The sequence below is a fragment of the Rhodanobacter panaciterrae genome (genome assembly GCF_014651895.1).
Taxonomy (GTDB): domain Bacteria; phylum Pseudomonadota; class Gammaproteobacteria; order Xanthomonadales; family Rhodanobacteraceae; genus Rhodanobacter; species Rhodanobacter panaciterrae.
Genome location: NZ_BMXT01000001.1, coordinates 460439 through 575781 on the forward strand (window position 1 = coordinate 460439; position 115343 = coordinate 575781).

88 protein-coding genes, 2 tRNA genes and 1 riboswitch (1 of these 91 cut by a window edge) are annotated in these 115343 nt (G+C 62.8%); of the genes, 55 read left to right on the plus strand and 35 right to left on the minus strand.

The genetic code is table 11. The features are described from left to right. The 4 genes from IE071_RS02070 to IE071_RS02085 all read left to right on the plus strand — a co-directional run. Positions 1–1588, plus strand: partial view of a TonB-dependent receptor gene (locus tag IE071_RS02070; protein WP_189439518.1) — the 3' portion only. 875 nt of this gene lie to the left of the window's left edge; the window shows 1588 of its 2463 coding nt (coding positions 876–2463); its start codon lies off the left edge, out of view; it ends in the stop codon at positions 1586–1588. A 316-nt stretch (positions 1589–1904) separates the two neighbouring features. Continuing rightward, on the plus strand, positions 1905–5273 hold the full coding sequence (locus IE071_RS02075) for a TonB-dependent receptor (RefSeq protein WP_189439519.1): 3369 nt from the start codon (positions 1905–1907) through the stop codon (positions 5271–5273). 150 nt (positions 5274–5423) lie between these two features. Beyond that, entirely contained in the window at positions 5424–6824 is a 1401-nt protein-coding gene (gene ppnN, locus IE071_RS02080) for a nucleotide 5'-monophosphate nucleosidase PpnN (protein ID WP_189439520.1), read from the plus strand. Positions 6825–6892: 68 nt separating this feature from the next. Further along, a tRNA-Asn gene (locus tag IE071_RS02085) sits at positions 6893–6969 on the plus strand. Between the two features lie 61 nt (positions 6970–7030). Here IE071_RS02085 and IE071_RS02090 read toward each other — a convergent pair. Continuing rightward, entirely contained in the window at positions 7031–7624 is a 594-nt protein-coding gene (locus IE071_RS02090; protein WP_189439521.1) for a GspH/FimT family pseudopilin, read from the minus strand. A gap of 120 nt (positions 7625–7744) precedes the next feature. Between IE071_RS02090 and uvrB the strand changes: the two genes are divergently transcribed. From uvrB to IE071_RS02230, 28 genes are all read left to right on the plus strand, one after another. Beyond that, a complete protein-coding gene (uvrB, locus tag IE071_RS02095) occupies positions 7745–9763 on the plus strand; it encodes an excinuclease ABC subunit UvrB (RefSeq protein ID WP_189439522.1) in 2019 nt (672 codons plus the stop codon). A gap of 84 nt (positions 9764–9847) precedes the next feature. After that, positions 9848–9922 (plus strand) — tRNA-Val (locus IE071_RS02100). Positions 9923–10986: 1064 nt separating this feature from the next. Beyond that, the gene (tssB, locus tag IE071_RS02105) at positions 10987–11508 is read left to right on the plus strand and encodes a type VI secretion system contractile sheath small subunit (RefSeq protein WP_189439523.1); all 522 of its coding nucleotides are present in this window, start codon (positions 10987–10989) and stop codon (positions 11506–11508) included. A gap of 6 nt (positions 11509–11514) precedes the next feature. Further along, positions 11515–13011, plus strand: a complete 1497-nt coding sequence (gene tssC, locus IE071_RS02110) for a type VI secretion system contractile sheath large subunit (protein WP_189439524.1) — start codon at positions 11515–11517, stop codon at positions 13009–13011. 126 nt (positions 13012–13137) lie between these two features. Next, on the plus strand, positions 13138–13632 hold the full coding sequence (locus tag IE071_RS02115; protein ID WP_189439525.1) for an Hcp family type VI secretion system effector: 495 nt from the start codon (positions 13138–13140) through the stop codon (positions 13630–13632). A gap of 203 nt (positions 13633–13835) precedes the next feature. Beyond that, positions 13836–14627, plus strand: coding sequence for a type VI secretion system accessory protein TagJ (locus IE071_RS02120; protein WP_189439526.1), 792 nt, complete (start codon positions 13836–13838; stop codon positions 14625–14627). A gap of 18 nt (positions 14628–14645) precedes the next feature. Beyond that, positions 14646–15149: a type VI secretion system baseplate subunit TssE gene (gene tssE, locus IE071_RS02125; RefSeq protein WP_189439527.1), complete on the plus strand. Its 504-nt coding sequence runs from the start codon at positions 14646–14648 to the stop codon at positions 15147–15149. Further along, complete coding sequence (gene tssF / locus IE071_RS02130; protein WP_189439528.1) at positions 15149–17032, plus strand: type VI secretion system baseplate subunit TssF; 1884 nt, start codon at positions 15149–15151, stop codon at positions 17030–17032. The genes tssE and tssF overlap by 1 nt, the downstream gene beginning before the upstream one ends. Next, complete coding sequence (gene tssG, locus IE071_RS02135) at positions 16996–18018, plus strand: type VI secretion system baseplate subunit TssG (protein ID WP_189439529.1); 1023 nt, start codon at positions 16996–16998, stop codon at positions 18016–18018. The genes tssF and tssG overlap by 37 nt, the downstream gene beginning before the upstream one ends. A gap of 122 nt (positions 18019–18140) precedes the next feature. Beyond that, on the plus strand, positions 18141–20888 hold the full coding sequence (gene tssH, locus IE071_RS02140) for a type VI secretion system ATPase TssH (protein WP_189439530.1): 2748 nt from the start codon (positions 18141–18143) through the stop codon (positions 20886–20888). Positions 20889–20986: 98 nt separating this feature from the next. Continuing rightward, the gene (locus tag IE071_RS02145) at positions 20987–22069 is read left to right on the plus strand and encodes a phosphatidylinositol-specific phospholipase C domain-containing protein (protein ID WP_189439531.1); all 1083 of its coding nucleotides are present in this window, start codon (positions 20987–20989) and stop codon (positions 22067–22069) included. Between the two features lie 153 nt (positions 22070–22222). After that, positions 22223–23518, plus strand: coding sequence for a hypothetical protein (locus tag IE071_RS02150; RefSeq protein ID WP_189439532.1), 1296 nt, complete (start codon positions 22223–22225; stop codon positions 23516–23518). Between the two features lie 135 nt (positions 23519–23653). Next, positions 23654–24667: a hypothetical protein gene (locus IE071_RS02155; protein ID WP_189439533.1), complete on the plus strand. Its 1014-nt coding sequence runs from the start codon at positions 23654–23656 to the stop codon at positions 24665–24667. 95 nt (positions 24668–24762) lie between these two features. Next, positions 24763–25050: a PAAR domain-containing protein gene (locus tag IE071_RS02160; RefSeq protein ID WP_189439534.1), complete on the plus strand. Its 288-nt coding sequence runs from the start codon at positions 24763–24765 to the stop codon at positions 25048–25050. Between the two features lie 196 nt (positions 25051–25246). Continuing rightward, on the plus strand, positions 25247–26554 hold the full coding sequence (locus IE071_RS02165) for a tetratricopeptide repeat protein (protein WP_189440852.1): 1308 nt from the start codon (positions 25247–25249) through the stop codon (positions 26552–26554). Positions 26555–26848: 294 nt separating this feature from the next. Further along, complete coding sequence (locus IE071_RS02170) at positions 26849–28861, plus strand: type VI secretion system Vgr family protein (protein WP_189439535.1); 2013 nt, start codon at positions 26849–26851, stop codon at positions 28859–28861. 16 nt (positions 28862–28877) lie between these two features. Beyond that, a complete protein-coding gene (locus IE071_RS02175; protein ID WP_189439536.1) occupies positions 28878–29426 on the plus strand; it encodes a DUF6931 family protein in 549 nt (182 codons plus the stop codon). Between the two features lie 172 nt (positions 29427–29598). After that, complete coding sequence (tagH, locus tag IE071_RS02180; protein WP_189439537.1) at positions 29599–30966, plus strand: type VI secretion system-associated FHA domain protein TagH; 1368 nt, start codon at positions 29599–29601, stop codon at positions 30964–30966. 127 nt (positions 30967–31093) lie between these two features. After that, positions 31094–32431: a type VI secretion system baseplate subunit TssK gene (gene tssK / locus IE071_RS02185; protein WP_189439538.1), complete on the plus strand. Its 1338-nt coding sequence runs from the start codon at positions 31094–31096 to the stop codon at positions 32429–32431. A gap of 4 nt (positions 32432–32435) precedes the next feature. Then, complete coding sequence (gene icmH / locus IE071_RS02190) at positions 32436–33800, plus strand: type IVB secretion system protein IcmH/DotU (protein WP_189439539.1); 1365 nt, start codon at positions 32436–32438, stop codon at positions 33798–33800. A 5-nt stretch (positions 33801–33805) separates the two neighbouring features. Further along, complete coding sequence (tssM, locus tag IE071_RS02195; RefSeq protein ID WP_189439540.1) at positions 33806–37342, plus strand: type VI secretion system membrane subunit TssM; 3537 nt, start codon at positions 33806–33808, stop codon at positions 37340–37342. Positions 37343–37346: 4 nt separating this feature from the next. Further along, positions 37347–38969, plus strand: a complete 1623-nt coding sequence (gene tagF / locus IE071_RS02200; protein WP_189439541.1) for a type VI secretion system-associated protein TagF — start codon at positions 37347–37349, stop codon at positions 38967–38969. Further along, positions 38966–39679 carry a PP2C family protein-serine/threonine phosphatase gene (locus tag IE071_RS02205; protein WP_189439542.1) on the plus strand — a complete coding sequence of 238 codons (714 nt, stop codon included), beginning with the start codon at positions 38966–38968 and terminating at the stop codon, positions 39677–39679. Before tagF ends, IE071_RS02205 begins: the two co-directional genes overlap by 4 nt. Before the next feature lie 16 nt (positions 39680–39695). Further along, a complete protein-coding gene (locus IE071_RS02210) occupies positions 39696–44168 on the plus strand; it encodes a bifunctional serine/threonine-protein kinase/formylglycine-generating enzyme family protein (protein ID WP_189439543.1) in 4473 nt (1490 codons plus the stop codon). Then, positions 44165–44527, plus strand: coding sequence for a hypothetical protein (locus tag IE071_RS02215; protein ID WP_189439544.1), 363 nt, complete (start codon positions 44165–44167; stop codon positions 44525–44527). Before IE071_RS02210 ends, IE071_RS02215 begins: the two co-directional genes overlap by 4 nt. A 414-nt stretch (positions 44528–44941) precedes the next feature. After that, complete coding sequence (locus IE071_RS02220) at positions 44942–46684, plus strand: ShlB/FhaC/HecB family hemolysin secretion/activation protein (protein ID WP_425503438.1); 1743 nt, start codon at positions 44942–44944, stop codon at positions 46682–46684. A gap of 12 nt (positions 46685–46696) precedes the next feature. Then, positions 46697–57862, plus strand: a complete 11166-nt coding sequence (locus IE071_RS02225) for a filamentous hemagglutinin N-terminal domain-containing protein (RefSeq protein WP_189439546.1) — start codon at positions 46697–46699, stop codon at positions 57860–57862. Next, positions 57859–58968: a hypothetical protein gene (locus IE071_RS02230; RefSeq protein WP_189439547.1), complete on the plus strand. Its 1110-nt coding sequence runs from the start codon at positions 57859–57861 to the stop codon at positions 58966–58968. The genes IE071_RS02225 and IE071_RS02230 overlap by 4 nt, the downstream gene beginning before the upstream one ends. Positions 58969–59008: 40 nt before the next feature. On the opposite strand, the gene tssA is transcribed toward IE071_RS02230, so the two are convergent. The 3 genes from tssA to IE071_RS02245 all read right to left on the minus strand — a co-directional run bounded on the left by tssA (position 59009) and on the right by IE071_RS02245 (position 61373). Further along, on the minus strand, positions 59009–60049 hold the full coding sequence (gene tssA, locus IE071_RS02235; protein ID WP_189440853.1) for a type VI secretion system protein TssA: 1041 nt from the start codon (positions 60047–60049) through the stop codon (positions 59009–59011). Between the two features lie 265 nt (positions 60050–60314). Beyond that, on the minus strand, positions 60315–60749 hold the full coding sequence (locus IE071_RS02240) for a hypothetical protein (protein ID WP_425503417.1): 435 nt from the start codon (positions 60747–60749) through the stop codon (positions 60315–60317). 69 nt (positions 60750–60818) lie between these two features. Beyond that, on the minus strand, positions 60819–61373 hold the full coding sequence (locus IE071_RS02245; RefSeq protein WP_189439548.1) for an NADPH-dependent FMN reductase: 555 nt from the start codon (positions 61371–61373) through the stop codon (positions 60819–60821). A gap of 254 nt (positions 61374–61627) precedes the next feature. On the opposite strand from IE071_RS02245, the gene dapD reads away from it, so the two are divergent. The 4 genes from dapD (at position 61628) to dapE (ending at position 65526) form a co-directional block, all read left to right on the plus strand. Then, positions 61628–62455: a 2,3,4,5-tetrahydropyridine-2,6-dicarboxylate N-succinyltransferase gene (gene dapD, locus IE071_RS02250; RefSeq protein ID WP_189439549.1), complete on the plus strand. Its 828-nt coding sequence runs from the start codon at positions 61628–61630 to the stop codon at positions 62453–62455. Next, positions 62452–62808, plus strand: a complete 357-nt coding sequence (locus IE071_RS02255) for a Spx/MgsR family RNA polymerase-binding regulatory protein (RefSeq protein WP_189439550.1) — start codon at positions 62452–62454, stop codon at positions 62806–62808. Before dapD ends, IE071_RS02255 begins: the two co-directional genes overlap by 4 nt. Before the next feature lie 264 nt (positions 62809–63072). After that, positions 63073–64320 (plus strand): hypothetical protein, encoded by a 1248-nt coding sequence (locus IE071_RS02260; RefSeq protein ID WP_189439551.1) that lies wholly within the window; start codon positions 63073–63075, stop codon positions 64318–64320. A 72-nt stretch (positions 64321–64392) separates the two neighbouring features. After that, complete coding sequence (gene dapE / locus IE071_RS02265) at positions 64393–65526, plus strand: succinyl-diaminopimelate desuccinylase (RefSeq protein ID WP_189439552.1); 1134 nt, start codon at positions 64393–64395, stop codon at positions 65524–65526. Positions 65527–65608: 82 nt separating this feature from the next. Here dapE and IE071_RS02270 read toward each other — a convergent pair whose 3' ends face one another. The 8 genes from IE071_RS02270 to IE071_RS02305 are packed head-to-tail and all read right to left on the minus strand — an operon-like array spanning position 65609 to position 72984. Then, complete coding sequence (locus IE071_RS02270; protein WP_189439553.1) at positions 65609–66157, minus strand: lipocalin family protein; 549 nt, start codon at positions 66155–66157, stop codon at positions 65609–65611. 40 nt (positions 66158–66197) lie between these two features. Then, positions 66198–67280: an SAM-dependent methyltransferase gene (locus tag IE071_RS02275; protein WP_189439554.1), complete on the minus strand. Its 1083-nt coding sequence runs from the start codon at positions 67278–67280 to the stop codon at positions 66198–66200. Beyond that, positions 67277–68059, minus strand: a complete 783-nt coding sequence (locus IE071_RS02280; protein ID WP_189439555.1) for a DUF1295 domain-containing protein — start codon at positions 68057–68059, stop codon at positions 67277–67279. Before IE071_RS02280 ends, IE071_RS02275 begins: the two co-directional genes overlap by 4 nt. Further along, complete coding sequence (locus IE071_RS02285; protein WP_189439556.1) at positions 68056–68610, minus strand: DUF2878 domain-containing protein; 555 nt, start codon at positions 68608–68610, stop codon at positions 68056–68058. Before IE071_RS02285 ends, IE071_RS02280 begins: the two co-directional genes overlap by 4 nt. Beyond that, the gene (locus tag IE071_RS02290; RefSeq protein ID WP_189439557.1) at positions 68607–69893 is read right to left on the minus strand and encodes an SAM-dependent methyltransferase; all 1287 of its coding nucleotides are present in this window, start codon (positions 69891–69893) and stop codon (positions 68607–68609) included. The genes IE071_RS02285 and IE071_RS02290 overlap by 4 nt, the downstream gene beginning before the upstream one ends. Further along, complete coding sequence (locus IE071_RS02295; protein WP_229792703.1) at positions 69890–70678, minus strand: DUF1365 domain-containing protein; 789 nt, start codon at positions 70676–70678, stop codon at positions 69890–69892. The genes IE071_RS02290 and IE071_RS02295 overlap by 4 nt, the downstream gene beginning before the upstream one ends. Then, positions 70675–71973, minus strand: a complete 1299-nt coding sequence (locus IE071_RS02300) for an NAD(P)/FAD-dependent oxidoreductase (RefSeq protein ID WP_189439558.1) — start codon at positions 71971–71973, stop codon at positions 70675–70677. The genes IE071_RS02295 and IE071_RS02300 overlap by 4 nt, the downstream gene beginning before the upstream one ends. 3 nt (positions 71974–71976) lie before the next feature. Continuing rightward, positions 71977–72984, minus strand: coding sequence for an acyl-CoA desaturase (locus tag IE071_RS02305; RefSeq protein WP_189439559.1), 1008 nt, complete (start codon positions 72982–72984; stop codon positions 71977–71979). Positions 72985–73395: 411 nt separating this feature from the next. On the opposite strand from IE071_RS02305, the gene IE071_RS02310 reads away from it, so the two are divergent. After that, complete coding sequence (locus IE071_RS02310; protein ID WP_189439560.1) at positions 73396–75624, plus strand: AAA family ATPase; 2229 nt, start codon at positions 73396–73398, stop codon at positions 75622–75624. A 150-nt stretch (positions 75625–75774) separates the two neighbouring features. On the opposite strand, the gene IE071_RS16000 is transcribed toward IE071_RS02310, so the two are convergent. The 4 genes from IE071_RS16000 to IE071_RS02330 form a co-directional block, all read right to left on the minus strand. Beyond that, on the minus strand, positions 75775–76128 hold the full coding sequence (locus IE071_RS16000; protein ID WP_189439561.1) for an HNH endonuclease: 354 nt from the start codon (positions 76126–76128) through the stop codon (positions 75775–75777). A 233-nt stretch (positions 76129–76361) separates the two neighbouring features. After that, a complete protein-coding gene (locus IE071_RS02320) occupies positions 76362–77777 on the minus strand; it encodes a cryptochrome/photolyase family protein (protein WP_189439562.1) in 1416 nt (471 codons plus the stop codon). Positions 77778–77799: 22 nt separating this feature from the next. Next, entirely contained in the window at positions 77800–78582 is a 783-nt protein-coding gene (locus IE071_RS02325; protein WP_189439563.1) for an anti-sigma factor, read from the minus strand. Next, complete coding sequence (locus IE071_RS02330; protein ID WP_189439564.1) at positions 78579–79139, minus strand: sigma-70 family RNA polymerase sigma factor; 561 nt, start codon at positions 79137–79139, stop codon at positions 78579–78581. Before IE071_RS02330 ends, IE071_RS02325 begins: the two co-directional genes overlap by 4 nt. Positions 79140–79356: 217 nt before the next feature. Here IE071_RS02330 and IE071_RS02335 point away from each other — a divergent pair, with 217 nt between their 5' ends. From IE071_RS02335 to IE071_RS02355, 5 genes are all read left to right on the plus strand, one after another. Continuing rightward, positions 79357–79752, plus strand: a complete 396-nt coding sequence (locus tag IE071_RS02335; RefSeq protein WP_189439565.1) for a COG4315 family predicted lipoprotein — start codon at positions 79357–79359, stop codon at positions 79750–79752. Between the two features lie 57 nt (positions 79753–79809). Continuing rightward, positions 79810–80730, plus strand: coding sequence for a DUF3034 family protein (locus IE071_RS02340; protein WP_189439566.1), 921 nt, complete (start codon positions 79810–79812; stop codon positions 80728–80730). A gap of 57 nt (positions 80731–80787) precedes the next feature. Next, complete coding sequence (locus IE071_RS02345) at positions 80788–81279, plus strand: group I truncated hemoglobin (RefSeq protein ID WP_189439567.1); 492 nt, start codon at positions 80788–80790, stop codon at positions 81277–81279. 369 nt (positions 81280–81648) lie between these two features. Beyond that, positions 81649–82305, plus strand: a complete 657-nt coding sequence (locus tag IE071_RS02350; protein ID WP_189439568.1) for a cupredoxin domain-containing protein — start codon at positions 81649–81651, stop codon at positions 82303–82305. After that, positions 82302–83372 (plus strand): hypothetical protein, encoded by a 1071-nt coding sequence (locus IE071_RS02355; RefSeq protein ID WP_189439569.1) that lies wholly within the window; start codon positions 82302–82304, stop codon positions 83370–83372. Before IE071_RS02350 ends, IE071_RS02355 begins: the two co-directional genes overlap by 4 nt. 24 nt (positions 83373–83396) lie before the next feature. Here IE071_RS02355 and IE071_RS02360 read toward each other — a convergent pair whose 3' ends face one another. Together IE071_RS02360 and IE071_RS02365 are read right to left on the minus strand one after the other, a co-directional pair. Next, positions 83397–85808: a penicillin acylase family protein gene (locus IE071_RS02360; protein ID WP_189439570.1), complete on the minus strand. Its 2412-nt coding sequence runs from the start codon at positions 85806–85808 to the stop codon at positions 83397–83399. Continuing rightward, the gene (locus IE071_RS02365; protein ID WP_189439571.1) at positions 85805–86635 is read right to left on the minus strand and encodes a phosphodiester glycosidase family protein; all 831 of its coding nucleotides are present in this window, start codon (positions 86633–86635) and stop codon (positions 85805–85807) included. The genes IE071_RS02360 and IE071_RS02365 overlap by 4 nt, the downstream gene beginning before the upstream one ends. Before the next feature lie 117 nt (positions 86636–86752). Here IE071_RS02365 and IE071_RS02370 point away from each other — a divergent pair, with 117 nt between their 5' ends. After that, positions 86753–87241, plus strand: coding sequence for an NUDIX hydrolase (locus IE071_RS02370; RefSeq protein WP_189439572.1), 489 nt, complete (start codon positions 86753–86755; stop codon positions 87239–87241). 50 nt (positions 87242–87291) lie between these two features. On the opposite strand, the gene IE071_RS02375 is transcribed toward IE071_RS02370, so the two are convergent. The 11 genes from IE071_RS02375 to crcB form a co-directional block, all read right to left on the minus strand. After that, positions 87292–88068, minus strand: a complete 777-nt coding sequence (locus tag IE071_RS02375; protein WP_189439573.1) for a lipoate--protein ligase family protein — start codon at positions 88066–88068, stop codon at positions 87292–87294. Then, positions 88065–88337, minus strand: a complete 273-nt coding sequence (lplB, locus tag IE071_RS02380) for a lipoate-protein ligase small subunit (protein ID WP_229792704.1) — start codon at positions 88335–88337, stop codon at positions 88065–88067. The genes IE071_RS02375 and lplB overlap by 4 nt, the downstream gene beginning before the upstream one ends. A gap of 48 nt (positions 88338–88385) precedes the next feature. Next, positions 88386–88829 carry a hypothetical protein gene (locus IE071_RS02385; RefSeq protein ID WP_189439575.1) on the minus strand — a complete coding sequence of 148 codons (444 nt, stop codon included), beginning with the start codon at positions 88827–88829 and terminating at the stop codon, positions 88386–88388. Between the two features lie 101 nt (positions 88830–88930). After that, a complete protein-coding gene (gene parC, locus IE071_RS02390; RefSeq protein WP_189439576.1) occupies positions 88931–91171 on the minus strand; it encodes a DNA topoisomerase IV subunit A in 2241 nt (746 codons plus the stop codon). A gap of 68 nt (positions 91172–91239) precedes the next feature. Then, complete coding sequence (locus tag IE071_RS02395; RefSeq protein ID WP_189439577.1) at positions 91240–92106, minus strand: TraB/GumN family protein; 867 nt, start codon at positions 92104–92106, stop codon at positions 91240–91242. A 72-nt stretch (positions 92107–92178) separates the two neighbouring features. After that, on the minus strand, positions 92179–92424 hold the full coding sequence (locus IE071_RS02400; RefSeq protein WP_189439578.1) for a hypothetical protein: 246 nt from the start codon (positions 92422–92424) through the stop codon (positions 92179–92181). 83 nt (positions 92425–92507) lie between these two features. Further along, positions 92508–93239: a hypothetical protein gene (locus IE071_RS02405; RefSeq protein ID WP_189439579.1), complete on the minus strand. Its 732-nt coding sequence runs from the start codon at positions 93237–93239 to the stop codon at positions 92508–92510. Between the two features lie 124 nt (positions 93240–93363). Continuing rightward, positions 93364–94392: a proline iminopeptidase-family hydrolase gene (locus tag IE071_RS02410; protein ID WP_229792705.1), complete on the minus strand. Its 1029-nt coding sequence runs from the start codon at positions 94390–94392 to the stop codon at positions 93364–93366. Positions 94393–94480: 88 nt separating this feature from the next. Then, positions 94481–95599, minus strand: coding sequence for a cyclopropane fatty acyl phospholipid synthase (gene cfa, locus IE071_RS02415; protein WP_189439581.1), 1119 nt, complete (start codon positions 95597–95599; stop codon positions 94481–94483). A 33-nt stretch (positions 95600–95632) separates the two neighbouring features. Then, the gene (locus IE071_RS02420) at positions 95633–95971 is read right to left on the minus strand and encodes a DUF190 domain-containing protein (protein WP_189439582.1); all 339 of its coding nucleotides are present in this window, start codon (positions 95969–95971) and stop codon (positions 95633–95635) included. A 13-nt stretch (positions 95972–95984) separates the two neighbouring features. Continuing rightward, positions 95985–96371 carry a fluoride efflux transporter CrcB gene (crcB, locus tag IE071_RS02425; RefSeq protein WP_189439583.1) on the minus strand — a complete coding sequence of 129 codons (387 nt, stop codon included), beginning with the start codon at positions 96369–96371 and terminating at the stop codon, positions 95985–95987. 69 nt (positions 96372–96440) lie between these two features. Beyond that, positions 96441–96544: riboswitch (Fluoride riboswitch) on the minus strand. A 103-nt stretch (positions 96545–96647) separates the two neighbouring features. On the opposite strand from crcB, the gene IE071_RS02430 reads away from it, so the two are divergent. The 5 genes from IE071_RS02430 to IE071_RS02450 all read left to right on the plus strand — a co-directional run bounded on the left by IE071_RS02430 (position 96648) and on the right by IE071_RS02450 (position 103155). Next, entirely contained in the window at positions 96648–97205 is a 558-nt protein-coding gene (locus IE071_RS02430) for a DUF3228 family protein (protein ID WP_189439584.1), read from the plus strand. 141 nt (positions 97206–97346) lie between these two features. Continuing rightward, complete coding sequence (gene acnD, locus IE071_RS02435; RefSeq protein ID WP_189439585.1) at positions 97347–99956, plus strand: Fe/S-dependent 2-methylisocitrate dehydratase AcnD; 2610 nt, start codon at positions 97347–97349, stop codon at positions 99954–99956. Between the two features lie 145 nt (positions 99957–100101). Further along, positions 100102–100491 carry an endonuclease domain-containing protein gene (locus IE071_RS02440; protein WP_189439586.1) on the plus strand — a complete coding sequence of 130 codons (390 nt, stop codon included), beginning with the start codon at positions 100102–100104 and terminating at the stop codon, positions 100489–100491. A 92-nt stretch (positions 100492–100583) separates the two neighbouring features. Beyond that, positions 100584–101771 carry a 2-methylaconitate cis-trans isomerase PrpF gene (gene prpF / locus IE071_RS02445; RefSeq protein WP_189439587.1) on the plus strand — a complete coding sequence of 396 codons (1188 nt, stop codon included), beginning with the start codon at positions 100584–100586 and terminating at the stop codon, positions 101769–101771. 112 nt (positions 101772–101883) lie between these two features. Continuing rightward, positions 101884–103155 carry a multidrug effflux MFS transporter gene (locus IE071_RS02450; protein WP_189439588.1) on the plus strand — a complete coding sequence of 424 codons (1272 nt, stop codon included), beginning with the start codon at positions 101884–101886 and terminating at the stop codon, positions 103153–103155. Between the two features lie 7 nt (positions 103156–103162). Here IE071_RS02450 and IE071_RS02455 read toward each other — a convergent pair whose 3' ends face one another. Continuing rightward, positions 103163–104314: a DUF2235 domain-containing protein gene (locus IE071_RS02455; protein WP_189439589.1), complete on the minus strand. Its 1152-nt coding sequence runs from the start codon at positions 104312–104314 to the stop codon at positions 103163–103165. Between the two features lie 150 nt (positions 104315–104464). Here IE071_RS02455 and IE071_RS02460 point away from each other — a divergent pair, with 150 nt between their 5' ends. Beyond that, entirely contained in the window at positions 104465–104539 is a 75-nt protein-coding gene (locus IE071_RS02460; RefSeq protein WP_189440856.1) for a ChaB family protein, read from the plus strand. Positions 104540–104555: 16 nt separating this feature from the next. On the opposite strand, the gene IE071_RS02465 is transcribed toward IE071_RS02460, so the two are convergent. The 5 genes from IE071_RS02465 to IE071_RS02485 all read right to left on the minus strand — a co-directional run bounded on the left by IE071_RS02465 (position 104556) and on the right by IE071_RS02485 (position 107670). Then, positions 104556–104999: a hypothetical protein gene (locus IE071_RS02465; RefSeq protein WP_425503439.1), complete on the minus strand. Its 444-nt coding sequence runs from the start codon at positions 104997–104999 to the stop codon at positions 104556–104558. A gap of 149 nt (positions 105000–105148) precedes the next feature. Beyond that, positions 105149–105421 (minus strand): cell division topological specificity factor MinE, encoded by a 273-nt coding sequence (gene minE / locus IE071_RS02470; protein ID WP_077518830.1) that lies wholly within the window; start codon positions 105419–105421, stop codon positions 105149–105151. 5 nt (positions 105422–105426) lie between these two features. Next, positions 105427–106242, minus strand: a complete 816-nt coding sequence (minD, locus tag IE071_RS02475; protein WP_072761835.1) for a septum site-determining protein MinD — start codon at positions 106240–106242, stop codon at positions 105427–105429. A 37-nt stretch (positions 106243–106279) separates the two neighbouring features. Then, positions 106280–107053 carry a septum site-determining protein MinC gene (gene minC, locus IE071_RS02480; RefSeq protein ID WP_189439591.1) on the minus strand — a complete coding sequence of 258 codons (774 nt, stop codon included), beginning with the start codon at positions 107051–107053 and terminating at the stop codon, positions 106280–106282. Next, the gene (locus tag IE071_RS02485; protein WP_189439592.1) at positions 107050–107670 is read right to left on the minus strand and encodes a GNAT family N-acetyltransferase; all 621 of its coding nucleotides are present in this window, start codon (positions 107668–107670) and stop codon (positions 107050–107052) included. The genes minC and IE071_RS02485 overlap by 4 nt, the downstream gene beginning before the upstream one ends. A 197-nt stretch (positions 107671–107867) precedes the next feature. Between IE071_RS02485 and IE071_RS02490 the strand changes: the two genes are divergently transcribed. The 6 genes from IE071_RS02490 (at position 107868) to IE071_RS02515 (ending at position 115242) form a co-directional block, all read left to right on the plus strand. Next, positions 107868–109091, plus strand: coding sequence for a sensor histidine kinase (locus tag IE071_RS02490; RefSeq protein WP_189440857.1), 1224 nt, complete (start codon positions 107868–107870; stop codon positions 109089–109091). A 106-nt stretch (positions 109092–109197) separates the two neighbouring features. Then, complete coding sequence (locus IE071_RS02495) at positions 109198–109839, plus strand: response regulator (protein WP_189439593.1); 642 nt, start codon at positions 109198–109200, stop codon at positions 109837–109839. 233 nt (positions 109840–110072) lie between these two features. Continuing rightward, complete coding sequence (locus IE071_RS02500; protein WP_189439594.1) at positions 110073–111446, plus strand: SRPBCC family protein; 1374 nt, start codon at positions 110073–110075, stop codon at positions 111444–111446. 190 nt (positions 111447–111636) lie between these two features. Beyond that, positions 111637–112590, plus strand: coding sequence for an ABC transporter ATP-binding protein (locus IE071_RS02505; protein ID WP_189439595.1), 954 nt, complete (start codon positions 111637–111639; stop codon positions 112588–112590). After that, positions 112587–113321, plus strand: a complete 735-nt coding sequence (locus IE071_RS02510; RefSeq protein WP_189439596.1) for an ABC transporter permease subunit — start codon at positions 112587–112589, stop codon at positions 113319–113321. The genes IE071_RS02505 and IE071_RS02510 overlap by 4 nt, the downstream gene beginning before the upstream one ends. Before the next feature lie 4 nt (positions 113322–113325). After that, complete coding sequence (locus IE071_RS02515; protein WP_189439597.1) at positions 113326–115242, plus strand: GldG family protein; 1917 nt, start codon at positions 113326–113328, stop codon at positions 115240–115242. Positions 115243–115343: the final 101 nt, after the last annotated feature.

Genomic DNA, 115343 nt, shown 5'->3' on the forward strand with positions numbered 1-115343 from the left:
GGCGCAGGTACAGAAGAACTACGACCAGAGCTATGACGCGACCCTGCTGACGCCCACCGATACCAATTTCTACTTGCTGCACACCAATCCGTTCCGCAGCTGGCTGGTCAGCATGGATGGCGAGTTCAAGCTGAGCGACAACCTGCATCTGTCGGTGGTGCCATACATCCAGTACGGCAACGGCGGCGGCGGTGGCGGCTCGGTCTTCACCGAATCGACGTCCACGAGCAACTACAACTGGTACCAGTACACCAACCAGGATCTCAACGGCAACGGCGTGGTTGGTGGCAAGACCAACAAGGCGCTGGCGTATTCGATCAGCAATACCTACACCATGCGCCCCGGTGTCGTCGCCAAGCTGAACCAGGACTTCGGCGAGAACAACAGCCTCGAGTACGGTCTATGGTATGAGCGTCCACGTCAGGAGCAGAGTCAGTCGTTCACCCCGGTTAATCCGACGACAGGCGTTCCCTCCGACAACTGGGGAAATACCGACCTGATCCGCTATCAGAGTGGTGCGGCACAGAAGGCCTACAACGAGTACACGGCTACCGAAACCCGCAAGGCATTCGCCACGGATACCTGGACGCCGAATGACCAGTGGACCATTACGGCGGGCGCTTCCTATCTGTGGGTTCAGCGTAGCGGTTTTGATTATCAGTACCCAGGTTCGGTGCGTCCCGGCTACAAACAGTACGGCGTAGCCGACTTCAGCCAGACGTTTCACGACTGGAGTCCGACGGCCGGCGTCAAGTATCAGCTGAACGAGCAGAACCAGTTCTATTTCGGCATGGGCAAGACATTCCGTGCGCCGATCAACGGTGCTGTCCTGCAAAACGCGGCGGCGGCCTATTTCCCCACCCAGACCGTGCCGTTGAGCTCCTTTATCAACAAGCCGGAAACGGCAACCACGGCTGACCTGGGCTGGCGTTTCTACAACGACACGTTCTCGGCCAACGTCGATGCCTACGCGTCCAACCTCAACAACAAGCAGATTTCCGGGTTCGACGAAACGACCTTCGCCACGGTCTACCTGTCACTGCCCAAGGTGCACATGCGCGGCCTTAATACCGAGGCCAGCTACAAGATCACGTCGAACTGGACGGTATACGGCTCCTACGCGTACACCAAGTCCACGCTCGAGGCGAATCTCAACAGCCTGGGCGACGGCATCTACAGCACCACCGGCAAGACCCTGCTGAATACGCCGAAAAACATCGGCTACGTACGTGTGGGTTACGACCAGGGGCCGTTCTGGGCGAGCCTGGACGCGAAGTACCGCAGCGCGATCTGGGGTGACTGGTCCAACACGCAGAGGGCGGGTGGCTACACCACGCTCAACCTCAGTGCAGGCTGGAAGTTCGAGGACTTCTCGGCGTGGTTCCGCAAGCCATACATCAAGCTCAACATGTTCAACCTTGCGGATCGCCAGGCGCTCACCAATGCCAACAACATCAGTGCGTTCCTCGCAGCCAACCCGACCAAGATCAAGGACCAGAACGGCGTGACCCTGTTTGCTTCCCAGCCGTACTATTCGCTGCTGCAGGGCCGTACGTTCATGCTGACCTTCGGCGCCTCGTTCTTCTAAAAGCGAAGATACACACCACGGCAGCGACTGCGTGGTTCATCCAGCCGGCACCTTCGGGTGCCGGCTTTTTTGCGGCCGTCACAACCCCTTGACCAGATAGCAAAAACTTTCGAATATGGTTAGAAGTTACGAAACTGTAATATGCTGCGCGTAACTTTAGCCGGGTCCGATGTGCCAGATAGCTTGGCTGCGGTCAGTCTCGTCAGGGAAAAACAATTTAAAAATCATTGCCCTACGGAATGGTCCGGTGGGCGAGGTGTCTTTTTTGTTGCCCTGGCTCGTCATTTATTGCGAACCACCATGGGGTTGATGTTCGATGAAAAGCACTATTCGCACGAAACTGTTGCCGCTGGCGATCGCCACGCTGCTTGCTGCTTCGCCTGCCATGGCGCAGGACACCTCGTCCGCGATCTCCGGCCGCGTGCTGGATGCCAGTGGTCAGCCGGTTGCCGGCGCCACCGTGCAGATCGTGCATGAGCCGTCGGGTACCACCAAGATCACCACCACGGGTGCAGACGGCCGCTATTCGGCGCAGGGTCTGCGCGTCGGCGGCCCATTCGACGTCACCGTCTCCAAGGCGGGACAAGCTCAGGCCGTGCAGAACAATGTCTACCTGCAGCTGGCTCAGGAGACGCCGGTCAATCTGACCATGGGCGCGGAGCAGGCGAAGAATGTTCAGAATCTTTCCGGCGTGACGGTGTCGGCCAATGCCTTGGCGCAGACCTTCTCGTCGGACAACAAGGGCATCTCGACCAACGTCTCGCAGCGGGAAATCGAGGCAACCCCGACCCCGGGTCGCTCCATCCAGAACATCGTGCGTCTCGACCCGCGCATCGTGATCTCCGATCGCGACCGTGGCGAGATTTCCGCGATCGGCCAGAACAGCCGCTACAACAACATCACGGTGGACTCGGTCAGCGCCAACGACCCGTTTGGCCTGAATGCGAATGGCTTGCCCACGCTGGGCACGCCGATTTCGCAGGACACGATCCAGGAATACAACATCTCCACCGCCAACTACGACGTGGCCACGCGTCGCGGCGTCGGTGCGATCGTCAATGCGGTAACCAAGAGCGGCACCAACGATTTCCACGGTTCGGCGTACTACGCGTTCCAGAATCGTAGCGACATGATCGCCGACTACAACGACAAGCCGTACGGCGGCTTCCGTCGCACCTGGACTGCCGGCGCTACCGTTGGTGGCCCGATCATCAAGGACAAGCTGTTCTTCTTTGCTTCGTACGAGAAGAGCAAGCAGATTGGCCCGTCCTCTCAGTATGGCGTGCAAGGCTCCGGCGCGGCCACCGAAGTGCGTGGCCTGACCCAGCAGAATGTCGACGACATCACCGCCGCGGCCAAGGCCAAGGGTTTCGATGTCGGCGGCCTCAGCGGTGGCAACTCCGATCTGCAGGACAAGCGTTATCTGGGCAAGATCGACTGGAACATCACCAACAATCACCGCGCCAGCTTCACCTACAGCCAGACCAAGGAAACCAAGCCGATCATCACCGGCAACAACAACATCTTGGTGTTGTCCAGCGGCTGGTACAAGACCAACGTCGACAACAAGAGCTACGCACTGCACTTCTACGATGACTGGTCGGATATCTTCTCCACCGACACCACCGTTTCCTACGCCGACTTCCAGCAGAACCGTGGCCCGTACAACGGCGTCGCCCAGCCGGATGTCTCGGTGTGCGTGAACGGCACCAGCGGCTGCACCAGCACCAGCAGCTCGCCGGGTGTGGAGTTCGGTACCGAGTACTCCAGCCAGGCCAACATTCTGCACGTGAAGACGTTGAATGCGGCATGGGCTGGCACGCTCTATCTGGGCGAGCACACGGTCAAGGGTGGCTTCGATTTCCAGCGCGGCCAGTACTACAACCTCTTCCTGCAGAACGCATTTGGCAGCTACCAGTTCAATACGCTCGCCGATTTCAAAGCTGGCAACTATTACCAGTATCGCTATAACGCGCCGGCTGCAGGGCTGGGTCTGAATGACGTCGCTGCCAACTTCGAGCTGAAGGAATACGGCATATTCCTGCAGGACACTTGGCAGGTGAACTCCAATCTGTCTGTGCAGTACGGTTTCCGCGTCGATATTCCGTTGACCGGCGACCGGCCGCTGTACAACCCCTGCTATGCCGCTGCGCCAGGGCAGGCGGTTGTCGCTGCCAATTGCGTATCGCCCAAGGGCGGTTTTGGCCACACCAACACCAGCACCATCAACGGCAATCGCCAGGTGCAGCCGCGCGCGTCGTTCAACTACACCTTCGACACTGAGCGCATGACGCAGCTGCGCGGTGGCGCGGGTCTGTTCATTTCCAATCCGCCGAGCGTGTGGTTGGGCAACATCTACCAGAACTCAGGTGTGACCCAGGTGCAGTACAACTGCGGTCCGTCGCAGAGTGTCTGCAACAACAAGGGTGGCAACGTCCTGCCGCCGTTCAGCGCCGATCCAAATGGGCAGAATGGCGGTTCGGCAGCGATTCCAGGAGCCAGCGGCGCGCAGATGGCGGTCAGTACGGTCAGCGACAATTTCGCGATCCCGAGCGTGTGGAAGATGTCGCTCGGCTTTGACCGCGAGCTGCCGTGGTGGGGCGTGGTGTTCAGTGCCGACTACGAGCACATCAAGAACCGTAATGCGATCTGGTACCAGAACCTCAATATCGGTGCATCCACCGGCGTGCTGCCGGACGGTCGCCTCACCTATTACAAGGACAAGAACAGCGGTTCGGTGCTGATTGATCCGACTACGGGCGCGCCGATTTTGGTGGGTGGCAAGACGCAGTCCAACACTGCCCGCTACTATGCCAACCCGTCATTTGGTGATGCGGTGATCAACCTGGCCAACAGCGACAAGGGCAGCGCCGACAGCCTCAGCCTCGCGCTGAAGAAGCCGTTCGCGGACGAGTGGTCCGCTATGGCCGGCTTCACCTGGAGTCGCGCAACGGAAGTGAACCCCGGTACTTCAAGCGTGGCCCGTTCCAGCTACAGCAACAACGTCTGGGTGAACCCGAACGAGAACAAGGCGAGCACCTCCAGCTACTCGATTCCGAAGCGCGTGATCGCCTCGCTGACCTGGCAGCATCGCTTCTTTGGTGACTACGCCACGAGCGCCACCGTGTTCTATGACGGCCATTCGGGTACCCCGTACAGCTGGCGCTTCGGTAACGACGCCAACGGTGACGGTTTTGTCTCCGACCTGGCCTACATCCCAAACAAGGGTGATATCAGCTTCGCACCGGGCACCACGCAGGCGCAGCAGGACTCGTTCTGGCAGTACATCGACAGCGACAAGTATCTGAAGGATCACAAGGGCCAAATCGCCAGCCGCAATGGCGCCCGCGCTGCCTGGATCAATCAGGTCGACCTGAGCTTCACTCAGGAAATTCCGGGCCTGTTCAAGGGCAACAAGGGCATGCTCCGCCTGGATGTCTACAATCTCGGCAACATGCTCAACAAGAAGTGGGGTGTCGATCACCGCGCCAGCTTCCCGCTGGTACGTAACCTCGCCGATTTCGCCGGTGTCGATGCCAATGGCAAGTACATCTACGACATCAGCAAGGCGGCCTACAAGGATGCCAATGGCAACTACAGCCCGCTGCCGCTGCCGCGTGCTGACGAGTTGAATGGCCCGACCCAGCGTTGGTCGATCCTGGCAACCGTGCGCTATACCTTCTAAGCAAGCAGTTATTTGAAAACACGGCCGGCACCTGCAAGGGTGCCGGCTTTTTATTGGGTTGACCGGCCGTGTCAGACGCAGGAAGCTAAGCGGTCTGCTGCAGCTGTGCGCGGACGTATTGCCGCGGGATTGCGGCCAGGAGATGGATGCATGAATGACACACACGCCGGCCAAGCCGGCAAGTCGGCCACCGTAAGCGCACGCATTTCGCCGGTCGGTGGGCTGGATATTCTTTCCCGCAACGAGGTGGCGCGCTTGCGTGGCGCCAGCGATTCGGGCCTGCATGCCTTGCTGCGCCGTTGCGCGCTGGCGGTGCTGACCTCGGGCAGCATCAGTGACGATCCGCGGGCGATTCTCGAGCAGTATCCGGATTTCGATATCCAGGTATTGCAGCAGGATCGTGGCATCAAGATCGAGCTCAGCCATGCACCGGCACAGGCCTTCGTGGATGGCCAGATCATTCGCGGTATCAACGAGCTGCTGGTGGCCGTGGTCCGCGACATCGTCTACGTGTCGACCCAGCTGGAACAGATCGGTGTCGACCTGGGTGGCTCGGCCGGGCTGACCCAGGGCGTGTTCGAGATCCTGCGCAATGCGCGCATTCTGAAACCGCACATCGATCCCAACCTGGTGGTCTGCTGGGGTGGCCATTCGATCTCGCGCGAGGAGTACGAATACACCAAGCTGGTCGGCTATCAACTGGGTCTGCGTGGGCTGGATATCTGCACCGGTTGCGGGCCGGGTGCGATGAAGGGGCCGATGAAGGGCGCGACTATCGCGCATGCCAAGCAACGGCGTCGGCACAATCGCTACATCGGCATCACCGAGCCGGGCATCATTGCCGCCGAGTCGCCGAACCCGATCGTCAATCATCTGGTGATCATGCCGGACATCGAGAAGCGGCTCGAGGCGTTTGTACGCATGGGGCACGGCATCCTGGTATTCCCCGGCGGTGTCGGCACGGCCGAGGAAATTCTTTACCTGCTTGGCATCCTGCTGCACCCGGACAATGCCGGCACGCCGTTTCCGCTGATCTTCACCGGGCCGCGCGAATCGGCCGCCTACTTCGAGCAGATCGACCGCTTCCTGCGCCTGAGCCTAGGTGACGAGGTGGCGCAGCACTACCAGATCATCGTGGATGATCCGGCGGCGGTGGCGCGAGCGATGATCAAGGGCATCGACAAGGTGCGGCGTAACCGGCTGGACACCAAGGATGCGTTCTTCTTCAACTGGGCGCTGCAGATTCCGCTGGAGTTCCAGTTGCCGTTCCGCCCCACTCATGAGGCGATGCGTGCATTGCAGATCCATCGCGATCGCCCGCGACATGAGCTGGCGGCGGATCTGCGCCGGGCCTTCTCCGGCATCGTTGCCGGCAACGTGAAAGAGGAGGGAGTACAGGCGATCGAGCAGCATGGCCCGTTCGATATCGACGGCGACACGGACATCATGCGTGCGCTGGACAAGCTGTTGCAGGCATTCGTCCAGCAGCACCGGATGAAGCTGCCCGGCGGCGCGGCGTATGTGCCGTGCTACCGGGTATTGACTACCTGATTGTGGGCAAAAATCTGCCTGTGATGGCTTGACAGCTCGCTGCGCTCTCGACAAACTACGCAGCTCACGCCCGAATAGCTCAGCTGGTTAGAGCACTTGACTGTTAATCAGGGGGTCGTTGGTTCGAGTCCAACTTCGGGCGCCACGTTTGATGAAAAGCCGGCATAACTGCCGGCTTTTTGCTTTTTGTGGGAGGTGATATCCGATCAGTTCATTTGCGAGCAGTCTGCGATCTGACTTGCGCTGGCCGGGGCGCCGCGGACGCGGCCAGAATTGGAGACCACCACGCTGAGCGCGTATTGCGGATTGGCGCGCTGACAGAACAGCAGGGTGATATTGCTGCCGCTGGCACTGCCGTCGGGACCGAAGCGCACGAAGTGCCGCCCGGTGCTGCTCTGGATGATCAGTTTGTCGTTATAGCCGTGACCGATATATAGCGGCCCGTGGTCCGGTTGATTGTTGCGATCGATGTCGTGAGCAAGCAGCCAGCCACTGTCCCAGCGTATGTCATTACTGCAGCTGTTACCGTCGCGGGTCGGACAGAACAGCGTGCGCTTGCCACTGGTGATTGCGGTTGCGCGGGTGTGCTGGAGTGCCGCGATGAAGTCTGTCTGAGCAACCTGTAGCTGGTTGCGGCTCAGCAGCTTCCGCATGGGCGGTATGGCCATGCCAGTGAGTGCTGCGATGATGGCGAGTACCATGATCTGTTCGATCAGGGTCACGCCATGCTGCTGGAGAGCAAGCTTGAAGTTCCGGGAGGCTGCCACGACGTCGCGTCCTGCGTTGTCCGGGAGGCTCATGCTAAGACGCTGCTACCAACCATCCAGTAGCCAGACGGTGGTGCGAGTGTCGGTCTCTGCTGACGCGTTCTGTCAGCAGTCCCAATTTAAAATGCGCTGCCGCGCCCACATCTGTAGCCGATGACTGACCGCTTCCAGCTCGTTGCTCCTTATCAGCCCGCCGGCGACCAGCCGCAGGCGATCCAGCGCCTGTCCGAGGGTTTCGAGGCTGGTCTGGCCGCGCAGACGCTGCTCGGCGTGACTGGCTCGGGCAAGACCTACACCATCGCCAACGTGATCGAGCGGATACAGCGGCCGACCATCGTGATGGCGCCGAACAAGACGCTGGCGGCGCAGCTGTACGGCGAGTTCAAGGAGTTCTTTCCGCACAACGCGGTGGAGTACTTCGTCAGCTACTACGACTACTACCAGCCGGAAGCCTATGTGGTGGCGTCGGACACCTTCATCGAGAAGGACGCCTCGATCAACGAACACATCGAGCAGATGCGGCTGTCGGCGACCAAGGCGCTGCTGTCGCGCCGCGATTCGATCATCGTGGCCACCGTGTCGGCGATCTATGGCCTCGGTAATCCAGAGGACTACCTGTCGCTGCGGCTGATCCTGGCCAAGGGCGAGCGCATCGATCAGCGCAAGCTGATCCACCAGCTGACCGAGCTGCAGTACACCCGGAATGAAATGGAGCTGCGTCGCGGCATGTACCGCGTGCGCGGCGAGATCATCGACGTGTTCCCGGCCGAATCGGAAATCGAGGCGCTGCGCATCGAACTGTTCGATGGCGAGGTGGAGAATCTTTCGCTGTTCGATCCGCTCACCGGCGAGACGATCCGCAAGGTGCAGCGCTATACGGTCTATCCACGCACACATTACGCCAGCACCCGCGAGAGCGTGCTGAACGCGATCGAGACGGTCAAAGTCGAGCTGAAGGAGCGACTGGAGCAGTTGTACAAGGACAACAAGCTGGTCGAGGCGCAGCGGCTGGATCAGCGCACGCGCTTCGACATCGAGATGATGGCGGAGGTCGGTTACTGCCAAGGCATCGAGAACTATTCGCGCCATCTGACCCGGCGCGAGCCGGGCGAGCCGCCACCGACGCTATTCGATTACCTGCCGTCCGACGGCCTGCTTGTGGTGGACGAATCGCACGTCACCGTGCCGCAGCTCGGCGCGATGTACAAAGGCGACCGCTCGCGCAAGGAAACCCTGGTGGAATTCGGCTTCCGGCTGCCGTCAGCGATGGACAACCGGCCGCTGCGTTTCGAGGAATGGGAACAGCGCGTGCCGCGCGCGATCTATGTCTCCGCCACGCCGCGCGCGTACGAGCTGGACAAGTCTGGTGACGCGGTGACCGAATTGGTGGTGCGCCCGACCGGCTTGGTCGATCCGGAAGTGGAAGTGCGCCCGGTGCGTACCCAGGTCGATGACCTGCTCAGCGAAGTGCACAAGCGCGTGGCGATCGGCGATCGCGTGCTGGTCACCACGCTGACCAAGCGCATGGCCGAAAACCTCACCGAATACCTGGCCGAGCACGATGTGAAGGTGCGCTACCTGCACTCGGACATCGAGACGGTGGAACGCAGCGAGATCATCCGCGACCTGCGCCTGGGCGAGTTCGACGTGCTGGTCGGCATCAACCTGCTGCGCGAGGGCCTGGACATGCCCGAGGTGTCGCTGGTGGCGATCCTCGATGCCGACAAGGAGGGTTTCCTGCGCTCCACCGGTTCGCTGATCCAGACCATCGGCCGTGCCGCCCGCAACGTGCGCGGCAAGGCGATCCTGTACGGCGACCAGATCACCCGCTCGATGCAGGCGGCCATGGACGAGACCGCGCGCCGCCGCGAGAAGCAGCTGGCCTGGAACGAGCAGCAGGGCATCGTGCCGACCACCATCGTGCGGCGCATCGCCGACATCATGGAGGGCGCGCGCAGCGAGGCGGGCAACCGGCGCGGCAGCAAGTCCTCGCGCAGTCGCGCCGTGGCTGAACAGGCCGCCGATTACGCAGGATTCAACCCGCAACAGGCTGCGGGTGCGATCAAGAAGCTGGAAGCGCAGATGTACAAGCATGCGCAGAATCTGGAGTTCGAGGACGCCGCCCGGCTGCGCGACCAGATCCACCAGCTGCGTGAACAGGCGTTGCGTTAGGCTGGCAGCCGCCTGGCCGGGATATTGTCGAGCGTCCGTTACTCCCGTATAATTCGCAGCTCGCTCGGCAAGCCGGTGCGAATTGGGCAGTTAGCTCAGCGGTAGAGCACTTCCTTGACATGGAAGGGGTCACAAGTTCGATCCTTGTACCGCCCACCAAATTATTGCAGTGGTCTCAGGCATCGCTTCGCCTGATGCGTGATGCAACTGTACTCAGAGAGTTCAAAAAAGCCGCCCGTAAAGGGCGGCTTTTTTGTTGTTGTGCATCGTGCGGACAGTCATCCCGGCAGAACCGCACGGTCGTCGTATCAGGCCGTGGCTCGGCGCCCCAGCCTGTGGGCAACGTGGCAAGCAGTCACCGGCAGCCTCGTCGCATGGATTTTTATCAAAAAGTGATGTACATCACATTTTTGCCAAGCCATCATGCGTATTCCTTCTGGCGGGCGCATAAAGACTTGTGGTAGCAAATTCAGCTTGCAGACTGCCGTTGACAGATGTACGTTAAGAAGTGAACCGATCCTGTTCAGGATGTGGACACACGCCGGACTACCGGCGTGTCGTTGGAAAAGAGGGTAGGGGGGCTTCCGTCTTTCATGGTGCTGCGTTCACGAGCAGTACGTCCTTGACGACGCCTCGCATTGAAGAGGCTGCAAGACACTTTATCGCCATGAAGAGTGGGTACCGTGTTCATCGGTAGCCAGGATGAACATGACGGTGAAGTGGTAGAGGTCCGGATGGGGCAGATACGGATGCCCTTTTGCCTTGTCCAGCACATGGAATGAAGGGGGACGATCACGCTTGCCAACACATCTGACGACGACGGGTTTGACCTGTTGCGCATACGGTCGCTCGAAATGCGCCGAGCGCCGAGTCAGCTGCCGCATGGCAAAGCATCCAAGGGTATGAACATCAACCCCTGATTTCAGGGGTATCCATCCCCTCACGGCACGCTCTAGTGTTACGCAGACCCCAGATGCTGGATTTGGCCGACGATGACGTCGGCCAGCTTTGGGCCCGCGCAAACCGTATTGAACAGCGGACCAGTAACGGTAGAGCTCGGGGTATTACAGCTGATTGGCGGAACTTGGTGAGTCGCATGTTTGCGCCGCCCCGATGTCGTCGCTCTGATGTCCTGCTTACTCGCGACAAATGCTGGATTCCACACCGCGCAGAAACTGACCGCTCCATCCAAAACCGGAAGTGCATTTACTGGGAGACATCGCATGGCCAAGCAAAGTAGTCAGAAATTCATCGCGCGCAATCGTGCGCCGCGCGTGCAGATCGAATATGACATCGAAGTTTATGGCGCGCAGAAGAAGGTGCAGGTGCCTTTCGTGATGGGTGTGATGTCGGATCTCTCCGGCGCCAATGCGGGCGAGCTGCCGCCGATCGAGGATCGCAAGGCGCTGGAAATCGATGTCGACAATTTCGATAGTCGTCTGCAGTCGATGAAGCCGCGCGTGACATTTGCAGTGCCAAATACATTGACCGGTGAGGGGAATCTGGCCGTCGATATCACTTTCGAAAGCATGGATGACTTCTCACCTGCCGCCGTGGCGAAGAAGGTCGGTGCAGTGGCCAAGTTGCTGGAAGCGCGTACTCAGCTAGCCAATCTCGATACGTACATGGATGGCAAGGCCGGTGCCGAAAGCCTTATCGCAAAAGCACTCAAGGACCCGGCACTCCTGCAATCACTGGTATCGGCGCCCAAGCCTGCCGGTGACACCAACAAAGACGGGGAGTAAGTACGCATGGCAACCGAAAATCTAGCTGAACAACAAGGCGGCGCCGTACAGACTCTGGATGCCGGCGATTTTGCTGCACTGCTGAGCAAGGAATTCAAGCCCAAGAGCGACCGCGCAAAAGAGGAAGTGGAGTCCGCGGTTCGCACGTTGGCCGAGCAGGTCTTGAGCAAGTCCGAGATCGTTTCCGATGATGTCGCCCAGACCATCAGCGCCTACATCGCAGAAATTGATCGCAAGCTCAGCGAGCAGATCAACCTGATCATGCATCACGCTGACTTCCAGAAGCTGGAAAGCGCCTGGCGCGGCCTGCATCACCTGGTCAACAACACCGAGACGGATCAGCAGTTGAAGATCCGCGTGATGAACATCTCCAAGAAGGAACTGGCCAAGACCCTCAAGCGCTACAAGGGTACAGCGTGGGATCAAAGCCCGATCTTCAAGAAGATGTATGAAGAGGAATACGGTCAGCTTGGTGGTGAGCCGTACGGTTGTCTGGTCGGCGACTACTACTTTGACCATAGCCCGCCGGATGTGGAGCTGCTTGCCGGTATTGCGCAGGTGGCTGCTGCCGCGCACGCACCGTTTATCGCGGCGGCGAACTCGACTCTGATGGGCATGGACAGCTGGAGCGAGCTGGCCAATCCGCGTGATCTGGCCAAGATCTTTTCCACGCCGGATTACGCTGCATGGCGCTCGCTGCGCGAGTCGGACGATGCCAAATATATCGGCCTGACAATGCCGCGTACGCTGGCCCGTCTGCCCTACGGCGCGGCGACGGATCCGGTCGAGGAGTTCAATTTCGAGGAAGACACCAGCGGTGCGGATTCCGCCAAGTACACCTGGCAGAACGCGGCCTACTCGATGGCGGTGAACATCAACCGTTCGTTCAAGGAATACGGCTGGTGCTCGCGGATTCGCGGCATTGAGTCCGGTGGCGCAGTGGAGGGCCTGCCATCGCATACCTTCCCGACCGATGACGGCGGCGTGGACATGAAGTGCCCCACCGAAATTGCCATCACCGACCGGCGTTCGGCCGAACTGGACAAGATGGGCATGATGCCGCTGGTACATCGCAAGAACTCGGACATGGCCGCTTTCATCAGTGCGCAATCGCTGGCCAAACCGGATGAGTACGACGATCCGGATGCGACCGCCAATGCGGCGCTCGGTGCGCGTCTGCCATACATGTTCGCTTGTTGCCGCTTCGCGCATTACCTGAAGTGCATCGTGCGCGACAAGATCGGCTCGTTCCAGGATCGGAATGCCATGGAGCGCTGGCTGGGGTCATGGATCAACCAGTATGTGGATGGTGATCCGGCGAACTCCAGTGAAGCGACCAAGGCGCGCAAGCCCTTGTCAGCAGCAGAAGTGGTAGTCGAAGAAGTGGAAGGGGCGCCGGGGTATTACACCTCGAAGTTTTTCCTCAAGCCACATTACCAGCTGGAAGGTTTGACTGTTTCCTTGAGGCTTGTGTCTCGCTTGCCGTCAGCTGCAAAGAGTTGATCTCTGGCAGTCGTCCGTTTTGATGGTTTCACGAAGTAGGTTGCAGTACCCGTTATTGCCGGATGTGTCTGTGGCATTCGCCCGGGCCATCCGGTTCCACTGGTCCCAACACTAAGGAGAAGTCTCATGGCATTAGACATGCATTTGAAATTGGAAGGTGGTGACGTCACCTTTACCGGCGAATCAAAGCATACGAAGCACAAGGATCAGGTCCAGCTTCTGGCTTGGTCTTGGGGCCTGTCGCAGAGCGGATCGTTTGGTCATGGCAGCGGCGGCGGCGCCGGCAAGGCGAACGTGCAGGACATCAGCTTTACCAAGTATCTCGACAAGAGCTCGACTTCGTTCATCAAGGCGCTCGTAACCGGAGCGCACATCACCACGGTGACCCTCTTTGTCTCCAAGGCTGGCGGCAAGCAGGAAGACTATTTCACCGTCAAGCTCACCAGTGCCATGGTCACTTCTTACAGCACCGGTGGCTCGGGTGGCGAAGATATGCTCACGGAGAACGTCTCCATCAGCTTCGCGAAATTCGACATCGAGTACTTCAAGCAGGACGACAAGGGTGTCGTGGCGTCGGCCGGTACCGTGGGATACAGCGTCGAGGAAGTCGCAGCCTCCTGAGCCCGAGTCTCGCCGTTTTTGTCGGGCTCTGGGCTTCAAGGGATCTCTGTACCTGTCAGTCACGCATGGGATGTCGCGTACAACTTTGATGTTGCGCGACGCCATGCAAGCGGCGGCTTGTCCGGAGGTCGCCTTGGTCCAGGCGTTTTCCTCGTTTGGTCATGTCATGGACATGACCGATTGGTTGGCTTCCGAGAGATGAAATGACACCCGAGATCAAGCTCAAAGAAGGTCGCCCCGACGAAGCACTGCAACTACTGACAGTGGAAGTACGCAACAACCCGGCGGATGCCAAACGTCGGGTTTTTTTATTCCAGTTGCTGGCTCTGCTTGGACAGTGGGAGCGGGCACAGAACCAGTTGAATGTGAGCGGTGAGCTGGAGCCGCTCAACGCGATGATGGTGGGTGCCTACACCGAAGCGTTGAAGGGCGAACTGGTACGCGCGGATGTCTTTGCCGGAAAGCGCCTGCCGGTAGTTATCGGCGAGCCTGAGCAATGGCTCGCACTGCTGCTGCAAGCGCTCAAGCTGACCGCGGATGGCCGCCATGAGCAGGCTGCGGCATTGCGTGAGCAGGCATTCGAGCAGGCGGCGGCCGTGAGCGGCAACATCGATGGCACGCCGTTCGAGTGGATGGCGGATGCCGATCCCCGCATGGGTCCCTGTCTGGAGATCGTCGTCAATGGCGGTTATTCCTGGGTACCGTTCTCACGGGTGCAGGAACTGAAATTCGAAGCGCCGACGGATCTGCGCGACAAGATCTGGGTGCCTGTGCAGGTGACCTGGAGCAATGGCGGCCGTGCCATTGGATTTATTCCCGGTCGTTATCCAGGCTCCGAGCGGACTGATAACAACGATCTGGTGCTGGGACGCAAGACGGAGTGGGTCGATGTCGGGGCGGATTTCCAGATCGGCCTCGGTCAGCGAATGCTGGCGACCGATGCGGGCGACTATCCGTTGCTCGATGCAAGGCTGATCTCGTTCGATACCAACTGATCGGGGCGCAAGCGTGTCATGGCTGAATTGACCACCCAGGAAAGACTTCAGCCTTCGCTGCTCGATCGGCTTACCGACGACGAGCCGGGCAAGCAGGAGGAGAGCCGCGAGAAACGCGTGATTTCCGCCACGCGACTGCGAGATTGCGTCACACGCGACATGTCGTGGCTTTTGAACTGCGTGAGTCTGGATGCCAGCGCGGATCTGAGTGATTACCCGGAAGTATCCCGTTCGGTGCTCAATTTCGGGATCCCCGATCTCACCGGCGTGGCCCTGTCGGGCATCAATGCGGATGTTCTGCAGCGCCAGATCAGGGATGCCATTCTTGCCTTCGAACCGCGCCTTACGGCGAACACGCTGCGGGTCACGGTGAATTCAAACAGCTCACGGATGGATCGTCAGGCACTGATGTTCAACATCGAATCGGAGATGTGGGCGCAGCCGATCCCCCTGAATCTTTATTTGAAAACCGAGGTTGACCTGGAGACGGGCAATTTCAAGGTATCGGAGGGTTTCGGCTGATGGATCCGCGCCTGCTGCGTTATTACAACCGGGAATTGCAACACGTCCGCGAGATGGGCGGTGAGTTCGCGCGCGAGTACCCGAAGATCGCCGGGCGTTTGGGGTTGGAAGGCTTTGAATGTGCCGACCCTTATGTAGAACGCCTGCTGGAAGGTTTTGCCTTTCTGGCGGCGCGCGTGCAACTCAAGCTCGATGCGCAATATCCGGTGTTCACCCAGCACCTGCTGGAAATGATCTACCCGCATTATCTGGCGCCCGTGCCTTCGATGGCGGTGGTGCAGATGCAGCCGGACCTGAAGGAAAGCGGCCTGCTGACCGGTCACACCGTGGCGCGTCATACCGCCTTGCGCAGCCAGACCGGAAAGGATGATCACACGGCGTGCGAATACCGCACCGCCCATGACGTCACCCTGTGGCCGCTGGAACTCACCGAGGCCAAGTATTTCGAAACCCCCGCGGCGATCGCTGCAGCAGGTGTGGCGTTGCCGGTGGGCAAGCCGGTGCGGGCTGGCCTGCGGTTGAAGTTCCGGGTTTCTGCGGGCGCCCAGGCAAACATGCTCGCGCTGGATAACCTGCCGGTGTTCATCGCCGGTGCGGATGAACTGCCCAAGCGCTTGTACGAACAGTTGCTTGGCAACGCAGTGAGTTTCATCGTGCGGGCGCAAGGTGCCAACGGCGAAATCAGCCAGAGCTTCGATGCCACGCAGATTCATCGCAAGGGTTTCGATGAGGATGAGGCGCTGATTCCCTACACCGGCCGTTCGTTCAGCGGGTACCGGTTGCTGCAGGAATATTTCGCCTGTCCCGAGCGTTTCCTGTTCGCCGAATTCACCGGCCTGAAATCCGTGCTGGCCCGTTCCAGGGGGAGCGAGTTCGAGATCGTGGTGCTGTTCGATCGCACTGTGGCCAGCCTGCACAACGCGATCGACGTGAACAACTTCCGGCTGTTCTGCACGCCAGCCATCAATCTGTTTCCGCGCCGTGCCGATCGCATCCATCTGCAACAGGGCAAGACCGAGTACCACATCCTCGCCGACCGCACCCGGCCGATGGATTTCGAGATCCACAGCATCAGCAATGTCGAAGGCTTCGGCGACAAGCAGGAGCCGGAGCAGCGCTTCCTGCCGTTCTATGGTTGCGACGAGCGCACCTGGCACAGCCAGCATTCCGCGTACTACACGATCCGCCGCGAACCACGACTGATCTCGTCGCGGCAGAAGCGGCAGGGCGCGCGCTCCAGCTACATCGGCAATGAGATGTTCATTGCCCTGGTGGATTCCAGCGAGGCGCCTTACTCCACCCAGTTGCGCCAGATCGGCATGCAGCTGATGTGCACCAATCGCGATCTGCCGTTGCAGATGCCGGTGGGCAAGTCCAAGACCGATTTCACGCTGGAAACCGGCGCGCCAGTCGAGGCGATCCGTTGCGTCGCCGGTCCCACCAAACCGCGGGCGCCGGTGGCTACCGGTGAAACCGCATGGCGATTGCTGAGCCACCTGCAACTGAACTACGTGTCGCTGCTTGAAAACAACAGTGGCGAGGGTGCGTCGGCCCTGCGCGAAATGCTGACCTTGTATTGCGACGAATTCGATTCCAGTGCCTTGCGCCAGGTCGAGGGCGTCAAGGCGGTCAGCTCGCAACCGATTGTGCGGCGGGTTCCCGTGCCGGGGCCGATCACGTTCGGGCGTGGATTGGAAATCACGCTCACCTGCGATGACGGCGCCTTCGAGGGCACCGGCGCCTTCCTGCTGGGTGCGGTGATGCAGCAGTTCTTCACGCGCTACGTATCCATCAATTCATTCACTGAAACCGTTCTGCGCACGCTGGAACGCAACGAGGTTGCACGATGGCCCGCCCGGCTGGGAACACGGCAGACGCTGTAGCGCTGGAAAACGCGCTGCGCGACCATCCGGAGGCCTTCGAATTCTTCGAAGCTGCCCGCAGGCTGGAGTGCGCGTTTCCCGAGCGGCCGCGGCTGGGTCATTCGACCAAGGCCACGGATGATTTCGTGCGGCTGTGCCAGACGCCATCGCTGTCGTTCGCGCCAAAAATGGTCGATCGCTACCAGCCCGGTGGTGCCGGAAAACCGGCGCGTCTGCATGGCCTGTTCTTCGGCCTGTTCGGTCCCAACGCGCCGCTGCCGCTGCACCTCACCGAATACGCCATGGATCGCGAGATCAATGCGAAGGATTCCACCTTCGCCGCATTCGCGAACATCTTCCATCACCGCATGATGAGCCTGTTCTATCGGACTTGGGCCGACTCGCAGCCGACCGTGCAACTGGATCGCCCGAAAGAAGATCGCTTCCAGCTGTATATGGGCGCGATGGTGGGGCTGGCTACGCCGGACCTTAACGATCGCGACGCGCTACCTGATCAGTTCAAGCGCTTTTTTGCCGGTCGTCTGTTGCAGCAGACCCGCAACGCCGAAGGTCTCAAGGGACTGCTCGAGCGCTTCTTTCGCATCCCGGTCGGCATTGTCGAATTCGTGGCCGAGTGGATGCGCTTGCCGCCGATTTCCCACCTGCGGCTGGGAGCATCGAGCGACGTGGCTGCCTTGGGGCTCACCGCCGTCACCGGGGAATACGTCTGGGGCAGTCAGCAGCGTTTTCGTCTGCGGCTGGGACCGCTGAGTCGTGCGGAATTCAATAATTTTCTGCCGGGTGGCGTGGCGCTCAGCCAACTGGTGGCGGCGGTCAAGACCTACGTGGGCGAGGAAAAGGCCTGGGACGTGCAGCTGGTTTTGAAGAAAGCCGATGTGCCTGCAACCCGATTGGGCCAGAACGGACGAATGGGGCTGACCACCTGGATGGGGCAGCCGCAGCAGGATGGCGACGCCGACGATGTCGTATTGAAACCGGTGGGATAGGCGCTCGCACGGGTCGCAATACGACATTTCCGGCATCGGCCTGGAATAGACGAGTCATGACGCTGGATTGATTTCGCACCAAGACATCCGGATCGACAACTACCGCAAAAGGATCAATGACCATGGCCGAAATCAGTCGCGGCGCCTTGTTTGGAAAACTCAACAAGCTCGCCTTCCGCGGTATCGAAAGCGCCACCGTGTTCTGCAAACTGCGCGGCAATCCCTACGTGGAGCTGGTGCACTGGATCCACCAGATCCTGCAGCTGCAGGATTCGGACCTGCATCGGATCATCAAGCAGTTCAACCTGAATCCGTCGAACCTGGCGCGTGACATCACCGACGCGCTGGATCGCCTGCCGCGCGGCTCTTCGTCGATTTCCGATCTTTCCACCAATGTCGAGGAAGCGGTCGAGCGCGGCTGGGTATTCGCCACCCTGATGTTCGGCGAAGCGCAGGTGCGTACCGGTTATCTGGTTGTCGGTTGCATGCGCACGCGCAACCTGCGCAATGCGTTGGTGAACATCTCGGCCGAGTTCGACAAGATCAAGCCGGAAGCGCTGGTCGAGAAATTCGCCGAAGTGGTGGCCGGTTCGCCAGAAGACGGGCAGAGCGCGAATGACGGTTTTCGGATGGGTGGTGGCTCGGCGCCCGGCGAAGCCAGTGGCGCGATGTCGCCCGCGCAAATGGGCAAGCAGGAGGCGCTGGCGCAGTTCACCATCGACCTCACCGAGCAGGCTCGCAGCGGCAAGATGGATCCTATCGTCGGGCGCGACGACGAGATCCGCCAGCTGGTCGACATCCTGATGCGTCGTCGTCAGAACAATCCGATGCTGGTCGGCGAGGCGGGTGTCGGCAAGACCGCGGTGATCGAAGGCTTCGCCATGCGTATCGCGATCGGCGATGTGCCGCCACCGCTGAAAGACGTACAGCTGCGCGTGCTCGATGTGGGCTTGCTGCAGGCCGGCGCCAGCATGAAGGGTGAGTTCGAAAACCGTCTGAAGCAGGTGATCGAGGAAGTGCAGTCCTCGACCAAGCCGATCATCCTGTTCATCGATGAGGCGCATACCCTGGTCGGCGCCGGCGGTGCAGCCGGCACTGGCGACGCGGCCAACCTGCTCAAGCCTGCGCTGGCGCGCGGCAACTTGCGCACGATCGGCGCCACCACCTGGGCTGAATACAAGAAGCACATCGAGAAGGATCCGGCGCTGACCCGCCGCTTCCAGACCGTGCAGATCGACGAGCCGAGCGAAGAAAAGGCGATCCTGATGATGCGCGGCGTCGCCAGTGTGATGGAGAAGCATCACAAGGTGCAGATCCTCGACGAAGCGCTGGAGGCAGCGGTCAAGTTGTCGCACCGCTATATCCCAGCGCGCCAGCTGCCGGACAAATCGGTCAGCCTGCTCGACACCGCTTGCGCACGCGTGGCGATCAGCCAGCACGCGGTGCCGGCGGAAGTGGACGACACCCGCAAGCGCATCCAGGCGCTGGAGACCGAGCTGGGCATCATCAGCCGCGAGAAGAATGTCGGTGTCGAGGTCACCGCGCGCGAGGATGCTGCCAACGAAAAACTGGCAACCCAGAAGGCGCGCCTGGAAACGCTCGAAGCGAACTGGATCATCGAGAAGGAACTGGTCGAGAAGATTCTCGACATCCGTTCAAAGCTGCGCGGCTCGACCGCGCCGGTCGAAGGCACCGGCAGCACGCTGGAGGAATCTGCCAACAAGGAAGCTGACGCGGCGAGCGCACCGCCGAAGGGCGAGGTGGCACTTGATGGCGCCGAGCGCGCCGCGGCGCTGGAGGAACTGAAAGGTCTGCAAACCCAGCTGTCCGAACTGCAAGGCGAGCACCCGCTGATTCTGGCCTCGGTCGATCAGCAAGCCGTCGGCTCGGTGGTTTCGGACTGGACCGGCATCCCGGTCGGTCGCATGGTCAAGAGCGAAGTCGAGACCGTGATGAATCTGGCCAAGCTGATGGGCGCAAGAGTCATCGGTCAGGACCACGCGATGGAGATGATCGCCAAGCGCATCCAGACCTCGCGTGCCGGTCTGGTCGATCCGAACAAGCCGATCGGCGTGTTCATGCTTGCCGGCACCTCAGGTGTGGGCAAGACCGAAACCGCACTGGCGCTGGCCGAGGCGTTGTACGGCGGCGAGCAGAACATCATCACCATCAACATGAGCGAGTTCCAGGAAGCGCACACGGTCTCCACCCTGAAAGGCGCGCCTCCCGGCTACGTCGGTTATGGCGAAGGCGGCGTGCTCACCGAAGCGGTGCGCCGCAAGCCGTACTCCGTGGTGTTGCTGGACGAGGTGGAGAAAGCTCATCCGGACGTCCATGAGATCTTCTTCCAGGTGTTCGACAAGGGCGTCATGGAAGACGGCGAAGGCCGCTCGATCGACTTCAAGAACACCCTGATCCTGCTGACCACCAACGCCGGTACCGACATGATCGCGGGCCTTTGCAAGGACCCGGAGCTCATGCCCGATCACGAGGGTATGGCCAAGGCGTTGCGCGAGCCGTTGCTGAAAATCTTCCCGCCGGCACTGCTCGGTCGTCTGGTGACGATCCCGTACTACCCGCTCAGCCCGGAGATGTTGGGCAAGATCGTCAAGCTGCAGATCAACCGCATCAAGAAACGTGTCGAGGCCCGCTACAAGATCCCGTTCGAGTACAGCGAGGACGTGGTGAAGTTGGTGGTCGAGCGCTGCACCGAAACCGAATCAGGCGGACGCATGATCGACGCGATTCTGACCAATTCGATGCTGCCCGATATCTCGCGCGCGTTCCTGACCAAGATGATGGAAGGGGAACAGATCGCGAAGGTGCAGGTGGGGGTGACGAATGGGGAGTTTTCGTATGGGTTCGGATGATGTGCATGGGGGCGTAAAAAAGGTCCATTTTGCCCGCGATTGAAAAGTGCACTCTGACCCCTGTTTTAAAAAGTTAAAGTTAATCGAGGAAAATGGTCATGCCAGTTGATTATGCGCCATATCACCACCGTCCAATCAATGAACTGGTCTTTGCTGGAAGCCACGATGCCGGGATCAATAGTGGTGGCGGGGGAGAAAAAACGCAGAAGCTGGATATTGCGGGACAGGCAAATGCCGGGGTACGTCTCTTTGATATTCGGGTGGCTGTCCGCTCGTCTGGACTTCCGGGATCCGGTGTACTGAAGGCATATCACGGCAAAGGGATGCACAAAGTCGTCGGTGGCAATCAGTTGATGGCCGGGACTTGGGGTTTGGGGCTCGACGGCATGCTGGCGCAGGCCAGAGCGTTCGTCCAGGGCCATCCGGATGAGTTTCTATTTCTCAAGTTCGATCATTGTTTGAATTGGATTGATATTGCTGCCGCATGTATAGCGAGACTTGGCCCGGTTCGATATCTAAATGGGACGGATCTCAACCTCACGACGGCCGGTACGTTGGCTGGCCACGTGATTCCACTTTTTTCTGCTGCAGGTCTGGCGGCCATTGGTGGCGTGCGACCTCAGGATGGGATCTATGGAATCAAGAGCTTGTATGTGGCCGGTGGCGCGCCACAAGACTATGACGACAATTACGTGGGCCTCCAGTATCACGGCAAAGGTGGCACCAGCGCGATGAATGGCAAGTCGGATGAAGAAAAGATCAACGAGAACGTCACCAAGCAAACGACGATCATGTCTACTGGTAAGGCGAGGGGTGGTGGTGATCCGCGCGTGATGGGGATGATGTATTGGACTTCAACGGGCTTTCTTCGCAGCATCAAAAAGCGCGACAAATCCAATTGGGTTACTGGTGGGTTCGGCGTTGAAATGCAGAAGCTCTGGCTCGAGGGTATGGCAGAGCATATTGATGCCAACCTGCCAAGCTATATGAATGCGGCACTGTTTCCTGCAGGTCCCGTGATGAAGCGGTTCATGCCGAATTTCGTCATGATTGACTTTGCCAAAGCAGACCGTTGCCAGACAATCTTCGACATGAATACATTGAATGGCAATATGCTGGTTCAGCTGGGCATTAATCTAGGCATGGTGAACGCTCAGCGAATGCAGAGGAGTATCCAGTAAAGGGGTCAGGTTCACTTATTGGTCTATCGCACCTGATAACCAAGTGTGGCTATGTTGCGGGCAAGTTTTCAAGCCGATAGCTGGGCTGTCACGCCATGCCTGATCTCAATGGTCGAGGTACTGGTTGCAGGGCTAATATTTGGAGAACCCATCGTGAGTACGTTTACCGTTTACTGCCACGGAACCGGCTTCAACCGCATCAAGGGTTCCTCTTCCGACGAGCTGGTGGCCTGGTTCCACAACCATAACGACGGTGTCGAGGCGCAGCTTGCAGGTGGGGCGGTGACCCGTGGCGACTACATGATCAACGAAGGTCCCGGCCACAGCGGCAACGGGGTGGTCCAGCCACAGCAGGTCAACCCGATGACCGGTTCCGCCAAGCAGAACCTGTCTCTGAAGAAGTGGGTCAGCGGCCCTTCCTTTGCCGACCATGCACGTGGAAATACGGGCGGTCCGCAGAAGGCTGCGAAATTGCGCGGTGTGATCAGCGGGCAGGGCTGGGACGAAAACACCCAGCGCACGGTCAACCTGATTCAGGATCTGAAGTTCGACAAGGGCATGCCCATCGACCGTGTCAACCTGGTCGGCTGGAGTCGCGGTGCGGTGACCTGCATGCGCATTGCCAACTTGATGTATGAGGTCTTCAAGGATGAGGTCAGCTGCAACATCTTCGCTGTCGATCCCGTGGCTGGAGCCGATGCCGGCGAGGAGATGCTGGACACCCAGGTGCTGCAGTCCAACGTGGAGCGCTATGTGGGCATCCTGGCCATGCACGAGATGCGCAGTACCTTCAAGCCGCAGGATTGGAGTCGTGTACGGGCTCCGGCTACTACGGCGATTTTTCTTCCGATGCCGGGAGTGCACAACGCACAGGTGATGGTGAAGACGCCCGCCGACGCGGCCTATATCACGCGCAACCTTGCCTGTGGCCTGTTGCGCGACTGGGGTACGCCCATCAATGCCGTGCCCTACGGCCACCTGAGCACGACGCAGGACATGTGCATCGCCTATGCGCGGCTGGTACTCACGCTGTCCGAGCACAAGTCGTACGAGACCAAGGGCCTGATGGGGCGGGTGATGGGTGGCACGACCAGTTTGCGTCGGCGTGACTTCGCCAAGCACTCGAGGATGGATACGTACACGCGTGGTGGCAAGGAAAGCTACTGGGTCAATGAGCATCATCGCGCCTGCTTTGCGGCTGCGTTCCCGGATGTGTACGAGTGCATTTTTGAAAGCATGGGCTCGGGCGAAATGGCGCTGACGGCGCAGTCGCGTTTCTCGACGTTTTTCGGTGTGGTTTCCGCAAGCGCTCCGTTGCGTCACTCGCTGGCGCTGAAAGGTTTGCTGATGGAGGAGTCGCCCACCCAATTCATGATTGGTGTGGGAGCAGGCCGCTACAGCAACCAGGTCAGGCGACTGTGGCCGGATCAGTTTCCGCTGCATGCATGAGTTGACTGAATGACGTACAGAAGTGTCAGAGATATCCGCTCAAACCACGTTGGCCCGCTTCCACTTCGTAATTTGTTTCACAAAGCCGTCATGGCCAAGACCTGTTTCAAATCTTGATGCATGGAGATAAGACAGATGCCATCCAAACCACTAAGCATGAGCGAGTTCAAGGCCATGGGCGAACTGGCGCGTGCGCGCCAGCAACTGGTCGTCAACATGTTCGGTGGCACCAAGTTGAAGTTCGGCTCCAAGAGTCAGCTGTCGACAGCCAAGGACATGCTGTCGACCGGCAAGAAAATCGTCTCGTCGGGCAAGACTCTGGCCAAAGGTGGCAAGGCGGCCAGCACGGTGGCGGACTTGCCGGGCATGAAGGATGCGGTGCACAACTTCATCGTCGAATGCGCCGATGTCCACAATATTCACGAGGTGGTCGCGGCAATCAGTGGTGAGGTGCTGGCCAATCTGGTGCATGAGATCACGCCGGTTCTTGGTGTGGTGACCAGCGGCATCAAACTGGCCAAGGCAGGCAAGGCCGTAGCCGAGGATGGCTATCATTTGTACAAGAGCGACGATTACAAGGGTGGCTTCCGTATGGGCGACCCCAGCGCGGCGGCCGAGGCGATCCAGATCATCATCAAGCGCGACCTGGCCAGGCACTCGGTGCAGCTGGGGCAGCAGGCAGTCGCCACGGGCGCCAAGATCGGCGGACTCTTTGCGGATTTCGGCACGGCCACTACGGCCGGTATCGGTATCGCCAATTCACTGGCCACCCTGGGACTTCAGCTTTACGGACTGGGTCTGGACATCAAGGACATGCGCGCGGGAAACAAACGATTGGCGGCACCCAGTTCGCTGGATCTCAGCGTGTTCAACGAGTGTCCGATCCTTGGCTGCTACCTGCTCACCTGTGCCGATACCTCGGCGGTAGCCAACATGTTCATTGCCGACATCGGCCTGCCGGGCTGGATGGACAAGGTCGAGCTGATGAAGAAGAAGCAGATGGACCCGATGTTGAAGATCGCCAACAAGGACATCATGAGCTCGCGTCTGCAATTGGAGGGGCTCGGCAGCGACAAGGGTACGCACGCCAAGAAAGGCTTTTTCGCGGGCATCAAGAGCAAGGCGATGAAACAGATCGGGCTGAGCTGAAGTGATGCCGGTGCCGGGTGAAGCTGTCCGGTCGTAGATCATTGAACAAACCACAGAGCCGTTGTCTTCGGCTCATTTACAGCAAGAGGTTCCATATGCCCCCAGCCGCGAGAATCACCGATATGCATGTCTGCCCGATGGTGACCGGCATAGTGCCGCACGTGGGTGGCCCGATCCTGCCGCCCGGCGCGGTCACGGTACTGATTGGCGGCTTGCCGGCGGCGCGGGTCAGCGACATGGCAACCTGCGTGGGGCCGCCTGATGTCATCGCGATGGGCTCGTTCAAGGTGCTCATCAACAAGCTGCCGGCGGCGCGCATGGGCGACTTGACGGCACATGGCGGAACCATCGTGCTGGGCTGCCCCACGGTGTTGATCAACTGAATGACGGCATGCATGACATTGACGTGGCATGGAGATGAATCGGAGCGACACCGATCACGGCAGCAAGGAGGACGGCAATGAAGGTAGTTGGAAGGCCGATAATGAATGACCTGCGGATGCCGGGATGAGCCGAGCGTCGGCCAGCCGGGCAAGGCACAAGCGCCATGCGACGGATGTCGATCATGGCGTGGCGGCCATGTTGCATCGGGCGATCGAGGCGCATCAGAGTGGCCAGCTGGATGATGCGGAGGCGCTTTACCGGAAGACGCTGCAGATGCAGGCCGGTCAACCCGATGCGCTGCATTTTCTCGGTGTGCTCTGTCATCAGCGCCAGCGCAGCGACGAAGCTATCAGACTGATCCAGATGGCGCTGCGGACTACCCCACAGCATGCCGATGCGCACAACAATCTCGGCAATATCCACAAGGAAACCGGCAATCTCGTCGAGGCCGAGGCCTGTTATCGCATGGCGCTGGCGTGCAACGCGCAGCAGCACGATGCGTTGAGCAACCTGGCGCTGGTGCTGGAAGCGCAGCTTCGACCGGAGGAGGCCTTCGAGGTTTACACGGCGCTGGTTGCCCGGGCTCCGCAGTTGGGCCGCGCGCATTATCTGATGGGCATGTACCTACGCAATCATGTGAACGAAATCGAAGATGTGGAACGTGCGATCGCCTGTTTCAGAAACGCTATCCGGTGTGACGGCAAGGATGTGCGTTCCCTCGATGCGCTCGGTGTCGCGCTATACATGCTCGATCGGGACGAGGAGGCGATCGGGGTCTATCGCGACTGGCTCGATCGAGAGCCGGACAATCCGGTGCCACGACACATGCTCGCTGCCTGTGGTGGCGACCGTGTCCCCGATCGTGCGGACGACGCCTACGTGCGCGACGTATTCGACAAGTTTGCCGACAGTTTCGACGAGCAATTGCTGAAGAATCTCGATTATCGAGCGCCGCAGATACTGACGAAGGCGTTGATCGAGGTACTTGAGCCGCCTGCCGCCAGCCTGGATGTGCTTGATGCCGGCTGTGGCACCGGATTGTGCGGTCCGTTGATCAGGCCGCATGCGCGGCACCTGGACGGTGTGGACCTTTCTGGCGGGATGATCGAGAAGGCGCGTTTGCGTGGTGGTTACGACGAGCTGGTGGTGGCCGAGCTCACGGCGTATCTGCAGGCGAACCTTGTGGCGTGGGATGTGGTGCTGTCCGCCGACACGCTGATCTATTTCGGTGATCTGGTGCCGGTGATGTCTGCTGCATACGCGGCTCTGCGGGCCCATGGTTGGCTGGCTTTCACGATGGAGGCGCTGGATGGTGACGAGGATCGCTTCGAGCTTTCATCCAGTGGCCGTTTTCGCCACACGCGAAGCCATGTGGAGCGTGTGCTGAATTCGGTGGGTTTCGGCAGCGTGACAATCACCGAAGCCGTCCTGCGCAAGGAAGTGGGCAAGCCAGTGATCGGTTGGGTGGTGCTGGCGCGCAAAGGTGCAGTCGCCCGTGGATAGATATGGCGCCCTGCTTCACTGCGGCATCAACGGGGCGGCTGGTTCATGCCTGTTTCGCCAAGTGGTCGATATCCGTATCCCAGGCGTTCCAGGCCTTGAGTCTGCTGATCTGTTCTTGCCTGAGCGGAGCGGCGTTCGTCATGGCCAAGGCATGGTAACCAAGCAAGTCGCTTGCGACGGAAATGACCATTCAGCGCACGGGATACGCAGAAAGGCCGCCCGCCAAGAAATGGGAATATGATAAATGGACCGGATCGCAAGCCCGCTATGGCGGGTTCGCTGGGGAGATCAGATATGACGCATCGGATGACACTGAAGTCTGACCTCGGTGACACGCTGCTGCCTGCAAGTCTGTCGGGTGGCGAGCAGCTGGGGAAGCTGTTTTCCTATCAGCTCAAATTGCTGAGCAAGGACAGCACCGTCGCTCTGATCGATCTGCTTGGCAGCTCGATGACCGTGACGTTCACCGCCGACGGCTACAGCCGATATTTCAACGGCATGGTTTCGGAGATTTCCCAGACCGGATTCGAGAGTTTTGCGGAGCAGCGCTATGCCGAGTATTCCGTAACGCTGGTACCCAAGGCATGGTTGCTGCTGCACAAGGTGGATTGCCGGATCTACACCAACATGTCGGTGCCCGACATCGTCAAGGCCGTACTGGCAGAGGTCGGCTACAGCGACGTCAAGTTGAGCCTCAGCGCGAGCTATCCGCAGCGGGAATACTGCGTGCAGTACCGCGAAGACTATTTCAATTTCATCAGTCGTCTGATGGAGCAGGAGGGCATCTACTATTTCTTCCAGCATACCGATGGCGTGCACACCATGGTGCTGGCCGATTCGCTGGGCGCACATGCCGCGACAAGCGGATTCGGCGAATTGCCGTATCGGCCGCAGGCGGCCAATGGCCGTGCCGCCCAAGAGGTATCGGTAACGGACTTTGCGTCGGCGCGCTCCGTGCAGACGACCAAGTACTCGCTGACGGATTACGATCCGTTGAAGCCGAAGACGTCATTGCTGGGCACCGAGGCCATCAGCAATGCGGATGACAACCATGACGTCCCCGGACTCGAATCGTTCGACTTTCCGGGAGACCATGAGGTTGCCGCAGCGGGCACCCACTATGCGCAGGTTCGTCTTGAAGCCATCAACGTGCCGCAATCGCAATGCTCTGGTTCGACCAACGCCTGCGGATTGCTGACCGGCGCGTTGTTCACGCTGCAAAAATTTCCGCGCGCCGAACTGAACAAGGAATACCTGGTTACCAGCTCGACCGTCCACATCGAGAACGCCTCGACCATCTCGGGTGACTCGGGTGGCGAGCTGTTTGCCTGCAATTTTTCCGCAATCCGCAGCGCGCAGCCCTTCCGCACGATGCCGACCGCAGCCAAGCCGATGATCGTCGGCCTGCAGACGGCGGTGGTGGCGGGCAGCGACACGGCTGAAGATATTTCGGTGGACAAGTACGGACGGATCCAGGTGACTTTTCACTGGAACAAGCCGGACAAGAAGAATGCCCACATTTCCTGTCCGGTCCGGGTCGCCTCGTCGTGGGCCGGCAAGAATTGGGGCGCTGTGCATATTCCGCGGGTCGGTCAGGAGGTCGTGATCAGTTTCCTGGAAGGTGACCCGGATCGGCCGTTGGTGATTGGCAGTGTCTACAACGCAGATAATTTGCCGCCGTACACCTTGCCGGACAACAAGACGCAAAGCGGTATCAAGAGTCGCAGCCATGAAGGTGGTGGCGCAGACGATTTCAACGAAATCCGCTTCGAGGACAAGAAGGGTAGTGAGGATTTCTTCCTGCATGCGCAGAAGGATATGCATGAGGAAGTGGAGAACGACCATTTCGTCGACATCGACCACGACGAAACGGTCAATATCAAGAACGACCAAACCGAGAACATCAAACACGATCGCAAGCTGACCGTGGGCAACGATGACAAGCTCGATGTCACCGGCAACGGCACGACCACGATCGGTCAGAAGTTCAAACTCAGTGCAGGCACCGAGATCGAATTGGTCACCGGTGCTTCCAGCATCGTCATGAAAAGCGACGGCTCCATCGAGATCAAGGGCGTCAACATCAAGGTTACCGGTAGCGTGGGCGTAAAAGTGGAAGGCCAGGCAGAGGTGGGCATCAAGGCTGGCGCAACCATGGATATTGGTGCGGGAGCCTCGCTGAAGATGCATTCCGACGCGATTCTGGAAGTTGCCGGCGGCGCAATGACGACCGTCAAGGGTCCCATGCTGACACTGAAAGCTGACGCGATGGCGCAGTTGTCCGGCGCCATCATCATGATCGGGTAACCAGGAGAACACGCACATGTCAGCAGTCATGCAGGCGTCCATCCAGATGGAGCTGTCCGAGCCGGCCAGCGCCTTGCTCAAACCCGACATGACGGCGCAGATGGCGGTGCAGGCCCTGGTCGGCGCCGGTCAGATACAGGATGCGTTGAAGTTGCTGGCCAGGCTGCTGCCCAAGCGCTACGCGGTGGCGTGGTTATGTCAGTGCGCGCGCGATCAACCGCTGAATCCCGAGGACAAGGCCGGTGCGTCGTTGGCCGAGAAGTGGGTGCGCGAACCGAATGAAAGCAATCGGCGCGCGGCGTACGAATTCGCCACTGCTGGCGGCTACAAGTCCGCGGGTGCATGGGTGGCGGCGGCGGCGGGGTGGTCCGGCGGGAGTCTGGCACCGGCTTCGCAAGAGACGCCGGTGCCGCCGCCAGATCATCTGACTGCCTGCGCTGCGGTAGCCGCGATCAACATGCTGGCGGCATTGGTGATCGAAAAATTTGAAGTTCGCCGGGCCGGTTTCATCGAGCCGGCGATGAATCTTCTGAATGCGGGCGGAGCCTCGGCGGGTGGGCAATGAAGCCATCCAACCAGACCCTTGGCAACTTGTCCGAGGCAGGGATGCGGGATACGATCGTGAACGGTAGTTTTAGCGCGTCTGGTTGGTGCTTCAGCCCTCCTGATGTGAGGCGCGGTTCATCACGCGGCCATTCCAGTCAACCGACTGTCGCAGGGAAAACGGGAGCGTGCCGATGTCGCAGAGCCTGACCCTCGCCGTTGCCGGCCAGCAGGCTGCCCAGTTCGGCAGCCGCAGCCGCAGGACATTCGAGGCCGTCGGCGGCAGCATCGGTCGTTCCGAGGACTGCGACTGGGTGCTGAGCGCGTCCGGCGTGTCGCGTGTCCATGCGATGATCCGCTATCTCAGCGGCATGTATTTCATCGAGGATCGCAGCACCAACGGCATGCTGCTGAACGACAAGCCGTTGATCAAGGGCGATCCGTCCGCACTGAATAACGGCGACCGATTGCTGATCGATACCTTCGAGGTAGTGGTCAGCCTGCAGGATGCCGCTTCGGTAGCCGCCACACCCGAGCCGGCGCATGCGGCGCCCGCACCCGCATCGCTGCCGCTGGATCCGCTGGACTTCGATCTGCTTGATCCGGCGCCACGGGCGGCTGCCTTTCCGCCTTCAGCTGCCGCGATTCCGATGGACGAGGATCTGATTCCCGGCGCCATCGGCGCATCCTCCGGCGGCGATCTCGATCCGTTGAGCTTTCTCGGTCCGGGCGACGGTTCGTCCGGAATCCTGTCGTCCGCCACCACCGGTAACGCCAGCTCAGGTTGGAACCATTCGGCCAGCACGGAAGACTATTTCCATCCGCCGATGACCACCGATCAGCGGCAAGCCACCGCCAATGCGCTCCCGGAAAACTGGGATCTGACGGTGGGTGATTTTTCGTCACCGGCACCGGCGCCACCCAATCCTCCGCCTGCGTCACATGTCCCAGCGGCAGCCCCGCCGATTGCCGCTCCGGCACCACCACGTACACCGGCAGCTGCAGTCGCCGAGATGACTGGCTCCCCGATGTTGCCGACGGATGTCGACCAGATTTTCCGGGTCGTCGTCGATGGTGTGATGGATGTGTTGCGGGCCCGCGCCGAGATCAAGAACACGTTCCGCCTGCCGGTCACGATCATCCAGCGTTCCGAGAACAATCCGCTGAAATTCGCGCCGAATCCGGACGAAGCACTGCAGAAGATCATGGCGCCGTCGAACGGAGCCTTCATGTCCGGCACGGCGGCGTTCGAGGACGCCTTCGACGATATCCGCTGTCATCAGATGGCAATGCTCGCCGGTGTGCGCGCCGCGTTCGAATCGCTGCTGGTGCATTTCAATCCGGATCGCTTCGAGCAGGAAACCGATGGTTCGTCGAAGCGGTCGGCATTCGCAGGCAAGGGCAAGTACTGGGACAAGTATCGCGAGAATTTCGACGGGCTCTCGAAGGATCCCGACGAGTGCTTTCGCCGGTTGTTCGGCGATGAATTCGCCCGTGCCTACGAAGAACAGTTGTCACGCCTGAAATCGGCGCGGAGAATGCAGAAGTCGGCACATCACTAGGGCGCAGGGGGCGCACCGGTCGCAAGCAGCATGATCCAGGGGACGCGTCGGCAGCAGCATGCTGTCGACGCCGGAATAGGCGGCCGGCAGCGCGGCCGGGGGAATCTCACAGGGGCAGGCGCGACGCATGACGGATAACAACAAAGTCGTCTGGAGCGAAGGGTTGTTCCTTCGTCCCCAGCATCTGCAGCAGCAGGAACGTTATCTCGAGCGTTTCGTTGAACTGCGCGCCGGCAGCCTGCGACCTTACACCTGGGGCTTCTCGGAACTGGAGCTGGAGACCGATCTGCTGGCGATCGGCAAGCTCGGCATCAAGCGCGCGCGCGGCGTGTTCCCGGACGGCACGCCGTTCTCGATGCCGGGCGACGACCCATTGCCGCTGGCGCTGGAGGTCGACGGCAACTGGCGCGACCAGACCGTATTCCTGACCCTGCCGCTGCGCTCACCGGCCCAACCCGACAGCGGCCGACCCGAGGCGCCGGCGGAGAAGCTCTTTCGCTTCCGCGTACGCGAAACCGAAGTGCGCGACGCGTCCGGGAGTGTCGACGGGCTGACTCCGCTGGAAGTGGGTGGCTTGAACAGTCGCTTGCTGCCGCAGTCGCAGCCGCTGGAAGGGCTGGCGCAGATTCCGCTGGCGCGGATCGTGGAATGCCGCTCGGACCGGCGTGTCATTCTTGAAGAAGCCTTCATGCCGACGGCGCTCAGTTGCCATGCCGCGCCGCGATTGACGACCTTCATCACCGAGTTGCTCGGACTGCTGCATCAACGCGGTGAGGCGCTGGCCAGCCGGGTGGCGGTGACCGATCGTGGCGGTGCCGCCGAGATCGCCGACTTCCTGTTGCTGCAGGTGGTGAACCGCTATCAGCCGCTGATCGCGCATCTGGCCGCGGCGCCGATCCTGCATCCGGAAGATTTATACCGCTTGCTGGCGGGAATGGCCGGCGAGTTGTCAACGTTCACTGCGAGCGGCAAGCGGCCGCCGGCGTTTCCGCCGTACCGGCACGAGGCGTTGCGTGAAACCTTCGAACCGCTGATCGTCGCATTGCGCAACAGCCTCAGTGCGGTGATGGAACAGACCGCCATCCCGATCCCGCTACAGCAGCGCAAGTTCGGCGTATGGGTTGCGGTGGTGCCGGACCTTAGCCTGATCGACACCGCCGCGTTCGTGCTTGCGGCCAAGGCCGACCTCAAGTCCGAGGATCTGCGGCGGCAATTGCCGGCGCAATCGAAGATCGGTCCGGTCGAGAAGATCCGCGACCTGGTGAACCTGCAACTGCCCGGTATTCCGGTGGCGCCGATGCCGGTGGCGCCGCGGCAGATTCCGTACAACTCCGGCTATCTGTATTTCGAGTTCGACAAGAATTCGGCGATGTGGCGGGAACTGAAGACGTCAGGCGGCATCGCCTTCCATTTCGGTGGCGAATTCGCCGGTCTCGACCTGCAACTGTGGGCGATCAGAGGTTGAGCGCATGAACAGCAATGGCCCCAACGATGACGATCCCCTGCGCGATGCCACGGTAGTCCGTCCGCGTGGGGCTGCAGCACCTCCTGTTCCTGCTGCCCCGGCACCGGCTCCCGCCGCGAGGCCGGCAGCCGCGCCGGCCAGAGGTCAGGCGCCGCGCATGGACACGGTGCCGCCGGCAGCGATGAGCGATTTCCTCGGTGGTGGCTTGAACGCGCTGGTGCAGGCGGCAAGCCCATTGCTGCTGCTGGCGGTGCAACTGCGCAACAGCGTGTCGCAGCCGAATGCGGCGCATCTGCGCGAGCAGGTGATCGAGCAGGTACGTCAGTTCGAGGCCAATGCGCAGGCCGCCGGCATCGCGGCGCAGACGATAACTGCCGCACGTTACGTGTTGTGTTCGACCCTCGACGAGTCGGTGATGAACACGCCATGGGGTCAGCAAAGTGGCTGGGCGGCCAAGACGTTGCTGGTGACTTTTCACGGCGAGTCCTACGGCGGCGAGAAATTCTTCGTCATCCTCGACCGGCTGTGCGCGGATTTTTCGCGCCACATCGATCTGATCGAGCTGATGTACATCTGCCTCGCGCTGGGTTTCGGTGGGCGTTACCAGATCGAGGCGAATGGCCGCGCAAAGCTGGCCGACATCCAGGAAGACCTGTACCGGCGGCTGAAAGCGCAGCGCCCCCCGGCGGCGGAAGAACTGGCGCCACACTGGAAAGGTCTCGAGGACCGACGCAATCCGCTGGTGCGTTACGTGCCGCTGTGGGTGATCGTGGCTGCGGGCGCGTGTCTGCTGCTTGGCGCGTTCCTGTATTTCTATACGCGGCTGAACGAGCTGTCGTCGCCGGTGAGTGCGCAGGTCGCGCAGATCGGCCTGAAAGGCGCGGTGCCGCCGGACGAGGCGCGGCTCAAGCAGGCGCAGCCGAAAGTCGCGCACAAGAGTCTGAAGCAACTGCTGGCGCCGGAGGAACAAGCCGGTCAGCTGGCCGTCGACGAAAAGCCGGACGGTTCCGCGCAGATCCGGCTCAGTGGCTCCGCCATGTTCGCGTCGGGTGGCACCGATGTCAGTGCCGCGCAGGTTCCGTTGATGCACGAAATCACCGCGGCACTGAATCAGGTACCGGGACGGGTGATCGTGGTCGGCCACACCGATGATCAGCCGGTGCATTCGTTGAAATTCAAGGACAACTACGCGCTGTCGTCGGAGCGTGCGCGGTCGGTGCTGCAGATCCTCAGTCAGGGCATCGACAACGCCGGACGGCTGGAATCCAGCGGGGCCGGCTCATCGCAGCCGATCGCGCTACCGGCCGACGAGCCGGCCAATCGCGCGCGCAATCGCCGCGTCGAAATCCTTTACACCCCGGAGGACTGAACATCGTGGGCAAGATCCTTGCGCTGTTCAAATCCCGCCTGTTCATCACCATCGTCGGCCTGTTGCTGCTGTCGTTGCTGATCTGGTTCGGCGGTCCTTACCTCGGCTTCGGCGAATCGCAGCCGCTGGCCAGTCCGGTCGTGCGCCTGCTGGTGATCATCGTGATCGTGGTGATCTGGGCGGTGTGGCTGCAGATCCAGCAGCTGCGCGTGCGTGGCAAGACCAAGCAGATGGCCAGCGATCTCAGCGATCAGGGCAGCCCGGCGGCTGGCGGTGAACGCGACGAACGCTCCGCCAACGAGCGCGCGCAACTGCAGGGTCGTTTCCAGGAGGCGGTCGAAACCCTGCGCAAGAACCGCAGTGGTGGCACCAACCTGTATGCGCTGCCGTGGTACGTGGTGATCGGCCCGCCGGGCTCCGGCAAGAGCACGCTGCTGCAGAACTCGGGCCTGAATTTTCCGTTGTCGAACAAGTTCGGCAAGGAAGCGATCCGCGGCGTTGGCGGCACGCGCAACTGCGACTGGTGGTTCACCGACGAGGCAGTCTTCCTCGATACCGCCGGTCGCTACACCACGCAGGATTCCGATCGCGGTGCGGATGCCTCGGCGTGGGAGGAATTCCTCAACCTGCTGCGCAAGTACCGCAAGCGTCGACCGATCAACGGCGTGATCGTGGCGATGAGCCTGTCCGATCTGCTCACGCTCGACGTCAACGGCCGCCAGCAGCACATCCAGGCCATCCGCCAGCGACTGGACGAACTGGCCAAGTATCTGCACATCGGCGTGCCGGCCTACCTGGTATTCACCAAGTGCGACCTTGTCGCCGGCTTCACCGAGTTCTTCGATGATCTCAACCCGGAACTGCGCAGTCAGGTCTGGGGCATGTCGTTCCCGGTCGAGAAGACCATGGACGGCACCGCGGCGAAGCAGTTCCTCGACGAGTTCAATCTGCTGCTGGAACGGCTCAACACGCGCATCCTCGATCGCCTGCATAGTGAGCGCGACCCCAGCCGACGCGCGGCGATCCTGTCGTTTCCGCAGCAGCTCGGCGCCTTGCGCGAAATCACCCGGCAGTTTGTCGAAGGTGTCTTCACCGGCCATCAGTACGATGCGCCGCTGTTGCTGCGCGGCGCCTATCTCACCTCGGGCACGCAGGAAGGCACGCCGATCGACCGCATGATGGGCGCGGTCGCGCGTACGTTCGGTCTCGATGCGTCGCGTTTGCACGTGCCGGGTGCGCAAAGCCGCACGTTCTTCGTCGAGCGCCTGCTCAAGGACGTGCTGTTCAAGGAGTCCGGCTTCGCCGGCACCAACCCGAAGCTGGAGCGCCAGAAGATCCTGTTGCAGGCCGCGTCCTATATCGGCGTGCTGCTGGTGTGCGCCTTGCTGATTTTCGGGCTGGCCAGCAGTTACCGGCGCAATGGCACCTACTTGACCGAAGTGCAGACGGCGTTGCAGAAATATCCGGCGCAGAGCGACCTGTCGCTGGCGCCGAATCAGCAGGCGTATTTCGCGCTGGTGCTGGAGCGGCTGGAGGCGCTGTCCGCCGCGGTGGATGTCGCCGAACAGCACAAGAGCGACGTGCCGCTGTCGATGCGCTTCGGCCTGTACCAGGGCAATGCGGTCGGCGACGAGGTGCGCGATGCGTATTACCGCGAACTCAATGGCATCCTGCTGCCGGGCGTGGCTTCGCAATTCCGCGCCGGCCTTGCCGCAAACGCGGCCGACCCGCAGATGCTGTACTACTACCTGAAGGGCTACCTGATGCTGGGCGAGCCCAAGCATCTCGATCACGACGAAATCGTGGCACTGGCCAGCATCGAATGGCGGCGGCTGTTTCCCAGCGATCCTGTGTTGCAGAAGGCGCTGACCAAGCACTTCGACGCACTGGTCGGGCATGAAGGCCGCTTGCGTGCACTGAGCCTGGACAGCGGCCTGGTCGAGCAGGCGCGCAACACCTTGCGCACCGCGGATCTGCCGACCCTGATCTACGGCAACCTCAAGTTGACCGCCGACAACGGCGCTTTCCCGCCGCTGCAGCTGGACAAGGAGCTCGGCCTGCTCGGCAACGTGTATCGGCGCAAGAGTGGTGCGGCGTTGTCCGATCCGCTGCCGGCGTTGTTCACCCAGCCCGCGTTCAAGAACGAGGCCGACAAGGGTATCGACCAGGCAGTGACGCAATTCACCGACGACGACTGGGTGTTCGGTGCCAACAAGATCGACTCGCTGCAGAAAGCCCATCTGGAGCAGCAGGTGCTGGCCTTGTACGAACAGGACTACATCAAGGCCTGGGACGGCATCCTCGCCGATCTGGAGCTGCAGCCGATCGGCAATATCCAGGATGCCAGCACCATCGCGGCCAAACTGGCCGGCCCGAATTCGCCCATGAAATTGCTGTTGAAGGTGGTGCGTGACAACACCAACGACCTGATGCGCGCACCGCCAACGGATGCGGCGGACAAGGCCGAGGATGCGGCGAAAAATCTGGTGCAGAAGAAGGCCACGCAGACCGCATTGGCGCGGGCACTGGCGCAGGCTGGTGCAGGCAGCGGTGCCGCACCGGGTGCAGATGCAGCGGTCGCAAAGCCGGGGCAGGCGATCAGCGATCACTTCGAGCAGATCAACAAGCTCAGCGACGGCCCGCCGGGCGCGGCCCCGATCGATCAGACGCTGAAGGTGCTCGACGATCTCAGCAAGACGCTGTTGACGATGGGCGATTTCAGTTCCGCTGCAGGACAGCCGAATCCACAGTTGCTGATCGCGCAGCAGGCCGCTGCACAGCTGCCCGCACCGGCTTCCGGCTGGTTTGCCGCGCTCACCGGCAAGAGCCAGGCGCTGGTGGCCAGCGGGACCAAGGGCGCGCTCGACGACCAGTTTCAACAGGCCGTCGCGAAGGATTGCGCCGACTTCACCCGTGGTCGCTATCCGTTCTCGCCGTCCAGCAGCAACGACATTCCGCTGCAGAACTTCGGCGACATGTTCGGTTATGGCGGTCGCTTCGACAGCTTCTACACGCAGACACTCGGCAAGCTGGTCGATGCCAGCGGCCGCAACTGGCAGTGGAAGAGCGGTCCCGGTGCGATCACCGGCTCGGCCGGCATGTTGGCGCAAGCGCAGGGCGCCGACCGGATCAAGCAGATGTTCTTCCGTAGCGGCAACGTACCCGAGGTCGACTTCACCTTGCTCACACCGGTACTCGATGCAGGCATCGGCAAGCTGGTCATCAACGTCGATGGGCAGAAGTACGAATACCAGCCGGGCGGCGCCACCAACATCGCGATGAAGTGGCCGGGACCGACACCGGGCACGGTCTCGATTTCCGCCTACGATCCGGCCGGCACGCTGCTGACGACATTCGACTACCACGGCGACTGGGCGTTCTTCCGCGCACTGCAGGCGGCCAACCTGCAGCGTGAGACCGACCTGCGCTTCATCGCCAGTTTCAACTTCGGCGGCCATGTGGCGAAGGTGACAATCCAGGCCAACAACCTCAAGAACCCGTTCCTGAGCAACGCGCTGTCAAGCTTCCGGTGCGGGGGATAGGCGCGTGCCGAACCCCGCTGCAGGTTTTTTCGGAAAGCTGCCCAGTGCCGGGGACTTCGTACAGCGGCGATTGCCACCGGGTTTTGTCGGCGTCTGGGATCGCCACTTCGAGAATGCCGTAGCGGAAAGCCGCAGCGCGCTGAACAGCGACTGGCATGAGGCCTATCACGCCAGTCCGGTCTGGCGTTTTCTGCTGGCGGCGGGCGCGTGCGGTGAATCGGCCTGGGTCGGGATCATGGGCCCGGGTACCGATCGGGTCGGGCGCTGCTTTCCGATGGTCATCGCCGCGCCGGTTGCTGTCGATGCCGGATCCGGCGCGCAGCTGTTGCTCGATGGCGGTCGCTGGTTCGATGCCGCCGAACAGGTGCACGACGCAGCGCAAGTCGATGCCGCGATCAGCGTGGATGCCTTTGACGAGCAGGTGGCCGCCTTGGCCGGCCCGCTCGATGCCGCGCAGCCGCGTGGATTGGAATTCCTGCATGGCGTCGACTGGAGTGCGGCAAGCCACTGGCGTCTGCCGTTGCCGACACGCGATGCCGCAGCCTCGTTTCTGAGCGGACTGTGGCCACGCCTGGTGGCCACACCCGGGACCTGGTGTCTGTGGTGGACCGCCGGTGCCGAGCGGGTGCCACCGAGTGTGTTGATCACCAACGGCTTGCCACAGCCGGCGGCGTATGCCGGATTTCTCGATGCCAGTCGCAGCGTCGCGCCATGGCAGAGCCTGGGTATGTTCGAGAGTGTTGCCGTTGTGCGGCAACCGGCAGTGCCCGAGATCGCTGCCTATTCGGTCCATCCGGCACCGGCACCGGCAGTGGCTGGCGCATGGTTGCCGGATGACATCGAGCTGCTCTCCGATCTGGGCATTGCGCCGGATGCGTCGGTGCCGCTGGCGACGCCGACAGCGCAAGTCACGGCGGCGATGACCGCGGTGACCGCTACAGACGCTGCCGCTACAGTCGAACCGGCCGCTGGCGTCAGCGTATGGCAGCGGTCGGATGGTGCGATGGCTCTGGTGGCAGCCGAGGTAGGCAAGCCGGACCGCCGGCAGCAGGCCGTTGCGGCCATCGCTGCGCTCGGTCGCGAGCTCGATGGCATCGAACTGGCGGCCGGCACGCAGGCGTTGCGCATGCGATTGATGGCGCTGAATCCGCGCTTGCGGCAGGCCAGCGAAGACCTGATCGATCCGGTGTTGGAGGATTGCGCCGTCGTCGCTGCGCAGGTGATCGGCGCTCAGGCAGATTTGCTACGGATCGGCACGGCGGCGGCCTGGCACTGGCGACGTGGTCGGTTGCAGCCCTGCTTTGCAAACAGCCAGGCAGTATCGGCCGATGACGCTGGTCGTGGTGGTGATTTCGACGACTTGTTGTTCAGTCGGGTTTCGTTGACGGCACCCGGTCTCGGTGCGACGACGCAGCCGGTCTGCGACGAAATTTCCTGTGCCGTCGAGGCGGGCGATCGCCTGCTGCTGATGGCGACCCAGCCACTGATGCAGATTTCGCCGGAAGTTCTCGTCCACAGTCTTGCGCTGGCATCCAGCGACGACGCGAGCCGGCACCTTGCCACCGCTGCAGGCCTCGGCGCGGATCCTGCCGGGTGGCCGCTGGCGATCATCGAGATTGACGCATGACGACTCGATACGTTTCTGCCGGCCGCACGGTGACCGGGAAGGTCCGCAAGCACAACGAAGATGCCATCCTGGTGCGCGATGAGGTCGGTCTGTGGGTCGTCGCCGATGGTCTGGGCGGGCATTCGGCCGGCGACTACGCCAGCACGATGATTGTCGAGCGCCTCGGCGCGCTGCCTCGGCCGGGCAGCGTGTTCGACTTCATCGAGACGATCGAGGACACCCTGGTCCAGATCAATGCCGACTTGTTGCAGACCGCGGCCACGCGCGGCGTCGACCTGATCGGTTCCACTGTCGTGATGTTGGTGCATGACAGCGATTTCATGCTGTGCGGCTGGGTCGGCGATAGCCGTGCCTATTGCTTCGAAGATGACCGCTTGCGCCAGATCACGCGCGACCATGTGCACGGTGGCGAGGAGGACGACGTCACCCATTTCGGTGCCACACCGGCAGCAGGTTCCGGCGTGCTCACGCGCGCGGTCGGTGCCGAAGAGCACTTGTTCGTGGATTGGGTCATCGCCGCCAACAAGCCGGGCACGGCATTCGTGCTCTGTTCGGATGGCATCAACAAGGAAATGTCGGATGCCGAAATCGATGCCGAATGCCGTCGCAGCCCGCAACCGCAAGACCTCATTGTCAGTCTGTTCGAGCTCGCTTTGAGCCGTGCCGGGCGGGACAACATTTCAGCCGTCGTCGTACGCCTCCAAGCATGATGAAAACTGCCCAGCCATGAACTCCATAGCCGAACTGGTTTCCGCCTACCAGGCCGACAAACTCAAACTTCCCGCCCTGTTCGAAGCACTGGCGGCACGCGGTGCGTTGCCCGATGCCGAGCATCAGGCCGAACTCGAATGGCTTGAGCAGCAGGGTGCCGAGGGTGGCATCGAGCCGCTTATCGTCAAGGCGCTGCGAGCCAAGCTGGCCGTCGTGCAGGCGGGACTTCCGGCGCCATCGGCACCACCAGCCGATGATGCTGACGTTACCGTGGTCAAGCCGGCGACCCAGCGGCCGCCGGCGCCGCCGACGCCAATCGCATCTGTCGATGACGACGTTACCCGCTTGCAGCCCACCAAGCGTCCCACGCCACCACCGACCGACATCGACGAAGCCACCGTGGTCAAGCCGACCTCGCGTCCCGCGCCACCGTCATCGCCCGCCGACGACGAGGCGACGATGGTCAAGCCCGCCTCGGGCGCACCGCGACCGCCGGCGCAGGAAAACACCGTTGGCGTCACCGGCACCCAAGGTACGCAGCAGGGCATGACCGGCACCGGTTCCAGCATGAGCAACAGCTCCAGCTGGAATCACATCGCCGACGCGGAGGGCGGCGACTTCGTCACGGTCGGTTCGTTGCTCAAGGGCCGTTTCCATCTCGAGAAGGAGATCGGCCGCGGCGGCATGGGTGTGGTGTTCCTGGCACGCGATGAGCGCAAGGTCGAGGCACGCGACCGCGATCCCTATGTCGCGGTAAAGGTGCTGAATGACGAATTCCGCCGCCATCCCGATTCGCTGATCTCGCTGCAGCGCGAGTCGCGCCGCTCGCAGCAACTGGCGCACGACAACATCGTGCGCGTCTACGATTTCGACAAGGACCGCACCATCGTCTTCATGACGATGGAGTATGTCGATGGCTCCGATCTCAAGCAGCTGATTCGTGAAAAGGCCTACAACGGCATGCCGCTGGCGCAGGCGCGGCCGCTGATCGAAGGCATGGCGCGTGCGCTCACGCGTGCGCATGCCGCCGGTGTGGTGCATTCCGATTTCAAGCCGGCGAACGTGATGGTCACCCGCGACGGTGTGCCGAAGGTATTCGACTTCGGCATCGCCCGCGCCGGCAAGCATATGGGCGATGCCGTCGGTGAGCAGACCGTGTTCGACGCCGGTACGCTGGGTGCGCTGACCCCGGCCTACGCCAGCCTGGAGATGATTCGCGGCGAGGATCCGGTCCCCAGCGACGACGTCTACGCGCTGGGCTGCGTCACCTTCGAGCTGCTGACCGGCAAGCACCCTTACGACAAGGCCAGCGCCGAACTGGCGATGAAGGAAGGCCGCAAGCCGCCGCCGGTGAAGGGGCTGACCAAGCACCAGTACAAGGTGTTGTGCGCGAGCGTGGCGTTCACCAAAGAACATCGCCTGAAGAGCGCCGCCGAACTGGTCGAGGGGCTGCGCGAGGTGGGTCTGCGCGAGCGGACGATGCCTTATCTGACCTACGGCGTGCCGGCAATCCTGGTGCTTGCCGGCGGTGCCTGGGCCTGGACTAATTATCGGCACACGCATCAGGTGGCGGAGGTGATCGGGCGTTTCGCGATGACGCGGGCGGATCACTATGCAAACGAGAACCAGGCGCGGCAGGCACTGAATACACTGAACGACGACGATCGCAAGCGCATCATCGTGGACCAGGGCGACTTGATCCAGAATTACCTGCTGAGTCGCATCGACGCCTACTGGAACCCGCCCAAGGATCGCTATGACTATGCCGGGACGCAGCAGGTGTTCAAGCTGCGCGACGATCTGAAGCTGTATTCGCCGGCACTGGACATCAAGCGCAGTGCGGTGGAAAAGCAGAAGAACGATCTGCTCAATTCGCTGGACACCCAACTCAGCCAGCAGATCGGCGCCGACGCGATCTTCGAGAACCAGCCGAACAATGTCGTCACCACGCTGGCGCATATCCGCGCCATCGATCCGAACAGCGCGCTGCTGAAAAACTCCGAGCTGGAACTCAAGTACGACACGGCAATCGGCAAGTCACTCGATGCCGGCCACGTCGACGAAGCCGCCACCGAACTCAAGCTGGCCAGCAGTCTGTTCCCGGACTCGGCCCGCTTGAAGCAGCGCACAGCGCAGATAGACGAGCTCGGCAAGGCACTGGCCGCGCAACAGCAGCAGGAGCAGCAGGCGAAGCAGTTGCAGCAGCAGCGCGAACAAGGTCTGCAGACGCTGACCGGCCTGCTGGATCACCCGAACAACGCCGACGACTGGCGCAGCCAGGCGGCGACGGCATACCGCGATGCGGCCAAGTTGCTGGCCGATGATCCGCGGCTGACGGCGCAGGCCACCCGGCTGAAGCAGGTGCTGGCGGCGCAGGCAGCCGAGAAGCAGACCGCTGGCGATCTGGCCAGCGCCATCAGCATCGCCGGCTTCGGCATCGATCTGTTCCCGGGCGATGCGACCCTGTCCGCCACGCGCCAGACGTTGCTGGACCAGCAGAACCAGTTGGCGCAGAAGGCGGCCACCGAAGCGCAGCGCAATGCGCTGGCGAAGAGTCGGGTCACCGATCTGCTGGCCAAACCGCTCGGTACCGTGGTCTGGCTGCAGGACGTCAAGAGTGCGTTGGGTAGCGCGCAGAGCCAGATCGGTGCCAACTCGCCGGACTATGTCGCCTTGAAGGGCAATGTCGATGCCAGCCTGATCAAGTTGTCGCGCGATCGCATTGCCGCCGGCGACCTCGATGCCGCCGAGCTCGTCGGCCACGCGGGTCAGCAACTCGATCCGGCCGAGGCTGGCTACGCCAAGGTGCTGGCCGAAGTGGCCAGTGCCCGCACTGCGGCGCAGCAGAAGACCGCGCAGCAGCAGGCGCAGGCGCTCACCACGGCGCGCACGACGCTCGCTGGGCTGGCCGCGAAACCGGTGCTCACGCCGGACTGGCAGCAGTCGGTAGCGACTGCAATGGACACACTGCACGCCGACACTTCGCCGGAAACCGCGCGCGTCGTCGATGCCCTGGGCAACGCGATCGCCAGCGAGGCGGCCCGGCTCGCCGATCCGCAGCACTTGCCGCAGGCCAGGCTGGCGGTGGACTTCGGCCTCAAATACGTGCCGAAGTCGGCACAGCTGATCGCGCAGAGCGCCAAGCTCGATGCGCTGCAAAAGGATCTGCAGGCCAAGGCCGCGCAGGAAGGCGCCGATGCCGAAGTGACGTCGCGCATCGAGTCGATGAAGAGCGCGGTGGCAGCCGGCGATGTGAGCAAGGCGAGCCAGTCGCTGGCGCGGATCCAGGTGCTGCAGCCGAATAACCCGTTCCTCAAGACTGACGGACCGAAACTGCTGGCCGATGCGTACCTGGGCCAGGCGCAGGATACGTTCCAGAAAGGCCACTATCAGAAGGCCGCGGATGTCCTCGGCCAAGGCCTCAAAACGCTCGCCGGCAATGCCGATCTGCGCGCGGCAAAGGCCCGTTACGATCTGGTCGCCGCGATCATGGCGGCGGGCAAGCCGCCGCTTGCCAGCGCCGAATACGATCAGTTGAAGAAGCAACTTGATGGCCTGCACCGAACCGACGCCGCGGCACTGACCAAGCTCGAAGCGGACATGAAGATACGCGGTCAACTGTCGGCCAAGTCGCTGGCCGAACAGCTCGATCGGCTCAAACCCACCGGTGCTGCACCTGCCGGCGCACCGGCAGGTCCGCAAGCGCCATTGCCGGTGACACCGACGCAGGCGCCGACCACGCCGGTTGCGGGAACAGCGCCAGCCGTCGTTCCCGGCAAACTGCCGGTGGCCGCGGGCAAGCCGGGTGCGGCAGCCCAGCCAGCCGCGGCGGCCACGCCGGCGGGACCAGGAGGGCCGGATTCATGCGCGAAACCCGAGCTGGTCGGCAAGGGCAAATTCTGCTCCGACAGCATGAACGGAGCGCGCGGCCCCTTGCTGGTGGTGGTACCCGGGATCAGCGGCGGCAAGGCCTACGCCATGTCGCGCACGGAAATATCCATCACCGAGTTCAATCAGTTCTGCCGGGCCAGCGGCAAGTGTGCCGCCGTCACGGTGAGTGACCCGGACCTGGCCAACGCGCCGATCAGCAATATCAGTCTGGATCAAGCCAAGGCTTATGCGAGGTGGTTGAGTGACCTCAGCGGTGGTTACACCTATCGGCTGCCCAGCGATGCGGAGTGGGTGCATGCGGCCGGTGGTGGCAGTGGCTGGAAACAGGCCGACGACAGCAACTGTGTGCCGCCATCGGCGACCGGTGGTGACAGCAACGGCGCACCGGTGTCGCCGAAGGGGCGCTCGCGCAATCCGTGGGGTCTGGTCAACATGACCGGCAACGTGTGGGAATGGGTGGTCAGCGGCGGCAGCGTGATGGTGCGCGGCGGCAGCTACAGCAGTTACTGGTCGGACTGCAACGTCGACACGCATCGCGCCGACAGTGGTTCACCGCAGAAAGACGTAGGTTTCCGGGTGCTCAGGGAGCTGAAATGACTGAACGCGAACGGGCCATCAACAAGGACCTGCGTGTGCTGGATGACGCGCATCGGCTGGGTCGGCTCACGCGTGCCGAATACCGTGCGCGCCGCCGTCGCGTACTCCAGTCGTTGTACGACGGCAACGGCGTGGTCACCGCGCGCAAGACGCTGGTGCCGGGTAGCGGTTTCACGACGACCCCGCACGCACGCCAGACCCATGCCACGCCGACGAGCGATACACCGATGGCCTCTGGCCGGGCACTGACGACGCTGCTGTCGATGCGGCCGGGGATTGCCTGGAAACCGTTGCTTGCCATCCTGGTTGGCGCCGTAGTGCTGATCCTGCTGGCGTATTGGCTGCTGCATGGGAAGTAAAGATAACGGTCCTCGCGGTTTCGAATGTCCGGAAGACATCAATCAACGAAACCAGGATTGGAAGTGACACTTCATCTGTCATGCCTAGGTGTCAATGTCAGGGTTCGGCTTGGGGGCCGGTTTCGGGTTGCTCAGCCAGTCTGGCTCACGATAATTGGCACCAAGGGGAGGTTGCGCCTCATAAATGAGATACACGTCACGGTTTGATGGCTGATGCATCTGCTAGGACCAGTTGCTATTTTGAGCGACTGAAGGTGTATCCTGTGCGCTCTGTGGGAAGCAGAAAACGGTAGGCACAGGCAGCAATTGCCTGGCTTCAAAGGGGTTGGAATTTCGCAGCTGGCGTGGCCTCGGGATGCCCCGAGGCGCGCTGTCATTGGAAGATGATGCGGCCCGGGGGAATGTATCGTGCGAATTGTTTGCTTGACAGCAGCCTTGGCATTGGCACTGACTGGCGAGGTCGTCTGCGCGCAAGACGCCAGCGCGGTTTCGACAGGTCAGACATCCAGTAAGGCCACCGAGCCCACAGCGACGGCTACGTCGCCGCCCCAGGCGCCTGGCAGTGTCGTCCCGCCGATGAAGGATCGCGATGCCCAGGCCGCGCAGAAAATCGCGGTGCAGGGCTTTCGCGTCACCGGCGTCGCCGACCATGCGAGCCTCGGGGTGACACCGGCAAGCATCCAGGCAGTGGCCGACGCGCAATACCAGCAGTTCGCCAGCAAGGCCGGCGGACCGGTGGAGTTGACCTTTGCCGAGATGCAGGGTGTGGCCGACAAGATCGTCGAGCGCTACCGGACGGCCGGTTTCATCGTCTCCAATGCGTTCCTTCCCGCACAGACCATCGGCCCCGACCATATCGTCGAGATCCAGGTGCTGGAGGGCAAGATCGGCAAGATCATCGTCAAGGGCACGAAGCGGTATCAACCCGACATCATCTCGGCGCCAGCGGAAAAACTCCGGGGCAAGCCGCTGCAGAAGGGCGATGTCGATACCGCGCTGCTGTATGCACGTGATCTGCCGGGCGTCACCGTGGCGTCGACGTTCCAGCCGGGTGACCACACCGGTGATACCGACCTGGTGATGGTCGCCAACGAGGCGAAGCGGCCGTACAAGATCACCTTGGGCGCCAACAATTACGGTACCGACCTCACCGGCCAATACCGCGCCCAGGCCGGTCTGGAATGGGACAGCCCGCTGCACATCGGCGATACCTTCAATGCCAACGTGGACTATGCGCTGGACCCGAACAACAACGTGTATGGCGCGTTGTCCTACCGCGCTCCGCTGCCGACGGTGCCGGGTCTGAGTGCGGTGGTCGGCGCCTCCCGCAGCGAGTTGCAGGTGAATACCGGGCACTTCGCGGCACTCGATGTCAAAGGTCCGACCTCGCTCTTTTACGGCGGCGTGGACTGGAAGTTCATCAACCGTGACGGCCTGCAGTCCGTGGCTACCGCGCACCTCATCTCGGAAGAGTCCCAGCTCAACAGCCTGGGCTTCAGCCTGTCGGATGAAAAGTTCAATCTCGCCGAGTTTACCTATGGCCTGATGCACACCGATCGCCGCTTCGGCGGTGTCGACATCCTGCAGGTCGGTTTGCGCAAGTCGATCAACGACAAGTCCGCCGAGCCCGACCTGGTCAGCCCGCAACATGCGAGCAATTTTGTAGTCGGCAAGGTCTCCTACACGCGCCTGCAGTTTCTGACCAAGTCGCAACGGCTGTATTTCAAATTCGTCGGCCAGTACACCAACAATGCGCTGATTCCACTCGAACAGTTCGTGCTCGGCGGCCCGGACAGCACGCGCGCCTACCCGATCGCCGATGCGCTGCGTGATCGCGGCTTCTACACCTCACTCGAGTATCACGTCGACGCTCCCGGTTTCGGCAATGTCGTGTCGCCGTTCTACGGCCGGCCCTGGCGCGAATTGCTCGAATTCGAGGTGTTCGTCGACTACTCCAAGGGCTACTCGGCTGGCGCCAACAAGCTGATCACGCCGGCGACGGCCACGCTCAGCGGCGCAGGTGCAGGCCTGATCTTCCGTCTGCCGCGCTTCAACCAGTTTGCGCTTCATCTCGACGGTGCCGTGCCCCTGAGTTCGCAAAATGCGTCTGATGGGAAGGGCTTCCACATCTACTGTGGTTTCAGCTTCACGTATTGATGGATGATGATCATGAGCAAGAGCACCCGCACCAATCAGCGCGTTGCGCGCATGCCTGCGCGTCCAGCCTTGATCAGCACCTTGCCGTTGCGCAAGACTTGGCCGATCAGCCTTTGCATCGGCCTGGTCGTCGGCTCGGTCGTCTTCAGCGGTGATGCGCTGGCCGGAGGCCCCACTGGCGGTGTAGTGGTTGGCGGCTCGGGCACGATCACGCAAACCGGCAACAGCACGATCATCAACCAGGCCTCGAACCGGTTGGCGTTGAACTGGCAGACATTCAACGTCGGCGCCAATGAGTCGGTGCTGTTCAACCAGCCGGGTCGCTCGGCCGTGGCGTTGAACCGCATCCTCGATCAGAACCCGAGCCAGATCTTCGGCCGCATCAACTCCAACGGCCAGGTCTTCCTGATCAACACGCACGGCATCATCTTCGGCGCCACCGCGCAGATGAATGTCGGAGGCCTGCTTGCCAGCACGCTGGATCTGACCCCGAATGATTTCCTGGCCGGGCACTACAACCTCAATGTTTCCGGTGCCGCGGCCGGCATCGTCAATCACGGCCTGATCCAGGCCGCCAGCGGCGGCTCGGTCAGCCTGGTCGGTGGCAGCGTGCTCAACGACGGACTGATCTTCGCCAACTACGGCAAGATCAATCTCGACGGCGCCGACCACGCGACGCTCGACTTCGACGGCAACGGTCTGATCAACATCCAGATCACCGGCGACCTCAAGCAGCGCCTGGACAACCGCGAAGCGGCCGTCACCAACAAGGGCACGCTGAGCGCCGAAGACGGCACCGTCGTGCTGCAGGCCTCGGCGGCCAAGGATCTTTTCACCACGCTGGTCAACAACTCCGGCGTCATCGACGCCAGCGGCATCAGCACCGACGGCGGCGTGGTGCGCCTGGTCGGCAATGGCGGCAACGTCGAGAGCAGCGGCAGCATCAACGTGTCCGGCGTGCATGGCGGTACGGCGCAACTGCTGTCCGACCAGAACGTAGGCATTACCGGCGGCAGCATCAACGCGTCTGGCACACTGGGTGGTGGCAACATCCGTGTGGGCGGCGGCTGGCAGGCTGGTGAAGGGCTGCAGACCGCGGCGGTGACCTACGTCGCACCCGATGCAATCTTGAACGCCGATGCCACCCGCTCCGGCGACGGCGGTTCCGTCGTGGTGTGGGGCAACCAGGGCAACAACTTCTACGGCAGCATCAGCGCACGTGGCGGTGCGTCCGGCGGCAACGGCGGCCGGGTCGAAACCTCGTCGCATTACGGACTCAATGCGCAAGGTTCGGTCGATGCGTCCGCAGCGCACGGCCTGTCCGGAACCTGGTTGCTCGATCCCTACGATGTGACCATCGACAAGCCTCCGCTGAGCGGAACGGCATGGGCCAATCCATACACTCCGACAGCCACGTCAACCATCAGGGCGAGCGACGTCGGTGCCGCAGTGACCGGCGGTACCAACGTATTCGTTTTCACCAACACTGCTGCCAACGGAGCTGACACGGGCAACATCACCGTCAACACCGGCATTTCCGCCAGCGGTGCCGGGAACCTCTATCTGGAGGCGGTGGGCAGCATTTTCCTCAACGCCAACATCAGCGGCAAGAACGCTACCAATCCGCTCGGTTTGTACCTGTGGGCCAATTACGGTGGAGCAGCAGCGGGCACGACCTATAGCAGCCAGGCGGCGTGCTCGACCTGCGTGGTCACCATCGGCAATACGGCCAATGCCGCCATCACCACGTTTGGCGGTGACGTGGATATCCGCACCGGCGACGCCAGCCATGCTGGTGGTGCCGTCAATATCGGCAACGGAGCGTTTAAGGGTTCTATCGATACCTCCGGCACGGCACCGGCGCGTGGTGCGTTGACGGTGAACGCTGCCGGCATCACGCAGTTGTCCGCCGCCGGCAATAGCATCGTGGCAGGCGCGGCGACGTTCAATGCGGGCGCGAACGCGATCACGCTGGGCAATGCCGGCAACAACTTCAGCGGCGCGGTGAGTCTGGCCGGCAGCAACGTGAGTCTGACCAACAACGCAGCGACGGTGCTGGGCGCCAGCACGGTGACCGGCACGCTGGCGGTGGGAAGCAATGGCGCGCTGACCCAGACGGGTACGTTGACGGTGACGGGTGCAGCGACGTTCACCCAGAACAACACGACAGCGGGCGCCACACAGGACATCAACCTGGGCACCCAGGCGAATGATTTCAAATCGGGCGTGACCTTTGCGGCCGGTGCCGGTGCGGCGATCAACAACTTGTCGCTGGAGAACACGGACGCGACGCCGGGTGCGCTGACGCTGCCGGCGAGCGTGGCCGGCAACCTGACCTTGAACTACACCACTGCGGCGTTGACGGTACCGGTGGTGGGTGTGGGCGGCAATCTGGATGTGAGTGCCGGCGGCGCCGGCGGCATCACGATCAACGGCAATGTGAGCACTGGCGGCGGGCAGACGTATCACAACGCCGTGACGCTGGGTAACGACGCGACGCTGGCGAGCACGGGCAATGGCGCGATCGACTTTGTCGCAACAGTGGACGGAGCGCACAACCTGACGGTGAACACCGGCGGCCTGACCACGTTTGGCGGTGCAGTGGGTGGCACGGCGGCACTGACGAGCCTGACCACAGATGCAGCGGGCAGCACGACACTGGGCGGCAATGTCAGCACGACGGGTGCGCAGACCTACAACGATGCGATGACCCTGGGTGGTGATGCGACCTTGGCGAGCAGCGGTGGCGGTGCGATCGACTTTGCTTCGACGGTGAACGGTGCGCACAACCTGATCGTGAACACCAGCGGCCTGACCACGTTGGGTGGAGCGGTCGGTGGTACGACGAAGCTGACGAGCCTGAACATCCAGAATGCGGCCGGCAGCACGACGCTGGGTGGCAATGTCAGCACGACGGGTGCACAGACGTACAGCAATGCGTTGACGCTGGGTGCGGATGCGACGCTGGCGAGCACAGGCAATGGCGCGATCGACTTTGCCGCAACGGTGGACGGTGCGCACAATCTGACGGTGAACACGGGTGGTGTGACCACGTTTGGTGGTGTGGTCGGCGGCACGACAGCGCTGACCAGCCTGACCACGGATGCGACCGGCAGCACGACGTTGGGTGGCAATGTCAGCACGACGGGTGCGCAGACGTACAACGATGCCGTGACGTTGGGCGGTGATGCGACGCTGGCAAGCAGCGGCAGTGGTGCGATTAAGTTGGCCTCAACAGTCAATGGTGCGCACAACCTGACGGTGAACACGGGCGGTGTGACCACCTTTGGTGGTGTGGCGGGCGGCACGACAGCGCTGACCAGCCTGACCACGGATGCGGGCGGCAGTACAACGCTGGGTGGCAATGTCAGCACGACGGGTGCGCAGACGTACAACGACGCGGTGACGTTGAACGGCGATTCGACGTTGACGAGCACGAGCAGCGGTGCGATCGACCTTGCCTCAACGGTCGATGGCGCGCACAAGCTGAGCATCAGCACGGGCGGCGCGGCTACCTTGGGTGGTGCGGTAGGTGGCACGACGGCGCTGACCAGCCTGACGGCGAACAGCGGCACGTTCAGCGCGAATGCGCTGACCATCAATGGTCCGCTGTCGGTGACCACCACGGCCGGTGGCATCGCGCAAGGCGGTGCGTTCAACGTAGCGGGCACGTCGAGCTTCAATGCGGGTGCGAACGCGATCACGCTGACCAATGCCGCTAACGCGTTCACCGGCGCGGTAAGCCTGACCGGTGGCAACGTGAGTTTGACGAACAACCAGGCGACGGTGCTGGGCGCCAGCACGGTGACCGGCACGCTGGCGGTGGGAAGCAACGGTGCGCTGACCCAGACGGGTGCGTTGACGGTGACCGGTGCAGCGACGTTCACTCAGAACAACACGACAGCAGGTGCCACGCAGGACATCAACCTGGGCACCCAGGCGAATGATTTCAAATCGGGCGTGACCTTTGCGGTCGGTGCCGGTGCGGCGATCAATAACCTGTCGCTGGAAAACATCGACGCGACGTCGACCGGACTGGTATTGCCGCCGCTCACCTCTGTGACGGGCAACCTGACCTTGAACTACGTCAACGCGGCCTTGACGGTACCGGGAGGGATATCTTTGGCCGGTGCGCTGGACGTGAGCGCGGGCGGCGGCATCACGATCAGCGGCAATGTGAGCACCGGCGGCGGGCAGACGTATCGCAACGCGGTGACGCTGGGTGCGGATGCGACGCTGGCAAGCACGGGTAGTGGCGCGATCGACTTCGTCTCGACGATGGACGGAGCGCACAACCTGACGGTGAACACTGGCGGCCTGACCACGTTTGGCGGTGCAGTGGGTGGCGCGACGGCACTGACGAGCCTGACCACAGATGCAGCGGGCAGCACGACGCTGGGTGGCAACGTCAGCACGACGGGTGCGCAGACCTACAACGATGCCGTGACGCTGAGCAACGACGCGATACTGGCAAGCACCGGTAATGGCGCGATCGACCTCGTTTCGACGGTGGACGGAGCGCACAACCTGGCGGTGTACACGGGGGGGCTGACCACTTTCGGTGGTGCGGTGGGTGCGACCAACGCGCTGACAAGCCTGAGCACGGATGCGACCGGCAGCACGATATTGGGCGGCAATGTAACGACCAGCAGTGCTCAGGTCTACGCCGACGCGGTGAGCCTTGGTGGTGACGCGATCCTTTCCAGCGCCGGCAGCTTCGTTGTTTTTCAATCGACGGTGGATGGTGCACATGCGTTGACCGTCAACACGCCAGCAAGTGTGACTGAGTTTGTGGGCAACGTCGGCAGCACGACGGCGCTGACCAGCCTCACCCTGGGTGCGGGCGGTAACACTTGGCTCATTGGCAACGTGACGACGAGCGGTGCGCAGACTTACGGCAATGCCGTGACCTTGTTGGGCGCTTCGCCGCAGACCTTGACCGGCAGCGCGATTGGTTTTGCCTCGACGCTGGATGGCGCGCAGGCGCTGACGGTGAACGCGTCAGGTGCGACCACGTTTGGTGGTGTGGTCGGCGGCACGACGGCGCTGACCAGCCTGACCACGGATGCGGCGGGCAGCACGACGCTGAACGGCAATGTCACCACCACGGGTGCGCAGACGTACAACGACGCGGTGGCGTTGGGCGGCGATTCGACGTTGACGAGCACGGGCAGCGGTGCGATCGACCTTGCCTCGACGGTGGATGGCGCGCACAAGCTGAGCATCAGCACGAGCGGGGCCGCCACCTTGGGTGGTGCAGTCGGTGGCACGACGGCGCTGACCAGCCTGACCGCGAACAGCGGCACATTCAGCGCGAATGCGCTGACCATCAACGGCCCGTTGTCGGTGACGACCACGGCCGGTGGCATCACGCAGGGCGGTGCCTTCAACGTGACGGGTGCATCGAGCTTCAACGCGGGCACGAACGCGATCACGCTGACCAATGCCAGTAACGCATTCACCGGCGCAGTGAGCCTGACCGGTGGCAACGTGAGTTTGACGAACAACACCGCGACCGCGCTGGGCACCAGCACGGTGACCGGCACGCTGGCTGTAGGTAGCAACGGTGCACTGACCGAGACGGGCGCGTTGACGGTGACGGGTGCGGCGACCTTCACCCAGAACAACACGACGGCAGGCAGCACGCAGGACATCCTGCTGGGCACCCAGGCCAATGATTTCAAATCGGGCGTGACCTTTGCGACCGGTGTCGGTGCCGCGATCAACAATCTGTCGCTGGAGAACATCGACGCGACCCCGGGCGCGCTGACGCTGCCGACGAGCGTGGCCGGCAACCTGACCTTGAACTACACGAATGCGGCGTTGACGGTACCGGTGGTGGGTGTGGGCGGCAATCTGGATGTGAGTGCCGGTGGCACCGGCGGCATCACGATCAACGGCAATGTGAGCACCGGCGGCACGCAGACTTACAACAATGCGGTGACGCTGAGCAACGACGCGATACTGGCGAGCACCGGCAATGGCGCGATCGACTTCGTCTCGACGGTGGACGGTCTGCACAATCTGACGGTGAACACGGGTGGCCTGACCACGTTCGGTGGAGCGGTAGGCGGCACGACGGCACTGACCAGCCTGCAGACGGATGCAGCCGGCAGCACGCTGCTTGGCGGCAATGTCAGCACCAGTGGTTTCCAGATCTACAACGATGCGGTGACCCTGGGTGGCGACGCGACACTTTCCAGCACCGGCAGCGCCGTTATTTTTGAATCGACGGTAGATGGTGCGCATGCATTGACGGTCAACACGCCGTCGGACGGAGTTGCCTTTGTAGGCAACGTCGGTAGCACGACGGCGCTCACCAGCTTCACCCTGGGGGCGGGCGGCATTACCGAGCTCTTTGGCAACGTGACGACGAGCGGCGCGCAGACTTACGGTAATGCCGTGACCTTGTTTGGCGCTTCGCCGCAGACCTTGACCGGCAGCGCGATTGATTTTGTCTCGACGCTGAATGGTGCGCAGGCGCTGACGGTGAACGCGACAGGCATGGCCACCTTTGGTAGCGCCGTGGGCGGCACGACGGCACTGACCAGCCTGAACGTAAATAATGGGGCCGGTAGCACAACGCTGGATGGCAATGTCAGCACCACAGGTGCGCAGACGTACAGCAATGCGGTGACGCTGGGTGGTGATGCGACACTGGCCAGCAGCGGCGGTGGTGCGATTGACCTGGTTTCGACGGTCAATGGCGCACACAACCTGACGGTGAACACCAGTGGTGTGACCACCTTTGGTGGTGTGGTGGGTGGCACGGCAGCACTGACAAGCCTGACCACGGATGCGGCCGGCAGTACGACGCTGGGTGGCAATGTCAGCACGACGGGTGCGCAGACGTACAACGACGCGGTGACGTTGAACGGTGATTCGACGTTGACGAGCACGAGCAGCGGTGCGATCGACCTTGCCTCGACGGTGGATGGCGCGCACACGCTGAGCATCAGCACGGGCGGCGCCGCCACCTTGGGTGGCGCAGTTGGTGGCACGACGGCGCTGACCAGTCTGACCGCGAACAGCGGCACATTCAGCGCGAATGCGCTGACCATCAACGGCCCATTGTCGGTGACGACCACGGCCGGTGGCATCACGCAGGGCGGTGCCTTCAACGTGACGGGTGCCTCAAGCTTCAACGCGGGCACGAATGCGATCACGCTGACGAATGCCGGCAACGCCTTCGGCGGTGTGGTGAGTCTGACCGGCGGTACCACGCAGATCACGAACGCCAGTGCGCTGACCTTGGGCGCAGTGAACACGGGTGCATTGACGGCGATCAGCACGGGTGCGCTGAACCTGGGTAGCGGAAGCATTGCTGGCAACCTGCAGGCGACCAGCAACAACGGCGCAGTCAGTCAGAGCGGTGCGCTGGCGGTGAGCGGTACCAGCACCATCAATGCGGGGACAGGTGCGATCACGCTGGCCAACGCCGGCAACACCTTCGGTGGCGCAACAAGCCTGACTGGTGGTGCCACACAGATCACCAGCGCGAGCGCGCTGACGCTCGGTGCGCTGAGCACAGGCGCATTGACGGCGACCAGCACAGGTGCACTGAACCTGGGTAGCGGCACCATCGCAGGCAACCTGCAGGCGACCAGCAACAACGGTGCGGTCAGCCAGAGCGGTGCGCTGGCGGTGAGCGGCACGAGCACCATCAATGCGGGGACGGGTGCGATCACGCTGGCCAATGCCGGCAACGCCTTCGGCGGTGCGGTGAGTCTGACTGGCGGTGCCACGCAGATCACAAACGCCAGTGCGCTGACCTTGGGCGCAGTGAACACGGGTGCATTGACGGCAACCAGCACGGGTGCCTTGAACCTGGGTAGCGGCACCATCGCAGGCAACTTGCAGGCGACCAGCAACAACGGCGCAGTCAGTCAGAGCGGTGCGCTGGCGGTGAGCGGTACCAGCACCATCAATGCAGGGACAGGTGCGATCACGCTGGCCAATGCCGGCAACACCTTCGGTGGCGCAACAAGCCTGACCGGCGGCACCACGCAGATCACCAGCGCGAGCGCGCTGACGCTCGGTGCGCTGAGCACGGGTGCGTTGACGGCGATCAGCACAGGCGCACTGAACCTGGGTAGCGGCACCATCGCAGGCAACTTGCAGGCGACCAGCAACAACGGTGCGGTCAGCCAGAGCGGTGCGCTGGCGGTGAGCGGCACCAGCACCATCAATGCGGGGACGGGTGCGATCACGCTGGCCAATGCCGGCAACGCCTTCGGCGGTGTGGTGAATCTGACCGGCGGTGCCACGCAGATCACGAACGCCAGTGCGCTGACCTTGGGCGCAGTGAACACGGGTGCATTGACGGCGACCAGTACGGGTGCCTTGAACCTGGGTAGCGGCACCATCGCCGGCAACCTGCAGGCGACCAGCAACAGCGGCGCAGTCAGTCAGAGCGGTGCGCTGGCAGTGAGCGGCACCAGCACCATCAATGCGGGGACAGGTGCGATCACGCTGGCCAACGCCGGCAACACCTTCGGCGGCGCAACAAGCCTGACTGGTGGTGCCACACAGATCACCAGTGCGAGCGCGCTGACGCTCGGTGCGCTGAGCACGGGTGCGTTGACGGCGATCAGCACGGGCGCCCTGAACCTGGGTAGCGGCACCATCGCAGGCAACTTGCAGGCGACCAGCAACAACGGTGCGGTCAGCCAGAGCGGTGCGCTGACGGTGAGCGGAACGAGCAATATCAATGCGGGGACGGGGGCGATCACGCTGGCCAATGCAGGTAACGCCTTCGGCGGTGCGGTGAATCTGACTGGCGGTGCCACGCAGATCACGAACGCCAGTGCGCTGACCTTGGGCGCAGTGAACACGGGCGCCCTGACGGTGACTTCGGGCGACCTCGCGATCAACGGTGCGGTGAACAGCACGTCGGTAGCGTTGAACTCGAGTGGTGCCATCAGCGAAGGTGGCAGTGGCAGCTTGGCGACGGGCACCCTGACCGGCCAGTCGACCGGTGCGACAACTCTCAATGGCACCAATCTGATTGGCACACTAGGAAGCTTCAATGCGGCGGGCTTCAGCCTGACGAACGCGCAATCGCTGGCAGTGACGGGGCCGGTCAACGGCGGTGCCAGTACAGCGCTGACCACGACGGCCGGCGACCTGGCAATCAATGGCGCGCTCAGTGGCACGTTGACCACCCTCAACTCGGCCGGTGCGATCACCGAAGCGGCGGGCGGTGTCATCACGGCCGGTACGCTGACGGGTCAGTCCGTTGGCAGTACTGACCTCAATGGCGCCAACCTCATCACGACGCTCGGCAGCTTCACTTCCGACTTCAGCCTGACCAATGCGCAGACATTGACGGTAGCGGGCCCGCTCAATGGTGGTCCGGTGGTGACGCTGACCACAACGGCCGGTGACATCATCATCAATGGTGCGGTGAACGGCACGACGACCACGCTCAATGCCGCCGGTGCGATCAGCGAAGGCGCGGGCGGTGTCATCACCGCGAGCACGCTGAGCGGCCAGTCCGGCGGTGCAACGAGTCTCACCGGCGCCAACCACATCGGCACGCTGGGCAGCTTCAGTGCGGCAGGCTTCGGTTTGACCAACGCGCAGACGTTGGCGGTAACCGGCCCAATCAACGGCGGCAGCAGTGCCGCGCTGACGACCACCACCGGCGACCTGGCGATCAACGGTGTGGTCAATGGCACAACGACGACGCTGACCTCAGCCGGTGCGATCAGTGAAGGTGCGGGCGGCAGCATCACCGCAGGCACATTGAACGGTCAGTCGGTCGGTGCGACGGCTCTCAACGGCACCAACCACATCGGCACGCTGGGCAGCTTCAGTGCGGCAGGTTTCGGCCTGACCAATGCGCAGGCGCTGGCGGTAAGCGGCGCGGTCAACGGTGGCGCCAGCACGACGCTGACGACGGCCGGCAACCTTGCGATCAATGGTGCAGTAAGCGGCACCACGACGACGCTGACCTCGACCGGTGCCATCAGCGAGGGTGCCGGTGGCAACATCACTGCGAGCACGCTGAGCGGCCAGTCGACCGGGGCTACCGCTCTCAACGGTACCAACCACATCGGCACGCTGGGCAGCTTCAGTGCGGCAGGTTTCGGTTTGACCAACGCGCAGACACTGGCGGTGAGCGGCCCGATCAACGGCGGTGCCAGCACGGCACTGACGACGACGGCCGGCGATCTGGCGATCAATGGTGCTGTCAATGGCACCACGACGACGTTGAAGTCGGCTGGTGCGATCAGCGAAGGCGCGGCTGGCAGCATCACTGCGAGCACGCTGAGCGGGCAGTCAGCCGGTGCGACGAGCCTCAACGGCGCCAACCACATCGGCACGCTGGGCAGCTTCAGTGCGGCGGGCTTCGGACTGACCAACGCGCAGGCGCTGACGGTGGCCGGCCCGATCAACGGCGGCAACAGCACGGCGTTGACGACGACCGCCGGCGATCTGGCGATCAACGGCGCGGTAAGCGGCAATACAACGACGCTGAAGTCGGCCGGTGCGATCAGCGAAGGAGCGAGTGGCGTCATTACCGCCGGGACCTTGAGCGGTCAGGCTGTCGGTACGACCACGCTCGGCAGTGCTGCCCAACGCAACAACAACATGGTCAGCACGCTCGGCAACTTCTCGTCGCCGGCGGGTTTCAGCATGACCAACAACAAGACGCTGACTCTGGCGTCGGTGGCCGGCAGCACGTTCACGGTGAATGCGGGTACCTCGAACTTCTATCTGTCCGTGACCAATGGCGACCTGTTCCAGCTCGGTACCACGCCGGTCTACGATGGCACGGGCATCTGGGGTTCGACCGGTCGCATGGGTACCGGCCTGGCGCCGATCTATGTGGTGGGCACGGGCCTGCAATTGATCGCCAACGTCGGCCTGCCGCCGGCCTACTTCTACGCCATCGACAGCAGCGGCAACCTGTTGCCGTTGGGCGGCGGGTTTGCGGTCAACGTGCCGACCGCGGCGGGCGCAGGCGGCGCCCAGAACAACAATCACGGTGATTCGTACATCGACCCGAGTGTGATCACGGCGAATTACCGCTCGTACGGCATCGTGCCGTCTGGCGTGCGTCTGCCGGCCGATCAGCAGAGCGGTTGCGATCCCGATCAGCCGGATCAGACGGATTGTCAGGACAACAACAGTGTGGGGATGGTCGGCGTCATGTTGAACATGCGCCGATGAGCATCAGCAGACTCGGTGCAAGCATCCTGTTCGGGCTGCTCGCGCCGAGCCTTGCCGGCTCAGCGGCCGCACAGCTTGCGCCGCGCCTGACCGGGTCGGTCATCATCGACCAGCTCGAAGCCGCCCAGCACGATCTGGCGGCGCGGGCCACTGCTCTGCCGCATTCCAGCCTCGGTGCCACCAGTCAACGCCTAGCCAGTCTGGCCGATGCTTTGCGCAAGACACTGGGCGGTGACGTGGGCAAGCCGATCGACATCATCGCTGCGGACGCCAAGGCCAGCGCGTATCGGGCCTCCGCTGCGGCTCAGCGGACGCAGGCTTATCTGGATGCCAGCAAGGGTTGCCTCGACGCCGATGCGAGCGCGATGGCCGATGCATTATCAAAGACCGTGGAGCTGCTTGCTGCCGGCGGTGGTTCGGCCAAGGTGCAGCCGGTCATCGATGGTGTCGAGACACCGGATCGCCGGCCGTTGTTCGTACTGCGCAACGGCAGCAAGGACACCGTCTTCGCGCTGACAGGTGCGAATCTGTTCGATGCGCAATGCGAAGATCCGGTGGTGACTGCGACCGACGGGCAGGGCAAGCCGCAGAGTATTCAGCCCAGCGTGACCGGCGTATCGCCCAGCCGGATCGAGCTGAAACTGCCGGACAGCAGCCAGCTGCAACCGGGCAGTTATGTGCTGCATGTGATGTCCAAGCGCAAGGCGTTTCTGGTTGGTTGCGCGGCGCAACCGGAGGTTGTCGCGGCCGTGCAGGTCGCGGCCCCGGCGAAGGTTTCGGTGAGCTATGGGCTGACTGCGACATGTCAGTCAGGCGATGGCCAGCAGGTCATGCCACCGGTCACCGGAACGATGCCGGATTTCACCGGCAGCGGCGCGGTTTCGCAGAGCATCGCGATAGCCGGCTGCGCCAGCCCGGTCAGTTACGCGATCACCGCCAAGGTGACGTTCGGCGACGGGCATAGTGCCTCGGTCGGACCGTTCAGCCAGATCGCATCGGCGGGCATCACGGCGGGGCTGCCGGGCGGACTGTCGCTGAGCTGGGACCCTTCGGTGCGCCAGCTTTTCGTGCGGCCCTCGGCCAACACCTGCAAGGGCGTTTACTGAGCTGTTTGCAACAGCAACGCCCGACATGGACAGGTGAGTTTTATTCGTCGGCAGGAGCGCCGGAAACGACCTGCAGTTCGGAGATGCCGCCGGGCGCGAGATCCTTCAACAAGTCCATGAAGTCCATGCCTACCAGACGCTTCGCGCGACGCAGCAGCAGCGGCACCGGGCTCGAGGGTTCGTTGCGCGTGTAGTAATCGCACAGTTCATCCAGTCGACGCATCACATCCTGCGGCCCGGAAATGGCGCCGGTCGATGCGCGAACGCCGCCTCCGCCAGCTCCAGCTCCATCGTCGCTGACGCCGTCCCCTTCAACGGAACCTTCCTGCGGCATGCGTTGCGCCAGCTGCGGTTCCAGAAACTTCTTCAGCTCGTAGATATCGCTGAGCAGGTTCTTGAAATCCGGTCCCGCGGTGCCGACGCGATCATTGAAAATGCCGTCGATCGCCTTGGCGTGTTCAAGTGACTCGCGAATGGCGGTCGTCACGGCGACGAGATCAGCTTCCGGGCAGTCCATGCAGCAGGCTTCGATTTCGGTCATCGTCGCCCCCGGTTCACCCTCGGATGCGGTGACTTTCAGCGTGCCATTGGCAATACGCAGAGCGCGTAAATCAAATCGTCCCAATCGCGGCGATTGCACGAAAGGCGTGATGCGGAAATAGCGCAATACACCTTGCAGATCGCCAAGTGGAACCACCGAATTAACACGCATCGTCGGATCGTTATCGTCTTCGGCATCCAGTTTCGGGTGCACGGTGTCCCAGAAATGCTCAAGCAGGCCACGAATCAGGCCAAGGCCCGCATTCCAGCCAGGCATGCCGGAGGTGCGCGTCCAGGCCGTGGTGAGGTGAACGGCGGCGCGCAAATCCTTGGATCGACCCAGTACGGTTTCGGCCAGTTCGGCGACCTTGTCCCAATCGGGCTCTTCGGCCGCCTTGACGCTGTCTCCCACTGCGCGCTCGGCTTTCGGGGCGGCGGCGCGTTCGAGAGCGAGAAAATCCGGATCGTATTCCAGATCGTCTCCCGACGGCGTGTCATCGCTGATCGGTGCCAACAAAGACTCAAGATTATATTGCGTCATGGGTTTGCACCGCCTTCCAGGAGGGATTCCCGCATTATCACCAAATATCGACGCAAAACCAGTCATGCGCCCGATTTAAATCGGGCTGAAGCAGTTGGACAGCTTATTGTTGGCAAGCAAGACTCCGGTGCCCGTGGCCGGGATTTTCTGACCGCCGTGATAATGGAGTCGCACAGCGACTTTCAAGCTATGCGCCGCCTATTGCGGTATCAGTCAACCGATGGATAGCCGCGCCGGATACCGACGTGTCGCCAAGGCCGCCGCGTCACTCGGCTTGCCCGGGTCGAGTGCTTTCCTCGTCGGTCACTTCTTCGTCTTCGGTCGAAGCCGGCGACACATAGTTCGGATCTTCCGAGTCGCGTGCGTGCCGGATCGCATCGCGCAGGCGGATGTCCAGGCGATCGAAGTTCAGGACGACCTTATCGGAATGGACATCCTTGATCGCCGAGAGCGGCACCACGAAGTCGCCGGCATTCTCGATGTAGACGACCAGTTCGGGCAGCCCGTGCCTGATCTCGCGGACAGAGCCGATGCCTTCGTCGCCATCGGAGACGAAGACCATGAATCCTTCGCTGATTTGTTCACGCATGATGCGACCCCTGCGGCAGCTGGCGGGACGGACCTCGCGTCGGGGTTGCATGGTGCGCGGCGGTGCCGTGCCGGGCTCCCGCGACGCAAGCGGGTGACGCATGATGAGCATACCCATCGTTTCGGCACGGTGAAAACGGGGCGCCGATCCGATCAGGTCGGCGCTCCGATGCGGCCTTGCTTAATGTGCGAAGCGTCTGACCCAGGCGACGTAGTTGTCCATGAAGCCCTGCAGAAATTTCCGGGTGCCTTCGTTGCTGATCGTGCCGTCGTCGGCGATCAGTTCATCCTTGAAGTGGACGAATACCTCGGGCTGGCCCAGCACGGGCACGTCGAGATAGGCCAGCACATTGCGCAGGTGCTGCTGTGCCAGCGCGGTGCCGCCGGTGCCGATCGATGCACCGATCACCGCCGCGGGCTTGCCGGCAAACGAGTTGGTGCCCCACGGACGCGATGCGATGTCGATCGCGTTCTTCAACACGCCGGGAATCGAGCGGTTGTATTCGGGCGTGACGAACAGCAGGCCATCGGCCGATTCGATGTCTTTCTTCAGTCGGGTGGCGGCAGCCGGGTAGGCGGCGTCGAAATCCTGCGAATACAACGGCAGATCGTTGATCTGGATGTGCTTGAACGCGAATTCGGCGGGTGCCAGCTTCTCCACGGCGCGGGCGAGTCGGCGGTTGAACGAATCCGCGCGCAGGCTGCCGACAATGACGGCGATCTTCAACTGGCTCATTTCAGACTCCTTGAGAAGGTTAGGGAAGCATGGCGACTGGCAGGCGCCGAAGCAGCGGTTCGCGACAGGCCGAGCCGCATGCGTTTCGAAGAGCCAACGGAAGTCTCGCGCTGTTGCCGAAGACTGCGCAATGTACCGCCGCATCCCGTTAAAGGTCGATGAATTCAGCGGCGGCATCGACGCCGGCAGCGTGTACTCTTTATGTCCAGCCTCAGGCTGCCGCCTGCCAACCAACTTCAACAGTGAATAGCCCCATGCAAGCCATTGAAACCCTGATCGACGCTGCCTTCGAGCGCCGCAACGAACTGACCGAGGCCGAGATCGAGACCCATCTGCGGCCCGCCATCGGCCAGGTCCTCGACCTGCTCGAATCCGGCGAGCGTCGTGTCGCCGAACCGGACGGCCAGGGCGGCTGGACGGTGAACCAGTGGATCAAGAAGGCGGTGCTGCTGTATTTCCGGATCAACGACAACCGCGTGGTCGATGGTGGCCCGTCGCAGGCGTTCGACAAGGTGCCGCTGCGCTTCGCCCACGGCAATGACGCCGAGTTGCAGAACCTCGGCGCACGCGTGGTACCGGGCGCGCTGGTGCGTCGCGGCGCGCATATCGCCAAGGACGCGGTGCTGATGCCGAGTTACGTCAACATCGGCGCTTATGTCGGTGCCGGCACGATGGTCGACACCTGGGCCACGGTGGGTTCGTGCGCGCAGATCGGCGCGGGTGTGCACCTGTCCGGCGGCGTCGGCATCGGCGGCGTGCTGGAGCCGCTGCAGGCCAACCCGACCATCATCGAGGACAACTGCTTCATCGGCGCGCGTTCGGAAGTAGTCGAGGGTGTGGTGGTGGAGCGCGGCAGCGTGATCGGCATGGGCGTGTTCCTCGGCCAGTCCACCCGCATCTACAACCGCGCCACCGGCGAGGTCAGCTACGGCCGCGTGCCGGCCGGCAGCGTGGTGGTATCGGGCAGCCTGCCGGCGAAGGATGGCAGCCACAGCCTGTACGCCGCGATCATCGTCAAGCAGGTCGATGCGAAGACGCGCAGCAAGACCAGCATCAACGAACTGCTGCGGAGCGGCGAATGAATCCCGTTCTATATGGACTTCCCAACTGCGACACCTGCAGGAAGGCGCGCAACTGGCTGACCCGTTTCGAGGTGGCGCACGACTTTGTCGATTACCGCGCCAATCCTGTACCTGCGGCGACACTGAAGGAATGGGCGGCAAAGCTCGGTGGCTGGGAGAAGCTGGTCAACAAGTCGTCCACCACCTGGCGCAACCTGCTGCCGCAACGCAAGAACCCCGGCAGCGATCCGGAGTGGACGCTGCTGCTGAAGGAATATCCCGCGCTGATCCGTCGTCCGGTGGTGGTGCAGCCCGACGGCTCGGTGAGCGTGGGTTTCAGCGACAACGGCTTCAAGAAGTTGTTCGGGCGCTGAGGTGGCGATGCGGCCTTCCGCTTTGTCGTCGTGCTGCTTGCTGCGCTGGTCCATCTCGGCCAGCGCGACGACGAGCTCGATGCTTGAAGCCGGCCATGTGCCTTGGCGATCACTGGTGTCGTTGGCCATTTGCCGGGCGCGGTGATCGCAGATTGAAGCGGGTTTTCGCAAGAAGTTGTCGGACATGCAGCCGTCATGCACGCGACGTTTTGACATGACCGGCAATGGCGTAGCATGGCGACTCCCCCAACCAAGGAGAGCCGCATGACCACGTCCTCGATTGTCGTCAGCAGCGTTGCCGAACTGGTCCGTGCTGTGCAGGACACCGGGATACGGCAGATCGTGGTCAGTGGGGAATTGGCCGATGTGCCGACGCTACGGCTGTCGCCCGGACAGGTGCTGCAAGGCCACGACGATGACGCGGCGTTGATTTTCGCGACGGGTATCGACGGCCTGCAGCTGACCACCGACAACGAGGTCCACAGCCTGCATCTGGTCGCCTCGTCGGACCGGCGCGCCATCCACAACGATACGCAGGTGGAAAGTCTGGGCCGGCTGGTGCTGGGTGAGGTGACCACGATTGGCCAAGTGCAGATCCTCGCGCGCGACAAGGTGCGCAGCGGTCATGTCGAGGTCGCCGGTCTGGATGTGGTCAGCGCCGATGCGCGTGCGCAGGCCGACCGGCCGCAGGGCTTCGGCGTGCATGTGCTGCAGGGCGCGTTCACGCTCTGGAACATGCAGGCCGACGCCGCGGTGGTGATCAGTGCGCGATTGGTCGGGCTGTCTGCCGGGCGCGCAGCCGCGCCGGTACTCGGCAGCGGCATCTTCGTCAGCGGCGCCGGCTTCGAAGGTGGCCGGCTCACCGTGTCGCTGCTCGAAACCGGCGAGATCCACAGCGATGGCCGCATCGCACCGGGCACGCCGGACATGATCACCGGCGGCGTGTTCACCGTGTTCAACGCCTTTGTCGATACCGTGCGCAACCTGGGGCCGGTGGTGACCTACGGCCAGAACGACATGGTGCTCGACAATTGGGGCTCGGTGGATCACTGGGTTGCCGAGGAGAAGATCACTTCGTACGGCCCCAGCGGCATCGGCTTCGTCAACTTCGGCCTCGTCAACGAGCTGGAAGTCGAGGCGCCGATCGAGACGTTCGGGCAGGGCGCGCGGGGTTTCAACGTCTACGCCGGCACCGTCAATCGTGCTGTATTCGACCGCATCACCACGCATGCCGATGGCGCGGTCGGCATCCAGATCAGCCAGCCGATCGGCTACCTCAGCGTGCGTCGTGGTCTCGAAACCTTCGGCGGCACCGGCGACTCGCTGGTGAAGGGCGTGGTGCTGAAGCTCTCCGCCATCGCGCTCAGCGTCAAACCCGGCGGCTCCGCCCGCGAGATCGATATCGACGGTGGCGTCACCACGCACGGCGATGGCGTCGCGCCGCTGGAAATGCTCGGTGTGGTCGGTCGGCTGAGCATCGAGGGCGGGGTCAACGCCAAGCAGACGCATTGACCGAGGGCACGCTCTGTCCCGGTCCCCTTGTTATGCTGGGCGCTGTCGATCCGCAGCGTCTGGCACGTCTCCATGTCCGAAGTCCTTGAACTCACCTGTGATCTGATCCGCCGCCGTTCGGTGACCCCGGAAGATGCGGGTTGCCTGCCATTGATTGGTGAGCGCCTGCAACGTGCGGGTTTCCACGTCGAACACCTACGTTACGGCGAGGTGGACAATCTGTGGGCCACGCATGGCACGGGTGGATCCACGCTGGCCTTCCTCGGTCATACCGACGTGGTGCCGAGCGGCCCCGAAGCATCATGGCGCAGCCCGCCGTTCGAACCCACAATCCGTGATGGCCGTCTATACGGCCGCGGCGCCGCCGACATGAAAGGCTCGGTGGCGGCGATGGTGGTGGCGCTGGAACAGTTCGTGGCGGCGCATCCGGATCATCGCGGTCGGGTTGGCCTGCTGCTGACCAGCGACGAGGAAGGGCCGACCAATCTCGACGGCGTGCGCAAGGTGGTCGAACACTTCCGTAGCGTTGGCGAACGCATCGACTGGTGCGTGGTTGGTGAGCCGTCGGCGAAAGAAAAGCTGGGCGACTTGATTCGCGTGGGTCGGCGTGGCTCGCTGTCGGGCACGCTTCGCGTGCGTGGTGTGCAGGGGCATGTGGCGTATCCGGAGAAGGCGTTGAACCCGATCCACGCGTTCGCGCCTGCATTGACCGAGCTGGCAGCCGAGCGCTGGGACGAAGGCAACAGCGATTTCCCGCCCACCTCGTTCCAGGTTTCCAACCTCAACGCCGGCACCGGCGCCACCAACGTGATTCCGGGCGAGTTGCAGGCGCTGATCAATTTCCGCTACTGCACCGCCAGCAGCGCGGAGGATCTGCGCGCGCGTACCGAGGATATCCTGCAGCGGCATGGCCTGGATTTCACGCTCGACTGGAACCTCTCCGGCGAACCCTTTCTCACACCACCGGGCGGTGCACTGCGCGAAACCGTGGTGGCCGTCTGCCGCGAACTGTGTAGCCTTGACCCCGAGCAGAGCACCGGCGGCGGCACTTCCGATGGCCGCTTTATCGCACCGATGGGCGCCGAAGTTGTCGAGATCGGCCCAGTCAACGCCACAATCCACAAGGTGGACGAGTGCGTTGCACTGGGCGAGCTGGAGCAATTACCGGCCGTGTATCGGGCTGTGTGTGAGCGGCTATTGGGTTGAGTGCGGACTGAACGTGCCATCGGTTCGTGTACTGTAGCCGATAGCTTCAGCAGCCGTATCGCCATCTTTGCTGTTGCAGATTTCAGCGCGCGTTCTCGGGCCACGCCTGGGGCACTTTGCGAACATCGCTGATCGAATAACCCATCTGTTTGACGCGTGCGATCAGTGCGTCGTAATCGGCTTGGGAAATCGTCGGAGTGCGCGCCATGATCCAGGTGTAGTCGCGCGCGTCGCGGGCGACGATGGTCTGGCTGTAGTCGTCCTTCAGATACGCCACGATGTATTGCGCCTTGATCGGCCAGAACACCTGCACGCCCCACACCGCATTGCCGCTGCCCGCTTTCACGAAGCCGGTGGAATGGATCGCCTTCACCGGGTTGTCGTACGAACCATTGTGAAAGCGGAACGCGGTATAGACATTCCCGTCAGGCTGCAGTTTGTAGGTCTCGACCGCGTTGTAGGCGTTATTCTCGAAGCGAGTGGGAATGGTGGCAATCACGTACCAGGTGCCCATGAAGCGAGGCAGGTCGACATGCGCGACCGGCTTGATCGGCGGCAGGCTGCTTGCCTGAACGCAGGCACTGACGACAAGCAGACCACAGGCCATCAAAAATGTTTTCGGCAAATGCATGCGATAGCTCCGAAGTGGGTGGGGCCGAAGACAGGAACGGTCAGGGCCGTACGAACCGGTAATGCGCCACCAGCCACTCCTGGCCATCGGCGTAGCCGAACAGTTCGGCGCAGGACATCCAGAACATGCGCCAGCGCTGGAACCACAGCGGTGCGGCCTTGCTGCCGTAGGCTTCGGTCAGCGTGGCCATCACCTGATCCTTGCGCGCGTCCTGGTTGGCCAGCCAGTGATTGGCGCTGCGCTGGTAATGCGTGCCGTCGACGTGCCAGCGCTGCTCGATCTGCAGCTCACGCTGGAACCACAGCAAGGTGTCCGAGGCCGGCATCAGGCCGCCGGTGAAGAAGTGCCGGCCCATCCAGTTGTCCTCGTCCGCGGTCTCGAACGGATACATCAGGGTCTTGTGCGCGAAGATGTGCACGAACAGCTTGCCGCCGGGCTTCAGCCAGCTGGCGATACGGCTGAGCAGGATTTCGTAGTTGCGCATGTGCTCGAACATCTCGACCGAGACGCAGCGATCGAACTGCGCGGCCTCCAGTTCGAGCCGGTTCACGTCCTGGGTAATCACCCGCACGTTGAATAGGCCGCGCTTGCGGCACTTCGCCTCGATGTGTTCGCGCTGCTGGTTCGAATTGGAGACGGCGGTGATCTTCGCGTGCGGATAGCGTTCGGCCATCCATAACGTCAGCGAGCCCCATCCGCAGCCGAGTTCGAGAATCTTCTGGCCGTCCGCCAGTTCGGCGCGTTCGCCATACAGCTTGAGCATCGCCTCTTCGGCCTGATCCAGCGACTCGTCGCCGCGCGGGTAATAGCAGCCCGAGTACTTCAGGCGCTTGCCGAGGCACAGCTCGAAGAACGCCGGCGGCAGTTCGTAATGCTGCGCGTTGGCGGCATCGGTGTGGATCGCCACCGGGCTATGCCGCAGCATGTCGATGCGTGCGGCAAAGCGCGCGGCTTGCTGATCCAGTCCGCCGGCCATCTCCTCGCGCAGGCGCTGTGCGCACATGCGCCGGATGCCTTGCCGCAGCAATGCGTCAGGAATGCGTCCACGCTCAGCCAGACCCAGCAGGCCTGGAGCCGGTCGTTCCTGCGGCAGTTCGTCGGAGACAGTGGCGGCGGTGTTCATGGTTCGATCCTTTTCGGAAACCAGGGAATCAGCATGGAGGTGCTGCGTTGATAGGCACGGTAGTCATCGCCGCGGCTGCGCAGCGCCTGCGTCTCGGTGTACGGGATGCCGCTGATCCAGCGCAGGAAGACATACATCACCAGCGGCCCGGCCCAGGCCAGCCAGACGATCGGCGATCCGAGCGCGATGCAGACGTAGGCAAACCAGTGGATCCATTCGAAGAAGTAGTTGGGGTGACGCGAATAACGCCACAGGCCGTCGCGGCAGGTGTGCCCGTGATTCGCCGGAGCGGCGCGGAAGCGGGCCAGCTGTCGATCGGCGACCGATTCGCCGATCACGCTGACCAGCCAGATCGCGATGCCGATAAGCATCCACGGATCAAACGCGCGCGGGTTGCGTGCCACCGCCAGGAACGGCAGCGAGAACAGCACGATCAGCAGCGCCTGGAACTGGAAGAACAGGAAGAACTTGAATTGGCTGCCATGCCAGTGCGCACGCAGGTTCTGATAGCGGCCATCCTCGGGCTCGCCGCGCACGCGCTTCCATAGATGCGCCGCCAGCCGTATGCCCCACAGGCCGCCAAGTACGGCCAGGATCACGCGCGGCCACATGGCACCGTCACCGAGCAACGCAAAAAGAACGGCACTGCCGCCCACGCCGCCGGCCCACAGCGCATCGACGATGCCGGCGTTGGAGCGCGGGCGCTGCCACAACCAGCCCAAGGTCATCATCAAGGCCGCAAGCAACCACAGCACGGCCAGCTGGATCCACGGATTCATGGCGCATCACCTTGCAGGGAAATGGCGGCCGGTGCCGCTTCGGTCGACCAGCGTCGGGCCAGCCACGCCAGCGCCGGGGTCGCCAGCGCCCAGCCGATGCCCAGCCACAGCAAGCCGCGCCACGCGGGATCGGCAAAGCTCACCACATGCCAGCCGCGCGACGCGCTCAAATAGGCCAGCGGACCGCCAATACCTCCGAGCAGTACCGCAAGCCAGAGACGTGTCTGCAGCCAACTCAGTGATTGGGTGAAGGTCATCGCGAAGGTGGCCCACAATGCCAGAATCCATGCCGGCGCCAACGCGGCGGATGGCCACGGCGTGGCATAGCTGGCCAGCCCAGCACGCATCAAGCCGCCATCGACCAGCAGCCCGAGCACGATGGCTGTTGCCATCAGGGACAGGTCGGCTTGGTAATGGCGTGCAGCAGCCAACTGGCATGCGGCATAGAGCAGCATGCCGACGATCCCCGGCCACGCCAGTCCGCGTCCGGCGCCGATCACGGCGGCGAACCAGACCAGCTGATAGCCGATGAGGCTGGCCCAGAATTTCATGCAGGCATCCTGTCGGCCGATTCGAGCTCCGGCAGTAACGCCGCGCGCCGGTTGCCGGGCTTGGCCAGCAGCAGGTGCGCGACACCGATCGAGCGTTCGCGGAAGCCGCCTTCGCAATACGCCAAATAGAACTCCCACATCCGCATGAAGCGCTCATCGAAACCCTGCGCGCGCACCTGCGGCAGCTGTGCCATGAAGCGTTCGCGCCAGGCTTTCAGAGTCAGCGCATACGAGTGGCCGAAGTCTTCCAGCTGGGTCAGTGCCAGATCACTGCTGCGGGTCTTCGAGGCGAGCAGTGCGTTGATCGAGGGGATGAAGCTGCCGGGAAACACGTGGCGCTTGATGAAGTCGACCGAGCTCAGAGCCTGCGCGTAGCGGTGATCCTCGATGGTGATCGCCTGCAGCAACGCCAGTCCATCGGGCTTCAGCAGGCTGCCAAGCTTCTCGAAATAGACGTCCAGATACGGCGCGCCGATCGCCTCGACCATCTCGATGGAGACCAGCTTGTCGTACTGGCCTTCGAGATCGCGGTAGTCCTTGAGCAGCAGCGTGACACGATCGCTCAGGCCTGCCGCCGTGATGCGTTCGCTGGCCAGCGCATGCTGCTCGCGTGAGATCGTGGTGGTGGTGACGTTGCAGCCGTAATGCTGCGCGGCGTACAACGCAAAGCCGCCCCAGCCGGTGCCGATCTCGACCACCCGGTCGGTCGGTTTGAGATCGAGCTTGCGGCAGATGCGTTCGAGCTTGCGCGTCGAGGCAATCTCCAGCGTGTCGGAGGGATCGGTCCAGATCGCCGACGAGTACATCAGGTCCGGCGACAGGAACAGGCTGAAGAAATCATTGCCAAGGTCGTAGTGCGCGGCGATGTTGCGACGGCTGCCATCACGTGTATTGCGACGTAGTGCATGCCAGCCGCGCATCGCCATGCCGCCGAGGCGGGCCAGGCCGTTCTCCATGCCGTCGAGCATGTCGCGGTTGCGCACCAGCAGCTGCACCAACCCGATCAGGTTGTCGCAGCGCCACAAGCCATCCATGTAAGCCTCGCCCGCGCCTACGCTGCCGTTGGTAGCGACGGCGCGGTAGAACGCCGGGTCGAGGATTTCCATGTGGATCTGCAAGTCGGCAGCGGCGTCGCCGAATTCGAGTTGCTCGCCATCGTCGGTCAGCAGCAATCGTCCGTGCCGCAGCTGACTCAGTTGACCGAGCAATTGCTGGCGCAGGAAGCGATCGAAGCTGCTGGTCCTCGGGCTTTCGTAGTCGGCGGTCTTGGCGATGTCGTTCATGGCGAACCTCTGGGAACAGCGGGGTGATCGTGGATGGGGTTGCGCTTCAGCCACAGTCGCAGCGCCTGCCAATGGATGGCGCCGACCACCTGCGCAGTCATCAGCGGATAGCGCCACAGCACGCGGGCGAGCGAGGCACCGGTCAGGGGTTTGCGCTGCAGGGTGAGCGTGGCGTCGAACTCGCGCTGGCCGTCGCGCAGCACGTCCATGTGCACGTGCAACTGGTCGCCCGGCGCGGTGAAGCTCCAGTCGTATTCGCGTGCCATCGGCATGAACGGCGACACATGGAAGGTCTTCGGGAAGGTCCAGTGCGGCGCACGTCCCTGCGTCTGTGCCGTCTCGATCGGAAGCACGTAGGCGTGGCGTTCCTTCCACGGCGTGTTGGTGATCTCCGCCACGATGCAGACCAGGGTCACGCCGTCCTCGGCGTAGCAGTAGTAGAAGCTGACCGGGTTGAACACCAGGCCGAAGTAGCGCAGATGGGTCAATAAACGAATCGGTCCGACCGGACGATGGCCGGTGGCTTTTTCGACGCGTTGACGCACGGCCTCGGCCAGCGGGAGTACGACCGGGCCGAGATAATCCTTGCGACGGAACTGCGCGACGTTGCCGTGTTCGTTCGACCACAGCCAGCGCTGCCTGAACACGCGATCGACTTCGTCCAGATCCAGATAGAGCTGGGCCATCCGGTAATCGAAGGCATGTGGATGCGGAGCCAGTCGGCGATGACGTACCACGCCTTCGTACACGGCGCTCGCCAGCGGCTCAGTCGCTTCGGTGTTCACGCTGCGATTTCCTCGACGCGCGATTCGACGGCGTGAATGGCACCCACACCTACCGGCCAGCGCACACCGAGTGCAGCAGCCACGTCGACCGCGCTGCGCATGCCGTCCTCGTGGAATCCCCAGCCCCAGTACGCGCCGGCGTACCAGGTGTTCCGCTGGCCTTGGATCTCGGCCTTGCGCGTCTGCGCCGCCACCGACGCGTGGCTGTAGACCGGGTGGTGGTACTGCATGCGGGCAAGCACCTTGGCCGGGTCGATCGCGGCCGTGCGGTTGAGCGTGACCACAAAGGGCTCTGGCGATTCGATGCCCTGCAGCAGGTTCATGCAGTAGCTGACCGTGCACGCCTCGTCGGGATCGCGCGGCAGCCACGCGTTCCATGCGGCCCACGCCTTGCGTCGCTTCGGCAGCACGCTGGCGTCGGTATGCAACACGGTGTCGTTGGCCTGGTACGGCATCGCGCCGAGGATCGACTGCTCGCGTTCGTCGGCATCGCTCAACAACGCCAGTGCCTGATCGCTGTGGCAGGCCAAGACGACATGATCGAAATGTTCGACGCCGGCGGCGCTGGTGATCTCGGCGCCGGCGGCATGGCGGCGAATCGAGCGCACCGCGCAGTTCAGCCTTTCGCGCACGGACCAGCGCTCGCGCAATGCCTGCACATAGGTGGACGAACCACCGCGCACCACGCGCCACTGCGGACGATCGCTGAGCTGCAGCATCTGGTGGTTGGCCATGAACTGCGCCAGATAACGCGCCGGAAAACCGAGAATCTGCGTGGCCGGTGACGACCACAGCGCGGAAGCCATCGGCACCAGATGCTCGTCGCGGAACGCGGCACCGTAACCGTGTTCGGCCAGATAGTCGCCCAGCGTGGGACCTTCGCCTGGCAAGTCGAGCAGCGCCGGTGCCTCGCGATAGAACCGCATCAGGTCGCGCACCATGCCGATGAAACGCGGCGAGAAGAGATTGCGCCGCTGGCAGAACAGCGTATCCAGCGTGGCCGCGTTGTATTCCAGCCCGCTGGCCTCGTTGTGCACCGAGAAGCTCATCGTGGTCGGCTGCGACGCCAGGCCGAGCTGATCGAACATCCGGCTCAGCAGCGGGTAGTGAGCGGGGTTGTGCACGATGAAGCCGCTGTCGATGCGATAGCGGCGACCCTGCTGCTCCACGTCATGCGTGTGCGTGTGGCCGCCGAAATAGCTGCCGGCCTCGAACAGCGTTACCTCATGCCGGCGCGACAGCAGCCACGCCGATGCCAGCCCTGCGATACCCGATCCGACGACGGCGATGCGCATGGCTCAGCTCCGCGCCTTGGTCAGCACCCAGGCGGGCACCGGCTTCAGCCCGCGCACCAAGCCCAGCGCCGACATCAGCTTCAGTCCGTACCAGGTCAGGTCCACTTCCCACCAATGAAAACCCTGCCGGCTCGAACCGGGGAAGAAGTGATGGTTGTTGTGCCAGCCCTCGCCGAACGTGAGTAGCGCCAGCCACACGTTGTTGCGGCTGTCATCCTTGGTATCGAAGCGGCGCTTGCCGTAGCGGTGCGCCAGCGAGTTGATCGTCACGGTGGCGTGGAACAGCACGATGGTCGAGACGAAGAAACCCCAGATCAGCATCTGTCCGCCGCTGGTGCCCAGCTGCGGCGCGACGTCATGCAGCAGCACGCCCAAGCCGTACAACGCGACCGCCAGCACGACCGGAATCGCGATGTCGTAGCGGTCGAGCCAGCGCAGCTCCGGAAATTTCGCCAGATCCGGCACCCGCGACAGATCGGTGCGGAAGTTGCGCGGGGTCAGGAACCAGCCGATATGACTCCACAGGAAGCCGTGGACACCCGGCGAATGCGGGTCGGCCGGCGTGTCGGTCACCCGATGATGATGCCGGTGATGCGCCGCCCACCACAGCGGCCCGCGCTGCACAGAGGAAGCGCCAATCAGCGCGAACACGAACTGCATCGCACGCGAGGTCTGGAAAGTGCGATGCGAAAAGTAGCGGTGATAGAACGCGGTCAACGCAAACATGCGGATGACGTAGAGCGAGGCGGCCACGATCAGTGCGATCGGCGAGACGCCAACCCAGATCACGCCGATGCAGGCCAGATGCATCGCCACGAACGGTGCGGCGCGCAGCCAGTCGATGCGATCCTCGCGGCTCTCGTCCACTTCCACCACTGCGCTGGTATCGAACCAGCGCTTTACGGTGCGCACCGGCCAGGAATGCTTGGAGCTGGCTTGATCGACGGCGCTGCCAGTCAAGGTTTCGACCTTGCCGGGCGGTGCAATCAGGATCGGTTGGGAGGTGGCCATGGAAACATACCTGTCAGCGGTTCTATGACAGATACGGAAGAACCCGGGCAGCGGATGCATCGAGCAGTGAAATGGCCGGGTTTCACATCGCCCCCGTAGCCCACCCACCCGGCGAGCGTAGTGGCAGAAGGAGCAGATGACCGGCTGAACGCGTACTAAAAAAAGCACCGTACTTTAGGCACTCAGTTGGCTTCGTCGATTGGTGTGGTCGTCACCGTCAGTAGTAATCAGGGTTGGGGCTGTCCCGGAGCGCGATGTGGGGAATAGGATGGATCCAGTGCTCGATGGCCTGGCGCTCCTCGCTGATGCGGCGCGGCTGGCAGACAAGGCCGTTACAGTGTCCATCGGCCACCAATAAATACGGAAACGTTGCGTCAAGGCAACCTGGACTGGGTTCTACAGGGGACGGGCATGATCAAGAAGATCTCGATCCACAATTACAAGAGTTTTCACCCGACCACGCTTGCAGCTATCGATTTCGATACAGGCAAGCAGGCCACCTTCATCTACGGCTTGAATGGAGCGGGCAAATCAGCGATCGGAGAAGTTGTTCATGGTCGCTCTGTCCAAGACGATACATTTGCGCACTGTCAGGTCGAGACGACGGGGACTGGCCCGTTTCGTCATCTGGTCTACAACCATGCGTTCGCGGGCCGAGTAATCGGTGAGACGATGCAGGGGATATTCACCATCGGTGAGGTGGATACTGCCAAGCAGAAGGAGATCGACGAAAAGGACGCAGAGAACGCAGCGCTGGACATTGATGTAACGGTGCTGCGCGGGCGGGTTGAGGTGGCGCAAAAGTTGGTCGATGATGAGATCTCTCGCGGCATCGACGACATTTGGAAAGCCCATGGCACCGGGAAGGCCACGAAATTGGCGAGCATGCTGGAGGGCTATGGAAGGAACAAGAAGGGCTTTTTCAATGATCTCCGGACCTATGAGGTAGCCCAAGGCACCAAGCTGGACACCATCGCACGGTTGGAGCAGCGCTATGCAGATGTATCTGGCACTGAGACTAGCAAGACTGTGCCTCCGATCGACCTCTCAGGTTTGGCAGACACCGAAGAAGACGCCATCTGGGCGGATCCGGTGGAGGTGTCAGCTGCCAGCCGACTAGCTCCCCTCATCGCTAAGTTGGGAAATGGTGATTGGGTCGACCAAGGGCGGGCTTATGTGTGGGATGAGCAATGCCCGTTCTGCCAGCAACGGTTGCCCCACGATTTCGAGGATGAGTTGGCCAAGCTGCTTGAAGGTGGCCGGAAGCTCAAGATCGACAAGATCGCCGTGCTGGTATCGAACTACGCCTTGCGTCTGGAGCAGCTGCAAGAGCGCATGAGCGGCGTGTTTGACGATCCGATTACGAAGGAGACGGGACTGGAGCTGGCTTGGAGCAAGCTGGAAGGCCAGATGAAAGCCAGCCTATCCTTGATGCGCACCAAGCAGGCCAAGCCCAGTAACGCGATTAAAATCAAGATTGCTGATCATCAGCCCATGAGAGATGCCTTGGCTGCGCTGAAAGCGAAGGTGGATGACTTCAACAAGCGGATCCTTGACCGCAGCGGTGAGCGCACCAAGATCAGGAAGATGTTTTACGAGGTCTTGCAGGCGGATCGCGCCGAGGCGTATGCAGCCCACGATGCGGCTCTTGCACCGCTAGAGGCACAGTTGACGGCTGTGAAGGCCCTCACTGTCGAATTGGAGCAACGCATCGCTATCAACACGCTTCGCCTGGCCGAGCTTCGCGGCCAGCAAACCGGCGTCGATGCATCCGTCGAAGCCATAAATGCCCGCCTACAGGACATGGGGATTACATCGTTCTGGATCACGAGAAAAGATGGGGATGGTCACCTGTATTGCTTAGCAAGGCCGCATGACGTCAATTGCAGCGCTCAGTCTCTCAGTGAAGGCGAAAAAACTCTTATCTCCTTCCTCTATTTCATCGAGCTGATCAAGGGCTCGCATGAAGAGACCGGAAATGTTGAGGTGGGCAAGACAATTGTCGTGATTGACGATCCGATCTCCAGCCTGTCACAGAACTACATCTATGACGTAGCGACGATCATCCAACACCAGCTGATCAAGCCTTTGGCCGGCTTGCCCAAGGTGAGGCAGGTGATTGTTCTTACCCACAATCTATTTTTCTTCCACGAACTTATCTACCAACTTGCCGGTGGATCGCTGGAGAAGGCGGCCGCCAAGTGTCAGCTGCTAAGGGTTCAGAAGAACGACTACTCAGCGGTCGTGGCACTCGACCCCTTGGCGCTCATGAACGATTACGATGCGCTGTGGCAGGTGCTGCGCGATGCGCGAGATAACAAAGCCCCCGTCCAAGTCGTGCCCAATACCATGCGGTGTATTCTCGAACAGTTTTTTACTTTCACAGCTGGTACCGCTGACTTAGCCAATGCTCTGAAATGCTTAGCTGTTGCTGATCACTCGAACAAGTTCACGCCCCTTGAGCGATACTTAAATCGGGGTTCGCACAAAGATGGGATCAATGGTCCACCCATCGATTGGTCGCAATACGACACTGACTACTACATGGGTAAGTTGCGTGCATTGCTTAAGGCAGTCGGGCACGAGAATCACTACCTACGAAAAATGGGCGAGGAAGTGCCGCAGGTTTCTGTGGCCTAGGGGATTGCTGAAAATATTGGCGAGAACGGGGCCAGGTTCACTTGCTGCCGCAATGCGAACGGAATAAGTGAACCTGCCCCCGCTTCTGGTGAGACTATCCTCCAGATCGTGGTTTTGCTTATGCGATTGGATGCGATCAATCGTCGGTGATCACATCTTCGGTGCAGACCTTACAAGCGTTCGATCGTGCCACCGGCCTGTGCGAACACGCCTGATCACGTACGCATGAAATGCCACTGGCGGTAACGGATGCTTGCAATGGTGCCGGCGGGTATTGCACCACCAGCATGCTGCAACGATGTTTTCTTGAACGTTTCCTCCTCCTTCGCATCGCGGCACCAGATGCTCTGCGGTGCAACGAAAGTGCATGGCCTGACGCATGGTAAATCCGCGTTGGCGAGCAAACGTGGCCATGTCTATGAGCCACATTGGAAGTTGGCAATAGAAGCACTGCCCGTGTTGTTGCTTGAAAGCATGGGCGCGCTTCGCCCGAAAGTTGGCCATGTCGAAGATCCCTCGCTAAGGGTAGAAATAAAGAGGTGGTTTGATTCCCGTCGCGCCTCTGGCGTCAGAACGGGCACCCAGCGAATATCCTCGTCATGGGCACAACACTGGCGGATATCACCGACCAGCCGTTGCTTTATAAGCCCGATATCGGGCGCATTGCAAGCCGCCCCCGGGCTACGTGCGAACCAAAGCGCAACTTCGTAAGTTACCTCTACGCCACCAATACGAAGTCAGCGTGCGAGCGCGCCATAAGCATCCAGCGCAAGCTGCCGTGACTGCCCCAGATCCACCATCGGCGCCGGATACCCACTGCGCTTGAGCAGATCGGCATCCCTCCACGGCTCATGCAACAACGCCAACGGCGCATCCGCCAACTCCGGCAACCAGCGCCGCAGGTAGTGACCCTCCGGATCGAAACGCTTCGCCTGCGTCACCGGATTGAACACGCGGAAATACGGCGCGGCATCGGCACCGCAGCCGGCCACCCATTGCCAGCCCAGTGTGTTGTTGGCGAGGTCGGCATCGACCAGGGTGTCCCAGAACCAGCGCGCGCCGTGCTGCCAGTGCTGGCGCAGGTTCTTGGTCAGGAAGCTGCCCACGATCATGCGCACGCGGTTGTGCATCCAGCCGGTGTGCCAGAGCTCGCGCATGCCGGCGTCGACCAGCGGGATGCCAGTGCGGCCACGCTGCCAGCGCGTGAGCAACGCCTGATTCGGTGGCGCCCACGAGAAATCATTGAAACGCGGATTGAAGTTCGCGGTCGGCGTGTGCGGAAAGTGGAACAGCAGGTGATGGGCGAACTCGCGCCAGCCCAGCTCGCGCAGATACGGTTCGATGTCCGGTCGCCGCTTTGCATCCACGCGTTGGGCGCGCCGATCCAGATCAAAGTGGATCTGCCGCGCCGAGATCTCGCCGAAGTGCAGATGCGGCGACAACCGCGAGGTGCCATGGCGCGCCGGCAGGTCGCGCGCATGCGCGTAATCGCCGATGGCGTCGTCGCCGAAGATCTCCAGCAACTCCTGCGCCCCGGCTTCGCCCGGCTGCCAGTGCTCACTCAAGCCGCCGGCCCAGGCGATGCGCGGCAGCAATTCCAATGCCGCGAGAGGAAGGTCATCGGGCAGCTCGCGCCAGCCCGGTACGTGCGGCACGGGCAGCGATTCGGTCGCTTGCAACTGCGAACACAGATTGCGCCAGTACGGCGTGAATACCTTGTACGGCTGGCCCTGCTGGGTCGCGATCTGCCATGGCTCGCACCACAGCGCGGCGTTGTGGCTGTGCACCGCGATGCCATCGTCCTGCAGTGCGCTCTTGATCCGCGTGTCGCGTGCGATCGACGCGGGTTCGTACAGCCGGTTCCAGTAAACCGCCGTGGCACCACTGCTGCGGATCAGCTCGCGCAGCACGTCAAGCGTGTCGCCCTGGCGCAGATGCAGTCCGGCGTGTTGTACGCGCAGCCGGTTGTCCAGTGCTGCCAGCGAATGGTGCAGCCACCAGCGGCTGGCGGCCCCAGCCGTCCATTCACCATCCTCGTCGGGCGCGTGAATGAAGACCGGAAGTACCTGTGCATGCGCCGCACAGGCCGCATTCAACGCCGGGTTGTCGGTCAGGCGCAGATCGCGCCGGAACAGGACCAGGGCTGTGCTCATGAGTGGAGCCGACCGGGCTTGATTAAACCCGGTTCCGATCCGTTTGCCTGTCTCCGATCATGGCCACCTTGCCGCCGGCATCCGGTGCGGCACCAATCGCACCCTTGGCGATCACCGCACCGGTCGGTTGACCGGTTGGCGAACCGCCGATCGGTTCGACCGAAACGGCGAGCGCGGCGGTCGGGCCGAGTTGCGCCAGCAGTGCCGGATCGAGTGCCAGCGTGGTCGGCTTGTCGCGCGCGATCATGCCTACCGAGATGGGTTTGCCGCCGGCCGGAATCAGCCACAGCTCTGGCGCGCGGCCTTGCTCGAACGCAACCGGCGTGGCCGGCACCACCACCATGCGAGCGTGCTGCAGATCCATCGTGGCAGTCCAGCCGGTGGAGCCGTTGTCCTGCTGGATGGTCGAAGCCATGTAGCCGGCATTGACCACCGTCGGCGTCGTTGTCGGCCGTGGCAGCGACACCACCACGAGCAGCGCGACAGCGACTGCACTGGCGCCGATGCCGAGCCAGTGCCACAGCTGCAGGTTGTCCCACAGTCCCTTGCGTGGGGCGACCCTGGCTGGCGCGTCCAGCTGCAGCGCGTCGTGAATTCGCGCCCATACATACGGCGCCGGGGTGACCTCGCCGATGGTGTCGGTCAGCGGCATCAGGCGGCGTTGCCACAAGGCCACCGCGGTCGCGGCTTCACCGGAGACCAATACTTCATGCGCCACTTCGGCACGCGTGTCGGCATCGAGCACGCCGAGCACGTACTCGGCGTAGCGCAGATTATTGTTGCCGTCTTCGATGGGTGTATTCATTGATCGAGGCACGTGCGAAGTTGCATGAGACTACGGCGGATCCAGCTTTTCATGGTTCCGAGCGGCACCTTGCAGCGTGTCGCCAATTCGTTATACGTAGCTCCGGTGAAAAAGGCTTCACGCACTGAACTTTGCTGTTGCGGCTCCAGTTCATCGAGGCAATGTTGCAGCCGCTGGTATTCCTGGCTGGTTTCCGCACCGGCGGCCGGTGTGGGCTGTTCGTCGACGGTCTCGTCCAGTCGCGACGGGTCGTCCAGCAATTCCTCGCGATGCTGGCGTAGGCGGTCGATCGCCTTGTTGCGCGACAGCGTGACCAGCCAGGTGACCGCACTGGCCCGACTTGCATCGAAGCTGCCAGCGCGACGCCACACCGTGGTGTAGGTCTCTTGCAGCACCTCCTCGGCTTCGCCGCGGTCGCGCAACATGCGCAGGCACACGCCGAACAGCTTGGACGAGGTGCGCTTGTACAGCTCGGCGAACGCCTTCTGATCGTTGCGACCGGTCTGCTGCAACAGCTGATTCAGCTCGTCACGCTCGGCGGGGCTGCTGACACTCATGGGCAAACCATCCTGTTGTCGCGAGGGAGTCGATCCGGGTACGCCTTGCCAAGCGCCTCGGCGAGGGTACTTTTCACAGCATGAAGGCGATGTCACATGCTAGCAAGCGTGCCACCCCGCGGTATTTGCTGCGTCGTCGATGGTGCATCCGCGCCGATACCTGCGACGTACAAGCTCAAGCAGGCAATCGGCCTGAGATCCCGCCACAGGCTACGCCATGCACATTCTTCGCCGTGTCGTCGTATTGCTGATGTTTGCCGGCACGGCCGCTGCCGGCTCCGTGCCGCAGCGCAATGCGCAAGGGCTGCTGGTCGATGAGGCGGGACACACCTTGTATCGCTATGACCCCGACGGCGCCTCCGGAGCGAGCCGTTGCGACGGGGCATGCGCGGCTGCATGGCCGCCTTATGCCATCGACAGGGGCATCAAGGCGAGCGGCGACTACAGCACGACGGTGCGTGCCGATGGCGTCCGTCAATGGGTTTACCGTGGCCACCCGCTGTACCTCTTCGCCGGCGATGACAAGCCGGGCGACCGCGACGGCGACGGCGTCAATGGGAGCTGGCATGTCGTGTCCGGATCGGCAAGCACGGTTCCTGCATCCAAACCGTGAGCTGGTCCGTATATCCCTGCACATGCGCATTTTGCGCGGTCAGAGGGGAGTGCTTTCATGGGGATGTATCGCAAGAACCGGGCGACGTGGTTGATCGGGCTGGCCCTGAGCGGCTGCGTGATTTCATCCGTGGCCGCAGCCGCCGGTGTGGAAAGCGCCAGCGACAGCAGCACGCCGACAGTCAGCAACAAGCTGCTACTTACCGGCGGCGTAACCCAGGTCGAGGGTTCGGCCGGCGGCGGATTGACGCCATGGGCGGTAATCGGGGGCTACGGCACGAGTGACGAGATTGGCGCGAATGCGTTCCTCACCCACGTGAATCTGCCCGACTACCATCTGGACGAAGTCGGCGCGATGGTCGGCCTGTACGACCGGGTGGAAGTGTCGTTCGCGCAACAGCGCTTCAATACCGAGCAGGTCGGCGCCGCGCTGGGCCTGGGCCGGGGCTTCACGTTCCAGCAGAACATCATCGGCGTGAAGGTGCGCCTGTTCGGCGATGTCGTGCTCGACCAGGACAGCTGGTTGCCGCAGGTGTCGGTCGGTGTGCAGCACAAGAAGAACGACCAGGCCGGAGTATTGCAATTCATCGGCGCGAAGTCGGATGAGGGCAACGACTACTACGTCAACGCGACCAAGCTGTTCCTCGGCCAAAGCCTTCTGGTGAATGCCACGTTGCGTTTCACCAAGGCCAATCAGATCGGCATCCTCGGTTTCGGTGGCGACCGGAACAACTCGTACAAGCCGGAATTCGAAGGCTCGGTGGCGTACCTGCTAAGCCGCAACTGGGCGATCGGGGCCGAGTATCGGCAGAAGCCGAACAACCTCGGTATCGCCAAGGAAGACGACTGGTACGACGCGTTCGTGGCGTGGGCACCGAACAAACACGTCTCGCTGACGCTGGCGTATGCCGACCTCGGCAACATCGTCATCAAGGATCGGCAGCGAGGACTGTACGCCTCGGTGCAAGTCGGATTCTGAGCGTCGGATTTGATCGCTATTTGCTGTTAGCCATTCTGCCCACCAAGGAGCACACCCATGTTCAAGTATTCCCTGCATGCCACCGTGATCGCCACGGCGATGCTGTTTGCCCAGGCCGCCATGGCGCAGGACACCGCACCGATGCCGGAGCAGTCCGCGGCGATGGCTGCCAGCGCACCGCGCGATCCCTCGCTAAAGCCGGTGTTCGACGAGTTCGGCGGCAGGCCGGGGCTGGTCGCGCTGATGAACGACTTCATGGACAACCTGATGGCCGACACGCGCACGCGGCCGTACTTCGTCGATGCCGACCGCGAGCACATCAAGGTCGAACTGGTCGATCAGTTCTGCGTGATTCTCGATGGTCCATGCACCTATAGCGGCAAGGACATGGAGAAGGTGCATCGCGGCCTCGGCATCAACCGCGCGGCCTTCAATGCGCTGGTCGAGGATCTGCAGACGGCCATGAACAAGCACGACATCCCGTTCCGCGCACAGAACAAGCTGCTGGCGAAACTGGCGCCGATGCACAAGGCCGTCATCACCAAGTAAGTGCCGCACTCGACGAGTCGCCGCTCACGCGGCTCGCTTTCGCAAAAACGCCATGCCTGATCCGCGCGCATGGCGTTCACTGATCGGATGACCATAGGGGGTCTTATGTTCGTTTATCGCATGTGCCTGATCGGGGCGGTGGTGATGCTCGGTGCTTGCAACACCGTGCCCAGCCAGCATCCCGCGCAGGCCGCTTCGGCCATGCCAATGCCGGCTCCAGCTTCGACGCCGGTGGCACCGCCTGCACCAGCACCCACGCCAGCACCCATGGCTGAGCCCGCGACCGCACCGATGGCCATGGCTGAGCCGGCGGCAGCATCGATCGCGCCCGCCGCATCTGCGCCAGCGCCTGTGCCGGAACTTCATCGCATGGCTCTGAAAGCGCCGGTGATGAAAAAGGTCGATGTCGCCGCGACTGCCGCGCCAGCCTCTCCCTCCGCATCGGTGCAGATCAGCGGACATGTGGATCTGGGTGCGGCGAGCGGTCAGCAAGTCGCCGCAGGCGAACAGGCCGATACGCTGGTGTACTTCGTCCCCAGTAATGGCGGTGCCCGTGCCAAGGCAGCGCACTACACCGTATATACCCACAACCGTGACTTCAACCCCGAGGCGATAGCCGTACCGCAGGGCAGTACGGTGACCTTCGTCAATCTGGACGAAGTGCGCCACAACGTTTTCTCGGTGACGCCGGGTGCGGCCTTCGATCTCGGCTATCAGGGTTCCGGCGAAAAGGCTGCGCATGTGTTCGGCCGTGCCGGCATCGTGCTGGTCAGTTGCAATGTGCATCATTCGATGGAGCTGGACATGCTGGTGGTGCCCACGCCTTATGTCGGCAAGGTGGCTGCCGACGGCAGCTTCATCCTGCGCGGACTGCCGGCCGGTGCGGGCACGCTGCACTTCTGGAATCCGCGTGCGCAACCGGCCAGCCAGTCGGTGACGCTTCCGATGAGCGGCGTGGTAAGGCAGCAATTGCTGGCGATCAAGCCGCGCATGACGACCGAGTTGAATGCCGGGGCGACGCCATGAAACCGGCCACGCAGTTTCTGCTGCTCGGCGTCGCCGCGGTGGCGCTGCTGGCGACGGCGGCCGCTGCCGTGACCCTGCGGCAAGTCGACCACCGCGCACAGGCCCGAGTGCTGGATCAGCTGCAGGTGGCCGCAACCGTGGAGCGCGAATTACAGACGAGCCGCCTGGTCGAACTGCAGTTGCGTGCCGAGTTGCTGGCCCAGGATCCGGCCTTCGTCGACTACGTGGCGCAATCGTTGATTCCCAATCCGCAGCTGGGCGGTGCCGTCGACAGCGCATCCATCAGCGACCTGCTCAAGGAGCGCCGGCATGGTTACGACATTGCGGCCGTGCTTGATCCGCAGGGCAAGCCGGTCGCCATGTCGGGCATCCTGCTGAAGGATCACGACGGCATCCGGGGCGATCCGCTGGTCACCAGCGCGATCAGTCTGCTCAAGCCGCAGCAAGGCGTGTGGGTGGATCATGGGCAGCTGCTGTGGGTTGCCGTGAATCCGCTGCTGCGCGGCGGTGTACTGCAGGGCGTGCTGCTCACGGCCTCGCATGTGGATGATACCTTCGCCATTGCGGTCAGCCGGATCGCCCGCACCGATGTCGCCGTGCTGGTCCAGCCCACCCCCGGCTCGGAACCGGCACCGTCGAGTGGACTGGACAGCTGGGTCGGGCAGGAGCTGTCCGCGCAGCTTCCCGCCGTGCTGGGCGTGACAGCGGCAGCAGGCAAGGCCGTGCAACTGACAGATGGGCAACGCAAGGTGTCTGCGTGGGTGACCCCGCTGAAAACTTCCGGCGCTCAGGCCGCGCTGGTCGCGATCGGTCCGGATGAGCAGGCCGACGGCCGGATCGACACCGCTGCACTGCCATTGCTGCTCGGCATCGGTGGATTCGGAGTGTGTGCCGTGCTGCTCGTGTTGCTGCAATGGTGGCGCACCTGGCTACCGTTGCAACGCATGCTGGAGGTGATCCAGCTCGCCAGTCATGGCGACCAGCACCTCACCATACGAGTCAATGGCAGTCCGATCGTTCGACGTCTGCGCGACGGCATCAATCGACTGCTGCATCCGTCTGCCTAGGCAAGTCAGGCAGACGGCGGGGTTTCACGAAGCGGGCGGTTGCAGGGTCAGCGTGTGCTCGGTCTTCCCCGGCAGCAACGGCGTCGGCCGGCCGCTGACCCAGTCCGCATGGCCGGCGCCGAAGTACGGCGACAGCGGGTTGTCGCTCTGGCCGCCGGGCATGTCGAGCACGCCTTCGGCCTCGTGACCGGGTGATACATCAAGGCGTTCGGACGCACCAAAGCCGGGCGTGGCGACGCGCGGCATGTTGTTGTCGCCAGGCAATGGCTCATCGGGCATGTCGATGAAGCGACCGAGCCAGTGCGGCAACGCGGCGGACAACGGGTGCTTGATCGCGCTGCGGTTGTACTCGCCCCAGTTGCGTGCGGCGAGGCCACCGGGTTGCTGGCCCAGTTCGGTCGCGATCTGGCTGGCGGCATCGGTGAGCAAGGCATCCCAGTCGGCGTATTTCGGATCGAGCAGTTGCGGTGGTTGATCGCTGATCAACTGCCACACTGCCGCTTCGGCGCTGCTTTCGTCGGGCCAGCTGAAATCCGGATAGCGGTGTTTCACTTGCGCGACGAACGGCGCCAGCACGAGCTGGCTGACCCGGCTGCGGAATGCACGCACCAGCCGGTAGTCGGCGCTGTCGACGGCGGCACGTCCGCGCCACGTCTGGGTGAGCTGGCGCAGCTGCATTAGTGCCGGTGTCTTGCTGTCAACCAATGTCTGTTGCAGCAACTGCTGCCAGCGGGTCAGCAGCAAGGCGCGGTTGTCCAGCTGGATGTCGAGCAGGTTGCCGGGGGTGAAACTGCCGTGGGCTTGCAGGTCATCGCGGATCTGCTGCGCGCGGGCGCCGAGGTCGTAGCCGCCGTCGCCGAGCAGGGTCAGGGCATCGCCGTCGACGGTGCGGTTGTTGGCCGTCCACAGGCGACCGTCGATGGGGTTTTCGATGCGCGGATATTGCGCGGACTCGGCCCAACCTTGCCAGCCGGTGCCGGGCATCGACCAGTCCGACGGCAGTAACGGATCGATGCCGACGCGCAGCGGAATGCTGTTGCCGGCGATGGTCCAGCCGATATGCCCTGCGCTGTCGGCGACCAGCAGGTTCTGCGGCGGCATGCCGAATTGCGGTGCCAGGTTCAACGCCGTGGGTACATCGGATGCGTGTTCAAACTGCATCAGGTCGAGGTTGTAGCCGCGTGGCCGATCGGCGATCCAGGCCAGTGCCAGCGATGTTCCGTCGACGTCCTTGCCCATGATCGGGCCCCAGCGGGTGTCCTCGACCTTCAGGATGCTGTCGGCCCTGCCTTTGACCTGGATATGCTCGTCGTGGTGCTCGATCGTCGCCCAGCCCTCCGGCACCTTGTAGCGCGTGGGATCGGCCGGATCGCGCAGCACGCGTACCCAGTCTTGCCAGTCGCCGTAGCTGTTGGTGAAGCCCCAGGCGATCTGGCCGTTGGAACCCACCACGACCGCCGGTGTGCCGGGCAGGCTGACGCCGTTGACGTCGCGCTGGCCGTTCGGCGCGGTGGCGTCGGGGTAGCGCAGGCGGGTGCGGAACCAGATGTTCGGCACGCGCAGGGCCAGATGCATGTCGTTCGCGAGCATCGCCGCGCCGCTGTCGGTGAGCGCGCCGGCAACAGCGAAACTGCCGCTGCCGGGACGCGGTGCATCGAGCGCGGGTGCCAGTGCGGTGGTCAGACTGGTAGAAGGTTTGGTCGATGCAAGATGGCGCAGATCGAACACGTCGGGCGTGGGGATCACCGGCGAACGTGATAACTGACCGCTCAGCGGTGCCTCCCAGTCGGGGTCCGGCGCCAGCAGGAAATTCACCAGCTCATCGGGCAGCACGAAGCGCATCTGGGCAAAGCGCAGTTCGCGCTCGTTGCGGCCGTCGTGGTTCAGATCGAGGTACATCGCGGCAATCACCAGCATGCTGTCTTCCGATCGCCAGGGTTGCGGTTTGACGGTCAGTAGCAGGTATTCCCACGGCTGCACGCGCAGGTCGGCGAGGCCAGCATTGACGCCGTCGCGGTAGCGATCGAGCTCGTGTTTCTGCGCCGCCGGCAACTGCGCATAAGCCGCCTCGGCCACCGCGCGCAGGCGATGGCGACGATGGTTTAGATCGACTTTCAGCGCCGCCGGCCCGACCAGCGCAGACAGTTCACCGGCCGGCATGCGGCGCATCAGGTCCATCGCGAAGAAGCGCTCCTGCGCATGCACGTAGCCGAGCGCGTAGCTGATGTCGGTGCGGTTCTTGCCTTCGATGGTGACCGTGCCCAGTGCGTCGCGGCTGATGCTGACCGGTGCTGACAGGCTCGCTATATGACGTACACCGTCGAGCTGGGCGCGGCTGCCGGCAAGCAGATACCAGCCAGCGACGAAGGCGATCAGCAACAGCGCCAGCAGGGCGAGCACCAGCGCGCGCAGGACACGCCAGCGCCGCGTCGTCATGGCTTGGCGAATACCGCGAAGATACCGGCGTAGGGCTTGACCATGAAGGCCGGTGCGCCCGCGTAGCCCTCGCCATCGACGTACAGCTGCGAAATGGTGCCGTCCAGGTACAGCGCGTCGCGGCAACCGAGCCGGTCGCGGAACAGACGTCCAAACGTATGGAAGTTCACCGGTGCCTCGCTCACCGCGAAGGCCACGTCGTGGGAATTTCTCACGCAGACCCCGCTGCGCCATTTCAGGCTGGACGAATCATCGACGAACTGCTCGTTGAGCTTGCCGTCGATCAGCAGCATCGGGCCGGACTGGGTGGCCCATTGCGCCGGTTTGCCTTCGGCCTTGAACGCAGCACTGGTACGTACCGCCGCATGCCCGTCCGGATAGATCGCAAACACGCCATTCGGCAGCAGCGAAAAATTGCCGGAGGCGGGATTGCCGTGCGCGAGGTTCAGTGGCACCACGGTCTTGCCGTTTTCCACGTACAGACCGAGCGGGGCGAATTTGTGATCGTAGATGCCGGCATTGGTCGCAAACAGCAGTCGTTGGCCATGCGCATCGCCCCACTGGCGCAGTGTCTCGATGCTGCCGAATGGTTGGCCGCTCTGCGGGTCGCGCCAGTGCAGGCCCAGCTGCTCGCGCTTCAGATCCAGGTGGACGATGCGGTAGTTCTGGCCTTCGAACGCCAGCTCGCCACTGTCCAGCGCCTGCGCGGTCGGCGTGCAGCCGGGTACGCCGACGAGCAGGGCCAGCGGCAGTAACCCATGCAGCAGCCCGCGCAGTAATCGTGGGGCGTGGCAGAGGCGAAACGCGAGGAAGGTGGATCGGCGCATTCGTCGATGGTCGCCGTCTAGCCGCGTGGGTGCAAGCCCGGCGAAGGCGACGGTTCAGCCTCATTCGGCGAGGAAGCGCGACTGCCGTTAAACTCGGCTTTTTACGGTGTTACTGCGATGCCCTATACCCCGATAGTGGCAACCCTCGGCTATGTGCTGTCGCCCGACCGCAGCGAAGTGTTGATGATCCATCGCAATGCACGCCCGGACGACCAGCACCTGGGCAAGTACAACGGCCTCGGCGGCAAGATGGAGCCGGGCGAGGACATCGCCAGCTGCATGCGACGCGAGATCCGCGAGGAAGCCGGCATCGAGTGCGAGTCGATGCAGTTGCGCGGCACATTGAACTGGCCCGGCTTCGGCAAGCACGGCGAGGACTGGCTCGGCTTCATCTTCGTGATCGATCGTTACAGCGGCATACCGTTCGTGGCCAATCCCGAAGGCACGCTGGAGTGGGTCGCGTTGGAGCGCTTGCTGACGCTGCCGATGTGGGAAGGCGACCGCCATTTCCTGCCGCTGGTATTCGACGCCGATCCGCGCCCGTTCCATGGCGTGATGCCGTACAAGGATGGTCGCATGCAGTCGTGGTCGTATTCGCGGCTGTAGCGGTTACCCGCTCTCCCCCGGCTGCGCCGGGGGAGAGCGGGTGATGAAGCTCACGCCACGTCGTTCAACCACGCGGCGCTGGAGAATTTGCCCAGCGCCAGTTCCTCGGCCCGCGCCTGCTCATCCGCTCGCACGACATCGTCGCTGAGACCGTGCAGGCGGCGGAAGGTGGCAATCATGCGTTCGATCACCGCCTCGCGCGGCAGGCCGGTCTGGCTGCGCAACGGGTCGACCCGCTTGGCCGCGCTGACGGTGCCCTTGTCGGACAGTTTCTCGCGACCGATGCGCAGCACGTCCAGCATCTTCGTGGCGTCGATGTCGTAGGCCATGGTCACGTGATGCAGCACGGCGCCGCCGCGGTGCACCTGCGCGGCGCCGGCGATCTTGCCGCCTTCGGAGGTGATGTCGTTGAGCGGCTGGTACCACGCCTTGATGCCCAGTTCGGCCAGCGCCTCGAGCACCCACGCATCGAAGAAGGCGTAGGCCTCCTGGAACGACAGATCCTTGACCAGCGACTGCGGCGCGTAGATCGAATAGGTGATCGTGTTGCCCGGTTCGATGAACATCGCGCCGCCGCCGCTGACCCGACGCACTACCTGGATGCCGTGACGCTGAGCCGCTTCAGCGTCGACCTCGTTGCGCAGCGACTGGAAGCGGCCGATCACCACCGCCGGGGCAGCCCATTCCCAGATGCGCAGGGTCGGTTTGCGGCGACCGGCGCCGACCTCGTAAGTCAGCACATCGTCCAGCGCCATGTGCAGCGACGGTGATTGCGGAATCGTGTGGATCAGCTGCCAGTCGTGGTCGCGCCAATCGGTACGCATCATGCCTCGGCTTCCCTGTGCAGAGCGCGGCTCACGGCGACCGCGATGGCTTGCGGTGAAAGACCATACATCATCACATCAGGCGGAAGTGCGTCGAGCACGGCGTCGGCGAGCGCCGTCTCGCTGGCCTGTTCCGGCTGACCTTCCAGCGCGGCGTTGATGGCGTGCAGCGCGCTGTCCGGTTCCAGAAAGAAATCGCCGCTCAGTTGCACATTGGCGAGCCGGCCGTCACGCACGTCGAGGTCGATCACCACCAGCTTGCCGCCGGGCATCTTGTATTCGCCATGCATGGGCGGTTTCCGTCTGCGTTGCGCGGTCGATCAGTGGCCGCGGCCGTGGAAGTTGCCAGTGCCACCGCCGATAGAAATGCTGACGCCGCCGGTAGGGTGATCGCAACTGCCGAAGGCCTTGGTCACGTTCACCTCGCCGGTCTGGTAGCTGCCGCTCATGTGGCTGCCGCCCACCACGCCCATGCCGACGCTGCCATGCATCTGTGCATCGTTGTACTTGGAATCATCGCAGCTGGGTGCATCGGCGGTTCGGCTATCGCTCATGCGGCCACTGGTGTCGCCGTAATACACCCCGGGTGCCGGCTTGGTGGTGGTCGAACTGGTGGTGCTGGTGGGGGCGGCTGCCGTCGAACTGGAGGCGGGTATGTCGCCGGGAGGCAGCTTGAGGTTCAGCGGTTTGGTGGCCGTTTGCGCCCACACTGAACTGACCAGCAAGGTGCCTGCCAAGGCAATGATCAGACGTTTCATATTCATGCGTGCTCCGGGGATATGACGTGTTCAACGCACAAGGCCGCGTTGGCGTGCACATCAATATTTGAAACACAGGATGGCGGGAAGTTCCTGCCATCCCTTCATCAGGCCGTCGTCTCGATCCGCTCCACCCGCCGCAGGCCGCGCGGCAGTACGCCGCCGCGGGTGGCGCGGTTGCCGCCGTATTCGACCAGATCGGCCCATTTGAGCGTGAGCTTGCGCTGGCCCGCATACATGGTGACCTCGCCCTTGCCCTCACTGACCACGGCCACACCAGCCACGCGTTCGTCGCCGCTGACGAGCTTGGCCTTGGGGATCTCGATCAGCTTGTTGCCCTTGCCCTTGTCCAGCTCGGGCAGCTCGGCCACCGAGAACATCAGCAGATGGCCTTCGGTGGTGACCACCACGATGCGGTCGCGCGCCGGGTCGGCGCTGATCTGCGGCGCCAGCACGTGCGCGCCGTCGCTGAGGCTGATGATCTGCTTGCCGGCCTTGTTGCGGCCGGTGAGCGATTCGAAGCGGGTCACGAAGCCGTAGCCGAAGTCGGTGGCGAGGATCAGTCGGGTGTCGTTATCGCCGGCGATCAGCGCGTCGAAACTGGCGCCGGCGGCTGGACTGAAACGTCCGGTCAGCGGTTCGCCGTTGCCGCGTGCCGAGGGCAGGGTATGCGCCGGCGTGGAATAGCTGCGGCCGGTGGAATCGATGAACGCCACCTGCTGGGTGGTGCGCGCCTTTACCGTGGCGAGCAGACCGTCGCCTTCGCGATAGTTCAGGCCTTCGGCGTCGATGTCGTGGCCCTTGGCGGCGCGCGCCCAGCCCTTCTGGCTCAGCACCACGGTGACCGGCTCGCTGGCGACCAGCGCACTTTCGTCGAGCGCCTGCGCCGCTTCGCGCTGCACCAGCGGCGAACGGCGGTCGTCACCGAACTTGGCCGCATCGGCACGCAATTCTTCCTTGATCAGGCCCTTCAGCTTGGCCGGCGATTTCAGCAGCACGCTGATCTTCGCGCGCTCCTCTTCGAGCTGATCGCGCTCGGCAGTGATCTTCATCTCTTCCAGCCGCGCCAGCTGGCGCAGGCGGGTTTCGAGGATGTAGTCGGCCTGTTCCTCGCTGAGCTTGAAGCGCGCGATCAGCACGGGCTTGGGCTCGTCCTCGCTGCGCACGATGCGGATCACCTCGTCCAGATTGAGGTAGGCGATGCGCAGCGCTTCCAACAGGTGCAGCCGGCGTTCGACCTTGGCCAGCCGGTGTTCCAGGCGCTTGGTTACCGTGCTGGTGCGGAACGTCAGCCACTCGCTGAGGATGCGCTTGAGATTCTTCACCTGCGGGCGGCCGTCCAGGCCGATCATGTTGAGATTGACGCGGAAGCTCTTCTCCAGATCGGTGGTGGCGAACAGATGCGGCATCAGCTCGTCCGCATCGACGCGGCTGGAACGCGGCACCAGCACCAGCCGGATCGGATTCTCGTGATCGGACTCGTCGCGCAGGTCCTCGATCATCGGCAGTTTCTTCGCGCGCATCTGTGCGGCGATCTGTTCGAGGATCTTCGACGGGCTGACCTGATGCGGCAACGCGGTGATCACGATGTTGCCTTCCTCGCGCTGGTACACCGCGCGGGCACGCACCGAGCCCATGCCGCTCTCGTACATCGCCAGCAGATCGGCGCGCGGGGTGATGATCTCCGCCTCGGTCGGATAATCCGGTGCGCGCACATGCTCGAACAGATCCGCGACGGTAGCGTCCGGATCGTCCAACAGACGGATGCACGCGCTGACCAGCTCGCGCAGATTGTGCGGCGGAATGTCGGTGGCCATGCCCACCGCGATACCCATCGAGCCGTTGAGCAAGACATGCGGCACACGCGCCGGCAGCCAGCTCGGTTCCTCCAGCGTGCCGTCGAAATTCGGTACCCAGTCGACCGTGCCCTGGCCCAGTTCGCCCAGCAGCGCCTCGGCGATCGGGCTGAGCTTGGATTCGGTGTAGCGCATCGCCGCGAAGCTCTTCGGATCGTCCGGCGAGCCGAAGTTGCCCTGGCCGTCGACCAGCGGATAGCGGTACGAGAACGGCTGCGCCATCAGCACCATCGCTTCGTAGCAGGAGCTGTCGCCGTGCGGATGGAACTTGCCGATCACGTCGCCGATGGTGCGCGCGGATTTCTTCGGCTTGGCGGTGGCGGCCAGCCCCAGCTCGCTCATCGCGTAGATGATGCGCCGCTGCACCGGCTTCAGGCCGTCGCCCACGAACGGCAGCGCGCGATCCAGCACCACGTACATCGAGTAGTCGAGATAGGCCCGCTCGGCGTATTCCTTGAGCGGGATCTGTTCGTAATTGGCTTGCAGGTTCATGGGGTTGCATCAATCAGGTAGCGCGCAGACTGCGCGGATAACCGGACGATGGTGCCAGAAAGCAGGCGCTATTGGCGAACCGCGTCGATGCCCAGCTTGTGCAACTGCGCCTGCACGCTGTCCGGTCCGGCCAGGTGCGCGGCGCCGACGGCGATGAAGATGGTGCCGGGCTGTTGCAGCATCGCGGCGATCTTCCCCGCCCAGATGCCGTTGCGCTGCACGAGCAGGCGCTCGTACAGTTTCGGCTCGCTCTGGCGCAGGTCTTCGTCTTCGAGGCGGGCGATGGTGGCGACATCGCCGTTCTTCCACGCGTCGATCAGCTCGGTGAGTTCGATCGGGCCCTTGTCGACATCGCGGATGCTCGAACGCAGGAAGGCCAGTTCGACCGATCGCGGCATGTCGGCGAGAAAGCGGATCTGCTGTTCGGCGGTTTCCAGTCCGAGCACCTGTTTGCCGGCGTCGGTCATCTGCGCCTTCAGCTGTTTGTCCACGCCATGCTCGGGGTCGAGCCCGGCCTTCAGCAGCGGCGCCGTCGCCAGCGTCAACGCTGCCAGCCACGGACGCATCAGGTTGAGCGTCTGCATGCCACCGGGCACGCCGGCCTTATTCGCCGCGATGTTCAGTCGCAGCTGTTCGGCATGGCTGAGCAGGGTCGGCAGCGGATGCGACATGTCCATGCCGTAGCGCAATACCAGCGCCATCATGTTCGCCGGGTCGTCGTCAGTCAGTTCGATGTAGAGCGTCTGGCTGTCCGTCATCGCCTGGTCCAGCGCCGGGTAATGCCATGCCGTGTCATTCGGCAGCAGATGCACCGTGCCGAACAGGTAGATCGTGGTGTTGGCGTCCCTCACCACCCACAGCGCAGGACGGGCGATGGCTGCGACGGGCAGCAGCAGAAGCAGGCAGATGGCGAAGCGAGCGAGCAGATGTTTCATGCCGGCCAGTGTTGCGGCAAGCGCGTGGCAGTTCAATCCGGTCGCGGTCCTGTCCTCGATCGTTTGCCGTGATCAGTCGCCCGAACGCCAGCGTGGCGGTTCGCCCTTCAGCCAGCACACGGCGATCAGGCCGAGGGTGAGCAGTGCAAGGCTCACCGCGAACATGACGGGATCCGCTGCTGGCCGCAGGAAATGAATGACGAGCGCAACACACCCCGCATAGATGGCGAGACAAACCCAGCCTTCCCACCGAACCGGCAGCCCCCAACCCCAGCCGTACCGCTTGGCGGGAAACCAGTACTTGTTCGGGCTATCCATTTCGGCTCCTTGGGAGAGTTTGAGGTGTTTGGATTTAAATGAACCAGACCTTTTACTCGTGACGCTTGAGTTAGACCGCTTAGCTACGCGCATACGTCATTCACAAGGTTGCTGTAGTACTTTATAGCGCGCGTGTATAGCTTGAAATCTTGGAACGTCAATAAATTTGGTGCGTTGGGGGCGCCAAGAATGTGCACGTACTGCTGAAAATGTAGGTGGTCTGTGGTGGTTAATTTGTGGAAGGCTTCCTCTGCATCTTGAGCGGTGTCGCCATTGATATGTGCCGAGGCAATACGAATGCGCCTGTAGTACTCAAGGAGGCGAAACTCTGGTGGTTGCGTCAATGACTGCCTTTGCGCTGGTGAGCAGTTGTAACAAAGTTGTTCTAAGGGATGCAGGGCAGCTCCGCCTTTAAGTGTTGTTACCCAGGTGACTGAAGTGTTGTTTTTTTGGAAGACGCCATTGCACTCTTTGATGGTCTTATCAAATATTGAGTGGGTTAGAGCGATAAACGACTTGTAGATCTGCTCGCGCATTCCAGCAAAGCTGTAGGTGCCGCGAGGTATGTCATTACTGATGTAGAGAAGCTTTAAATAGTCGTTCATCTGTGCGCTCATGGCTTGAGCACTTTTTTCGAGATGAACAATTGCTAGTTCCTGGAGCTGTAGGCACGCATCTTGGGTTCCAAGCTCAGAAAACAGGTCGAGAACTGGCTTGATATATGGTTTAGCGTTTGTATAGCTGGGATGTGGGACTGGCACAGGTTGTTCATGGTGGTCTGGCGCTAAGTAGATTTCAAAATGTAGTGTAATCATGCAACCTATCTCATGTTGCCGGACGTTGCCGTTTCAATCGTGTTCTTCCGAATCAATGTTTTAGCTTGCGTTGCGCAGTTTAATTCTGCCGCCCAATCCGGCTACGTTTCATCCACCCCTTCAGTTACCGCGCCTCCACACCCCCCAAAAACCCGATCAGCCCATCGAAGTACGTCTGCTGGTCGTCATACATCGCCATATGCCCACCCTTCGGGCACAGCAGGAATTGTCCCTGCGGCAGCTTCTTCGCCATCGCCTGCATGTACTTCGGATCCATCGTGTCGTGCTGGGCGCCGATGACCAGGGTGGGAACGGTGATGCGGTGCAGGTCGGCGCTGCGATCCCAGTGTTCCAGTCGGCCGCTGGCGCCGAGTTCGCTGGGGCCCTGCATCAACGAGTAGATCTGTTCGTTGATGTGGGCGAAGGCGCGCTTGACCGGATCGGGCCATTGGTCCGCCGGCATGCGCAGGATGTGCTGCTCGTAGTGCATCGGCATCAGGATCTGCATGTAGCGCGGATCGTCGGTGTGGTGTTCGGCTTCCAGCTTCTTCACTTCGGTCAGCTGTTTCTGATCCATCGCCGGCATCAGCACGTTCTTCGCGTAGACGTTGTAGGCCGGGATCGAATCCACCATGTTGGAGATCACCAGGCACTTCAGGTTCTGCTGGTATTTCAGTGCGTATTCGATCGCGAGCACGCCGCCCCACGAATGGCCGAGCAGGCAGAAGTTGCTCTTGTCCAGGTGCAGCGCCTGGCGCACCTGTTCCACTTCGTCGACGTAGCGGTCGATGGTCCACAAAGACTGATCTTTCGGTTGGTCGCTGTAGGCCGAGCCGAGCTGGTCGTAGTAGTAGTACTCGATGCCGGCGCCGGGAAAGTAGCTGTCGAACGCCTCGAAATATTCGTGGGTCGCGCCGGGGCCGCCGTGCAGCAGCAACACCTTCAGCTTCGGGTTGTTGCCGACGCGCTTGGTCCAGACGTGGAACTTGCCCTTGGGGGTGTTGATCTCGATCATCTTCACGCCGCCGGCAAGCACGTCGTCGCGACCGGTGTTGTCGAAGTAGCTGGAGTCGGGTTTGCTGTGGGCGGGTGGCGTGGTAGCTGCAGCGCTTGTCGCAACGACGAGCAGCAGCCCGGACAGCAGGACAGCCATGCAGTGCTTCATCGGATTCCCCGTGCGATGACAAACCGCACTATGCGTCGCGACCGTGCTGGCGGCAACTCCCCGGCGAGCAGCGACGTCAGCGCGGCACGCGGTAACCGCCGGCGACGCCGTGCGGGCTCAGCGTGAGCTGCCACAGCTGGTCGCGGCGACTGCGGAACACTGCAGCGGACACGGCGAGGTAATAGCGCCACATGCGCCGGAAGCGTTCGTCGTAGCTTGCCGGCAGCGTCGGCCACGCCGCTTCGACGTTGTCGCGCCAGGCCGTCAGGGTGCGGTCGTAATCGGCGCCGAAATTGTGCCAGTCCTCGACCACGAACAGATCCTCCAGCGCGGCGGCCACCTGGCTGGCGGCGGGGATCATCGAGTTCGGGAAGATGTATTTCTCGATCCACGGATCGGTCTGCGCCGGCGCACTGTTGCTGCCGATGCAATGCAGCAGCGACAGGCCGTCGTCCTTCAGGCAGCGGCGCACGCATTCAAAATACGCGCGGTAGTTCTTGCCGCCGACATGTTCGAACATGCCCAGCGAATACACCGCATCGAAGTGCTCATTGATGTCGTGGTAATCCTGCAGGCGGATCTCGACTGGCAGCCCCGCGCACAGTTCGCGCGCATAGTCGGCCTGCTCCTGCGACACGGTGATGCCGACGCCCTCGATGCCATAGTGCTCGGCCGCGTACTTCAGCGCCTCGCCCCAGCCGCAACCGATGTCGAGCACACGCTGGCCAGTCTGCAACTGCAGCTTGCGGCAGACCAGGTCGAGCTTGGCCGCCTGCGCGTCGTCGAGGTTGTCGGCCTTGGCCCAGTAGCCGCAGGAATACACCATGCGCCGGCCCAGCATGGCCTGGAACAGATCGTTGCCGAGGTCGTAGTGCGCCTTGCCGATCTCGAACGCGCGCTCGCCGCGCTGCAGGTTGATGAAGCGTGCCTTCAGATGCGCAAGCAAGGTGTCGAGCGTTTTCAGTTCCTGATCCAGCCCGGCTGTAAGCAATCGCGTGCACAGGCCGGGCAGATCGTCGGCGTCCCACCAGCCGTCCATGTATGCCTCGCCCAGACCCAGCGAGCCGCGCGCGAACACGCGGGTGTACAGGCGTTCGTCATGCACGCGCAGGTCGAGCGGGGCGTCGCCGTCGATACGGATGCCGGCCTGTTCGAGCAGTTCGCTGGCGCGGTTTTTCAGATCGTCCTGGCTCATGGCCTGGTCTCGCAGCGGTTCGTGCGGATGGATTCAGTGCTTGCCGATCACCGCATAGGTTGCCGGCGACCAGGCATACGTCGCGTCAACGCCAGCCGCGTGTACAAGCTGCAGCAACAACTCGGCCTGATCTTCGCGCAGCAGGAATTCGATCTTGATCGGCAGGTCGTCGGCCAGCTCGAAGAACTGTTCCTCGTGCAGCACGCCATGCCGGCCGAAGCCGGCGATCGCGCGGAATACCGAGCCGCCACCAAGACCATGCTGCTTGGCTTGTTGCAGCAGCCACTCGGACAGCAGCATGCCGTCGTGCTTTGCGCGCAGGTGGCAGTAGAAGTACAGATGCACGCCCTGTTGCAGGTTTTCCTGGTTCATGCGGTTCCCCGGATCAATGGCGCAGCAGGCTGCGAGTGAGGAAGATGCCGAGCACGGTCATCGCCAGCGAGCCGATTACATGCACCGCCACATGACCGCTGAACCACAGGTATTGCTGGCGCAGCAGCAAGGTGGCGGATTCGGCCGAGAAGGTGGAGAACGTGGTGAGGCCACCCAGAAAACCGGTGAACACGAACAGCCGCAGTTCCGGCGACAGGGTCTGGAAGTGGTCGAACAGACCCATCACGCAACCCATCATCAGGCCGCCGGCGAGGTTCGCCGCCAGCGTGCCCAGCGGCAGGGTGGGGAACAACGGGTTGAGCAGAACGCCCAAGCCCCAGCGCAGCCAGCAGCCGAGGGCGCCGCCGATGCCAATCGCAAAAAATCCGGTAAAGCCCACGAGCGCGTCTCCTGACAATGAAAGTGTCCGGTTGCCGCGGTGGCAGGCACGCCTGCGCCGCCGGAAGCCGGTGGTGCAGGCATCATCAACCTCAACGACGGACGAGAGGTGGTTTGTTCCAGGAATGCCGCAGGCGTTCGCGAAACGGGAGGCATGCCATCTCCCGTCGCTCATCGTAGTGGATCAGACGGGCAGGGCGTCAAGGATTTCTCTGTGCGTGGGTTGATGAGCGCAGACGCGTTACCCTGATCCCGATTTCCCTTGGCGATCTGTTCCATGTCCATTGTGCTCACCCCGTTCGCCCGCACCCGTCTGTTCCCCCGCAACGCTCGCCGCAACACCATTCGGGACTGCACGGCGGAGGAGTTCGAACGCCGCCTCAACGACGACGCCCCGTTGAAGGTGCTCGACGGCTACGCCCCGTTCTGCAAGCTGCATGTGCATCGCAACTGGACGTCGACGCGTTGCCTGACTGCGCCCATCACCGAGGCCAACCGCCACTTGTTGCGCTCGGCGTACGAAGCGCGCTCACCGGCCGAACTGCCGGTGCTGGTGCGCTGGTTCGAAGGGCTGGACGTGCCGGTGGCCAACTACCTCCTGGTCATCCTCTATGACCGTGAGCAGTTGGCCAGGGAAGACACCTCGATCGAGGCGGACTGGGGTGTCGTCGGTTGTCTGTACACCGAGCTGCCGGAGGAGATCCCGATGGCGCCGATCACGATGATGCGCAATGCACTCGGGGTGGAAGAGGGCGGCTCGGGCGTGCCGCTGGACCCCGAGGCGTATCGACGCAGTGTGGCGTTCTGGGAGCAGAACGCGAACTGGCGGCCGTAGGGCGCCACGTGCTTTCGTCGCGTAAGGCCGCGGAGTGCCGCTGTTTTCTGCCCGGACGGAGCCCGCCCGCTACAATGGCGGACCCGATCGGGCGGGAAGTGCCGTGCTCGATCGCCTGTCAACGAACCCCAGAAGCCAGCCATGAATACAGCCAATCGCAAGCCCTTGCCGGGTACTTTACTGGATTATTTCGACACGCGTGCGGCGGTGGATGCGCTTCGCCCGGGTGCGTACGCGACGCTGCCGTATTGCTCGCGCGTGTTTGCGGAGAACCTGGTGCGGCGCTGCGATCCGGCGACGCTGGGCGTGTCGTTGCTGCAATTGATCGAGCGCAAGCGCGATCTGGATTTCCCGTGGTTCCCGGCGCGCGTGGTCTGCCACGACATCCTCGGCCAGACGGCGCTGGTGGATCTGGCCGGTTTGCGTGATGCGATTGCCGAACAGGGCGGCGATCCGGCGCTGGTCAATCCGGTGGTGCCGACGCAGTTGATCGTCGATCACTCGCTGGCGGTGGAGGCACCGGGCTTCGACCGCGATGCGTTCGCGAAGAACCGCGCGATCGAGGATCGCCGCAACGAAGACCGTTTCCACTTCATCAACTGGACCAAGCGGGCGTTCAAGAACGTCGACGTGATTCCGCCGGGCAACGGCATCATGCATCAGATCAATCTGGAGCGGATGTCGCCGGTAGTGCACGCGGTCGATGGCGTGGCGTACCCGGATACGCTGGTCGGTACCGACAGCCATACGCCGCACGTCGATGCGCTGGGCGTGATCGCCATCGGCGTCGGCGGGCTGGAAGCCGAGAGCGTGATGCTCGGTCGCGCTTCGTGGATGCGCTTGCCCGACATCGTCGGTGTGGAGCTGAGCGGCAAGCCGCAGCCGGGCATCACGGCGACCGATATCGTGCTGGCGTTGACCGAGTTCCTGCGCAACGAGAAAGTCGTCGGCGCCTATCTAGAGTTCTACGGTGAAGGCGCGACTGCACTGACCCTGGGCGACCGCGCGACCATCTCCAATATGACGCCGGAGTTCGGTGCGACCGCGGCGATGTTCTACATCGACCAGCAGACCATCGATTACCTGAAGCTGACCGGCCGCGCGGACGAGCAGGTCAAGCTGGTGGAAACCTATGCCCGCGAAACCGGCTTGTGGGCCGATGCGCTGACCACCGCCGAATACGAGCGCGTGCTGCACTTCGACCTGTCTGCCGTGGTGCGCACCATGGCCGGGCCGAGCAACCCGCACAAGCGGCTGCCGACCAGTGCGCTGGCCGAGCGTGGCATCGCCGTCAATCTGGACCAGGTCCGCGCGCAGGAAGCCGAAGGTCTGATGCCTGATGGCGCGGTGATCATCGCCGCGATCACCAGCTGCACCAATACCAGCAACCCGCGCAACGTGATCGCTGCCGCCTTGCTGGCGCGCAACGCCAACACGCGCGGCCTGACCCGCAAGCCGTGGGTGAAGACCTCGCTGGCGCCGGGTTCCAAGGCGGTGCAGATGTATCTGGAAGAAGCGAAGCTGCTGCCGGAGCTGGAGCAACTGGGCTTCGGCATCGTCGGCTTCGCCTGCACCACTTGCAACGGCATGAGCGGCGCGCTGGATCCGAAGATTCAGCAGGAAGTGATCGAGCGCGATCTGTACGCCACTGCCGTGCTCTCGGGCAACCGCAACTTCGACGGCCGCATCCACCCGTATGCCAAGCAGGCCTTCCTCGCCTCGCCGCCACTGGTCGTCGCCTACGCCATCGCCGGCACCATCCGTTTCGATATCGAGAAGGACGTACTGGGCATCGACAAGGAAGGCAACGCGGTGACCCTGAAAGATCTGTGGCCCACGGATGCGGAGATCGACGCCATCGTCGCCGCCAGCGTCAAGCCTGAGCAGTTTCGCCAAGTCTACGACCCGATGTTTGCCCGCAGCGGCATCAGTGGCCTCAAGGTCGATCCGCTGTACGAGTGGCGTGCGCAGAGCACCTATATCCGCCGTCCGCCGTATTGGGAAGGTGCGCTGGCCGGCGTCCGCACGATGACCGGCATGCGCGCACTGGCCGTGCTGGGCGACAACATCACCACCGATCATCTGTCGCCATCCAACGCCATCCTCGCCCGCAGCGCCGCCGGCGAATACCTCGCGAAAATGGGTTTGCCGGAAGAGGACTTCAATTCCTACGCCACCCACCGCGGCGACCATCTGACCGCCCAGCGTGCCACTTTCGCGAACCCCAAGCTGTTCAATGAAATGGTGCGCAACGACGATGGTACGGTGCGGCAGGGTTCGCTGGCGCGGATCGAGCCGGAAGGCCAGGTCACCCGCATGTGGGAAGCCATCGAAACCTACATGGCGCGCAAGCAGCCGTTGATCATCATCGCCGGCGCCGACTACGGCCAGGGCAGCTCACGCGACTGGGCCGCCAAGGGCGTGCGCCTGGCCGGCGTGGAAGTGATCGTGGCCGAAGGCTTCGAGCGCATCCATCGCACCAACCTGGTCGGCATGGGCGTGCTGCCGCTGGAGTTCAAGCCGGGCGTCGATCGCAAGACGCTGACCATTGATGGCAGCGAGACGTTCGACGTGACGGGTGAATGCACGCCGGGGGCGGAGATGAACCTGGTGATCCATCGGCGCAATGGTGAGCGGGTGGATGTCCCCGTGACCTGCCGACTGGATACGGCGGAAGAGTTGCTGATCTATGAGGCTGGCGGTGTGTTGCAGCGGTTTGCGCAGGATTTTTTGGCGTCGGCGCAGGCTTGATGGGTTGCAAGAGCACCCCTCTCCCTCGATCCCTCTCCCACAAGGGGAGAGGGAGGTGGCACGCTCGTAGGTACGAGGTTAGTTGAGATTTTTTGAAAGCCCCTCTCCCCTTGCGGGAGAGGGGTTGGGGAGAGGGGTAGTTCTGATGGATCAGAAGCCATTCGCCAAACACCTGCGCCAAAACATGACCGACGCCGAGCACCTGCTATGGCGCCACCTCCGCGCACATCGCCTGCTCGATCAGAAATTCCGCCGTCAGCAGCCGATCGGTCCCTACATCGTGGACTTCGTGCATTTCGGCGCACGCCTGATCGTCGAAGCGGATGGCGGGCAGCACAACGATAGCGATGGCGATTCGGTGCGTGACGCTTGGTTGGAAAAGCAGGGCTTCTCGGTGCTGCGTTTCTGGAACCACGAGATATTGCAGAATACGGAAGCGGTGCTTGAGGCGATTTTGAATGCTGTAGTAGACACGAACCCCTCTCCCCCGGCCCCTCTCCCACAAGGGGAGAGGGGAGACAAGCCGCGCACCTGAAGGCCCGCCGGCTTCTAAAAGCCCCTCTCCCCTTGTGGGAGAGGGGTTGGGGAGAGGGGTCACACTGACATGAGCCACGAACAGGATTCCCGATGAACCATGCACCCCAGATCCGCATTCCCGCCACCTACATGCGCGGCGGCACCAGCAAGGGCGTGTTCTTCCGCCTGCAGGATTTGCCCGCGGCAGCGCAGGTGCCGGGTGCAGCGCGCGATGCGTTGTTGCTGCGGGTGATCGGCAGCCCCGATCCCTACGGCAAGCAGACGGACGGCATGGGCGGCGCGACGTCCAGCACCAGCAAGACGGTGATCCTGTCTGCCAGCGAGCGGCCCGATCATGACGTCGACTATTTGTTCGGCCAGGTGTCGATCGACCAGCCGTTTGTGGACTGGAGCGGCAACTGCGGCAACTTGTCGGCAGCGGTCGGTTCGTTTGCGATTGCCAGCGGTTTGGTCGATGCGAGTCGTGTGCCGCGCGATGGCATCTGCACGGTGCGGATCTGGCAGGCGAATATCGGCAAGACCATCGTTGCGCATGTGCCGATGACGGATGGCGAGGTACAGGAAACCGGTGATTTCGAGCTGGATGGCGTGACCTTTCCGGCTGCCGAAGTACAGCTTGAATTTCTTGATCCGGCCGATGAAGGCGAGGGCGGCGGCGCGATGTTCCCCACCGGCAACGTGGTGGACGAGCTGGACGTGCCCGGCGTCGGCACGCTCACCGTCACGATGATCAACGCCGGCATTCCGACCATCTTCGTCAATGCTGCCGCCATCGGTTACACCGGCACCGAATTGCAGGGTGCGATCAACAGCGATGCGAAGGCGCTGGCGATGTTCGAGACGATACGCGCGTACGGCGCGGTACGGATGGGGCTGATCAAGCACATCGATGAAGCGGCGCAGCGTCAGCACACGCCGAAAGTGGCGTTTGTGGCGCCGTCTTCGGCCTATGTCGCCTCAAGCGGCAAGCAAGTCGCCGCCACGGATGTCGATCTGCTGGTGCGTGCGATGTCGATGGGCAAATTGCATCACGCGATGATGGGTACGGCCGCGGTGGCAATCGGCACGGCCGCCGCCATTCCCGGCACCCTGGTAAATCTTGCCGCTGGCGGCGGTGAGCGCACATCCGTACGTTTTGGCCATCCCTCCGGTACCTTGCGTGTGGGTGCGCAAGCGGCCCTGGTCGATGGCCAATGGCGAGTGACCAAGGCGATCATGAGCCGCAGCGCTCGGGTGTTGATGGAAGGCTCAGTGCGTGTGCCGGGCGATGCGTTCTGAGCGGGCTGGTTTGCCGAGCAACAGTTTTCGCTCGCTGGGCTGACTTGTCGGGTCGGGAATCGTCCGTTCGAGCCTTATACTGATCCGCTCCGCTCTGCCTGGTCACTGCCTGATGAGTTCCACCCCTCGCCCGGTGCGGCGCAGCCTGCCATGGCTGCTGGCTGGGCTGTCGATGATCGGACCGTTTTCGATCGACGCGGTGTTCCCGGCGTTTCCGTTGATCGGCGCGGGATTCGTGGTGGACGACGTCGCGCTGCAGCAGCTGATCAGCGTGTACCTGGTCACCTATGCGGCGATGAGCCTGTTCCACGGCGCGATCTCCGACGCGGTCGGACGCAAGCCGGTGATGATCGCCGGCATGCTGGTGTATGCGCTGGCTTCGGTGGGCGCGGCGGAGTCGACCTCGTTTGCGATGCTGCTGAGCTGTCGTGCGGTGCAGGGCCTGTCGGCCGGCGCGGGTCTGGTGGTGGGGCGTGCGGTGATCCGCGACAGCCTCGAAGGCGCCGATGCGCAGCGCCTGATGTCGCGGGTGATGATGATTTTCGGCGTGGCGCCGGTGATTGCGCCGATGGTCGGCGCGCTGCTGTTGCCGCTGGGTGGCTGGCACGGCATCTTCTGGGTGCTGGCCGGGTTCACTTCGTTGTTGGCGCTGGCGCTGGCGTGGCAGCTGGAAGAAAGTCACCCACCCGAGCGGCGCAACCAGTTTGCGCCGCGGCCGCTGCTGGCCAGCTATCTGTCTTTCAGTCGGGATCGGCCGTTCTGGCCGCTGCTGATTTCCAGCTCGGTCAATTTTGCCGGCTTGTTCCTGTACATCGCTTCGGCGCCGCGCATCGTGCGCGAGCTGCTGCATCTGTCGGCGGTGGGATTCCCGTGGCTGTTCATGCCGGTGGTGATCGGCCTGATCGGCGGCGCATGGTTGTCCGGTCGGATGGCTGCGCGGCGAAGCGCGGGGTTCACGGTGAACCTGGGCTATGCGCTGATGCTGTTGACCTGTGCACTGCACCTTGTGCTGGCGCTGGTATTTCCTGAGCCGCGGCTGCCGTGGTCGATGCTGCCGCTGATCCTGCACGGCGTCGGTGTGCAGCTGGCCTTCCCCACGCTGACGTTGTTGCTGCTGGATCGTTTTCCGAACCAGCGCGGCGGCATTTCCTCGGTGCAGGCCTTCGCCAGTCTGTTGCTGTGCAGCTTCGTCGCCGGCGTACTGTCGCCGCTGCTTTCGGTCAGTATGCTGTATCTCGCGCTCGGTGCGTCGGCGTTGACCGTCACTGGTGCGCTGGCGTGGTGGTGGTATCACGCGAGCACCCGCCGCCCGCTGGATCAGGCAGCGGCAAGCGGCGCCGATGCGGGCGCGGTGATGCAGGCGGAGATTGTCGAGCCGCGCTGAGCGGGAGCTACACCGGTGACGTCGGTTGATCCGGGTTGGTCGGTGTGTTCTGCACGACGGCATCCACCGACATCAGCACGGTCGCGCGTGCCAGCGCCTGGACCAGCGAAGGCGAACGGTAGCTGCCATCGGCGAGCCAGCGCTGCCAGACCGAATCGTCCACCTTCTCGTTGACGCCGGTACCCAGCGTGCGGTCGAACGGCGGCTTGAATTCCTTGTAGATGCCATACATGAATTCCGCATACGAATTACGCGACATGCCCATGTCGGCGTCGATGGCTGGATCGATCAATTCATTGCAGGCCAGGCCGGCATGGATCGCCTTGCGCTGCAGCCACGCCAATGGCAGGTCCGGCAGCGGATCGGGTTTGCGGCCGGCACCGTCGCGGTCGTTGCCGCCGCCGACGTCGGAGTGCGAGCCGATGAACCAGCGTTGTTCGATCTCTATTTGCTCGAGCTTTTTCGAGGTCAGGGTTTCGCCGGGTTTCACCGTATACGGGTTGCGCGTCCACACCGCTGGTGCGAAGTCGGCGCGGTGCTCGTCCAGCGCCAGCGCCTGATAGGCGTACTTGACGATCTTGCTGAGCTCGGTGTCGTGGAACTGGTAGCGCGCACGGGCATACGGGAACCACGACGCAGTGTCCGGTATGACGAGCGAGCCGACCGTATCCCATACGCCGACGAAGTGGATATCGATCTCGGTCGAGTGGCTGGCGCGGAACGCCACCGCGGCCGGATCATCCGGCTTGGTCGCGACATCACGATAGAAATCGTACGCGCCGGAAATATCCGCCTTCGCCACGCTGACAGCGGCACCGCGCTTGAGCAGGCCGCATTTGCGGATGAATCCGCCGAGACTGCGGGCGGTGTACGCGCCGCGACTGAAGCCGAACAGGTAGACATCGTCGCCGGGTTGCCACACGGCGCACAGCCAGCGATAGCCTTCGATCACGTTGTCCGACAGGCCGTAACCGAACGCGCCGCCGAGCAGATGGGTCAGGCCCGGCGACACGCCGACACCGGGCAGATAGTTGACCAGCTGCTCGATGCCGGCCGGATCGCGCGGCGCAATCAGCTGGCGCAGCCGTTCCACATTGGTGTTCGACTCGGGTTTGTTCCAGGTGCCATCGAACAGCAGCACCAGCCTGCGTGTGGCCATGATGCCCTCCGACGCGGTCGTGGTTTCCCTGGGCCGACTCTAGGACGCGAGGTGTCGCGAGGCCAGTGCCAAATCTGGCCGGGTTGGTTCGACTTGGCATTGCCGGTGGGCACGCCCGCGCTTTTTGCCACGATGTTGACGGCCGCTTGACTGCACAAAGTCGCCTGGGCGGCGGTGAAGAAGCAATACAGCAAGGGCGATGACGGCGACTGGCACGCCAGGTAGCGGCGGTTTCGCCAGCTCAGACCAGTCCGCGTTCTTCGAGGAACTGCCGTGCCTCACCCGCATCCTGCTCGAACCAGGCCTGGGTCGAGCCGAGCCGGAACGAATAACCCCAGGCATCCATGTCGGTCATCAATCGCGCGCGTCCCACGCCGGGTAACTGATCGGCCAGCACGATCTGCAGGTAACAGGTGGCGTCCTCTTCCTCGATCGAATCGGTGGCATCGGTATGGACGTCTGGACGTCTTTCCAGCGGCAGCACGATCAGGTGACAAGCCTCGTGCAGCAGTGAATGCACCGGCGTGTCATCGCGGGCATGCACGGTGTTGCCGATGATGCCAGCCTCCTCGTCACCCCAGTAGCTGCCGGGGATCGGCTCACCATCTTCCACCCGCCGCAGTTGCAGATCGAAGCGGGCGAGCAGGGCAGTGGGCGCGTCAAAACCGATCTGCCGCAGGCGCATCACGCTGCTGGCGGGATCGATGGATTCAGGGCGGTCGACGGGTTCGGGATGCATGCGCGTGCGCGGACAGCGCAGATCGAGGGGCGGCGATGATGCCGGGCGATGCGTGATCGCCCGGCGGACTGGCTGGCGGCAACGGCCGCCGGAACTCAGGCGGTCTTGGCGGCAGCCTTGCCGTCCGGCAGGGTCACCGAGAGTTCGAGGATCTCGTGACCGCTGTCGCGCTCGAAATTGATGTTGATCGCATCGAGATCGACGTGGATGTATTTCTTGATCACTTCGAGCAGTTCATTGCGCATCATCGGCAGGTAGTCCGGCGCGCCGCGAGTGGAGCGCTCCTGCGCCACGATGATGCGCAGGCGCTCGCGGGCCACGTTGGCGGTCGCTTCCGGCTTGCGCTTCAGGAAATCAAGAATACCCATCGTGATCAACCTCCGAACACGCGCTGGAGAAAGCCCTTCTTGGGCACGTCGATGAAGCGCAACGGGCGCTCTTCACCGAGGATGCGGGCCACGGTGTCGCTGTAGGCCTGACCGGCATGTGAATTGGCATCGACGATCACCGGGATGCCGTTGTTGGACGCGGTCAGCACGTTCTCCGATTCCGGGATCACGCCGACCACTTCGATGCCGAGGATTTCCTCGACGTCCTTGACGCTGAGCATTTCGCCGATCGCCACGCGGGCCGGGTTGTAGCGAGTCAGCAGCAGGTGTTGCGTGACCGGACCTTCGCCGCGCTCGGCCCGGCGGGTCTTGCTGGCGAGCAGGCCGAGGATGCGGTCCGAGTCACGCACCGAGGACACTTCCGGGTTGACCACCACGACGGCGTGATCGGCGAAGTACATCGCCAGATGCGCACCTTTCTCGATGCCGGCCGGCGAGTCGCACACGACGTAGTCGAAGCCGTCCTCGGACAGGCCGTCGAGCACTTTCTCGACGCCTTCCTGGGTCAGTGCATCCTTGTCGCGGGTCTGGCTGGCGGCCAGCACGTACAGGTTGTCGTGACGCTTGTCCTTGATCAGCGACTGTTTCAGCGTGGCTTCGCCGTGCACGACGTTGACGAAGTCGTACACCACGCGGCGCTCGCAGCCCATGATCAGGTCGAGGTTGCGCAGGCCGACGTCGAAATCGATCACGGCGACTTTCTTGCCGGCCATCGCCAGGCCGGTGGCAAGTGAGGCACTGGTCGTCGTCTTGCCGACGCCGCCTTTGCCTGAAGTGACAACGATAATCTCAGCAGTCAAGGGCCCATCTCCGCATGATTGTTTTTGTTGTAGGTGATCACAGCTTGGCGATCATCAATTTTTCGCCATCGAGCCAGCATTGCACGGACTGGCCCTCGAGGTCGTCAGGAATCTGTTCGAATACGCGATATTGCCCGGCAATCGCCACCAGTTCGGCGCGGAAGTCGGACACGAAGATGCGCGCCTTCTCGTCGCCCTGCGCACCGGCCATGGCGCGACCGCGCAGGCCGCCATAGATATGGATGTTGCCATCGGCGATCACTTCGGCGCCGTTGGCGATCGCACCGGTGACGATCAAGTCGCGGTCGCGCGCGTAGACCTGCTGGCCCGAACGCACTGAGCCGGCATGGTGCTGGGCACCTTGCATGCTGCCGGGCGCCGGTGCGGACAGGATCGGCTCGCGCTGCACCGAAGGAGCGACCGGTTCGACCTGCTTGGTGGGTTCGGCAGCGGCCGGAGTGCCGCCGACCGGCTCATAGGCGGCGCGGAACTTCGCGATCAGCGGCAGTCCCATGCGCTTGGCCAGCGCCTCGGTCTCGCTGGTGCCATAGGCCAGGCCCACCGGCAACATGCCGGCGCTGCGCACGGCTTCGAGCAGTGCGTCGACGGCGCCGTCATCGGGCAGGTCGAGCAGGTGGCTCAGGTCCAGCACCACCGCGGCGCGGGCAAACATCTGCGGCGCGGCACGTACGCGGCGTTCCAGTTCGTCGCACAAGGCAGCAGCGTCGACCCGGCGCACGCGCACGCAGGCAATACCGACCTGGCCGAAGCGCAGGTCACAAGCATCGGTTGTATCCATCTTTGCATTCATGGGCGCCGCTCTCCGGCGAGGCGGCGCGGGGTGGAGTCATGTAGAAAAGGGCGTTCGCGCTCGGCCAACCAGGGCAGATCAGGCAGGCCGCCGTGTTCGAGCCAGGTATCGCGGACATAGGCGTAGCTGGGTAGGTCGCGGGCCAGCAGGCTGACCTTCGGGCCGTGCTCGCCCATGCGCTGCTGGCCGACTTCCTGGTAGCCGTAGGTGCCGTGGAACAGCAGCACAACGTCGTCGCGCGGCTCCAGAAATACTTCGCAGGTGAGTAGTGGTACGCGCACTTCGGCGTAGCTGTGCACGTCGCAATAGAAGATGCGGCCGAGACCATGACGGCGATAGGTGTTCGCGATCACGATGCGGTCGATGTAGACGAATTGCGGGTAATGCTCGGCGAACCAGCGGTAGTTCGGGCTTTCGTAATTGCCGCCTTCGCGCAACGCAATCAGGAAGCCGGCCAGGTGGCCGTCGATTTCGGCAACACGGAAATACTCGGCGTGCTCGTAGAAGTAGCGCAACTGGCTGGCGTCGAGGGCGAGGATGGAGCGACCGGCAGCGTTGTTGAGCGCCAGTACGGCATCCAGGTCGTGCTCGCGCACGTCGCGGATGGCAAGGGCCATTCGTTGCTCCGCAATGATGGATTCGGGGACAAGGTCGACCAGCGGCCTCGCGCAATGGTTCATTATGACATGCAGGCGTGCCCCTTACATCTGCAGCGACACATGTAAAGGCTTCGTAAAATGGCAGGTGGCGGAAGCCGTCGTCCATGACTTCTCGCGCATTGCGCGAAACGCCGGCACACCTAATGATGCGTGGCATGCGCTGGCCATTCCTCAGTCACATCCGTCTGTTCCGCTACGCGGGCTTCTTCACTTATTTGTCAGCCGGCACGCCGCTGATCCCCTACTGGATCACCGAGCGGCTCGATCAGCTGCATCGTCCGAACTTCTCGCTGCTGCTGTGGACGCTGTGCTACCTGATCTTCGGCCTGATGTACTGGATGCTGACCAACAACCTCGGTTCGCGCCGCTATCCGGCGCTGAAGTTGCTGGGACTGGCCGTCATGACGGCAGCTGCGGTGGCGGTGGGCTGGTACAGCCACAGCGGGCTGTCGGCCATGCTGATGGTGGTCGCCTCGCTGGTGCTGCCGTGGTTGTTGCCGTTCTGGCTGGGTGTTCTCTGGCTGGTACTGCAACATCTGAGTCTGGTTGCGATTTTTGTCACTTTCCCGGAATACGACCACAGTGTGATGGTCAGTTTCCTGCAGGCCAGCCTGTACCTCGGTATTTCGGTACTCGTTTTCATCACCTCGACGGTAGCCAGCCAGCAGGCCGAGCAGCGTGAAGCGCAGCGACGGCTGAATTCCGAGCTGCGCGCCACCCGTGCGCTGCTGGCCGAGTCCAGCCGTATTGCCGAGCGCATGCGTATCGCGCGCGACCTGCACGATCTGATCGGCCATCACCTTACCGCGCTGAGCCTGAATCTGGAGGTGGCCAGCCACCTCACCAACGAGGCTGCCGGTGCGCACGTGCGCAAGGCGCAGAGTACCGCCAAGCTGCTGCTGGCGGACGTGCGCGAGGTAGTCAGCGAGTTGCGTCAGGACGACGCGATCGACCTGACCCAGGCACTGCGCAGTCTGACCGAGGGCGTGCCCGGGCTGAACGTGCATGTGGTCATGCCGCCGCGTTTCAGCGTGGAGGATCCGCGCCGTGCGCAAGTGCTGCTGCGCTGTGCACAGGAAATCATCACCAATACCGCCAAGCATGCTGGCGCGCGCAACCTGTGGCTCAATTTTGCCTATGCTGGGGAAAGCCTGCTGGGCCTGCATGCGCGCGACGATGGTCGCGGCGCCGAGCAGGTCGAGCCGGGCAATGGCCTGTCCGGCATGCGTGAGCGCTTGGCCGAATTCGGCGGCAGCGTGACGCTGGACACTGGCCCAAGCCAGGGCTTCGCGCTGACCGTGCGGCTGCCGCTGGGCGAACACTCGGCACTGGCCCACGCGCCGTCGCGGTTTGAACCGCCGGCGCTGAATGTGTCGTAATGTTGGCGGTTCACCCGGCGTGCGAGAATGCGCTGTCGTCTGGGAGCGGTGTGGTTTGCCGGTTTCCAGCACCACTTCCTGAGTCATGTTTGCCCGAGGATTCGCGATGATCTCCGTTTGTCTCGTCGACGACCAGAATCTGGTGCGCCAGGGGGTTCGTTCGCTACTCGATCTGGCCGAAGATATCCGGGTAGTGGCCGAATGCGCCGATGGTGCACAGGCCGTGCAGGACATTCCGCGGATCAAGCCCGACGTGGTGTTGCTTGACCTGCGCATGCCGAACATGAGCGGGCTGGAAGTGCTGCAGGCGCTGTCCGCACGCAACGAATTGCCGCCGACGATCATTCTCACCACCTTCGACGACGATCAGCTGGTGCTGCAGGGTCTCAAGGCCGGTGCGCGGGGTTATCTGCTGAAGGATGTCTCGTTGGAGCAGCTGGTGGAAGCGGTTCGCACGGTCGCCGGCGGCGGCTCGCTGGTGGCGCCGATGGTCACCCAGCGCCTGATGGCTGGCGTGGCGCGGATGCAGAACCATTTCACCAGCCTGGAACAACCCGATCCGCTGACTGAACGCGAGACGGAGATACTGCGCCTGCTTTCCGGCGGCTACAGCAACAAGGAAATCGCCAACTCGCTGAAAGTGGCCGAGGGCACCGTGAAAAATCACGTTTCCAACATCCTGTCCAAACTGGGCGTGCGCGATCGCACCCGAGCGGTGCTGAAGGCGCTGGAGATGGGCATCGTTTGAGAGCCTGTTGGGGCCGCCGCCGGCTTGCCTGCCGCGGCAGCCGGGCGTCCCGCCACCGTTCTTTTTTGGCCATCCAGCTGCGCTGGCACCAGCGGATAGCGTTCCAGCCCGCGAGCAAGTAACATCCGTAGCTTCGGCGTTTGCCGATCCCCTGTCACGGCCCGCGTGACGCCTGCGCGGCGGCTGGGGCGACATCTTAGGTTTGGCGTAAAGACGCTTCGGAGAACTCTGGAATGATGCGTGTCTTTGAATTTCTTGTTGCCCTGGTCATCGTTGCGGCAATCGGTGTCCTGGCGGCTGTGGTCATGCCCGGCAGCGGTCATGTGGAACGCGCGCTGGTCATCGGCAAGGACATGCGTCAGGTGTATGACGTGCTCGACAACTTTCGCCGGCTGCCCGACTACTCGGTGCTGCGTTCGCTCGACAAGGATGTGCAGTTCAATTTCTCCGGCAAGGCCTACGGCCCGGGTGCCGAGGTCAGCTGGACCAGCACGGATCCGAAGCTCGGCAATGGCGGCCTGACCATCGCCAGCGCCACGCCGGAATTCGACAAGATCGACAGCAACGTCAAGACCGCCAGCATCGTCTGGAATCTGGACAACAGCTGGCGCGGCCTGGACAAGCACTTCACGCTGGACCTGGAGCGTCAGGGCAGCCGTGGGCAGCTGACCCAGGTCACCTGGTCGTATGACGTGTCCTACGGCTGGAATCTGGTCAACCGGTTCGCCAACCTGTACATCCATGGCGATCCCGACTCGTTCATCCAGTTCAGCCTGAACAACCTGCAGAACGTGTTGGCCGGCGTGCCGAACATCGACTACAGCCAGCTGATTCCGTACGTCGAGCAGACCCAGCCCACTCCGGTGCTGCTGGTGTCCACCTCGATCGCGCGCAAGGATGGTCTGGAAGGCCTTGACGATGCTGTCGCCAAGGCCATCACCCAGATTCAGGCTGCCGCCAAAAAGCTGGGCGTGAACGTGACCGGTCCACGCATCCTGATCACCACCAACTATGGCGACCAGACCTACACCTTCGATGTGGCCCTGCCGATCGATTCCAGCACGCTGACCGTCAATGGCCAGAGTGAGCAGCTGACCGCGGCAACTCCTCCGTCGCTGGACACCTCGGCACCGGCTGAAGCGAGCAGCGCCGCCGCTGCCGCCAGCACGGACAATCTTGCTGTGGGCAGCCGCGATCGCTTCGGTCGCCTGGTGGTGGACGGCAACGTGCGTGCTACCCTGGCATTTGGTGGTGCGGCGCTCAAGGGCGTGTGGAACGGCACCTTTGCCGGTGTGCCGCAGACCCGCGACATGCTCAAGGCCTACGCACAGACCCACGGCTACAAGTTCGACGACGTGGTCAATCGCGCGTATGACATAGTGGCGAAGCCGGAAGTGAAAGACGCCAGCGGCAGCATCACCGCCTACGCGAAGTACGACGTGTACCTGCCGATCAGCAACGCACCGGAAAAGACCCCGGAGCAGGAAGCTGGCTTGCAGCCGCCGTCGCTTGATGATGGCACTCAGGCACCGGCGGCATCGGGTTCGGCGCCGGCTCCGACCAGCACGGCTGCAGCACCGGCCGCGGCCGCCAGCGCCGGCGAATAAGCCGACGGCGGGTACAGCACGACAAGAGGCCCTTCCGTCGAGGAAGGGCCTTTTCTTTTTCGACGACAGCAGGTCGCCGCAGCGAGTGGATTGACCGAGCCGAACTTTGCCGGTGTCTTGCGGTACATTGCAGGACGATCCGCGGCGCCTCCTGCCAGCGCTCGATGCCTGCCACAGCCCATCACCGGACATGATCGAAACCGACCAGCTCACCCGATGCTATGGCAACCTGACCGCCGTGGATGCGTTGAGCATTCGTGTCGAACCCGGTCAGGTGCTTGGCCTGCTGGGTCCCAACGGTGCCGGCAAATCCACCGCGATGCGCATGATCGCGGGATTTCTGGTGCCCACCTCGGGCAGCGCGCGGGTCTGCGGCCACGATGTCAGCCGCGAGCCGTTGAAGGCAAAGCGCGCCCTCGGCTATCTGCCCGAAGGCGCACCGAGCTACGGCGAGATGACGGTGCGCGAGTTCCTGCAATTCATCATCCGCATGCGCGGGTTCAAGCCGGATGCCGGCTATCGGCGTTTCGAGGCGGTGGTGCAGCAGTTGCAGCTGGAGGAAGTGCTGGGACTGTGCATCGACACGCTGTCGAAAGGCCTGCGCCGTCGCGTCGGGCTGGCCCAGGCGATCCTGCACGATCCGCCGGTGCTGATGCTGGACGAACCCACCGATGGTCTTGACCCGAACCAGAAGCACGCGGTGCGCCAGCTGATCGACGTGATGGCGCGCGAACGCACGATCCTGATTTCCACCCATCTGCTGGAAGAAGTGCATGCGCTGTGCAACCGGGTGGTGATCATCGCCCGCGGCAAGCTGCTGGCCGATGCCACGCCGGCGGAACTGGAAGCACGTTCGCGCTATCACGGCGCCGTGTCGTTCAGCGCGCCGGGCAGCGGCATGTCGCAGGAGATGCTGGGCCGGCTGCCGCAGGTGGCGGCGATCGAGGTCGATCCGCTGGATGGCCGCATCACGGTGTTTCCGAAGCCGGGCGAGCGGATTCTCGAGCCAGTTGAAACGCTGTTGCGCGAGCAGGGACTGGAGGTTTCGGAGATTCAGCTCGAGCGTGGCCGACTGGACGAAGTATTCCGTCAGATCACCACCGGCAACGGTAGCGCGGGCAGCGTCACAGGAGGGCACGCATGAACCCGGTCAACGCCGTGCTACGGCGCGAACTGCGCAGTTATTTCGTGACCCCGGTGGCATACGTGTTTCTGGTGATCTTCCTGGTGCTGGCCGGCATCCTCACGTTCTACGCTGGTGATTTCTACGAGCGCGGGCAGGCCGACCTGCAGCCGTTCTTCACTATGCATCCGTGGCTGTACCTGATCCTGGTGCCGGCACTCACCATGCGCATGTGGGCGGAGGAGACCAAGGGTGGCACGCTGGAGTTGCTGCTGACCCTGCCGCTGGCGCTATGGCAGGCGATGCTCGGCAAGTTCCTGGCGGCGTGGCTGTTTATCGGGCTGGCGCTGGTGCTGACGTTCCCGATCTGGATCACCGTCAATTATCTCGGTTCACCGGACAACGGCGTGATCCTGGCCGGTTATCTGGGCAGCTGGCTGATGGCCGGCAGCTTCATCGCGATCGGTGCCTGCCTGTCGGCGCTGACCCGCAGCCAGGTGGTGGCGTTCATCCTCACCGCGTTGGTGTGCGTGCTGCTGATCCTGGTCGGGCAGCCGCAGGTGCTGGATTTCTTCTCCGGCACCTTGCCGCGTCGACTGATCAATGGCGTGGCGCATCTGTCCATGCTGCGGCATTTCGAGGCGATCTCGCGTGGTGTATTGGACGTCCGCGACCTGCTGTACTTCCTGCTCAGCGCGATCGGCTGGCTGCTGGCTGGCGTACTGCTGCTTGACCTGAAACGGACGCGCTGACGTCATGCCCCGTTCGCGCCTGCAACGCATCTTTTCCACGCCGCTGCGACTCACTCGCCGTACCGTGTTGTACGCCGGGCTGGTGCTGCTGGTGCTGGTGTTTGTACCGCTGATCGTGGCCAGCAGCCGCTGGCTGCATGCGTCGCGGATCGATCTGACCACCGACCAGTTGTACACGCTGACGCCGGGCACGCTGCATATCGTCGACACGCTGCAGCGGCCGTTGCGACTGACCCTGTATTTCTCCGATCACGCGACCCGCGACCTGCCGCAGCTGCGTAGCTACGAGCAGCGCGTGCGCGAGATGCTGCAGGAGATGGTGGCGCGTTCGCACGGTCGGATCCGTCTGCAGATCATCGATCCGGTGCCGTACTCGGACGACGAGGCCAGTGCCGAGGGCGGTGGTCTGACCGCCGCCAATGGCGGCAGCAACGGCGAGCGGGTGTTTTTCGGGCTTGCCGGCAGCGCGATGTCGGGCAACGTCGACAGCGAGGGCGCGGACGACCGCGCGCCGGAGAAGACGCTGGCGATCGCATTCTTCGATCCCGCGCGCGAGGCGTTTCTCGAGTACGACATCGCCAAGCTGCTGTACGAGTTGAACCAGGCCAGCAAGCCGCCGATCGGCGTGATCAGCGCGCTGCCGGTCGATGGCAATCCGGTGCTCAGCGAGCAGCCGTGGACGGTGATGCAGCAGCTTGGTCAGCTGTTCGACGTGAAGGCGCTGGATCCGGCGACGCTGAAGCACGTCGACGAGCACATGAAGGTACTGCTGCTGATCCAGCCCAAGCGGCTGCCGCCTGATGCGCAGTACGCGATCGACCAGTACGTGCTGGGTGGCGGCCATCTGGTGGTCTTCGTCGATCCGGACGCGGAACTCGACAGCACGCCGTACACCGCCGACAGCATCACGTTTCCCGATCACGGTTCGGATCTGCCGCGTCTGTTCAAGACCTGGGGGGTGATCTATGACCCGTCCAAGGTGGTGCTGGATCGCGCCCGCGCGTTGCAGATCGAACTGGCCGGCAGCAGCCTCAATCATCCGGCGATGCTCGACCTCGGTGCGCAGGAGCTCAATCGTGACGATGTCGTCACCGCCAGCCTGCAGCGGATCAATGTGTCCACCGCCGGCTACTTCGACCTCGCACCGGATGCGCATGCGCGGCTGATTCCGCTGCTGCAGAGCAGTGCCGAGGCCGAGGTGGTCTCGACACAACGGGTACTCGATGCGAGCAACGATCCCGCCTCACTGCTGCAGGGCTACAAGGCGGACGGTACCCATTACGTGCTGGCGGCGCGTCTGCGCGGCGCCTTCGACAGCGCGTTTCCCGAGCGTGTTGCCCAGCCCGGTCATCTGGCGCATTCCGCACCGAATGCTGAAGTGATCCTGGTCGCCGATACCGATCTGCTCAGCGACCGCTTGTGGGTCGAGCCGCAGACCATTCTCGGCGAAACCATGATGCGGGTCTTCGCCAACAACGGTGATCTTGTCATCAACCTGGTCGACAACCTCAGTGGTTCTTCGGCCCTGCTGTCGATCCGCGGGCGCTCCACTTCGCAGCGGCCGTTCACGCGGGTGCAGGCATTGCGCAACGTGGCCGATCAGAAATTCCTGCAGAAGGAGCAGGAGCTGGAGCAGGAGCTGGCCGATACGCGTCGTCGACTGGACGAACTGCAGCCAGCCAAAGGCAGCCATGGCAGCACCGCCACGGCCGAGCAGCGCCGCGAGATCGAGCAGTTCCGTCAGCGCCAGCTCGCGATCAACAAGGAACTGCGCGACGTGCAGCACCAGCTCAATGCCGAGATCGATGCGCTGGGCCTGCGCGTGAAATTCATCAACATCGTGCTGGTGCCGGCGCTGGTGGTGCTGATCGGCCTGCTGTATGGCTGGCGGCGCACCCGGTACAGCCGCCAGCGGCGGTGAAAGCGGCAATCTGCCGCAACCCCGCGGCACAGTGGCGGCAAATTCCGCCGATGCGCGGCATTATGCTGGGCGGTCGCCGGCGCTTGCTGGCGCGAACTGAA

Bases quoted from the DNA above. Each gene is read 5' to 3' on its own strand.
- IE071_RS02075 (WP_189439519.1), top strand. From the start codon at position 1,905: ATGAAAAGCACTATTCGCACGAAACTGTTGCCGCTGGCGATCGCCACG.
- ppnN (WP_189439520.1), top strand. From the start codon at position 5,424: ATGAATGACACACACGCCGGCCAAGCCGGCAAGTCGGCCACCGTAAGC.
- IE071_RS02090 (WP_189439521.1), bottom strand. From the start codon at position 7,624: ATGAGCCTCCCGGACAACGCAGGACGCGACGTCGTGGCAGCCTCCCGG.
- uvrB (WP_189439522.1), top strand. From the start codon at position 7,745: ATGACTGACCGCTTCCAGCTCGTTGCTCCTTATCAGCCCGCCGGCGAC.
- tssB (WP_189439523.1), top strand. From the start codon at position 10,987: ATGGCCAAGCAAAGTAGTCAGAAATTCATCGCGCGCAATCGTGCGCCG.
- tssC (WP_189439524.1), top strand. From the start codon at position 11,515: ATGGCAACCGAAAATCTAGCTGAACAACAAGGCGGCGCCGTACAGACT.
- IE071_RS02115 (WP_189439525.1), top strand. From the start codon at position 13,138: ATGGCATTAGACATGCATTTGAAATTGGAAGGTGGTGACGTCACCTTT.
- IE071_RS02120 (WP_189439526.1), top strand. From the start codon at position 13,836: ATGACACCCGAGATCAAGCTCAAAGAAGGTCGCCCCGACGAAGCACTG.
- tssE (WP_189439527.1), top strand. From the start codon at position 14,646: ATGGCTGAATTGACCACCCAGGAAAGACTTCAGCCTTCGCTGCTCGAT.
- tssF (WP_189439528.1), top strand. From the start codon at position 15,149: ATGGATCCGCGCCTGCTGCGTTATTACAACCGGGAATTGCAACACGTC.
- tssG (WP_189439529.1), top strand. From the start codon at position 16,996: ATGGCCCGCCCGGCTGGGAACACGGCAGACGCTGTAGCGCTGGAAAAC.
- tssH (WP_189439530.1), top strand. From the start codon at position 18,141: ATGGCCGAAATCAGTCGCGGCGCCTTGTTTGGAAAACTCAACAAGCTC.
- IE071_RS02145 (WP_189439531.1), top strand. From the start codon at position 20,987: ATGCCAGTTGATTATGCGCCATATCACCACCGTCCAATCAATGAACTG.
- IE071_RS02155 (WP_189439533.1), top strand. From the start codon at position 23,654: ATGCCATCCAAACCACTAAGCATGAGCGAGTTCAAGGCCATGGGCGAA.
- IE071_RS02160 (WP_189439534.1), top strand. From the start codon at position 24,763: ATGCCCCCAGCCGCGAGAATCACCGATATGCATGTCTGCCCGATGGTG.
- IE071_RS02165 (WP_189440852.1), top strand. From the start codon at position 25,247: ATGTTGCATCGGGCGATCGAGGCGCATCAGAGTGGCCAGCTGGATGAT.
- IE071_RS02170 (WP_189439535.1), top strand. From the start codon at position 26,849: ATGACGCATCGGATGACACTGAAGTCTGACCTCGGTGACACGCTGCTG.
- IE071_RS02175 (WP_189439536.1), top strand. From the start codon at position 28,878: ATGTCAGCAGTCATGCAGGCGTCCATCCAGATGGAGCTGTCCGAGCCG.
- tagH (WP_189439537.1), top strand. From the start codon at position 29,599: ATGTCGCAGAGCCTGACCCTCGCCGTTGCCGGCCAGCAGGCTGCCCAG.
- tssK (WP_189439538.1), top strand. From the start codon at position 31,094: ATGACGGATAACAACAAAGTCGTCTGGAGCGAAGGGTTGTTCCTTCGT.
- icmH (WP_189439539.1), top strand. From the start codon at position 32,436: ATGAACAGCAATGGCCCCAACGATGACGATCCCCTGCGCGATGCCACG.
- IE071_RS02205 (WP_189439542.1), top strand. From the start codon at position 38,966: ATGACGACTCGATACGTTTCTGCCGGCCGCACGGTGACCGGGAAGGTC.
- IE071_RS02210 (WP_189439543.1), top strand. From the start codon at position 39,696: ATGAACTCCATAGCCGAACTGGTTTCCGCCTACCAGGCCGACAAACTC.
- IE071_RS02215 (WP_189439544.1), top strand. From the start codon at position 44,165: ATGACTGAACGCGAACGGGCCATCAACAAGGACCTGCGTGTGCTGGAT.
- IE071_RS02225 (WP_189439546.1), top strand. From the start codon at position 46,697: ATGAGCAAGAGCACCCGCACCAATCAGCGCGTTGCGCGCATGCCTGCG.
- IE071_RS02230 (WP_189439547.1), top strand. From the start codon at position 57,859: ATGAGCATCAGCAGACTCGGTGCAAGCATCCTGTTCGGGCTGCTCGCG.
- tssA (WP_189440853.1), bottom strand. From the start codon at position 60,049: ATGACGCAATATAATCTTGAGTCTTTGTTGGCACCGATCAGCGATGAC.
- IE071_RS02240 (WP_425503417.1), bottom strand. From the start codon at position 60,749: ATGCTCATCATGCGTCACCCGCTTGCGTCGCGGGAGCCCGGCACGGCA.
- IE071_RS02245 (WP_189439548.1), bottom strand. From the start codon at position 61,373: ATGAGCCAGTTGAAGATCGCCGTCATTGTCGGCAGCCTGCGCGCGGAT.
- dapD (WP_189439549.1), top strand. From the start codon at position 61,628: ATGCAAGCCATTGAAACCCTGATCGACGCTGCCTTCGAGCGCCGCAAC.
- IE071_RS02255 (WP_189439550.1), top strand. From the start codon at position 62,452: ATGAATCCCGTTCTATATGGACTTCCCAACTGCGACACCTGCAGGAAG.
- IE071_RS02260 (WP_189439551.1), top strand. From the start codon at position 63,073: ATGACCACGTCCTCGATTGTCGTCAGCAGCGTTGCCGAACTGGTCCGT.
- dapE (WP_189439552.1), top strand. From the start codon at position 64,393: ATGTCCGAAGTCCTTGAACTCACCTGTGATCTGATCCGCCGCCGTTCG.
- IE071_RS02270 (WP_189439553.1), bottom strand. From the start codon at position 66,157: ATGCATTTGCCGAAAACATTTTTGATGGCCTGTGGTCTGCTTGTCGTC.
- IE071_RS02275 (WP_189439554.1), bottom strand. From the start codon at position 67,280: ATGAACACCGCCGCCACTGTCTCCGACGAACTGCCGCAGGAACGACCG.
- IE071_RS02280 (WP_189439555.1), bottom strand. From the start codon at position 68,059: ATGAATCCGTGGATCCAGCTGGCCGTGCTGTGGTTGCTTGCGGCCTTG.
- IE071_RS02285 (WP_189439556.1), bottom strand. From the start codon at position 68,610: ATGAAATTCTGGGCCAGCCTCATCGGCTATCAGCTGGTCTGGTTCGCC.
- IE071_RS02290 (WP_189439557.1), bottom strand. From the start codon at position 69,893: ATGAACGACATCGCCAAGACCGCCGACTACGAAAGCCCGAGGACCAGC.
- IE071_RS02300 (WP_189439558.1), bottom strand. From the start codon at position 71,973: ATGCGCATCGCCGTCGTCGGATCGGGTATCGCAGGGCTGGCATCGGCG.
- IE071_RS02305 (WP_189439559.1), bottom strand. From the start codon at position 72,984: ATGGCCACCTCCCAACCGATCCTGATTGCACCGCCCGGCAAGGTCGAA.
- IE071_RS02310 (WP_189439560.1), top strand. From the start codon at position 73,396: ATGATCAAGAAGATCTCGATCCACAATTACAAGAGTTTTCACCCGACC.
- IE071_RS16000 (WP_189439561.1), bottom strand. From the start codon at position 76,128: ATGGCCAACTTTCGGGCGAAGCGCGCCCATGCTTTCAAGCAACAACAC.
- IE071_RS02320 (WP_189439562.1), bottom strand. From the start codon at position 77,777: ATGAGCACAGCCCTGGTCCTGTTCCGGCGCGATCTGCGCCTGACCGAC.
- IE071_RS02325 (WP_189439563.1), bottom strand. From the start codon at position 78,582: ATGAATACACCCATCGAAGACGGCAACAATAATCTGCGCTACGCCGAG.
- IE071_RS02330 (WP_189439564.1), bottom strand. From the start codon at position 79,139: ATGAGTGTCAGCAGCCCCGCCGAGCGTGACGAGCTGAATCAGCTGTTG.
- IE071_RS02335 (WP_189439565.1), top strand. From the start codon at position 79,357: ATGCACATTCTTCGCCGTGTCGTCGTATTGCTGATGTTTGCCGGCACG.
- IE071_RS02340 (WP_189439566.1), top strand. From the start codon at position 79,810: ATGGGGATGTATCGCAAGAACCGGGCGACGTGGTTGATCGGGCTGGCC.
- IE071_RS02345 (WP_189439567.1), top strand. From the start codon at position 80,788: ATGTTCAAGTATTCCCTGCATGCCACCGTGATCGCCACGGCGATGCTG.
- IE071_RS02350 (WP_189439568.1), top strand. From the start codon at position 81,649: ATGGCTCTGAAAGCGCCGGTGATGAAAAAGGTCGATGTCGCCGCGACT.
- IE071_RS02355 (WP_189439569.1), top strand. From the start codon at position 82,302: ATGAAACCGGCCACGCAGTTTCTGCTGCTCGGCGTCGCCGCGGTGGCG.
- IE071_RS02360 (WP_189439570.1), bottom strand. From the start codon at position 85,808: ATGACGACGCGGCGCTGGCGTGTCCTGCGCGCGCTGGTGCTCGCCCTG.
- IE071_RS02365 (WP_189439571.1), bottom strand. From the start codon at position 86,635: ATGCGCCGATCCACCTTCCTCGCGTTTCGCCTCTGCCACGCCCCACGA.
- IE071_RS02370 (WP_189439572.1), top strand. From the start codon at position 86,753: ATGCCCTATACCCCGATAGTGGCAACCCTCGGCTATGTGCTGTCGCCC.
- IE071_RS02375 (WP_189439573.1), bottom strand. From the start codon at position 88,068: ATGATGCGTACCGATTGGCGCGACCACGACTGGCAGCTGATCCACACG.
- lplB (WP_229792704.1), bottom strand. From the start codon at position 88,337: ATGCCCGGCGGCAAGCTGGTGGTGATCGACCTCGACGTGCGTGACGGC.
- IE071_RS02385 (WP_189439575.1), bottom strand. From the start codon at position 88,829: ATGAATATGAAACGTCTGATCATTGCCTTGGCAGGCACCTTGCTGGTC.
- parC (WP_189439576.1), bottom strand. From the start codon at position 91,171: ATGAACCTGCAAGCCAATTACGAACAGATCCCGCTCAAGGAATACGCC.
- IE071_RS02395 (WP_189439577.1), bottom strand. From the start codon at position 92,106: ATGAAACATCTGCTCGCTCGCTTCGCCATCTGCCTGCTTCTGCTGCTG.
- IE071_RS02400 (WP_189439578.1), bottom strand. From the start codon at position 92,424: ATGGATAGCCCGAACAAGTACTGGTTTCCCGCCAAGCGGTACGGCTGG.
- IE071_RS02405 (WP_189439579.1), bottom strand. From the start codon at position 93,239: ATGATTACACTACATTTTGAAATCTACTTAGCGCCAGACCACCATGAA.
- IE071_RS02410 (WP_229792705.1), bottom strand. From the start codon at position 94,392: ATGGCTGTCCTGCTGTCCGGGCTGCTGCTCGTCGTTGCGACAAGCGCT.
- cfa (WP_189439581.1), bottom strand. From the start codon at position 95,599: ATGAGCCAGGACGATCTGAAAAACCGCGCCAGCGAACTGCTCGAACAG.
- IE071_RS02420 (WP_189439582.1), bottom strand. From the start codon at position 95,971: ATGAACCAGGAAAACCTGCAACAGGGCGTGCATCTGTACTTCTACTGC.
- IE071_RS02430 (WP_189439584.1), top strand. From the start codon at position 96,648: ATGTCCATTGTGCTCACCCCGTTCGCCCGCACCCGTCTGTTCCCCCGC.
- acnD (WP_189439585.1), top strand. From the start codon at position 97,347: ATGAATACAGCCAATCGCAAGCCCTTGCCGGGTACTTTACTGGATTAT.
- IE071_RS02440 (WP_189439586.1), top strand. From the start codon at position 100,102: ATGGATCAGAAGCCATTCGCCAAACACCTGCGCCAAAACATGACCGAC.
- prpF (WP_189439587.1), top strand. From the start codon at position 100,584: ATGAACCATGCACCCCAGATCCGCATTCCCGCCACCTACATGCGCGGC.
- IE071_RS02450 (WP_189439588.1), top strand. From the start codon at position 101,884: ATGAGTTCCACCCCTCGCCCGGTGCGGCGCAGCCTGCCATGGCTGCTG.
- IE071_RS02455 (WP_189439589.1), bottom strand. From the start codon at position 104,314: ATGGCCACACGCAGGCTGGTGCTGCTGTTCGATGGCACCTGGAACAAA.
- IE071_RS02465 (WP_425503439.1), bottom strand. From the start codon at position 104,999: ATGCGCCTGCGGCAGATCGGTTTTGACGCGCCCACTGCCCTGCTCGCC.
- minE (WP_077518830.1), bottom strand. From the start codon at position 105,421: ATGGGTATTCTTGATTTCCTGAAGCGCAAGCCGGAAGCGACCGCCAAC.
- minC (WP_189439591.1), bottom strand. From the start codon at position 107,053: ATGAATGCAAAGATGGATACAACCGATGCTTGTGACCTGCGCTTCGGC.
- IE071_RS02485 (WP_189439592.1), bottom strand. From the start codon at position 107,670: ATGGCCCTTGCCATCCGCGACGTGCGCGAGCACGACCTGGATGCCGTA.
- IE071_RS02490 (WP_189440857.1), top strand. From the start codon at position 107,868: ATGCGCTGGCCATTCCTCAGTCACATCCGTCTGTTCCGCTACGCGGGC.
- IE071_RS02495 (WP_189439593.1), top strand. From the start codon at position 109,198: ATGATCTCCGTTTGTCTCGTCGACGACCAGAATCTGGTGCGCCAGGGG.
- IE071_RS02500 (WP_189439594.1), top strand. From the start codon at position 110,073: ATGATGCGTGTCTTTGAATTTCTTGTTGCCCTGGTCATCGTTGCGGCA.
- IE071_RS02505 (WP_189439595.1), top strand. From the start codon at position 111,637: ATGATCGAAACCGACCAGCTCACCCGATGCTATGGCAACCTGACCGCC.
- IE071_RS02510 (WP_189439596.1), top strand. From the start codon at position 112,587: ATGAACCCGGTCAACGCCGTGCTACGGCGCGAACTGCGCAGTTATTTC.
- IE071_RS02515 (WP_189439597.1), top strand. From the start codon at position 113,326: ATGCCCCGTTCGCGCCTGCAACGCATCTTTTCCACGCCGCTGCGACTC.